Source organism: Iodidimonas nitroreducens, assembly GCA_000710935.1.
GTDB lineage: Bacteria > Pseudomonadota > Alphaproteobacteria > Sphingomonadales > Rhodothalassiaceae > Iodidimonas > Iodidimonas nitroreducens.
In genome coordinates this window covers 1-102,443 of sequence record BAYV01000014.1, presented here as the reverse complement: position 1 = coordinate 102,443, position 102,443 = coordinate 1, and the positions used below count along the sequence as shown (strand labels likewise).

The following is a 102,443-nucleotide window of genomic DNA, read 5'->3' as shown; positions in this document are numbered from 1 at the left end:
TGAAGACCCCCCATTAAAAATGGGGGGATTACCGGGTGTCCGATGGCACGCTGCGGCGAGAACTTGGCGTGCTTCGCGCCGCGCTGAATTATGAGCATAAGCATGGGCGACTGCTAAGGGTGCCTCATGTATGGCTGCCTTCCAAGCCTGCGGGGAAAGACAGGTGGCTTGAACGCGATGAAGCGGCGCGTCTGCTATGGGCATCAAGGCATGACAGCAAGGCGCGGCAGTATTTGCCCCTATTTATTCTCATTGGCCTTTACACCGGCGCACGAAAGGGAGCGATCTTGGACATGCGCTGGCCGCAGGTTGATTTTGCTCGAGGCGTTATTGATTTCAACCCGCCGGGGCGGAAGCGAACAGATAAGGGCCGATCAATTATCCCCATTCCGCGCGGGCTGAAATGGTTTCTGGTGAAGGCGCGGGAGCGAGGCTCCGACTTGGGCTATGTGATCTCTAGGAACGGCAAGCCTTTAGGCGACATAAAGAAGGGGTTTGCTGCGGCGGCAATCAGGGCGGGGCTGGATGAGGTCACACCGCACACCCTGCGACACACCGCCGGAACGTGGCTGGCGCAAAAGGGCGTTGATCTTTTCCAGATAGCGGGATGGCTTGGGCACTCACATGATCGAACGAGCGAGCTTTACGCGCATCATCATCCTGATCATTTCAAAGCTGCCAGAGAGGCGATGGACTAATGATTAGAAATGACGATATGTCCGCAGAATGTCCGCGTTACAAACGTCAGGATATGCCGTTTCTTGCTTTGTTCTGCATGAACAATCGCGGAACAGTCGCAGTTTTACGGGCTATCCCATGTTCTCCGAAGGCAGAGGTCACAAGTTCGAATCTTGTCGGGTGCGCCATTTTTCAATATGTATCATTTTTTTCTGAAGGCCTGCCCCTTCCCTCTCCATCCCGGGCTTGACCCCCCAATCATTATCCCGGGCTTGATCCGGTGTGGTGCGTGTGCGCGCGATCAAACAAAGAGAAAACTTGGCCAGCGCGGCGCGATCCATTACAACAAGGCGATATCCGGGAGACGCGGCCCCCAAAGCAAACAAGGCGCGGGCAGGCCCCCGACATGTTACGCACAAGGCACGAACAAGGCATGGATCATCGGCGTATCGGCACGATATTGGCAGAGCTTGGCTTGATAACGGCAAGGGATCGGGCACAGGCCGAAGCCTTTCAACGCGAAGTGGGTGGCCTTTATGGTCAGGCGCTTTTGCGTCTTGGTGCCTTGGGCGAGCCTGATCTTTTAAAGGCCCTGTCAAGCCAGCTTGATCTGCCGATCCTGCCCCCCCAGGCCGCCCCCGATGCCAGCGCCTGCCTTGCTGCTGCCGAAAGTCTGGGCCTGCCCCTTTCGTGGTTTTTGCAAAAATCCGTACCGGTTTGGTGTCTGCCGGTTGAAAAGCCCGATGCCGCCCCAAATGGTTCCCCCGATGCCTCCCGTGATGAAATCCCCGATGAACCGACATGGCAGCCGGGGATCATCTGCGCCGCGCCTCGCCACAGCCTTGATCCCGACATCCTCGAAATGCTGGAAAGCCGCGCTTCTTGCGTGCGCATTCATCTGGCCGCCAACAGCCTGATTGATAGCCTGCTCACCCATTTCGATCAGGCCAGCGCTTCGGCCATGGAGGATGATGAAACCGATACCGCCCGCCTGCGCGAAATGGCCGAAGAAGCGCCGGTGATCGATTTTGTGAATACCATCTTCAATCAGGCGCTGAATGAAGGGGCATCCGATATTCATATCGAACCATCGGAACATATGTTTCAGGTTCGCAGCCGCATCGATGGCGTTTTGCATGTGAAGGCCACCCAGCCGCGCCGCCGTTTCGATGCCGTGGTCTCCCGCGTGAAGCTTTTATCGGGCATGGATATCGCCGAACGCCGCCTGCCCCAGGATGGCCGCCAGACCATCCGCATTTCCGGCGAGGAAGTGGATTTGCGCGTGTCCTCCCTGCCCACATCATGGGGCGAGGGGCTGGTTTTGCGCCTTTTGCGCAAACAGCGCACCCTGCTCGATCTTTCGGGCCTTGGGCTTTATGGCCGGGCGCGCGATGTGCTCGATGATCTGTTGCGCGAAAATCACGGCATCATCCTTGTCACCGGGCCCACGGGCTCGGGCAAATCCACCACCCTTTATCGGGCGCTGGAAACCGTGAATGATGGCATCCGCAAGATCATCACCATCGAAGATCCGGTGGAATATGATATGACCGGCGTATCGCAAATCCAGACCAAATCGGAAATCGGCTATGATTTCGCCCGGGGCCTGCGCGCCATTCTGCGTCAGGACCCCGATGTGATCATGATCGGTGAAATCCGCGATGGTGAAACCGCCGCCATTGCAGCGCAAGCCGCCCTCACCGGGCATCTGGTGCTCTCCACTTTGCACACCAATTCCGCCCTCGCCGCCATCCCCCGGCTGATCGATCTGGGGCTTGAACCCTTTCTGGTGGCATCCGCCCTCATCGGCACCGCCGCCCAAAGGCTGGTGCGCCGCCTGTGCCCCCATTGCGCCCGGGATGAAACCAATCCCCAGCGCATCGCCCAGCAAAATGCCTTCATCGACCGGATGGCCGCCGATTGCCTTGCGCTGCAATCCGTCATTGACAAAAACCCCGCCCGATGGCGCACCGCGCCGGGCTGCGATCAATGTTCCCACAGCGGCTATCAGGGGCGGCTGGCTTTATTTGAAATCGCTGCCATCGACGGGGCCATCGCTGAAGCCATTTCCGCTGGCCGATCCTTGCGCGATATGATCCAGATCGCCCGGCAAAGCGGCTTCATGACCCTGATCGAAGATGGGGCCGAAAAAGCCCGCGCCGGTGAAACCACTTTGGATGAAGTGCTGCGCGTGGTGGGAGCATCCGTCGCAATGGCCCACTGAAATGGCAGATTACAAGCATAAATCCATCAAGGTGGATGGCGTGGTTTTATCGGGCCGGATCGAAGCCGGATCAAAGCGCGAAGCCTGGCAAAAGCTGAAGGACAAAGGCCTTGAACCTTTCCGGATCGAAGCCGTGGGGCGGAGCAGCCTGCCTTTCGCCGGGCTTTTCCGGAAAAAGCTGAAAAACAAGGCGCGGGCGCGCTATATCCGCCAGATGGCCACGCTGCTTTCTGCCGGATTGCCGCTTTTGGAATGCATGGATAGCCTTTCGCGCAATGGCCATCCGGTGCTGCGGGCCCGCAGCCTTGCCATGCGCCGGGGCCTGCGGGCGGGGGAGCGGCTATCCCAAACCTTTGCCACCCATATGGCCGATTTTCCGCCCTATGTGGCGCAATTGGCTGAATTGGGCGAGCAAACGGGGGCCATCGCCGATGCTTTAAGCGATGCCGCCAATCGCATGGAGCAGGAAGAAGCCCTGCGCCGTGATATACGCGGCGCGCTGACCTATCCCGCATTTCTGGCGGCAACCGGGCTGGTGATCACCATTTTCATGTTTGTGGTGGTGGTGCCGCAATTTGAAGCGATGATCGGCGATGATCGCGATAAACTGCCGCTGATTTCCAAAATGGTGCTGGGGGGATCGGCGCTGTTTCGCGACAATACCCTTGTGCTGGGCTTATCCGCTTTTGCCCTTATCGCCGCCGCGCTCCATATCGGGCGTTCCCGCCCTGCCCGCGCCCGCTTTTTCGCCCTGCTTGATCGCCTGCCGGTGCTGGGGCCCTTTTTGCGCCGCGCCCAGCTTGCCAATTGGGCGCGCACCATGGGGGTGGCCATGCGCAATGGCGCGCCTTTGCTCACCGCTTTTGATCTGGCCGCCCGGGCGGTGACCAGCCCCAGCTTTTCCCAAGGGTTGATCGAGGCCCGCCGGGGCGTGCGAGCGGGGGAACCATTGGATGAAGCGCTTGCAAATGGGGTGGCCCTTGATCCCACCTTCACCGATCTTTTGCGTACCGGCCGGCAGGCCGCCGCCCTTGATCAGATGCTTTTATTCATGAGCAATATTTTAGATGATGATGCCCGCGAACGGGCCAAGAAAATCACAGCCCTTGCCGAGCCGGTGGCCATCTTGCTGATCTCGATGATCGTGGGCACCCTTGTGATCGGAATCGTGCTGGCCATGACCAGTCTTTATCAATTTGAAATCTAGGAACGGAGATACGCACCATGTGCCCATGTCGGCTTCGGCATTATCCCAATGCCGCCAGAAAAGGCCAGCAAAGGGGCTTTACCCTGCTGGAAATGCTGATCGTGATTGCCATTATCGCGGTGCTGGCAACCCTTGTGGGGCCGCGCCTGTTTGGCCAGCTCGATAGCTCGAAAGTCACCACTGCACAGGCGCAAACCCGCATGTTGCGCACCGCCCTCGATACCATGCGGATCGATATCGGCCGCTATCCCACCGAGCAGGAAGGCTTGTCGCTTTTGGTTACCCCACCCGATGATCCGGCCTTGCGTTCAAGCTGGTTCGGGCCTTATCTCGATGGCTCGATCCCGGTCGATCCCTGGAAAAATCCCTATCGCTATCGCGCGCCTGAAACCCGGGGCGGGGTTGCCGAAGTCTATAGCTATGGCCCCGATAATGCCGAAGGGGGCGAGGGGCTGGATGCCGATATTTCCTCCACACGCTAAGGCAAAGGCGAGCCGGCAGGGGTTCACCCTGCTGGAAATGCTGGTGGTGCTGGCAATCATGGGGCTGGTTTTGGGGCTGGCCGCACCGCTTTTCACCGCCCGCATTGAAAGCGGCCAGTTGATCCAGCAGGCCGAAGCCATCGCCACCCAAATGCGCCATGCCCCCATGCGCGCCCGGCTTGATGGTCAGGCCCTTTATTATGGCGTGGAAGGAAATCCGCCGCCCGATGCCCGGCCCCTTGATTTCGATCTGCCCGATGGCTGGATCGTCCGCAGCACCGGCCCCTTGATGATCAGCGATATCGGGCTGTGCGCGGGCGGCGAGATTACCCTCATCGCCCCATCCGGGCGCAGCCTTCGCCTGCAAATTCGCCCGCCCTTGTGCGAAACCATCATCACCAATGGACCGCAGCAGGCTGGCTGATCGGCTTCAGGGCGCAGGGGCAATCCCCATCGCCTGCAAAATGGTGGCATTGATTTTGTGCACATCAAAGCGGGCTTCTGCCAGCGCGCGGCTTGCCGCCCCCATCCGCGCCACATCCTCGGGATGATCGATGAAATGCTGCATCGCCGCTGCCAGCGCCGCCGGATCGCGCACCGGCACCAGCAGGCCATTTTCGCCTGCAATCACCGTATCCCGGCAGCCCGGCGCATCGGTGGTGATCACCGCCCGCCCGGTGGCCAAAGCTTCGGTGGTGGAGCGCGGCAGGCCTTCGCGCCAGCTTGGTAAAACAAACACGGACGATGCCATAAGATACGGGCGCACATCGGCAACCGCGCCCGGCCATTCGATGATCCCCTCTTGCACCCAGCCCTGCACCGTTTCCTGGGTGAGGGAACCGGGATTATCATCCAGACCGCCCAAAAGCACAAAGCGCGCAGCGGGATAACGGGCCTTGACGCGGCGCGCGGCTTCGGCAAATTCATAAAGGCCTTTTTCGCGCAACAAGCGCGCCACCAGCAGAAAAACCGGAGGGGTATCCCCCAAGGGTGGCGGCACATGCGCATAATGATCAAGATAAACCCCGGTGCCATGCACATTGAGCCCCACGCCCCGGGGCAGATGCCCAGCCGTTGCGAAATGCTGGAGATCATCGCCATTTTCAAAAAACACCTGCGCGCAGCGATGAAGGGCCAATCGATACAGAAGCGAAACAATCAGCTTCAGAGAACGCTTTTTCAGATCAGGCGGCGTGTCTCCATCCGTGAAAACATAGCCAAGCCCGGCAATCAGCGCAAAACGCTGCGGCACCCCCGCCAGCCATGCAGCCAAGCTTCCATAAATCACCGGCTTGATGAAATAGCCAAAGCTCGCATCCACATCGAGCCGCCGCAAAAGCCGCGAAAGGCGGAGCATATGCCCCAGATCGCGCAGGGGGTTCATGCCGGTGCGATCCAGCCGATAATCAACAGGCACCGCCCCCAGCGCCTCGACCTCGGCCCGCGATGCTCCATCATGATCAGGGGCCAGCGCATAAACCCGCACGCCGCAACCGATCATCGCCGCGATCAAGGGCCCCCGATGATGCAACATCGAGCGCGCCTGATTGGATATCACCGCCACCGACCGGATGACGCCCCGGCCATCCTGATGCGCTTCGTCCGATTTTCGATTATTGTGCTGTGGCATGGCGGTTCTCTTTATCGGTCTATCGTCTGAGGTTCGGATTGCTGACGCCACCATGCCTGAAACATCAGAATATCCCACAGATGATAGTGCCAGCGCCGACCATGAAACAGATGCTCATCCCATAAGCGGCGGATCGGGGCGGGGTCGAAAAAGCCGTCTTCCCGCAGCCGCTTTTCATCGAGCAAGTCTTCTGCCCAATCGCGCAAAGGCCCCCGCAACCAATCTTCAATCGGCACCCCAAAGCCCATTTTCGGCCGATCGAGCAGCTTTTGCGGCACATGACGATATAAAACCTCGCGCAGGATATGCTTGCCCACACCCTTTTTCAGCTTGGCGCTCATGGGTAATTGCCAGGCAAATTCCACCACATGATGATCCAGAAAAGGCACCCGCGCTTCCAGGCTGGCCGCCATGCTGGCGCGATCCACTTTGGTCAGAATATCATCGGGCAGATAGGCGACGAGATCGCGATACATCATTTTCTGGCGAAAATCGGGGAAATCCGGCACCTGATCAAACACTGATGGCCCGGGTCCCTGCGCCCCCAGAACCACGGCAAAAGGATCTCTCCAATGGGAAATCAAATCGCCATAGATGCCCACTTCATCCGAACGAAGCAAAAAATCTGCAAGCTTTGGCAAGCGATCCCGCACCGCCACCGTGGCCATGCTTTTGGGTAAAAGCCCGTTCACCCCGGCAGCCAGATGCCCGGCAAAGCCGGTGCGCAGAAATCCTGCCGCCAGCGCCCGGCTCTGGCGCGGAATCCGGGCCAGCGCCGCCTTCAGATGCATGGCCCGCGCATAGCGATCATAGCCGCAAAAAAGCTCATCCCCGCCATCGCCAGACAGGCTCACGGTTACATGCGCCCGGGTCATCTCGCACAACAGGCTCGTGGGGATTTGCGAGCTATCGGCGAAGGGTTCGTCCCACATCTGGGGAAGCCGGGGGATCACATCTAGCGCTTGTTTCGCGGTCACATATAATTCTGTGTGATCGGTTCCCAGATGCTGCGCCACCTCTTTGGCATAGGTGGCTTCATTATAGCGGCTTTCATGAAAGCCGATGGAAAATGTGCGGATTTTCCGGGTGGATTGCGCCTGCATCAGGGCGACAATGGTGGAACTGTCAATCCCCCCGGATAAAAAGGCCCCCAGCGCCACATCCGCTTCCATCCGCCGCCCTACGCTGTCCATCAGCAGGGTTTCAAGACGATCAACAAGCCTCGCTTCATCGGCCAGAGGATGGGCCGCAGCCGCCTGCGCAATGCTGTGCACATCCCAATAAGCATGGGGCGGCGGCAGGCTTTGGTCCCCGGCCTTTAAGATCAGCCGATGGGCCGGTGGCAATTTATGCAGACCGTGCCAGATCGCATAAGGGGATGGCACATAATTGAATTGCAGATAGGCGGCCAAAGCATCGCGATCAACATGCTTTTCAAAGCCCGGCCATAGGGTCAGGGATTTCAGCTCGGAACCGAATAAAAAGGTGCCATCCGCCGCAAAGCCATAATAAAGGGGCTTTTCCCCCAGCCGATCACGGGCGAGAAACAGGCTGTGATCCTGTTGATCCCACAGGGCAAAGGCAAACATGCCATTGAGCCGCGACAGCGCCGCATCGGGGCCTATCGCCTCGATCACCGCCAAAAGGGTTTCGGTATCGGAATGCCCCCGCCATGCCGGGGCCTTGCCTGCGTCGTTGAGTTCGGCCCTTAAATCATGATGGTTATAAATCTCGCCATTATAAACGATGATATAGCGCCCGGATGCCGAATGCATCGGCTGATGCCCCGCCGACGACAGATCGAGAATCGACAGGCGGCGATGACCAAATCCCACGCCCCGCGCCCTATCCAGCCATTGGCCGCCATCATCGGGACCGCGATGGTGCACGGCATCGGTCATGGCCCGCAGGATTTGCGCGCCGCCTTCGGGCACGCCCTGCCAATTGATAAAGCCCACAATCCCGCACATCAGCCATCCGCCCCTTTTTCTGTTCAGTTTTCCGTTATGATCGCTTTGGTCTGTTCAGAACATGGCGATAAAGGGCCAGATAATCCGATGCCACCTTTGACAGGCTATAGTGTTCGATCACCCGCTGTCGGGCCTGTTGTCCCAGGGCATTGCGCTTTTCTTGTGGCATATCCTTCATCTGAAGCAAGGCTTTTGCCAGCGCTTCGGGGTTTTTGGGCGGCACCACCAGCCCGCTATCCGCCACAATCGCCGCCGATTCCCCCACATCTGTGGCAATTGCCGGAATCCCGCAGGCCATCGCTTCGCCCAGAACATTGGGAAAGGCCTCGCTCCAGGACGAACTGACCAGACAATCCGCCGCCGCCATCAGATCGGGAATATCATCGCGCTCCCCCAAGAAATGCACGCGATCATCCCTTATTTCGCTGAAGGCCGGATTGCGGCCATCCACCCCGGTTCCGGCCAGAAGGAACAGGATATCGCGGCTTTTGATCCGGGCGATGGCCGCCAGCAATCCCTGATGATCCTTCATCGGATGAAAACGCGCCACATGCAAAACCACAAAAACATCCGGGCCAATGCCCAGTGTCGCCCGCAGCCGCGCCCCCTTCAGCGGGTGGGGGGTCAGCCGATCGGTATCAAAGCCATTGGGGATCACCTGAGCATATCGGGGGCTGAAACCGATTTTCAGATGCTGATCGTGGCTGATTTGGGCATTGAAGGTGAGGGCAGCAAGGGATGCGCTCAGGCCTGCGGTTGCCCGAATAACCAGATTGGTGGTCAATTTTTCGTTCGACAGGCGTTCGATACTATGGCGGATGCCTGCCACCACCGGGCGACCCTGCGCTGAAAGCTGCGCGGCCAGAATGGCATGATACATCCAGCCATGAACCAGATCGGGATCAATGCGCCGCACATGCCTGCGCAAGCGCAAAAGATGGAGGGGATTGGGCCGCCCCATGCGCATGCCCAAACTTTCCACCGGCACCCCCAGGGCGCGGATTTTCTCGGCATAGATGCCATCGTCGGTCAAAGACAGCACATGATGGCGCACTGCCCCCCGATCCATGGCACCCAGCAGCTTATAAAGCATATGTTCCGCGCCGCCGCGACCAAGGCCGGTGATCATATGAAGGACCGATGTCAGCGGAGCCATTCCTTAAAGCGCCTTCCTGTTGGCGTGGGAGATCAAGAGGCGACAGAGCGAAAAATGTCTGCCATCCGGGATGAAAGATGCGCGAGGCTGAAATGCGCGACAACCAGCCTGCGGCCCCTTTCGCCCATTTTTTGCCCCAGATCGGGATTCGTGAGCAGGGCGGTGATCTGCTCAGCCCAGTCGCCTTGGGTGGCGGCCCCGAAACCGATCTCATCCATGGCCAGTAATTCCGCATTCATGCCAATGGGGCTGACCACCACAGGCAGCCCGCAAGCCATATAGGTCAGCATTTTATAGGAACATTTCCCCCGCGACCAATCATTGTCCTCGATGGGCATCAACCCAAGGCTGAGATCTTGCAGGGCTGAAACTTCGTTCTCGGGCGACCAGCGCACATAATCCACCCGATCCGCATCGAGATTCTGGAAGTGGGGAGGGCGGTTGCAGATCACCCGCAGCCTTGCGCTTTTGTTTTTTAGAAACACCATCGCCAGCGCCGGTTCCAGACGTTCCAATTGGATGAGATTGCCCCCCGAACCCGACCAGCCGATGACAGGTGGACCGGTACGCTCATCCGCTTTTGGGCTAAAGCGATCGCTATCCACCGCCGTGGGCAAAAGCCAGGTTCGGCATCCCAGATCATCGAAATAGCTTTGCAAAAAGCTGTTGCCGCAGATCACCCCATCGCTGAGCCGGGCGAGCCGGGCGGCAAAGCCACCGCGCTTGTGCAGCCAGATCGCATCATCCACATCCAAAAGGCGCGGCCCGGCGAAATAAGGCTCCAACGTCAGAAGGGTGCTGACCAGTTCGCGCTGAAACAAGATCAGATCAAACTTGCGACTTTTAAGGATATGGGGCACCCGTTCAAGGATCGTGGCGAGAAGCCAGGGCGGGCGCTTCCACAAGGATGGCGGGGGATATTGCCCGGCCCGGGATGGAAATTCCTGCACCATCAGGCCGTGGCTTTTTAAAGGATCGATATATTGCCGCACCCGAAAGCGGGCGCTGGGAACGGTTTGGCCGCCGGTAAACGCGGCGATATTCAGGGGGGTTCGTGTCATCGGATCGGGTTATGCTCTTGATGGCGTTTGCCTGCCCAGCCGGGGCCTGCGGGCAGAAGGATCAAATAAACGGATATGCCGCGCCACCACAAACACAGCCCCAAACAAAACCAGCTTGATGATCGGGTTGAGCGAAGTCAGCAAGGCATCGGCAAGAATGCCAAGGATAATGCCATAAAAAAGCATGGCATAGACCAAAAGCCAGGGCAAGGAACCCGATTGCGCCAATTTGTGAACCGCGCCGCTGATCAACCCCAGCAGAAACATAAAACCCGCCACCCCCAGCATGCCATAATGAGGGTAATAGAAAAAATAGATGCTGTAGGTATTATAACCCACCACCCCCGGCCCCAATTCGATGAATTTTCCCGGCGGATTGGGGGCTTCAAAAAAGGTCCCGAAATAATTGATGGTGCGGATGAAAAATTCCCATGGGCTTTTGATTTCAGGGACCTGTTCAATCCCATCGAGATAAACGCTGAACGCCACCGCGCTGGTGGTAAGATAATTCAGAAATATCTGCCCCGTCAGCCCGGCGGCATCCATCAGGGTCATCTCGCTATCCGCCGCCAGCGAATTGCGCAAAACCGTGATGCCCCCAAAGGCAATCAGAACGAGAACCATGAGGATGATCAGCGCCTTTACCGGCAGGCGTTTTCGGGTCAGGCCATAAACGGCAAATGAGCCGACGAGAAGGCTGAGCATTCCGCCCTTGGCCGCCGTGAGGAGATTATAAAAAACGGCCAGGGCAAAAAGGGCTGCGATCAGCAGCCGCCAGCGCCGCCCCCCCTCGGTAACGGCAAGGGCCACCAGCGTGGCGAATGTGGACAAGACAACCAGATTATTGACCAGCGCCCCCCTTCCGGCACTTTGCGCTTCATCCAGCATGCCTTGGCGGACCTCAAGGAAAAAGATCGGTGTGAAGGGCGCGGATGACGAAAATGACATGATATGGCGCAGATAAAAGGGGAGCCCGATCACCAGCAGCACCAGCACAGCAAGCAGCAAAACCCGATCGCTTTGATAAAGGCCTTCGCCTTTTGCCAAACCAATCGTGGCAGGGATTTCGGCAGGGCTGGCGGCTCGCCAGCGCAGGCTGCCCAGAAGCGTTCCGAAGGAAAAATAAAGCGCCCCGGCCAGAAAAATCCCCAAAGCCTGCCACGAAACCGGATAAAGCCACATCTGGGCAAAGCACAGACACGCAAAGACCACGAACCAGATGCCATTCCACGCCACAGCCGGGTGAAACCACGAGCGGGCCGCATAAAGGCTGATGGCCATCAAGCTGCCAAAAGCAAAGCTGCCCGCCAAGGCCACCACAAGGCCATCCATCGCGCCGTTCATGGCTGAACGCCTTTATTGGGGGCCTGAGCCGGCCTGAAAAAGCCGCCCGCCTGATCAACCCGATCAATATCCAAATCGTGCCAGCACATGCGCATTCTCTTTGGCGAACAGGGCAAGCTCTTCATCGGCTTTATGGGGCAAAGCGCGGCTAGGCCGAATATCCGCAACGCCCGCCCGTGCGGCCTCTGCCCCACAATCCAGACCGCAAAATTGCGCAATCGGCCCGATCATCTCAATGGGATTGGCCAGAAAATCCTCATAAACGATCTCAAGCTTTTGCTGATCGGGCAGCGCTTGCAGCCGGTTTTCCACTTCCTCCAGATAATCGGCCCACAGGCTGAAGCCGCCCTCGATTTTGGCACAGCGCGGCGATTCCATAAAGCCACTGCGTTTGGGCCGCAGGGCTGCCAAAGCCCCATAGCGCTGATAATGGGCGGTGATCGATGCCATCCCCTGTTCGCCGCGCACCTTCAGGCTTTGGGCCACATCCACCCCATGCCGCCGGATATGGATGATGCGGGCATCGGGAAACAGCCGCAGCCAAAGTGGCAAAGTAAAGCTGTTGCGCGGATCTTTCCAGCCCCATGGTTCCGTGATGGCGCTGGTCTTGCGATATTTGAGATAACGCGAAAGGCCCAGAAAATGGAGCGCACGCGGCCCATCCATCTGATCGCGCACATAGCGTTCCACCCATTCCAGAAGGGCCGGATTATCCCACAGATCATGAATGGGCAAAGGATGATCCCAGCGTCCGCCGCATTGGCTCAAGAGCCATGAGTTCAGCCTCAGGAAAAACAGAGCTTCATTATTGCCTTCCTTATGCGCCCCGACAAAAAGGCCCAGACGTTCGAGAATGCGCCCCAGCATGCTGGTTCCCGAACGATGCATTCCGATGAAGATGACGGGATTCTGGTGAGACATGGGGCAAGTGCTCTCAACGAAACAGGAGTGTATAATTGCAGGGAAAGAAATGGAGATAACGCATGACATAAAAAGACGATAGAATATTTTGCATGGCCAAAGGCACCGCCACCGCCAATGCCGCCATAACGAGGCTCGCTCCGCTCAGGATAAGCCCCGACATCAATAACGACAGGACAGCCGCCAGCGCCACCGATTTCCAAAGTTGGCGCTCATGGCCGGTCATCATCAGCAAAAACCCCACCGAGCCGGTGGCGGCATTGACGAACTGCCCCGCCGCGAGAATGGAAAGCGCGATGGCCCCCTCTTTGAAATCGGCCCCAAACAGCCCCAGAATGAAAGAGGGGAAGACCACGAAACATAATAAAAGAGGTGCTGCCAGAAGCGTGATCAGCGCCGTTGATTTCACCGCCAGCCTTTGCAGCGCTTCATGATCGCCTTTTGCCCACAGGGCGGCAAATTTCGGAGCGGCAATACTGTTGACCGCCACCAGCAACAGGCTGGTGAGCGTTGCTGTGCGCACAGCAACCCCAAACAGCCCCACCTCGGTGCTGCTGCCAAAGGCACCCAAAGCCAATAAGGGCACCCATTGCATCAAAAGATGCAGGATCGAAATCCCCCCCAAAGGCCCGGCGGACCGCAGCAATTGGCGCATGGAAAAATGCCCGCTGCCGGTTTTATCCCGCCCGTTTTTATCCTGCCGAGAAAGCTGCCAGTGCCACAGCCCCCACCCCAGCAAAAGGGCCATCAAAGCCGCCAGCCCATAGGCCATGATCGCCCCGCTTGCGCCCCAATCGGCCCCAGTGGAGGTGGCCAGCAACAGCAGCCATAAAAGTGCGAAAAAGGGCAAAACCACGCCTTGGAGCATTTGCGAGGCGAAAATCTTTTTCAGGCCCTTCAGACTTTCCGCAAATATCGGCAATAAAGCCAGAACCGGCACCCCCAAAGCCACGATCCTGAGGGGCATGAGAAGGGCGGGCTCATCAAAAACCGTTGAAGCCAGATAGGGCGCTGCGAAAAAAATTGCCGTGGCCAGCAGCAGGGATGAGAAGAGCGCCCCGCTCACCGCCCGCAAAAAAACAGCCCGCACATCAGCCCATCGTTCCTTGGCGGCAAAGCCCGAGATAAAGCGCAATGTGGCATTATCAAGGCCCCAAAGGGCGACTGTGGCGGCCATTTGCAACAGGGTCAGCGCAAGGAAAAACAGGCCCGTATTCGCCACCCCCAAAAGCCGCGCCACCAAAACATTGAAGGCAAACATCAGGCCCATGCCCATGATCTTCAGGCCAAAGGTGATTGCCGCCCCGGATAAAATATCCCTGAAATGATCATCAAGATGGCCCATGAGCCAAAGGCGCATGCCCAAAAGCCCCCCGCGCCCTGATGAAGGATCAGCCTTGCTCACGCACCAAAGTCCCCCGCCAGAATTCAATCGACAGGGCAACCCCCACACCCAGTGCAAGGCCAAGAAACAGGGATAGAAAAACAATCAGCGATCTTTGGGGATGGGATCGCACCTGCGGCACGGTCGCCCGATCGATCACCCTGAAGGCATATTCGGGGCGCGAATTAGCCATCATCGCTTTTTCAAGCTGGGCCTGCATCAGGCCATAGATGGTGGCCTGCAATCCTGCCACGCGGGTGTTTTCCGCCTCGTCTTTCAAAAAGGTCATGGCCCTTGCGGCTTCGGCCACGGTGCGGCTGCGGATTTCGGCATTGGCCTGGGCCACAAATTCATTGGCCCAAAGGGCGGCTTTTTGGGGATCACGAAAACGAAAGGAAACGGTGACAAGGCCATTATCCGTATCCTCGCGGATATGGCGGATTTCGCTGCTGAACAGATCAAAGGCTTCCCAATCCGACGGAATATGGCTGGGCGGCACCCAGCCTTCATCCCCCGAAAGCCGGGCGATCAGCGCCGAAAGCCAGGCGATCAGCCGCCCGATCACACCCGGATCCCCTTGCCGCCAATCGCCTGTTTCCGCATTCCATTGCTCGGGAAAAAGATCGGGCCGCATCTTGTTGTTCTCAAGAAACCGCATGGAAAATTCATAGGATTTGAGCACCGCCATATGCGCCACCTGATCGCCATCGCTATCGCCCAGGCTGATCCCCGCCAAAGCCGCAGCCCCGCCCAAAGATCCCCCCAATCCTGAAAGGGCACCCCCCTGCTCCGTGCTGGCGGGCTGGGTGGTCACGGTGGCGGTGTAAAGGGGCTTTGCAAAAATGGCATAAGCCAGCCCCAGCCCTGTAGAAACCGACAGGATCATCACAATCAGCCAAAAATGCCGGCGGAGGGCAGCCACCATATCATGAAGATAGACCTCGCGCGGCTGGCCATGGGATGCAGCCCGCGTGGTGGCGACCAGCGATTGCGTGCTGCCCCCGGTAGTGTTGGCCCCCTTATCTTGCATCTCGGTCATGATCGATTGTTCCTGCTTGGCATTAGGCTTTGGGTTTTCTCAGCGCGTTTTGTTCAGGGTTTTATAATGCTGATCGATCCAATCCCGATAGCGCCCATCCAGAATGGCCTGCCACCAGTGGGGATGATCCAAATACCATGTGATGGTTTGGGCCAACCCCGATTTGAAATCCACCTGCGGGCGAAAGCCCAGATCCTGAGCGATCAGGCTGGCATCAATGGCATAGCGCCGATCATGGCCCGGGCGATCAGGCACGAATTGTTTCAGGCTGGCCGTGGGCAGGCCTTGGGCTGCGGGGGCATCCGGATAGTGTTCGGCCAAAGCGGGGCGGGCGGCAAAGGCCGCATCAAGGCCCGTGCAAAGCTGATCAATGAGATCGAGATTGCTTAATTCACAGCCCCCACCCACAGCATAAACCGATCCCGCAGCACCATGATGCAAGATGGTATCGATGGCCGTGCAATGATCATCCACATGCAGCCAATCGCGCCTGTTCGCCCCATCGCCATAAATAGGCAAGGGCCTGCCATGAAGGGCATTGATTAAAAACAACGGGATCAGCTTTTCGGGAAATTGATAAGGCCCGTAATTATTGGAACAATTCGAGAGACTGGTCTTGAGGCCAAAGCTATGATGATAGGCCCGCACCAGATGATCGGCGGCGGCTTTCGATGCCGAATAGGGCGAATTGGGAGCATAGGGCGATTGTTCGGTAAAGGACGGGGCCTCCATCTGCAAAGAGCCGAAAACCTCATCGGTAGAGATATGATGAAAGCGATGATCGCGGCCGCTGCCTTCATCAAGCCAAACCATGCGCGCCGCCCGCAAAAGCTGATGGGTGCCAACGACATTGGTTTCAATAAAGGCTTCAGGGCCGTGCAGAGAGCGATCCACATGGCTTTCAGCGGCAAAATGCACGATCCGGTCGATAGCACGATCCCGCAAAAGGCCCGCCACCAGATCGAGATCGGCAATATCCCCCACCACCAATTCCACCGCTTCGGCTTTGATCAGATCATCGATGCTCGCCAGATTACCGGCATAGCTCAAACAATCGAGAATGATCATCTCAGACTTTGGATGATGCGCTGCCCAATGATGGGCAAAATTTGCACCAATAAACCCTGCCCCGCCCGTGATCAGCAGATTACCCATGGATTGCCTTATCGTCTATTGCCATCATCGGCACAGCCCTATGCTTTTGGATACCCCCCCGCGCCGCGCAACGCAATGAAAGACAGGCTTTGTTGCTATTTCATCAGGTCCGCCATAAGCCCGGGGGGCGATGAGGGCCTAGCCCGCGGGCAGGAAGGGCTGCACCGGTTGCCAGCCCAACAGCTCGACCGACCAGGATCGGGCAGGCAGATCGGGGGCGGTGATCGTGACCAGAACCCGGAAGCGCTGCAGGGAAAAACGCCCTTCAGCCCCTATCGCCGAGGTGATCCGCCGCGCCGCGCCTAAGGGTTCGGATCGCCATTGCATCTCGGCCCCCAAGCTCAATTCAGCGCGGCCTTCGGGTTCTAAAACCGGATTGATCGAGCGCAGCAAAGCCAGCGCCCCGCGATCCAGCGCAATCCGCTGCTGAGCCCGTTCCACCCCCAAAGCCGCGCGGATCGAGCTTTGCTGCAAACCCAGCAAAGCCGCCAAGGCGGTGCCAAGAATGGCAATGGCCACCAAAACTTCGAGCACGGTGAAACCCTGCATCAGGGCACGTTTTGGGGTGCCCCCGATGCTCATGGCTGCTTGGGCAGGCGTGTCCGCAGTTTTAACGGATCAGCCAAGGACTGGTTGATATCATCCGTGAGATAATCAACAAACCGCGCCCGATCTTCGGAGCTGCGAATGATATAGGCGGTGATGATCACCAATAATTCCGTGCGCTCCACACTCAGTGAATCGACGCTGAACAGGCTGCCGATCCACGGAATATCCTTCAAAAGGGGAATCCCCGTATCGCCCCGGGTGATGCTATCCTGAATCAGGCCGCCAAGCACCGCCGTACCGCCATCATCCAAAGTGAGCTGGGTGCTGAGATTGCGATTCGAGATGATCGGGCTGGCAATCGCCGCATTGGGATTGGGCAAGGCGCTGGAGACTTCCTGGGTGATGGTGAGATCCACCCGCCCAGTGCTGTAGACAATCGGCTCGATATTAAGCAGCACACCGGTGGATCTGAACTGCACGGATTGCAAGACATCCCGCGTGCCATCCCCGCTTTGCTGATCGGATGCCGCCTGCGAGGTAATCACCGGCACATCGGTGCCCACCTGAATATTGGCCGCCCCCCCCGACCGCGCCACAAGCCGCGGAGTGGAGAGCACATTCACCTGCTGATTTTGGGCAAAGGCATTGAGCGCCGCCGAAACATCGCCGCTCAAAAAACCGAGATTAAAGCCTGAAGCTGATAGCCCCAGCCCGCCATCGGTGCCAAAGCTGACATCCGCCCCACTGCCGCCCACGCTATCGACGAAAAATTCAACGCCATATTGGGTTTCGTCGGTCAGGGTCACCTCGGCCACCGTGACTTCGATCAAAACTTCGGGGGTGGGCTGATCGAGCCTGCGCAATAATTGCAAAAGCCGCTGATAATCGCTGGCGCTGCCCGAAAATATCAGCCGATTGCCCAAGGGATCAACGACGATCTCGCCCTGTGAAGCGGATTGCGTCCCTCCGTTTGAGGCATTGGCGGCATTGGGGGCTGATGTGGTTTCCGCACCCGGCAATCGCCCGCCCCTGTTGCTTAAAACGGCATTGGCGGTTTCGGCAATGGATGCGGCATCGGTATTTTGCACATCATAAACGAAAATCTGATCAATATCCCCCTTTTGCGAGGGCTGATCCAGGCTATTGAGCCAATAAAGCACCCTTTGCCGGGCTTCTTCTTCGCGCACGAAAACCAGCAGGCTATTGGAAAAGGGAACCGGCACCATATGAATCGGCAAAAACTGGCGCTCGCCAACGGACGCCTGCCAACCTTCGGCCCGCAGGATTTTCGCCAGTTGTTCGGCCATTTCCTCGACCTGCCAGAAAATCGGCTTGAACTGCATCACCTCGGAATTGGCAAAAGCCAGATCATCCATCGTTTCGATGATTTCAAGGGCCGCATCCACATCTTCGGGCAGGCCGGTCAGGATCACCGATCCGGTGGTGGTATCATTGGTGACTTCCAAGGCCCCGCCGCGCGGAAAAGCCTGCAACAAAAGATTGCGCATATTATTGGAATCGATGGCCTGCATCTGCACAAACTGCACCACCGGGCGCAAAGCGGCCGGGGTGGATTGCCGCGATCGGGAACGCAGGAATTGCGGCCGCCGCTGGCGGGCATTGGCATCGGCGATCACCACATAAAGGCCATTTTGCGGGCTGACACGAATGCCATAATCCTTCAGGGCAACAGAGACCAGATGCAGAAAATCTGGCGCCGAAAGCGCCCCTGATGAGCGCAATTGAATGACATCCTTACGCGCCGCCACTTCCGGCCCGGTGGAATAGGGAACCTTCAAAATCTCGCCAAAAACCACATCAATAAAGGCTGGCAGGATCAGCGGCGGCACCGAGGCATCCACCGCCGTTTCGGGCAAGGCCGGGGCCTCTACCTCATCGGCTTTTTGCGGCGCATCGGATTTGATCGAGGGCACGGCCGTGGCGCGCAGGCGCTCGTTAAACGGCTGCTTTAACAGCTGATTATTATCGCCCGGGGCATCGCCGATGCTATCGCCCTGCCCGGCCGGACGATCCGCCCGATCAACGCGATCCCCCAGAGAATTATTGCGGACGGCAATTTCGGGCTGCATATTCCAATTGGCACAGCCCGCCAAAGCCATGAACCCCATGATCCCCCATAGCGGACCGCGCACACGCAAAAATCTCAAAGGGCTTCGGCTCATAGGGGTGGGATCATTCTCAATAACATTCAAAAACGGTATTTGGTTGCGGCACGATAGAACCGCAGCCGGGGGCGGTCAATCTTTCTTGATCCTTTGATCATGCAGCAAAATGCCGGAAATTTTTCCGCCTATTTCACTCTATCACTCATTATCATTCATTTGGTCGGTTTGTGGGGGTGATTGTCTCAAAGGCAAATAAAGGAAGGGTTAGCATCTGCTCATCTTCATATTGCACCTTTAGGGCATCGAGGCTGATAGACCGAATCTGCCAGCCCGGTGCAGGTTCGCTGCCTTCGGGCCAACCGGCAATCGTCCCATCCTTTTGCCGCAGATACACCATGGGCGAGGCATCGAGGAAAGCGGCGGCAATGATTTGCGGAAAGGCGGCCCGCAAAGCCGCCAGACTATCGGCGCCCGCAGCCCCTGCCGCGCCCGCTGCAGCCCCGGGTGCCTGATAGGCTTTGGCCTCAACCGCGCCAAAAGCCCCACCCGCCAGCAAAAGCCTTGCCAGATCATAAAGACCGATGCCCGCCTGCTTTGCCCCAGCCGACGGCGGCGGCACCGTGGGCCGCCACTCGATGCTGTTTTCAATCTCTTTGCGCATGGCCACATCGGCCATGAAATAAGCCGCTATGCCCGATAAAATCCCGAAAGCCGTGATCAGCAGGGCAGGGACTAAAAACAGCCGCAGGCGATCATGATCCATTGGATGGCCCCCCCTTGTTCGCCTTTGGCACGGCACTGGCTTGAGAGGCACTGGCTTGAGGGGCATTGGGTTGCGCCGCAGAAGCGGGGGTCGGCTGGAAAGGGGCAATGCCCGAAAACCGGATATTGGCGCTGCGGGCCGCAAAATTAGCGTTGAAATCGGTGGCAATCAAGCGCGGCATGGCCAAGGATAAAGCCAGCATCATCCGCACCACCGCCGCCTGATCCCCCCGCACATTGAGATCGAAACGCAGGGCATCCACCCCATCAACCTTCAGGATTTCAGGATTCACCCGCACATTGCTGGCCGCCACATCCTGCTCTTTGGCCAGCGTTTCCAAAGCCCCATGGACCATCGCCGCCGCAATACCGGCGGTGGGGGCCTGCCACGCCCCGGCCTGCCAATGATCCAGATCCATCTGCGCGGCTTTCGCCCGAACTGCCCATAAAGCGGGATCATCGAGATCCTCCATGATCATCGCCTGAGTGCGCGCCGCCTGCGCCCGCTGCCCGGCTTCCAAAGCCGAGGCGCGCATTTCCAGAAAAATCCAGAGCAGCAAAAGAACAAACAGCAGTTTCAGGCCCAGAATGACCCGATCATTCGTTTGCTGCTTGAGCCATGAAATCAATTCAGTCATGATCTATCCGCTTCATAGGCTCTTCTTATGGCAGCTTCAGGCGGCGGCTCGCAAGCCCCGCTGAGATGACCATCTGAGATGACCCGCTGGCACGATAAGGGATCGGCGCGCGCGCTCCAAAAAAAACGACCCGCAAAAGATTTTGCGGGTCGTTTTCTGCCCAACTAACTTGATTACTCCGGTATAATGGAGACCAATCTTAATGGGTCGCACACACGAGGACCATCAACAGGCTACGAGATATTAATTTGAAACGCAAGTCCGAAAGCGTCAGGAAATTGCAGCACTCTGCTGGTTTCAGCCTGATCGAAATGATCGTAACGCTGGCGCTCTTATCGCTTATCTCCCTGATTTTATTTCAATCTGCCATCACCCAATGGTCGAATATGCAGCGCATTTCTTTGGCTTTCGAGCGCGCCCAGAACCTGCCTTTGCGGGAAGAAATTTTTCGTGATGTGGCCGGCCAGCTTCTGCCCGGCTGGCCCGAACAGCAGATCGGCATCTTCAAGGGCGGGCCAGAAGGTTTCAGCGGCATCACCTTGCGGCCCTTCTCGGCCCTTGATCATCAGCTTGCCCCCCTTGATGTGCGCATCAGCAATCAGGGGGCTGGCCAAAGCCTGATCATGGGTGGCGAGAATGCTAATGACATTCTGGCCAGCGAGATCAGCAATGCGCGCTTTGATTATAAAGCCATGGATGGATCATGGCATGATCGCTGGCCGCCCGAAACCAAGCCCGGCAATGGCTTTTTCAGGGATCAGGTCTATTTTGAAACGCCCCAATTGCCCGAAGCCATCCGTTTGCGCTTTAACCGCTCGAATGAGCGCCATATCTGGTATGTCACCCCGTATAATCGCAATAGCCTGCCCTTTCGCCTTGAAGATCCCAATGCCGGGGATAATGCCTTATGATCGGTAAACTAACAGCCCCCTCGGACGCTTACAGGCTCCGCACAAAACAGAATAGGCTCCGCATTGGGCAGAATGGCATCGTGCTCCCCCTTGTTCTGGTTTTTATCCTCGTTTTTGCTTCCCTTTCCATGATCGGCATCCGGGCGGCCCGCACCGGCCAGGATATGACGCGGGCCATGATTGATCGGCTGGAGGCGGAAAAAAGTTTCGTCAGCACCGAAAGCCGCACGCTTTTTCGCTGGCTTACCGCCCAGCCGGTGATTGGCGGCATGGATTTATCAGCAGAGGCGAAATACAATCCGCTCAGCTTTCAGGATGGCTTGCCCGCTTCCGAAAATGCCCTGGATTTCTGGTCGGCCCAAAGCGGCATCCGCCGCGATGACAATGGCATCCTGATCCATTATCAAGACAGCGCCGGGCTTATCTCCCTCAATGGAACCAATGAAGATGAACTGATTTTGCTGATGGAAGCGATGGGCTTTGATCAACTCAAAAGCAATCGGCTGATCGCCCGCCTGCTTGATTATACCGATAGCAACAGCATCCGGCGTTTTCAGGGGGCCGAGGCTCCGGCCTATCGGCTATTGAAAAAGCCGCCCCCGGCCAATGCCCCTTTGCGGCATGCCTTAGAAGCCCGTGCGGTGCTGGATTGGGCCGAAGAAGGCGCTTTGTGGGACAATGATCAGCTTTTGATGGTCGCCACCGCCGAGCAGCGCTCCTTCGGCCTTAATCCCGCTTTGGCTGCCCCGGCTTTGCGCGCGCTTTTGGGGGATGATCGCTTGCAACAGCTGGCGGGTTCGGGCGATGTGTTCAGCCAAAGACAGGCCATTCCATCGCCGCGCGCACGGATGCGTTATGAACAGTTTATCGATGGCCCCTCATCGCGCTATAAGCTGATCAGGATCATTGAATATGAGCGTCGTCCGGTGGCCGCCGACCGACCCTTTTATCGCTATAGCATTGGCACGCGCCGACAGTCGCAGGATGTTTATGACCAGTACGACGACATTAAAGCACTTTTTCCAGCCGGCTCTTGAACGGCTGTCGCCATCGGGGGAACGACAAATCCTCAATAAGGGCGGTTTTTTCGGCGGAAAAGTGCTCGTTTTGCCAAGGGCGCTGTGCCGCTATCAATATCGGGCCGGTGATTTTGGCGATGCCAGGGCCTTGCAGGCTTTAGAGCTGAAAATCCAGTTTGAAACGCCTTTTGCCAATCCCGGGCATTATGTTTTGCGCAGCCCCCATGGGGCGCATATCTGGACATGGGATCAAGACGCCCTGCCCCTTGATGCCCCGCCCCGTGCGGGCCTGAGGCTGATCCCCGAAAGCGCCCTTTATCCCGCACCCGCCGGAAATCAGCCCGCCCTGCGGCTCATTCGCTGTATCGATGGCGTGGAAGGGCAGATCTGGGATGGGCGTGATCTCAAAACCGCCCGCTGGTGGCCGCAAGCACCGGGATCATTGGCATGGCAGGCTTTTTTGAAAGCCGGACGCTGGGAAGGCGCAGGCGACACGGGCAGCGAGTGGGACGAAAATAGAGCGCCGGGCCAGCCCCTCAGCCTTCCCCTCACAACACCAAAGCTGATCGACCGGCCTTTTCGCATTTGGGCGGTGGACACAGGGTCGAGGCATCTGGTGCCTTTGGCGATCATCCTGTTTCTCGGCCCCTTCAGCTATCAGCTCAGCGCTTGGGCCAGTGCCACATGGATGACCAGCCATTATCAGAATAAAGCCAAGGAAATCCGTTTATCCGCCCAATCTTTGCTGGCAGATCGGCGCGAGGCCCTCAGCGCCCTGCAAAAGATCGATCAACAGCAGGCTTTGGGCGATGAAAGCATCGCCGTCAGCGGGCTTTTGGAATGGGCGCGGATTTTGGATGCCTACCCGCTGACCATCACCCGGGTTCAGTTCAGTGATCGATCCATCGCCGTCTATGCCGATGCCAAACAGCCCGTGGATGCCCCGGCAATCATCGCGGCCCTCGAAGAAAGCCCGATCTGGAGCGGGGTGACCTTGCAGCCTTCAGTGGGATCGATCCTGATCGTGCGCGGTGAACTCAGCCCTTTCCTCGCCCCCTTTCCCCTTGAAAAACCTGCGGCTGAGGATGCGCCCTGAACGAACAGAAAACCCAAAAAAAAGCCCGGTGCCAAAACCAGCACCGGGCCTTCATAGCCGATCCATTCATAAAGCAGATTTAAGGTTCAGGGATAGCTGAGGCCAAAGCCCAAAGGATAAGCGGGGGTTTCATCCAAATCCCCCGCATTCACCGGCATCTGATCCGGGCGGGCGGGCCATGAAAAGCTCAATCGGCCGGTAAAATCAAAACGCGGCGCCCCATTTTCATCGGCGATCAGCACATCGGCCACGCCGCCGCCTTCGGTGCCCGGCAGCCAAGCCGCCACAAAGGCATCCGCAGCCTTCAGATGATCGCCCACCCACATGGGCCGCCCCGACATCATCACCGCCACCGTGGGAATGCCATCGGCCTGCAATTTTTTCAATAAAGCCAGGCTATCGCCACCATCCTTGAAGGCGATGCTATCGGTGCGATCCCCTTCAAATTCGGCATAAGGAGTTTCCCCGAACACCACGATGGCCACATCCGGGCGCTTTTTATAGCTGCCTTTGGGGCTGTATTCCGCCTTGCCACCCGCCGCTTTCACCGCTGCTTCAATACCAGACCACAAGTTTGTCGCCCCCGGGAAATAAGAATTATCGAGATCGCGGCCCTGCCATGTCACGCTCCAGCCCCCGGCCTGCATAGGGATGCTCTCTGCCGCCGATCCCACCACCAGCACATGCCGATCATGGGCGGCAATCGGCAGAACCGCCGGTTCGTTTTTCAGCAAGACAAGGGATTGCCGCACCGCCCGGCGCGCCAGATCACGATGCACCGCATGGCCCAGCACCGCCTCCACCCCCGCCAACGGGTGCTCGCTGGGGCGTTTACCTTCAAACAGACCGGCGCGGAATTTGACCCGCAAAATGCGCCGCACCGCATCATCAAGACGCGCTTCACTGATCGTACCCTTTTTCACATGGGCAAGCGTGCTGCGGTAAAAATCTTTCCAGTTGATCGGGGCCATCACCATATCGACACCGGCATTGATCACTTGCGCGCAAGAGCCAACGGTGCAGCCGGGGATCTGTTCATGACCATTCCAATCCCCCACCACAAAGCCATCAAACCCCATCCGATTTTTCAAAACATCGGTAAGAAGATAGCGATGCCCATGCAATTTATCGCCATTCCAGCTATTGAACGAGGCCATCACCGTTTGCACCCCGGCCTCAAGGGTCGAGACATAGCCCAAGCCATGCAGCTTGAATAAATCAGCCTCGCTCATCACCGTATCGCCCTGATCATCGCCGCCCAAAGTGCCGCCATCGCCGATGAAATGCTTGGCCGTGGCAATCACCCGATCCGCCACCAGAAAAGTGGCATCGGCGGGCGTTCCCTGCAGGCCTTCGACCATCGCCCGGCCCAATCTGGCAACAAGGGCGGGATCTTCGGAATAGCTTTCATAGGTGCGGCCCCAGCGTTCATCCCGCGCCACCGCAACAGTGGGGGCAAAGGCCCAGGGGATGCCCGTGGCCCGCACCGCCCGCGCTGTGGCCGCGCCGATTTCACGGATCAGATCGGGATCATTCGTCGCCCCCAAGCCGATATTATGGGGATAAAGGGTTGCCCCCACGATATTATTATGGCCATGCACGGCATCGGTACCCCACAGGATGGGGATCGCCGTGCGGCCATTTTTCGGATCGACCGAGGCATCATAAAAGGCATTGGCTGCCGCCACCCAGGATAAAAAGGCACCCTTCGCATCTTTGGTGGGATAGGAGCCCCCGCCGTTCAAAACCGAGCCGATATGATATTTGGTGATTTCTTCCAGAGAGATGGAATGAATTTCCGCCTGAATGGTTTGCCCCACCTTTTCTTCCAGGGTCATTTTCGCAAGCAAGGCATCGATCTTCTTCTCAATTTCCGGATCTTTGGGCACCGCGCTTTCGACCACCGGCCAGATCGTCGGGTCTCTTTCGACCGTCATCTGAGGGGCGGAATCCTGTGCCAAGGCCGGGGCGGATGTCGAAAAGATCAGTGCGGCAACACCCAATGCCTTAAACGCGAAAGCCATGCTGCCGGCCCTTGTCCGGGATGCGGAATGCGACGGCAAAATCATTTCATGAACCATGAGAAAAGTTCCTGACAGAAAGAATAAGAGGGCGGAAAAGGGAGCAGGATCGGTGGCAATGCCCTGCTCCCATCACAGAGGGCTGATCTTAGCTTTTCAGCCGCAGCCGAACGCCATAGGTGCGCGGACGGGTGAAAAAGCGCGTATTGTCAAATTGGGTGATCAACAGCGCCTGTTCCCGTTCCTGATTGGTGATGTTGTTGACAAAGGCTTCGATCCGCACCCGGCCCTCAGACAGAGTATAGCCAGAACCAAAATCAAGGGTGAGGAAGCTGCCCACCGTATCATCGAGACGCAAACGCGGATCTGAGGGATTTTGGAAATCGATGCTGTTGAAAATGGTCAGGAACTGTTTGGTGCGCCAACCCGCCGACATGATCCAATCAAAGGTGCCTGGCCCCACTTCAAACATATGGGACAAAGACCCATTCAACTGATAGCGCGGGGTACGCGGCAAACGCCGGCCATCAATGGATTGATTGACCGCTTCATCAGGGGCCACATCCGCCTGGAAGCGGAAATCCTGAATAGGCTGAGAATTCTGCACATTGGCTTCCAGCCACAGGAATGACCAATCGAAATTGATATTATAGGGAAAGCGGAAGCCGCCATCCAATTGCGCGCCATAGATTTCGGCATCCGAAGCATTGAAATTGAACGACACCACCAAACCGCCGGTTTCGGTATCCACGGTATCGGGATCAACACCTTCAAATTCAAGAACCTGCGCAATCGACAGCAGAGAATTGAGCACCAGATCGGAATAATCATTATAGAAAAGCGATGCATTGAGCCGGACACCGGTGGCCCCCACATCAAATTCATTCTTGCTGCCAAATTCAAAGAGAGTGACTTTTTCCTCGCCAAATTCAGGGGCAAGGGTATCAGCATTAAACTGATTATTATTGGCACCACCCGGGTTTAATGGGCCCAGACCCTCGGTGCCCGGCACATTATCATTAAAACCGCCCGATTTATGACCGGTGGAAACACTGAAATAGACCAGATGATCATCAGTAACATCATATTCCAAGCGCGCTCGCCAATCCACGAAGCTATTATCGATGCGGCCATTTTGAATGGCGATCTGACCGGGGATCGGCACGGCGAAACTGACCTTGCCATCCGCCGGGCAATTAAAGAAATCACCAGAAACAGTATCAAGACAATCCGGGCGCTGATCAAATGGCGCACCACCAAAAACCGGGCCATTGGCGAAAATATCATCGACATTATCACGTGCCCCGAATTCCGCGACCCCATCAAAAAAGAAATCCAGAATTTCCTGATCATCCACAAAGCCGTCGCCACCGGTATCGGGATTGAAGATGGTTCTGTCTTTGCCCGCGAAATCAAAGCCCGGCGTACCGATTCGCACCCCGCCGCAGCAGGAGAAATTCTCACCGCCGATGGCAAAAACACTGCGGGAATTGACGCCAAAACGGGTTTTCTTGTCATCGGTATAGCGCAGCCCGCCGGTCAGCCGCATCTTAGGGGTGATTTCAAAGGTTGCATCCCCGAAAAAGGAGAGGGATTCGCCATCCGTATCGGGCTGATTGAATTCAAGACCCGAAAAAAACAGCCCGCGATCCCCGGTAGAGCCAAGGAAAGAGAATTGCTGCTCATCGAAATAGAAAACCCCGGCAGACCAGATCAGGCGCTGATCATCTTTCGAGACCAGCCGCAATTCATGAATGATCGATTCGGAATCGGTGATGGATTGAAAGCGGGAGAAATTATCAAACGCTTCGTCAAGCGGACCCAATGTTTCGAGCACGCCGGGAAAATTAGGTGACAAAGGCGTTGTTGCTTCAAAATCATAAATAAGATCGCGATAGCTGCCCAGATATTCAATATTAAAGGGACCAACATCATAATTGATTTCGATCTTTGCCCCCCAATGTTCGGTATCCAGAATGGGAGTGATTCCAGCGGCGATAACATCGCGAGGATTTTTGATTTCAGAAGGCGCAATGCCATTGCCCAATGGATTGGCAAAATTAACGCCGGTAAAGCCCGTGCCCTTTTCCTGCACATAATCGCCGGTCAAAAGGATGCGGAGTTTATCATTGGGTTCATAGAGAAAATGCGCCCGAAAGCCCAAATTGTTTTCGGCTTCGGCGACATCGATATCATCCACCGGGCCCACATTATTAAGATAGGAATCATGATCAAGGCTGAAGCCCGATACCCGGAGGGCCATCTTGTCGCCAATCGGCACATTGAGCATGGCATGGATCGTGGTTTGATCGAAATTGCCAAATTCCACTTCGGCCATGGCATCCCACACCCCAAGACCGGGCTTGATCGAGATGATATTCACGCTGCCCGCCGTGGCATTGCGCCCGCGCAGGGTGCCTTGGGGGCCGATATTCACTTCCACCCGCTCGATATCGAAAAAGACCGAGCCAATCCCCCGGGGACGGGGCACATAAACGCCATCAAGATGGGTGGCGGCGGCCGGATCGCCCAATTCGGTATTGTTGCTGCTGCCGATCCCGCGAATCCACACCTCGACATTGCCCTGATTATTGGCAATCTGCAAACCGGGGAACCGGCCATTGAGATCGGTGAGATTTTGCACCCCAAGCTGCTTGAGATCCTCGCCCTGAAAAAGCGCCGCCGTACCCGCAAGATTTTGCAGGCTCTGGCTGCGGCGCTCCACCGTCACGGTGATTTCCTCGATCTCGATTTGATCACCATCATTGACCTGGGCGAAAGTGACACCCGATAGGGCCGTACTGAGCAACGCCGACGACAAAACTGTCCGCCGTGCGGTTTTATTGAATGATCGGTTCATCTTTATCTCCCCATGTGGAAGGCTGCACCTTCCGGATCCATCCTGATGGCGAAAAGGCCCTGCCCGGTCGCCTTGATTGACAAAGTCATGGCCTGATCGGTTGATCCGATCTTCCGACCACGCCCACGGCCCTTATTGCTTTATGATAGCGCTTTCAGAATCGAGCGTTACAGGAAGTGAAAACAGAAATCCAGTATTTTATGATAGCGCTTTCAGAAAATTGCGCAGATTGTAAATTTATAAAGAATAAGCGTGCGAGGAGAGATCGCCGGATATTGAAGGCGTTGCCTTCAGGGCTGGCGCGGTGGAGCCGTGGACTGGCGAATGATCATCTCATGCCGAACGGTGATATGCATGGCATCGGATTTTAGCCGCCCTTCCCGGACCGCCATCAGATTGGCGATGGACAAAGCCGCCATATCCCTTGTGGATTGCCGGATGGTTGAAAGGCTGGGGGTAACCCAGGATGCGATGGTGCCATCATCAAAGCCCATCACCGATAGATCATCGGGCACCTTCAATCCCCGCTCGGCCGCCACCGACAGCACGCCTGCGGCCATTTCATCATTGCTGGCAAAAATCGCCGTGGGGGGATCGCCCCGATCCAGCAAGGCACGGGCCCCGCGCGCCCCGCTTGCAAAATCGAAATAGCCCTGAGCCAAAGCATCGGCGGGCAATGCGACGCCGTGGGCCTTCAGGCTTTCCTGAAAGCCCAATAAACGATCATGCGAGCCCCCATGTTCGGGATGGCCGATGATATGCCCGATCCGGCGATGGCCAAGCCCGATCAGATAATCACCAACATCGCGCCCGGCGGTTTGATCATCGATCCCCACCGACAAAATCTGCTCCATGCGCCGGATCGGTGCCACCCGGATCATTGGGATTCGCCGTTTTTGCAACAACGCGATCACCGCTTCATCATTGCACACGGGCGATGTGAGGATGATCCCATCAGGATTGATCTGGCCGATGAAGCTGGCGAGCTTGTCGGTCATCGAGGGCTGATCGAGAATTTCAATGACCAGATGCAGCCCTTCCCGGCTGCAGGCGGTCACCGCCCCCCCCAAAAGCCCCGCCACATAATCCCCCCCCGCATGATCAAAGATCATCGCCATGATATGGGATCGATCTCCGGCCAGATTGCGGGCATAAAGATTGGGCCGATAATGCAGTTCTTTCACGGCCGCATGAACACGTTCGCGCATGGCTTCACGCACATAGCGCTCGTCATTCAGCACCCGCGATACTGTCGATACCGAAACACCGGCAAGCCGCGCCACATCATCGATGGTGGCTTTCATGATCTTTTCCAGGGTCGTCTCCAGCCATTGTCTTGCACCCTCAACCGGGATAATGATAGCGCTTCCAGATGTCCATAGTTTCATCACTTTGCAGATGTGATTTCAAAAGCATGACCCCTGAAATGATCGCCATAAAGGGATGGCCCCTCTTATGAGTCCTCTCTTATGAGTCCCGGCTCATGAGGCTGGGTTGGCGCACCCGCATCGGTTATGGATCGGGGGATTATGCCCTCAATTTATTCTGGCAAGGCACGGGTTACTATCTTTTCTTCTTTTATACGGATGTGATCGGCCTGCCCGTGGCCACTGCCGGGGTGATCTTTGCCATCGGCGGCCTATGGGATGCGATCAGCGATAGCCTGATGGGCTATTGGGCCGAGCGCACCAAAAGCCGCCATGGCACTTATCGGCCTTATCTGCTTTATGGCTGCCTGCCCCTCGCGCTCTCGTTCATTGCCATTTTCTATCCCTATCCCATTGAAAATGATCTTCTTTTGATCATCGTGGTCACGCTTGCCCTCCTTGTCTTTCGCAGTGCCTATACGCTTGTCTCCATCCCCTATGCAGCACTTAGCGTGCGCTTGAGCCAGGACAGCGATGAGCGAACACGGCTCGCCACCGTGCGCATCGTTTTTGGTTTTTTGGGCGGGATCACCGCGATCATTCTGGCGGGCGGCCTGCAAGATCAGTTGAGCGACCGGCTGGCCTTTCCGATCTTTGCCACCCTGTGCGCCTGTCTGTCAGTGCCGATCCTGCTTTTTTGCTTTCACAACAGCCATGAAACCGCCGCCAACACCCCATCTACCCCGGCCGTTTATAGTTTGGGGCAATTGGTTAAATCGATGCGGCGCAATGCGGCATTTCTTCTGCTGTGTTGCGGCATCATTCTGGTGACTTTGGGCGGCGCCCTGATCGGCAAAACCGTTCTTTATATCTTTGTCTATGATCTGGGGGATCGGGCGGCGGGCAATCTCACGATTTTGCTCATGACCATCATCCCGATCCTAACGATCCCTTTATGGTCTTTACTTGCCTTGCGCTTTGGCAAGAAAATCGGTTGGCTTGCGGGCAGCGCCACGGCCTTTATCGGGATGATCTTTCTTTATGCCGATCGCTCTGGCTCGGTTCTGATGGCCATGCTCGGCTATGGGGTGATCGCGGCTGGGCTGTCTTCTTTTGCGGTTTTATTCTGGAGCATGTTGCCCGATACCATCGAATTTGGCGATCTGCGCTCTGGCGTGCGCCATGAATCGGCGCTGGTGGGGCTGATCTCTTCAACGCAAAAAGCGTCCCTAGCCGCATCGGCCCTGCTTTTGGGAGTTTTGCTCGATCTCATCGGCTATCAGGCAGAGGCCGTGCAATCGCCCCAAACGCTGGATGGCCTGCGGATGATTGCCGGGCTGATCCCTGCCATGGCCATGGTTTTATCCGCTTTGGCCATGGCTTTTTACCCGATCAGCACTGCTTCGCATCAACGCACATTGCGGGATCTGGCCATGCGCGACCAAAAGGCCGAAAATCCCGCGGATTGACTTCACAAATGCGCTATCCTGTTGAATTAACAAGACAGGTTTCATAAATTCGCCCCATTATAGTCTGAATTTGAAGCCTCGACATTTGTGTAATGCGAGCATTTCAAGGTGGCATTGTGTTTCACTGGCTTTATCCATGGTTGCCGGGTTCATTTCAGATTGCCAGATAAAAGGGTTCGGCATGAAGATCATCCTTGCGCAACCGCGAAGTTTCTGTGCGGGCGTGGAGCGCGCCATCGAGAGCGTTGAACGGGCTTTGGCGCTGTTTGGCGCCCCGGTTTATGTGCGCCATGAAATCGTTCATAATCGCCATGTGATAGAGGATCTGCGCGCCAAAGGGGCCATTTTTGTCGATCAGGTGAGCGAAATCCCCAAAGGCGCCCGCACCATTTTTTCGGCCCATGGTGTTTCGGCCGATGTTGAAGCGGCCGCCCATGCGCGGGGCCTGAAGGTGATCGATGCCACCTGTCCGCTGGTCAGCCGGGTGCATCAGGAAGCCCAGCGCTATGCCCGTGCCGGCTATGCGGTGATCCTGATCGGCCATGCCGGGCATATCGAGGTTGAAGGCACGCTGGGCCGCATCGATGGTCAGGTGCATCTGGTGGAAAGTACAAAAGATGTTGAAACGCTGGACCTTGGCACCGCCGAGCGCATTGCTTATGTAACCCAGACAACGCTTTCGGTGGATGATACCCGCCATATCATCGCCGCCCTGGAAAAGCGCTTTCCAAAGATCAAAGGCCCGGATGTGAACGATATCTGCTATGCCACCCAAAATCGTCAGCAGGCGGTGCGTGAAATTGCGCCGCAGGTGGATCTGATGCTGGTGCTGGGATCAGCCAACAGCTCAAATTCCAACAGGCTGCGTGAAATAGCCGCATCCTATGGCATTCCCGCCTATCTGATCGAGAATGCCTGCGCCCTTGATCCCGATTGGCTGGAGGGTGTGAGCCATATCGGCATCACCGCCGGGGCATCGGCCCCAGCATTTTTGGTTGACGAACTCATCGAACGCCTTCAGACCCTTGATCAGATTGATCTGATCCCTCATGAGGGCGTTCTGGAAACCCAGCGTTTCAAACTGCCCGCCGGATTGAGCGGCAGCGCCTGACGCCAGATCGAAGACACGAAAGGAATCACCGTGGCTGTCCCTATTTTGCAACAAATCCGCGTCGGCAGTTATATCCTCAAGCAAAAGCTCAAGGGGAATAAACGCTATCCGCTGGTTTTGATGCTGGAACCCCTGTTTCGCTGCAATCTCGCCTGTTCGGGCTGTGGCAAGATCGATTATCCCGAACCCATTCTGAACAAGCGGCTTTCGGTGAAAGAATGCCTTGATGCCGCCGATGAATGCGGGGCGCCCATCGTGGCCATTCCCGGCGGCGAGCCTTTGATCCACAAGGAAATCGGCGAAATCGTCGCAGGGCTCGTGAAGCGCAAGAAATTCGTTTCCCTGTGCACCAATGCTCTTTTGCTGGAAAAAAAGCTGCATCTGTTCAAGCCGTCTCCCTATCTCTTTTTCTCGGTCCATCTTGATGGCCTTAAGGAAGAGCATGATAAATCGGTGTGTCAGGATGGCGTGTTCGATAAAGCCGTCAAAGCCATCAAGGCAACGCAGGACAAAGGCTTTCAGGTCAATGTCAATGCCACCATTTTTGAAGGGGCGCAGCCCGAACGGGTGGCGGCTTTCCTTGATTATGCCCGCGATATAGGGGTTGGGGTCACCATTTCCCCCGGCTATGCCTATGAGCGCGCCCCAGATCAGGAGCATTTCCTCAATCGCAAAAAGACCAAGGAATTGTTCCGCGATATTCTGGCCCGTGGCAAAGGCAAGAAATGGACCTTGAACCATTCCAGCCTTTATCTCGATTTTCTGGCGGGCAATGAATCCTATCACTGCACCCCTTGGGGGATGCCCACCCGCAATATCTTTGGCTGGCAAAAGCCCTGCTATCTTTTGGGCGAAGGCTTTGTTTCCAGCTTCAAGGAATTGATGGAAACCACCGAATGGGATCAATATGGCACCGGCAATTATGAAAAATGCGCCGATTGCATGGCCCATTGCGGCTATGAGCCCACGGCTGCTGCCGATGCTTTGGCCAATCCGCTGAAGGCCCTGATCTCCGGTTTGCGCGGCCCCCGCACCACGGGTGCCATGGCTCAGGAAATTTCATTGGATAACCAGCGGCCCGCCAAATATATCTTTGAAAAGCAGGTTCAAACCTTCATGACCGATGTGCATGAAGATAAAGCCGCAAAAGCCGGGGCATCGGATCAAAGCGGATCAAAAGCCGCTGCGGGCAAAGCCAAAGACACGCTCGCCAAAACGGCCTAAAACTCCTTGGGCCGTCTTGCTTTGGCGGCCCAAACGCAGCAATTCGGGCAACATCCCCGGATGCGATGCTAAAGCCCTGATCACCGGCCATATCGTCAAGGTGCCATCGGGGCGCATCCCCAAAAGCGCCGATTGGGGAATTTCCTGATCCGCCGGATCGGCAATCACCCGCAAGGCCAGAAATGGCAGGCCCGCGCGGGCCGCTATTTTAGCCACCCCATAGCTTTCCATATCCACAGCCATGGCCCCGCTTTCACGAAACAGCGCCCGCTTTGCCCCATGGCTGGCGGCGGGCACCACCGCTTCGATGATCGAGCCGGTATAAAATCCGGACAAATCGCCAGCCTGATTCTGATCGAGCACCTGTTCCGTGCCACCGGGGGCGCTTTCCAAAGCCCGGCTAAGGGCACAAAACAAGCTATCGGCCGCCAGCAGTTTTTTATGATCGGCGCTGCGCACAGAGCGGGCCAAAATCACATCGCCGCTGCGCAAAGCGGGGTCGATCCCCCCGGCCAACCCCATCGACAACAAAATCTCGGCCCCATCATCCACCAGCTTTTGCGCCGCCATGGCCGCCCGCGCCCGCCCCGGGCCAAGGCACAGCACCATCACCTCATCAGCACAGCCTGCGGCGCGTGCAGCCGCCAACACCACCTGTGCTTCAAACACAAGGCCCGTTACGACGCCCAGTTTTTTCATTGTACCTGTTCTTTCCGATCGAATGCCTGAAAATCGCCATAACGCAGCCCGAAGCCGATCATCAACCCGGCCTGAAGCTTTTTGACGGCGCGCCTGTTAGGGCTAGTAAAGATATTCGTCAAAAGCGCGATTGGCATCCCCATGCCAGTGCCCGTGATAATCGGCCAGCATCTGATCGGCAAGGGTGCGGTTATCATCCACCATCTGTTGCAGGATATTGAGGAACACCGCTTCGCTTTCATCGGCATCATTTAAAATATTGCGCGCCGCCAAACCTTGTCGGGCAATCATCAAAACATCCTGCCCCAGCTCGCGCAAGGTGCGATTCCCCGGCACCGGCGCCGACAAGCCCCATTTCGGCGCGGCATCGCGCAGGGCCCGCATCTCATCAAAGCGCCAATCCTTGACCAGATCCCAAGCCGCCGCCTGCGCCGCCCCATCATAAAGCAAACCCACCCACAAAGCGGGTAAAGCACACAGCCGGGCCCAAGGCCCGCCATCGGCACCGCGCATTTCCAGAAAGGTTTTCAGCCGCACTTCAGGGAAAATGGTGGTGAGATGATCCTCCCAATCTTTGAGGCTTGGGAAAAGACCGGGATGGCCGGGGAGGGCCCCCTTCATGAAATCGCGGAACGACAAGCCCGATACATCGAGCATCACCCCATCGCGTTCGATGAAATACATTGGTACATCAAGGGCATAATCCACATAGCGCTCAAAACCGAACCCATCTTCAAACACAAAGGGCAACATGCCGGTGCGATCGGGGTCGGTATCGGTCCAGATCTGGCTGCGCCAGGATAAAAAGCCGCTGGGCTTGCCTTCCAGAAAAGGTGAACTGGCAAAAAGCGCGGTGGCCAAAGGCTGCAAAGCCAAAGCGATGCGGAATTTCTGCACCATATCGGCTTCCGAGCCAAAATCCAGATTCACCTGTACGGTGCAGGTGCGCAGCATCATATCAAGGCCCAGATTGCCTTTTTTGGGCATATAGGCGCGCATGATATCATAGCGTGCCTTGGGCATGATGGGGATCTGATCGCGCCGGGCCGTGGGGTGAAAACCCATCCCTAAAAAGCCGACATCAAGGGTATCGCCCACCGATTTCACCTGCGCCAGATGGCCATTCACCTCGCGGCAGGTTTGATGCAGATTATCAAGGGGTGCGCCGGAAAGCTCGAACTGCCCGCCCGGTTCCAAGGTGATCGATGCCCCATCCTGATAAAGGGCGATAAGATGGCCGCGCTCATATTTCGGGCTCCAGCCAAAATGGCGCAGGCCTTCCAGAACGGCACCGATCCCGCGCGAGCCTTCATAGGGGATGGGGGCATGATCATGGCGATCAAACACGAATTTTTCATGTTCCGAGCCGATCCGCCAATGATCTTTCGGCTTTGATCCCCGCTCCAATGCAGCAACAAGATCGGCCTTGCTTAAAAGGCTGCTTCCCTGATCGGCCATATAGCCCGCGCTCCAGACTGTTGTTCGTGAAACGGAGTTAGGCGAGACGCCCCGCTATTGCAAGCCCGATGGATCATCAAGGTCAGCCGCTGCAAGGACCGCCCCCACCACCGACAAGGCAGCGATGACCGCGGTTTCAGCCCGCAAAACAAGCCGCCCCAACCCAACGGGCTGAACCGCCTGATGCGCCCGCAGGGCTTCGCGCTCGCTCGGCGAAAAGCCCCCTTCGGGCCCACATAAAACCGCGCAGGGCTTCGGGCCCTGCGGCTCACTATCACGCAATTGTGTTCCCAAAATCCGTTTTGCCGCTAGCAACAAAGGCTGGGTATCCCCGGCTTCATCGCAAAAAAACAAAGGCTCGGGGGCGGGCCTAGCCGCCAAAAGCTGTGACAAAGGCAGAGGCGGATCGATCCGGGGCAGGCTCAAGCGTCCGCATTGCTCGGCGGCTTCCCGGGCGATAAGCTGCAAACGATCATCCCGCAGCCGCGCAATCTGGGTATAGTCGGTGATCACCGGGATGATGCGGGCCACCCCCAATTCGGTGGCTTTTTCGATGATCAGATCGGTGCCCGCACGCTTCACCGGGGCAAAGCACAGGGTCAATCCGGGCCATGCGGGATCATCCTTTTGGGCGCGGCTTTGGCTTTCCACCGTTAAAAACGCGGTTTTTCGGCTGATATCGGTGATCTGGGCGCGCCATTCGCCATCCATGCCATTGAACAGGCTGATCAGATCGCCCGGCTTTTGCCGCATCACCGATCCGATATAATGGGCGGCCATATCCGATAAACGGATCGCCTGCCCGGCCATCAGCCGGTCGGGGATAAAAAGGCGGATCATCGGATGCGATTTGCTCATCGCTTTGGGGTGCCGCTTTGCGGCGGCAAGGTCAAGGCCCAAATCCTGGGCCCCAGAAATCCGCAAAGGGGCCGACTATACAACGGCACATAGGCAGAGTAGCATCCCGATCTGTCAAAACCCAAAAACAAGTCATCATAGCAGGCCATCATCAACGATCAGGGGAAATGTTCATGCGCAGATCGATTTCAGCCTTAAGCCTTGCCGCCATGCTTGCGGGCGGCGCCATCACCGGCTTTGCCGCAAGCCTTGGCTTTCACGCCACGGCCATGGCCCATACGGTGATCCATGCCGGACGGCTGATCATCGATCCGCAAAAACCGCCTTTGCGTGAACAATCGATCATCATTGCCGATGGCAAAATCGAAAAAATCGAAGCGGGCTATAATGATGCCGATCCCCAAAAGCATGAAGTGATCGATCTGAAAAACGCCACGGTGATGCCCGGGCTGATCGATATGCATACCCATCTGCTGTTTGAACTGGGGCCACAGGCCGCCCTTGATCGGGTGAAGATGAGCACCACCGATATGGCCATGCAGGGCGCACTTTATGCCAAACGCACCCTTGATGCCGGTTTTACCACGGTGCGCGATCTGGGGGGCGACCCGGAAGCCATTTATGGCCTGCGCGATGCGATTGAAAAAGGCTGGGTCAGCGGCCCTCGCATCATCGCGGCGGGCAATAGCATCTCGGGTACCGGCGGCCATGCCGATGTGGATGGTTATAATGCCGAAATCCTCCATATGATGACCCCCGATACCATCTGCGATGGCCCTTATGATTGCCGCAGGGCAGTGCGCACTGCTGTCAAATATGGGGCCGATGTGATCAAGATCACCGCCACCGGCGGCGTGCTGTCGGATTCCGCCACCGGCCTGATGCAGCAGATGAAAGACGATGAAATCGCCGAGATTATCTCCACCGCCCACAGCATGGGCCGCAAGGTGGCCGCCCATGCTCATGGCGCCGATGGCATCAATGCCGCTTTGGAAGCCGGGATCGATTCCATCGAACATGGCTCGCTGCTCGATGAAAGCTCGATCAAGCTGCTTAAAAAGAGCGACGCCTGGCTGGTGCCTACGCTGATCGCCGGGAAAACCGTGGTCGATAAAATCCGCGAGCAGGATTTCCTGCCCCCCTCGATCCGGGAAAAAGCGCTGGGCCTGCCCGCCTTGGTGATGGCCAATGTGGGCAAGGCTTATAAGGCCGGGGTGAAAATCGCCTTTGGTACCGATAGCGGTGTTTCAGCCCATGGCGATAATGCTCAGGAATTTTTATTGCTGCGCGACCTGGGCATGAAGAATGATGAAATGATCGCCACCGCCACGGTGAATGCCGCCCAATTGCTGGGGATGAGCGATAAGCTGGGCACCATCGAAGCGGGCAAATATGCCGATATCATTGCCGTTTCAGGCGATCCTCTTGATAATATCGAAGCCCTTCTTGATGTGGGCTTTGTGATGCGGGCGGGCCATGTGGCCAAGAACGATTTCTGATCGGCCCACCCCACCCCTTACCCCATAAAGGATTGATGCTTATGCCTGCCGCCACCCGCCCCCGTCGGTCCATTCTGTATATGCCGGGATCAAACAGCCGTGCCCTGCAAAAGGCGCGGTCGCTCCCCTGTGATGGGCTCATTCTCGATCTCGAGGATGCCGTCTCCCCCACCGCCAAGGATGAGGCCCGCCAGCAGGTGCGGGCCGCCCTCAATGCCGGGGGCTATGGCGAACGCGAACTGGTGGTGCGGATCAATGCCCTTGACAGCGATTGGGGGCACGAAGACCTTGAGGCCCTGCCCCAAAGCACGCTCGATGCCATTTTGCTGCCAAAGGTAAGCACGCCGGATCAGATCAACGATCTGGAACAGCGGATGAATGCGCTGGGCTATGCCCCCGATTGCGCCATCTGGGCGATGATGGAAACGCCTTTGGGAATTTTGAATGCCCAAAGCCTTGCTGCCAGCACCCCCAGATTGGCCTGTTTCGTGATGGGCACCAATGATCTGGCCAAGGACCTGCGGCTGCCCCCCGATGCCGATGAAGCGGCTTTTGCCACCAGCTTTGGCCTGTCTCTGCTGGCGGCGCGGGCTTATGATCTGGCGATCATCGATGGGGTTTATGGGGCGCTTGATGATGGGGATGGCTTCCGCCGGGCCTGCGGCAAGGCAGCGGCCTTGGGCTTTGACGGCAAAACTTTGGTGCATCCGCGCCAGATCGATCCCGCCAATGAGATTTTCCGGCCCTCAGCCGACGCCATCGAAAAAGCGCGGGCGATGGTGGATGCCTGGGCAGAGGCCGAAGCCGCGAACAAGGGCGTCGCCGTGCTGGATGGCAAGATGATCGAGCTTTTGCATGTACAAGCCGCCAAACGCCTCCTCGCCCTCGATGACGCCATCACCGCCCGGGGGTAGAAGATTTTCCGCCGAAGGCCCGCGTCACCCCGGCCCACAAATATCGTCATTCCGGGCTTGACCCGGAATCCACCTCGTGAAGAGCAGAGCGTGCCAAAGATGGATCCCGGCTCAGCGGCGCACCCCTTCGGTCTGCCCCGCGTCCGGGATGACGTGAGGTGTTTGCGTTTGATATAAATTCGTCACCCCGGGCGGAGACCCCCCTTTTTCGTCACCCCGGCCCACAAATATCGTCATTCCGGGCTTGACCCGGAATCCACCTCGTGAAGGGCTGAGCACGCCAAAGAATGGATTCCGGGTCAAGCCCGGAATGACGAAAAAAATAGGGCCGGAATATCGAAAAAAGTCCGGAGCGACACCGGAAAATAAGGCAGGATTTTGATCCTCACGCATTCGCGCCTTGCGTCACCCCCAGCAAGCCATTAAACACGGATGCGATGACGTTGAGGCGTTATCGCGCCTGCACTTCACCCATAAGATGCGCGTCATTTGATCGCGTATCTTATCTCGCCAATGCCGCGTAATGTCTTTCATTATGAGACCACATGCTGATCGGGAGGCTATCGATGGCCAGCACAGAACGTCCGTTATCGCCGCATCTGCAAATCTGGCGCTGGGGCTTGCATATGGGCCTGTCCATCGCCCATCGCACCACCGGCATCGGCAATGCGGTGGGGGCCCTGCTTTTGGTCTGGGGCTTTTATGCTCTGGCCAGCGGCCCCGAAGCCTTTGCCGGATTTCATGATTTTCTGACCAGCCTGTTGGGTCGGTTGGTGCTGTTTGGCGTCACCTTTTCCGTGATGCTGCATCTGTGCACCGGGGTGCGCCATTTGATCATGGATACAGGCCGGGGGCTGGAGATTGCATCCAATCGGCGCATCGGCATTCTGGCCATTCTGGCCGCCATCGCGCTGACTTTGGGCCTATGGGCGGGCGCCTATGGCTTTGCCGGTGCTTTATAAGGGAGACTGAGGCCATGACAAAATTTCGGACACCGATTTCCAAGGTCCGGGGGCTTGGCTCTGCCCGGTCCGGCGCGCATCATTGGTGGCATCAGCGGATCACGGCGGTGGTCAATCTGTTTCTGGTTTTATGGTTTGCGGCCTCGGTGATGACCCTGGCCGGCGCCGATTATGCCACCATCATCTGGTGGGTGCGCGATCCTATCGTCAGTGTTTTGCTGGTGCTTTTGATTGGCAGCCTGTTTTACCATTTCCGTTTGGGTGTGCAGATCGTGATCGAAGATTATGTGCATGATGAAGGCACGAAAAAGATCAGCCTTCTGGCGCTCACTTTCGCCACCCTTGCTTTGGCTTTGGCTGGCATTCTGTCTGTTCTCAAAATATCTTTCGGGGGATGAGTTTGATGTCCGCTGCCTATCCGATCATTGATCATAAATTTGATGCCGTGGTGGTTGGCGCCGGGGGTTCCGGCCTGCGCGCAACCATGGGGATTTCTCAGGCCGGCCTTAAAACCGCCTGCATCACCAAGGTTTTTCCCACCCGCTCGCACACCGTGGCGGCGCAGGGCGGGATTGCCGCCGCCCTTGGCAATATGGGCGATGATACATGGCAATGGCATGCCTATGATACGGTGAAGGGATCGGATTGGCTGGGCGATCAGGACGCCATCGAATATCTGTGCCGCGAAGCGCCCAAAGCGGTTTATGAGCTGGAACATTTCGGCGTGCCTTTTTCCCGCACCGAGGAAGGCAAGATCTATCAGCGCGCCTTTGGCGGCATGACCACGAAATATGGCGAAGGCCCCCCCGCCCAGCGCACCTGCGCTGCCGCTGATCGCACCGGCCATGCCATGCTCCATGCGCTGTATCAGCAAAGCCTGAAGAACAAGACCGATTTTTTCATCGAATATTTTGCCATCGATCTGATCATGGACAAGGACGGCCAATGCCGGGGTGTGATCGCCCTCTGCCTTGAAGATGGCACGATCCATCGCTTTCAATCCCATGCTGTGGTGCTGGCCACCGGCGGCTATGGCCGGGCCTTTTTCTCGGCCACATCGGCCCATACCTGCACCGGCGATGGCGGCGGCATGGTGCTGCGCGCGGGCCTTGGGCTTCAGGATATGGAATTTGTGCAATTCCATCCCACCGGGGTTTATGGCGCGGGCGTGCTGATCACCGAAGGGGCGCGGGGCGAAGGCGGCTATCTCACCAATTCCAAGGGCGAACGCTTTATGGAGCGCTATGCCCCTTCGGCCAAGGATCTGGCCAGCCGCGATGTGGTTTCCCGCTCGATGGCACAGGAAATCCGCGAAGGCCGGGGCGTGGGCGAGGAAGGCGATCATATGCATCTGCATCTCGATCATCTCGATCCGGCCATTCTGGCCGAGCGCCTGCCCGGCATTTCGGAATCCGCCAGGATTTTCGCAGGGGTGGATGTGCGCAAAGAGCCAATCCCCGTGGTGCCTACCGTGCATTATAATATGGGCGGCATTCCCACCAATTATCATGGCGAGGTGATCAATCCTGCCGCCGATGATCCTGATCGGGTGGTGCCGGGGCTGTTTGCAGTGGGTGAAGCGGCCTGCGTTTCAGTGCATGGGGCGAACCGGCTTGGCTCCAATTCCCTGATTGATCTTGTGGTCTTTGGCCGGGCCACGGCCTTCCGAGTTGCGGAAACGGTGAAAGCCAACACAAACCACATGCCCCTGCCCGCCGATCACGCCGAACAGGCGCTGGGGCGGCTTGATCATTTCCGCAATGCCAAGGGTGGATCGCCCACCGCTGATGTGCGCCTGCATATGCAAAAAACCATGCAGGCTAATTGCGGCGTTTTCCGCACCGAAGAGGTTTTGCGAGAAGGCAAGGGCAAGATGGACGAGGTTTATGCCCGGATGAGCGATCTGCATGTCACGGATCGCTCGCTGATCTGGAATTCCGATCTCATCGAAACGCTGGAGCTTGATAATCTCATCGGGCAGGCGATGGTCACCATGCATTGTGCTGAAAATCGTCATGAATCGCGCGGCGCGCATATGCATGAGGATTATCCCAAGCGCGATGATCAAAACTGGATGAAACACACGGTGGCGCGCTTTGATGATGGCAAGGTGGCCATCGATTATCGCCCGGTGCATGATTATACGCTGTCGGATGAATTTGAATATGTAAAGCCAAAGGAACGGGTTTACTGAACCGCGATCTGGCTTTGGCTTGATGAGGATATGACCATGGCGAAATTCACATTGCCGAAAAATTCCAAAGTAAACAAAGGCAAGCATGTGCCTGCGCCCGAAGGGGCGAGCAATGTGCGCACGCTGCATGTTTACCGCTATGATCCCGATAGCGGCGAAAATCCGCGGATCGATAGCTATGGCCTTGATCTTGATAAATGCGGGCCGATGGTTCTGGATGCGCTGATCAAGATCAAGAACGAGGTGGATACCACCCTCACTTTCCGGCGTTCCTGCCGCGAAGGGGTGTGTGGCTCCTGCGCCATGAACATCAATGGCACCAATACCCTTGCCTGCACCCTTTCCCTTGATGATGTGAAGGGCGATGTGGTGATCCACCCTCTGCCCCATATGCCGATCATCAAGGATCTGGTCCCTGATATGGGCAATTTCTATGCCCAATATGAATCCATCGAGCCCTGGCTGAAAACCGTTTCCCCCGATCCGGCGGGCAGCGAACGCCTGCAATCCCATGAAGATCGCAGCAAGATCGATGGCCTTTATGAATGTATTTTATGCGCCTGCTGCTCCACAGCCTGCCCCAGCTATTGGTGGAATTCCGATCGCTATCTGGGCCCGGCGGCTTTGTTGCAGGCCTATCGCTGGATTGCCGATAGCCGCGATGAAATGACGGGCGAGCGTCTCGATGATCTGGAAGATCCTTTCCGGCTTTATCGCTGCCACACCATCATGAATTGCACCAATGTGTGCCCCAAGGGGCTGAATCCTGCCAAAGCCATTGCGGAAATCAAGAAGCTGGTTGCCGAGCGCCAAGGTTGATAAGAGGGTTGATAAGGGGCCGCACGCCCTTTATCCGCCCCATAGGCAAGCCGCGAAAGCCCAAAGGACCACATGACCGAACCCACATCATCTAAACCAGCAACGCGGCCCAAAGAAACAACGCGGCCCAAAGCCACGGCCCGACAACGTTTCCTGACCGAGCTTGGCCCGCTTCTGGTGTTTTTCATCGTGAATTGGCAGGCCGATATCTTTGCCGCCACCGGGGCTTTCATGGTGGCGATGGTGGCCGCCATGGCTTATAGCTGGCACAGCACCCGGCATATCGCGCCGATGATGTGGGTTTCCACCGTTCTGGTGGTGGTGTTTGGCGGGCTGACCTTATGGCTGCATGATGAAACCTTCATCAAATTAAAGCCCACCATCATTTATCTCATCTTTGCCAGCATTCTGTTGACCGGGCTGTGGTCGGGGCGGATTTTCCTGCGCACGGTTCTGGGGGCTGCCTTTCCGCCCCTCACGGATCGGGGCTGGGTTCTGCTCACCCGAAACTGGGCGTTGTTCTTCATCGGTATGGCCGTGCTCAATGAAGCGGTGTGGCGCAATGTATCCACCGATCATTGGGTGATGTTCAAAACCTTTGGCGCCATCCCCCTCACCTTTATTTTTGCGATTGCGCAAACCCCCGTGGTCACCCGCCACCAGCCCGAAGGCGCGCAGATCGATCCAAAATCGTCAGAGGATTGAGCGGCTATCAGCCCGCCCATTCATCCATTTTTTTGGCCATGGCGATATCGCGTTCGGAAACCCCATCGGCATCATGGGTGGAAAGGGTGACCTCTACCCGATTATACACATTGAACCATTCCGGGTGATGGTCCATTTTCTCGGCCAACAGCGCCACCCGGCTCATGAAGCCAAAGGCCGCATTGAAATCCTTGAACTGAAAGCTTTTATGGATGGCATTGCGCCCGTCCTTGTCGGCCCATCCTGCCAGATCGGCGATCGCCTGGCTCCGCTCATCCCCGCTCAGTGCCGTTATCATAATTCATTCCTTTTGATTGGAAGCATTCCGGGCGGCAAATTGGGCGAAACCGGCGCCGGGTTCAAGCCCCCCTTGCCTTTTTATAGCGTGCCAAAAGATCCGCGATGAAAGCAGGTACGATGGTCGCCGCCGGTCCCTGATGGCTTTCATCGAAAAAATCATGGTTTTCCGATGGCTCCAGATTCAGTTCCACCGTGCGCACCCCCAAAGTGCGGGCCAGACGCACCAAACCCGCTGCGGGATAAACCGATCCCGATGTGCCGATGGATATAAACAGATCGGCCCGCGCCATAGCGGCATCAATGGCATCCAGATGAAAAGGCACCTCGCCAAACCACACGATACGCGGGCGCAGGGAAGAGTGCCCGCAGGCGATACAGACATCTTCGCTGCCCAGATCGCGATGCCAGGGAAACACCGCCGCACAAGCCTCGCAGCGGGCTTTTAAAAGCTCCCCATGCATATGCAAAACGGATCGACTGCCCGCCCGTTCGTGCAGATCATCTACATTCTGGGTGATGAGGGTGAGCCCGCCACCCATCCCGACCTCAAGTTCGGCTTCAAGATCGACAAGGGCATGATGGGCGGCATTGGGCGCCACCCTTTGCAGCTCAGCCCGGCGCTGATTATAGAAATAATGCACCAATTGCGGATTTTTGATGAAGCCTTCCGGCGTTGCCACATCCTCGATCCGGTGATTGGCCCATAAACCCCCGGCATCACGAAAAGTGCCAAGACCGCTTTCGGCGGAAATTCCGGCCCCGGTCAGGACCACCACATGACGGGGCAATGAATTATCCTTTTTTTGATTGTAATTCATTTCTTATTCATGCCTTGCCCTTAGACTAACAACTACGGAGTCGTTTCTTTTAGGAATGTCCCCGCATTGTTTGTTTCACGTCTTCATATTTTGATGAAGCGTGATGACAGAGATCCCCTCCAAACTCTGGGGCAGTTTTTGTGGCATCGCCCAAAGCTGCCCTTTTTTTTATGCTGTATTTTTATGCGCGATCCCCTTCAAGGCGCAATGGCTTTGCCATCCCATGCAAAGCACCCCCCGCTGTCATCGGGCTTCAGGCCATCCAGCACATCGAGCAACCATCCCGCCGAATCATCGGCGCTGAATAATTTTGCCGCAGGCACCTGGCTTTGAAAGGGGGCAGAAAGGTGACTATCCACCGTGCCGGGATGGAGACCCACACACAGCGCCTGATCGTTTTTCCGCGCCAATTCGATGGCAAGGGAGCGAATCATCATGTTCAAAGCCGCTTTGGCCGCGCGATAGCTATACCATCCCCCCAGATGATTATCGGAAATGCTGCCCACCCGCGCCGAAAGGGCTGCAAAAGCCACCCGCCGATCACGCGGCAAAAGCGGCAGCATATGTTTTGCCACCAAAGCCGGGCCCATGGCATTGATGGCAAAAGACTGCGCCATCGCCTGAGGGGCCAGCATCCGCCAGCTTTTTTCGGGTGAAAGCCCCTTGGCATCATGCAAAAGCCCGGTGGCGCATAAAATCACATCAAGGCCCGCCGCATCATCCCTGATCGCCTGCGCCGCCTTGGCGATGCTGCTTTCATCCTCCAGATCGAGAAACAATGCCCGCTTTTTGCCATCCTGGAGCCGTTCATCGCCATCATTCTCATGCCGCCGAGAGAGCGCAAATATCCGCCCCACATGGGGGCTTTGCTCCAGATGCCGGATAAAGGCCGAACCCAAAGCCCCATGGGCGCCGATGACCGCCACCCGCAGATTGTCGCCAAATGTTGCCAATGGCTTTGCAATCATGGCCAACTCCCTTTTATTGCAAGCCGTCTTTTACGTATGATCATGATCGGGTCGATCACCATCCGCGCGATCATCGTCAGCAATCAAAGGAGCACCCATGATTGGGGTTTTATTCATATGCATGGGCAATATCTGCAGATCCCCCATGGCCGAAGGGATTTTTCGCGCCCGCTTGGAGGCGTCAGGCCTTTCCAAACAGGATCGCGCGCTGATCCAGATCGATTCGGCTGGCACCTTGGGCTATCATGCCGATAGCCCCCCCGATCGCCGGGCCATTGCCCTCGCCAAAAGCCGGGGCATCGATATCAGCGGGCAGCGGGCGCGGAAGGTGAGCGCGCAGGATTTCAAACGCTTCGATTATCTGCTGGCCATGGATCGCGATAATCTGCACATCCTTCAGGATATGGCCCCCGAGGGGCTTTCTCATCGGGCTTCGCTGATCTTATCTTTTGCCCCCGATGTGGCGCTTGATGAAGTGCCCGATCCCTATTATGGCGGCGAACAGGGCTTTTTGCGCTGCTATCAGCTCATTGATGAAGCGGCGGCAGGTTTTCTCGACCATCTGATCGCCCATCATTTCCCCAAACATCTTTGAGCCGATCATCAGGCTTGCGGAAAGCTGCTTTCCCCATGATAGTCGGCACAGCTTTAATCAAAAAAAGGATGATGCGATGATTGGCTATGTAACGGTGGGGACCAAAGATCTTGAAAAAGCCGCCGCTTTTTTCGATGCCCTTTTGGCGCTCAAAGGCGGCAGCAGGCTCATGCAAACGGATCGGGTGATCGCATGGCGCGGCAAAAATCCGCAGGATTGCGGCTTTGGCATTGCTCTGCCCCAGGATGGCAATCCGGCCAGCGTGGGCAATGGCGTGATGGTTGCCATCGAAGCGGCATCCCCTCAGGAAGTGGATGCGATCTACAAAAAGGCACTGGAATTGGGCGGTACGGATGAAGGCGCGCCGGGCGAACGGATGCCGGGCTTTTATGCCGGCTATTTCCGCGATCTGGATGGCAATAAATTCAATGCGTTTCACATGAATATGGGCGGATGAAGCCTTGACAGCGCGGCCCCTTGGGGCGCTTTCTTGGCGCCATGAAGGATATGGCAAAAACACCCGATAGTGTGGTTGGCTGGGTGGGGCACATGCCCCGCGCGGCCCGCCCCTATCTGCGCCTGATGCGGGCGGATCGTCCGGCGGGTTTCTGGCTTTTGATGTGGCCGTGTCTGTGGTCGGTGGCTTTTGTTCTCAGCCCGCTCGATGCCGATTTCTGGCCCCTTTGCGCATTGTTTCTGGTTGGCTCCATCGTGATGCGCGGGGCGGGCTGCACCTGGAACGATATCGTTGACCGAAAGCTCGACAGCGCCGTGGCCCGCACGGCCCTGCGGCCCATTCCGGCGGGCGAAGTGCGGGTGTGGCAGGCGCTTTTATTTGCGGCGTTCCTCAGCCTCATCGGGCTGCTGGTCCTGCTCAGCTTCAATCGCTTTGCCATTTGGCTGGGGGTTTTGTCCCTGCTGCCGGTCAGCCTTTATCCCTTTGCCAAGCGGATCACCTATTGGCCGCAGGCGGTTTTGGGCCTCACCTTCAATTGGGGGGCGCTGATGGGCTGGGCGGCGGTCACCGGCTCCTTGTCGGCGGCGCCCCTGCTGCTCTATGCGGGCTGCCTGTTCTGGACCCTGGGCTATGATACGATCTATGCCCATCAGGATACCGCCGATGATGCCATTATCGGGGTCAAATCCTCCGCCCTTAGATTGGGGGATCGCTCGCCTTTGGCCATTGCCCTTTTCTATGCCGTTTTTTGGGGCGCAACGCTGATAGCGGGCCTGATCGCCGGATTGGGCTGGGGCTGGCTGCCGGGCCTCATGCTGCTGGGGCTGCATCTGGGCTGGCAGGTCATCCGCCTTGATATTCACGATCCGGCGCGCTGCCTCAGCCTTTTTCGGGCCAATAGCGTGGTGGGTTGGATTGTGTTTTTATCGGCCATGGCCGGGCAAATGACCGGGCCATTGCCCAATCTTTCTATCTTCTGATCCCCCATCTGGCGATTTTCGCCTTGTCGCAGTGCAGCATGTCGGCTAGGAGCATGAAGGGCCGCCACAGGCCGGATCGCCTTGAAACCAGACAGGAGTTGTGTGACGTGGATCTTTCCAAAATCTCGATGGGTGTCAATCCGCCATGGGATATCAATGTCATCGTGGAAGTGCCGGTGGGATCAGAGCCGGTGAAATATGAGCTTGATAAAGCATCAGGCGCCCTTTTTGTGGACCGTATCCTGCACACTGCCATGCGCTATCCCTGCAATTATGGCTTTATGCCGCATACTTTGGCCGAAGATGGCGATCCCACCGATATTCTGATCGCCAATCGCACCCCGATCATGCCCGGTGCCGTTGTTCGCTGCCGCCCCATCGGGGTGCTCGAAATGGAAGATGATGGCGGGATCGATGCCAAAATCCTCGCCTTGCCTGTTGATAAACTCCACCCTTTTCATAAGGGCGTGAAAAGCTATCGCGAATTGCCACAGATCACTTTGGACCAGATCGCTCATTTCTTTGAGCATTATAAAGATCTGGAAGAGGGTAAATGGACCAAGATCAAAGGCTGGCAAGACGCGGACATCGCCGCCAAAATCATCGAGGACTCGATCAAGCGCTATCGGGAAAATTAAAGAAATCCCTTCGGTTATAGGCGATCCCATGATGATGGGTCGCCTCTGCCAGCCCCCGAAAATCTTGACATTCTGCCTTTGTCAACTTATGTCTTGGGCCGTAGGCTCGGTTTCGTTCACAGATTCCATGTGGGGATATGACCATGCGCTCTTATACGGGTTCAGGCGTTCTGGCCTTATATAGTGATCCTCGCTTCCGGGATTACATTATTGATCGCGTTGATCTTTATATGAAAGAAAAAGAAGAAGGCCTGAACAAAGGGCAGTCTGCTTTCGTTGATCGCAATGATGACCGGAATAAGGATGCCGAGGCCATAGCTGATTGATAGCCCCATCGGTTGAGCGGTTTTATCACCCCCTTATGCATCAAAATCCATAAGCAAAACACGATATCCCGGTTTCTAAAACGGGTAAAGCATATGAGAAAGGCTTTATCATGGCTTTGGCCCTGCCGACCTTTCTCCTGTTCATACTGATCTTGCCCGGCATTATTTTCAAAAATGCCTATAATACCATCCATGGGGAAGCGATCAAAAAGAACCCTCTATCCGCCAGCTTTATCAATGCCGTTTTGTCGGCGGCGATTTTTCACATATTTTTCTTGCTCCTCATCTGTAATCTGCCAATTTTTCCCGAACCTGACCTCCCCCGCTTTTTTTCTGTAATTGCGGGCAATCGCGATTTCATCCCCACTTCAGACGAAAGCTGGATTTTCCTAGGTTATATGTTTGCTGTCATCACAGCAGCTTATATCTGCGGCACCCTGATCCGGAACCTGGTCGATAACTTATATCTCGAATATGCCGCGCTTCGGTTTAACCCATTTTTTGCGGATGGACGCTGGGACGTTAATCTGAGAGGGCCTATTTTGGATGAAGTCACTACATATGAAGAGCTAAAATCTCATGTGAGCTACCAAAACAAAAAAATATCAGAAATTTATAATTATGAAGATTTTTTAAAAAACAAAAGAAATGACAACGAAAATTTTAAAAATATATGGACTATAATTAAGGATCAAAAATATAATATATTCTCAATAGCAATAATAGAAATTGAAATAATCAATAATGATAAAATATTTGCATATAGCGGAATTGTAACGGATTTTAAGACCGACGATTCTGGTGAGTTGTTGTATATTGTCCTTGAGAACCCCCACAAAAAATCAATGGATAATCCTTTTGCAAAATTTGAGCCTATTCAAGCAGATAGATTCCAGTTGAATTGCACCCATCTGATCAGCGCCAAAATCGACTATGAAAATTTTTTAGATCAAATCCTGAAACCTTTTGCAGCTGACCAGAAAAACGCCTGATATTTTTTCATCCTGCCATCCCCAAGCAAAAAGACAGCTTATGCCCTTCAAATCCCTGCGCGATTTCATCGATCATCTGGAACAAAGCGGCGATCTGGTTCGCATCAGCGAGCCGGTGTCCACCCATCTTGAGATGACCGAGATTCAAACCCGGGTGATTGCCGAAGGCGGCCCGGCCATTTTATTCGAGCATGTGCGCAATCCCGATGGCAGCCGCGCCGAGATGCCGGTGCTGGTCAATTTATATGGCACCGTGGCGCGGGTGGCCGGAGCCATTGGCCGCACCCCCGATCAATTGCGTGAGGTGGGGGAGACCCTTGCCTTCCTGCGCCAGCCCGAGCCGCCCAAAGGGATCCGGCAGGCATGGGATCTGCTGCCTTTGGCCCGACAGGTTCTGGCCATGCGCCCCAAATCGGTCAAACAGGCCCCGTGTCAGGAGATCATTTTAACCGGTGATCAGATCGATCTGGGCCGTCTGCCCATTCAGGGCTGCTGGCCGGGGGAACCGGCCCCCCTCATCACCTGGCCCCTGATCGTGACCAAAGGCCCCAGTGACAAGGCGGAAGACAATTTCAATCTGGGCATTTACCGGATGCAAAGACTGGATCAGCGGCGCACCCTGATGCGCTGGCTGAAGCATCGCGGCGGGGCCCAGCAATATGATCGCTGGGCGCGGGATAAACGCGCGCCTTTGCCCGCAGCCGCCGTTATCGGGGCCGATCCCGGCACCACATTGGCCGCCGTGACCCCGGTTCCCGATACGCTTTCGGAATATCAGTTTGCCGGGCTTTTGCGGGGCAAGCCGGTGGAGCTTGTGGATTGCAAAACCATTCCCTTAAAGGTGCCGGCCCATGCCGAAATCATTCTTGAGGGCCATGTTAGCCTTGATGAGCATGGCGATGAGGGGCCTTATGGCGATCATACCGGCTATTATAATTCGGTGGAGCCCTTTCCGGTTTTTACCATCAGTGCCATCACCATGCGGCGCAATCCGATCTATCTTTCCACCTATACCGGCCGTCCGCCTGATGAACCCAGCGTGCTCGGCGAAGCCCTGAACGAAGTGTTCATCCCCCTTATTCGCCAGCAATTCCCGGAAATCACCGATTTCTGGCTGCCGCCTGAGGGCTGTTCCTATCGGATTGCCGTGGTGAGCATGAAGAAGGCTTATGCGGGCCATGCCAAACGGGTGATGATGGGGGTTTGGTCTTATCTGCGCCAGTTCATGTACACCAAATTCGTGATCGTGGTGGATGATGATATCGATGCCCGCTCCTGGCCGGATGTGATCTGGGCGATGTCAACCCGGATGGACCCGGTGCGCGATAGCACCCTGATCGAAGGCACGCCCATCGATTATCTTGATTTCGCCTCACCCGTTTCGGGATTGGGTGGCAAGATCGGTTTTGATGCCACCAATAAGCTCCCCGGGGAAACGAACCGCGAATGGGGGCGCGAAATCGCCATGGATCGCGAGATCATTGATCGGGTGACGGAAAAATGGGAAAGGCTGGGCCTGCCCGGCTCTGGCAAGCCGATCTGGAAGGGCTGAGGAAAGCCTCATCCCTTGCCAACCCTTTTGATTCGCCACTCTTGATTCAACCTGCTTGATAAAAAACAAAAAAGCCGCACACCCACAGGCTATCCGGCAAGGGATAGGCAATGGGACAGCGGCTTTTTTTAAATGACGGAGAGCGCGTGCGGGTTTTTACCGCACACCATCGCGTTCGGCACGCTTGCGCTCAAGCTTGCGGGCGCGGCGCACAGCGGCGGCCTGCTCACGAGCGCGGCGTTCTGATGGCTTTTCATAAAAGCGACGCAGCTTCATTTCACGATACACACCTTCGCGCTGCAGCTTCTTTTTGAGCGCGCGCAGGGCCTGATCAACATTATTGTCCCGTACCGAAACTTGCATGTGGTCGTTCTCTCCTGTCTTTGACTCTGATCTTCAACTTCAAACCGATCTGCGATCGATGCGCAGGGCGGATCGAAATATCTGATCGCCTAAAGGGTTCATCTGAATAGTGGTGACAGCCATCAAGACGGATCATGCGATCCAAAATCCCAAGGCCACCCGAAACGCCCGCCCGCGATAGCAGAGGCAGCCACCAAGAACAAGCCAGATTGCACCGGATGCAAAAAATAACCACCCATGGGCCAAGAGGCGGGAAAGCCCCGGCGCATCGATGGACTTGCATTCATCATCTTATGCGGCACTCTATCACAGGATGCCCGCTATGGTAAGGGGGTGAATGGCTTGCGAGACCAAGGGCACAAAGCTACACTGCCCGCTTGATACTGGAAAGGCAGACAATGACCAGCGCAGACGACCGAATACCGCAGGAATGGCGCGATGATCTGGTGGAAGCGATCATGATCCACGCCGCTTTCGATGGCTGGACATGGGCGGCGATGAACCGGGCCGGGACGGAGCTTGGATTGACGCAAGGCTTCGTGCGGCTGGTATTCCCCGGCGGACCGCTGGAGGCCATCGATCATATGATGCGCCGGGCTGATCGCCTGATGCTGGACGAGTTGGAACGCCGCGCTGCCGATCCCGATGGCATGGATCAGCGGATCAGAGCTCGCATCACCGCCGCCATCCGCATCCGATTCGAGCAGGCCGCGCCCCATCGCGAAGCCGTGCGCCGGGCGCTGGGGGTTTTGGCCCTGCCCCAGAATGCCGCCCTATCAGCGAAAAGCCTGTGGCGCACCGTGGATGTGATCTGGCATGCCTTGGGGGATCGCTCCACCGATTATAATCACTATACCAAGCGGGCAACGCTGGCTGCGGTTTATTCCTCATGCCTGCTGGTGTGGATCGCTGATGATTCCGAAGATTGTGCCGAGACATGGGCGTTTCTCGACCGTCGGATCGAAAATGTGATGCAGTTTGAAAAGCTGAAGGCGCAATGGCGCAAAAGCACCGACAATCTGCCGTCCCTCACCCGCTTTTTGGGGCGTCTGCGCTATCCCGTGCGCTGACGCGCTGCCAAAAGGGCGGCAATTCTGGCTTCCTGATGGGCGATGGCCTCCATAAAAACCGAAGGATCATCAAGGCCCCGGGCCAGCACCAGCCCGCCTTCCATCGCCACCAGAATATCAAGTGCCAGGCGCGTGGCGTGCGCAGGCTTCAACCCGCCGCGCACCAGACAATCAGCCATGCAATCCCGCCAGCCAATAAAATGGCCGCTGATCAGCCGGGGAAAGCGTTCATGGCTGCCTTCCAGCGCAAAAGCCCCGATCAGGCAGATCCTGCGGCCCTCATCGAAATGGCGGCGCATGGCCTCAAACATCAGGCCAAAGGCCGCCAAGGGCGGATGATCGCCCCCCAGATGGTGCAGGATATCGACAGTGGTGGCTTCATCCAAAGCGCGCAAAACCGCCAGAGCCATCTCTTCCTTGCCACCCGGAAAAGCATAATAAAGGCTGCCCTTGCCAAGGCCGGTGGCGGCGGTAATGCGCGAAAGGCTTGCCCCTTCATAGCCATAATGGCGAAAAACATCCGCCAATCGGGCAATCAGCTCTGATCGATCAAAAGAGCGGCTGGCCAAACATCATTCCTTTCCGTCTCATTTCAAAAATCTTCGACACAAAAAACTTGGGCGCAAAAAACCCGGCCTGTTTCCAGACCGGGTTGATCAGTGTGTATTGCAATCTCAAAGCCCATCAAATCAGAGCTTAGCTGCGGGATGTACCCATGAAGCGCAGCAAAAACAGGAAGAGATTGATGAAATCGAGATAGAGATTAAGCGCCCCCATGATCGCATGTTTGGAAGCAACCGCATGATCATGGCCAATCTGGTAATAAAGATTGCGCAAGCGCTGGGTATCATAAGCCGTAAGACCGGCAAAAATCAGCACGCCGCCCGCCGAGATCACGAAATCAAGCATCGATGATCCCATGAACATATTGACGAGCATGGCAATGAACAATCCGATCAGGCCCATGAACAGGAACTTGCCCATGGCGCTCAGATCCCGCTTGGTGGTGTAGCCATAAAGGCTGAGCGCGCCAAAGGTGGCGGCGGTCACGAAAAAGGTGCGGGCGATGGATGCACCTGTATAGGTGAAAAAGATCGACGACAAGGACAAGCCCATCACCGCCGCAAAAGCCCAGAACAGGCCCTGCGCCGCGCTGGCTGATAATTTATTGATCCCAAACGACATCACCAGCACAAAGCCAAGGGGGGCAAAGGTAACGATCCAGCCAAGCCCGGTCATCCCGGCAATGGCAGGGCCCTGCGCCGTGGGCACGATATTGTAAAGCAATTCCTGAATGGCAGGAACGCGATAGGTGAGCATCGCCATGATCCCGGTCAGCAGCACGCCGCCGGTCATGTAATTGTAAATCTGCAGCATGAAGGCCCGTAAGCCCGCATCCACATCGGCCTTGGACCGCGTATCAGCCTGACCCGGCGCGTAATTTCGTTCAAATCTTTCGACCATCTGCTCGCCTCATCCTTATATAAACGGGTGCGATTTAGGATTAGCATAAATATCGGCGTCCTGCCCCCCCAGTTCAAGCAAAAGCGGACAAAAATCGTCATATCCAATCGGGAACGCCCAAAGATCGCCATCAGGCCGCCCGCAAAAGGCGCGCCGGGCGCACCGAAAGCGCCGACCATGTGCTGAAAAGGCCGAAAATGACAGTGATCGCCATGCTGAAAACAGCGATGATCACCATCGGCCAAAGCATCAGCACAAAATTGATCTTGAGAACATAAGCAATCACCAGATAACCGCCAAAGCCCCCAAGCAACAGCGCCACGAAAGCGGTGACGCTGCCCAAAAGGATATATTCCAGAATATAGGCCCGCAGGATATTCGGCCTTGTGGCCCCCAGAACCTTCATCACCACGCTATCATAAACCCGATTGCGATAGCCCGCCGCCATCGCCCCGGCCAGAACCAGAATGCCGGCAAAGATGGTGACCGCTGCCATCGCCCGTACCGCCGCTGCCACAGTGCCTAAAATATCGCTGACCGATTGCAGCACATCCTTGATTCGCACCGCCGTGACATTGGGAAACTGATCGGTCAGCCTGCGATAGGCCAGTGCTTCGGCCTCGCCGGGGGCTTCCAGGGTCGCCATATAGCTGTGGGGCGCGCTTTTCAGCGTATGGGGATCGAACAGAATCACGAAATTGAATTGCAGGCTGCCCCATTCCAGTTCGCGCAAGGATGCGATTTCAGCTTCGATCTCACGCCCCAGAATCGATAAGGTCATCCGATCGCCCACCCCGATACCCAGTTCGCGGGCTTCTTCGGCAGAAAAGGAAATCAGCGGCGGCCCCTGATAATCGGCAGCCCACCATTCGCCCGCCACCAGCTTATTCTCCTCAGGCAGATCAACGGCATAGCTCAAGCTGCGATCCCCGCGCAAAACCCATCCCGATCCCTCGCTGGTATCCCAGTCTTCAGCGGGCGTTTCGTTGATTTTGGTGATCGTACCGCGCAGGGATGGCACGGCTTCCAGCCCATCCACACCGGGAATATCCCGGGCGGCCGAAACGAAATCATCATATTGCCAGGGCTGAATATCCACGAAAAAAAAGGCCGGGGCATTTTGCGGAATCTGACCATTGACCTCGCGCGTCATATTGCCTTCCACCAGCGCCATCATCACAAACAGGGTAAGCCCCAGCCCCAAAGACACCACCACCGGCCCGGTGGCGGCCCCGGGGCGATGCAGATTGGCAATCGCCAGCCGCAATCCCGGGGAATGAACCCGGGGCACCAGCGCTGCCAGCCTTGCCACCAGCGCGCCCGCCCCGCGCAGCACCAAAAGCGAAACACCCGCCGCCAGAATAAATCCGCCCGCCAAAAGCCGTTCTTCGGAAAACAGCATCCCGGCCGCGATGATCAACACAATCGAGACCACGAGCATCAACAGATACACCGGCCGCAAGCGGCTGGCCTGATCGGCCACCATGGTCCGAAACAGGCGCTGGGCGGGAATATCCCGCGCCCGCCCCAAAGGCCAGATGGCAAAGGCAAAAGTGATCAGATAGCCATAGATCACCGCACTGAACAAAGGCGCGGCATAAAAACCGAATAAGGGCGGCACCGGCAGCCGATCACTGATGAAATCCTGCAATAAAAAGGGCAATCCCGCACCAATTGCCAAACCCGCCAGCACCGCAATGCTGGCCAGGGCCATCACCTGCACCAGATAAATCGCAAAGATCATCCAGCCGGTGGCCCCCAAAACCTTTAAGGTGGCGATGGTATCGGATTTGCGATCAAGATAGGCGCGCACCGCATTGCCAACCCCCACACCCCCCACCAAAAGGGCGGTAAGCCCCACAAGGGTGAGAAAGCTGCCCATCTGATCGATGACCCGGCGAATATTGGGGGCGGAATTATCCCGGGTGCGAATCCGCCAGCCCGCCCCATCATGTGTGCTGCGCGCCTCTTTCTCCCATGCCTTGATATCAATATCCGGCGCCATGCGCAGCTTATACACATAAGTGACAAGGCTGCCCGGCTGGATCAGCCCGGTTTGGGGCAAAGCCCCCAGATCAAAGATCGCCGCCGGGCCAAGCTCGAAACCGAAATTGGCGCGATCGGGTTCATTGGTGATGAAGGCGCGCAATTCAAAATCCACGCCGCCCAATCTGATGATCCCCCCCAGATCGAGATCAAGGCGGGTGGCCAAGGTTTCATCCACCGCAATCCCCCATTGGCCATCGCGCGGACCAAAAAGCCCCTGATGATCCATCTGCGGGCTGGTTTCTAATGCGCCATAATGCGGATAAGCAGCATCCACGGCGCGAAATTCCACCAAAGTGCGCTGATCGGTTGCCGGCGCAAAGGCATTGGTCCGCCCGCGCACCGAGCGCGAAATCTGCCCCTGCGCTTTGATCCACTCTTGTTGCTCGGCGGTAAAATCCTGATGCTGGCTGCGGATTTCGGCATCCCCCGCCAGCAGAACCCGCCCCTGATCGGCCATGCCCGCCAATAAAGCCGCACTTAATGAGCCCACCCCCGCAATCGCCGCGATACCCAAAATCAGACAGGCGAGAAATATGCGGAAGCCCGAGAGACCTTCGCGCAATTCCCGCAGCATCAGGCGGAAAACCAGGGGCGTGGATGGGGAGCGGCTGATCATTGTGCGGCCTCGTGCTTGATGGTCGCTTTGCTGCTCTCGTCACCAACGATCAGGCCATCCGCCATCCGCACGATCCGATCACAGCGCCGGGCCAGATGCTGATCATGGGTCACCAGCACCAGACTGGTGCCCCGGGCCAGATGCTGCGCAAACATCAGATCGATGATGGTGGAACCGGTTTTGGTATCCAGATTGCCCGTGGGTTCATCGGCAAATAAAATCGCCGGATCGGGGGCCATGGCCCGGGCCAGCGCCACCCTTTGCTGTTCGCCCCCTGATAATTGCGCCGGATAATGATCCAGCCGATGCCCAAGCCCCACCTGCTCCAGCTCGGTTTCGGCCCGCGCAAAGGCATCGCGCCGCCCGGCCAATTCCAAAGGCACCGCCACATTTTCAAGGGCCGACATGGTGGGGATCAGATGAAAAGCCTGCAAAACAATCCCGATCCGCTGACGACGATGCAGGGCCAGCGCATCTTCATCAAGATGGGTGAGATCGAGCCCATCCACCTCGACCCGGCCATGGCTCACCTGCTCCAGCCCGCTCATCACCGCCATCAGGGTGGATTTGCCCGATCCCGATGGCCCAACAATGCCAAGGGTGGTGCCTTCATCGATGGCCAGATCAATGCCGCGCAGGATATGAACCGGTCCGGCGGCGCTGTTCAATGTCAGTTCAACATTTGAGAGATTGATTATCTGACGTGGCAACGCCATCTTTTTCTCCATGACCATATTTTATGATAAAAACCCGTCTGCCGTCTTCGCCGCCATCATGCCCCGAAAGGCGCGCCCAAGGCCAGTGCCGAGATATCCCTTCATCCCATTCGCGATGAGGCTGCTGCTCGGATCACTGCTTGCAGCCCTTTCCCTGCTCACACCCGCTTGGGCGGGGCAGGCGGGAAAGCCCGCGTTCGGTGCAGATCAAAACACCGAAACCATCATCATCGGATTTGGCGACAGCCTGATGGCGGGCTATGGCCTCGCCCCCGGGCAGGGCTTTACTGGCCAGCTTGAGCGCCGCCTCGATCAGGACTGTGATCAGCCGGTCAGCGTGATCAATGCCGGGGTTTCAGGCGATACCAGCACCGGCGGGCGATCCCGGCTCGATTGGGCTTTATCCGCCCTTGATGGCAAAACCCCGGATCTGGTGATTTTGGAACTGGGGGCCAATGATGCCTTGCGCGGGATCGCGCCCGAAATCACCCGCGATAATCTCGATGCCCTGATCACCGATATCAAAAGCCGGGGTATTCGGGTTTTGCTGGCGGGAATGCTGGCCCCACCCAATATGGGGGCGGATTATCAGGATCGCTTCAACAGCCTGTTCCCCGCTTTGGCGAAAAAACATGATGTGGTTTTCTATCCCTTTTTCCTTGATGGCGTGGCGGCCGATCCCGCACTTAATCTTGATGATGGCATCCACCCCACCGCCGAGGGCATTGGGATCATGGTGGATCGGATCCTACCCTTTGTGAAAAAGGCCCTCGACCGCCCGGCCCCGACAGGCGCGCAACTCTGAAAGGGGTGTTATGTCATGATCAGATTATTTGCCGGGATTGCGATCCCTCAGCCGATCAAACAATCCCTCACCCTTTTGCGGGGGCCAATCGATGGCGCGCACTGGGTAGCGGATGAAAATCTCCACATTACCTTGCGCTTTATCGGCACCCTCGATCCCCCCTTGGCCGAAGATGTGGCCATCAGCCTTGGCACTGTGCGGTTTGAAAGCTTTTCCCTCACCCCTTGCGGGGTCGGCCTTTTTGGCACGCCGGAAAAACCGCGTCTGCTTTATGTGGGGATCGAAAAGGATGAAGCCCTGCAAAAGCTGCATCAAACCATCGACCGGCGCCTGGTGGATCTGGGCCTTTCCCCCGAAAACCGCACTTACACCCCCCATATCACTCTGGCCCGGATGAAGGGGCGATCCCGGCGGGTAGCGAATTATCTCAATGATCACAGCCTTTTTAAAGCCCCGGCCTTCGCAGTCAGCCGGATAACCCTGTTCCAAAGCCATCCCGGCCCGCATTATCAGCCGGTAGCGGATTTTCCTGCCATCGATGCCACACCCGATCCGGGGTCAGGCTTGATGGATTGAGGCAGGTGCTGATCAAACCGCAACCGCCTCACCATTTTGTCTCACCATTTCGCCCTACCATTTTGCCTTGGCTTTGGCCTTGTGCGTGCGGGTGCCGGGCCGACCGGCGGTGGAGCGGCCTTTTTCCCGTCCAGCGGCTGCCCCCTGATCGCGGGGATGCATCTGTTTCAAAGCCCCCGATAAAATTCCCAGATCCGCATCTTCCAACCGCTTTAATTCATCGCGCAGGCGGGCGGCTTCCTCGAATTCCAAATCGGCGGCGGCGGCGTGCATCCGCTTTTCCAGATCGGCCATCACCGTTTTCAGATTATCGCCGGTGCGATCAAGACGGCCATCCACCCCGGTGTCGATGGTCAGATAATCGGCATTGGCCACATGCCCCATCACATCGGAAATGCCGCGCCGGATGCTTTGGGGGGTGATGCCATGGGCCTCATTATAGGCGATCTGTTTGTTACGGCGCCGTTCCGTTTCAGCTAAAGCGCGCTCGATCGAGCCCGTGCGCTTATCGGCATAAAGGATCACCCGGCCATCCACATTGCGCGCCGCCCGGCCGATGGTCTGCACCAATGAGGTTTCCGACCGCAAAAAGCCTTCCTTGTCGGCATCCAATATCGCCACCAGCCCACATTCGGGGATATCCAGCCCTTCACGCAGCAGATTGATCCCCACCAGCACATCATAAACCCCCAGCCGCAGATCGCGGATCAGTTCGATGCGCTCTACCGTATCGATATCGGAATGCATATAGCGCACGCGGATGCCATTTTCATGGAGATATTCGGTCAGATCCTCGGCCATCCGCTTGGTGAGGGTGGTGGCCAGAACCCGCAGCCCGCGCTTGGCCATCAGCCGGGTTTCGCGCATCAGATCATCCACCTGGCTTTCCACCGGCCTGATTTCCACCGGCGGATCGATGAGCCCGGTGGGGCGGATCACCTGCTCGGCGAAAACCCCGCCCGTCTGCTCCATCTCCCAGGGGCCGGGGGTGGCTGAAACGAACAGCGATTGGGGGCGCATGGCCTCCCATTCCTCGAACCGCAAAGGCCGGTTATCCACACAGGCGGGCAGGCGAAAGCCATAATCAGCCAGCGTTGCCTTCCGCCGCAGATCGCCCCGCGCCATGCCCCCCACCTGCGGCACGGTGACATGGCTTTCATCAACGAACAAAAGCGCATGATCGGGCAGATATTCAAACAAAGTGGGCGGCGGCTCGCCGGGATTGCGGCCCGATAAATAGCGGGAATAATTCTCGATGCCGGGGCAGGCGCCGGTGGCCATCATCATTTCCAGATCGAATTGGGTGCGCTGTTCCAGCCTTTGGGCTTCCAAAAGCTTGCCCTCATCCGTAAAGCGCTTCACCTGCTCGACCATATCGTTTCTGATCTGGCGGATTGCCTGTTCCAGCGTCGGTTTCGGGGTCACATAATGGGAGTTGGCATAAAGCTTGATTTCTTCAAAGCTGTGATGGCTTTGGCCGGTCAGGGGATCAAATTCCTGCAGGCTTTCCACCTCATCGCCAAACATCGAAAGCCGCCAGGCCCGATCTTCCAGATGCGAGGGGAAAATCTCGATCACATCGCCACGCACCCGAAAGGTGCCCCGGCTGAAGGCCTGATCATTGCGCTTATATTGCAAAGCCACCAATTGGCGCAGCAATTCGCGATGATCAAGGGCATCCCCCACGGCGATTTTCAGGGTCATGTTGGAATAGGTTTCAACCGAGCCAATGCCATAGATGCACGACACCGAGGCAACGATGATCACATCATCGCGTTCCAAAAGCGCCCGGGTGGCGGAATGGCGCATCCGATCAATCTGTTCATTGATGGTCGATTCCTTTTCAATAAAGGTATCGGTGCGGGGCACATAGGCTTCGGGCTGATAATAATCATAATAGCTGACGAAATATTCCACCGCATTATCGGGGAAGAAGCTTTTGAACTCGCCATAAAGCTGGGCCGCCAGCGTTTTATTGGGGGCAAGGATCAGGCTGGGCCGCTGGGTTTGGGCAATCACCTGCGCCATGCTGAAGGTTTTGCCCGATCCGGTCACCCCCAGCAGCACCTGATTGCGCTCGCCTTCTTTCAGGCCCGCGATCAATTCAGCAATGGCGCGGGGCTGATCGCCAGCGGGCTCAAATTCGCTGGCCAAACGAAAGGCGATCCCGCCCTCGGTTTTCTCTGGCCGCGCGGCCTTGGGCGGGATGAACACATGGGGATTGATATGGCTTTGAGGCTGAGACATAGCCCCTTATATGCGCCCGCCTTTCGCAAATGTGAAGGGCCCACAGCCATCCATAGCCCTTTGCCAAAAGATAACGGCCAAGCCATATCCGCCAAAAGAAAACGCCCCTCCAAAGCAGTGATCTTTGGAAAGGCGTTCTATTTTTTAGGTCAGAAAATTCTGATCGCGCGTCTGCGGCATTGCGGCAGAATTATTGTGGGAGGATTTGTGCCACCACCCGTTCCACACGGGGCAGAATCTGCGGAATGGCTTCCGCTTCCTCCATGTTCATCTGATTGGCCCAAGCTGTGAGCCGAACCCCATGGGGGAAATAATTGCTGGTGCGGGTTGATGTGGCGGTAGAGCTGTTGGTTTTGGTTTCGCCGCCCCCAGAGGCCATCCGCCCATTGCCCGCGCCCGTTGCATCAAGACGTGCACTGTTTGCATCGGTTGCCAGCGTGAACTCCACCGGTTCATTCTTATATTCTTCAAGCACGAAATCGATGATCATAGCCCATTCGCGTGGCCGTGATGCATTGGCAATCCCAAGCCCCATCAGCCCGCCACCAACACCGCCAATGGCTGCCGAAGCATTATTGCCCATGATGGTATCAGACAGAGCATAAGCACCAACACCAGTGGCCGCGCCCGAAATGATGCCCATGCCGGCCGCAGCGCCCAGGCCCCCCGATTCCGGATCGACCTCGCCAAAGAAACGCAGATCACCGCGCAAGCGATATTTGGCGCTTTCCGGATCATTGACCAGAACCCAGCCAAGGGCCGAAGCACCGGACCGCAGTTCATTCAAAAAATTAACATCGGCATCGCTTAAGTTGCGGAACGAAATATAAACGGTTTTATCGGCAACCCGTGGCGGATCAAGCTGTGGTGGTGCGATCACCCAATTGGTGCCACTGCGCGGCTCGGCAAATTTATTGGCCGTCAGCTTGCCCAAACCCCGTGAAACATCCGTGCAGGCTGCAGTTACGCCCAAAAGCGTAACGAGCAGAAAAGCAGACAAAGTCTTTCCGAACATGGTATTACCCCCCATATTTTCAATTCAATTGATAAATTTTTCTGTACCATATAATAGCCACATTTCGCAATAATAAAATATTTGCAGTTGTATCATGGTAAATTTCAAAAAAATTTAATTCTAAAAATTGTTTAATAACCAATGGATGAAACTCGTTTTACTTTTATTAAAGTTATAAGTTGCCCCCCCTTTTTTCAGCCCCCTTGCATCCTGATCGATTTCATAAAACAGGCACATCCGCATATCTGCTCGGTTCCACATCCCCTGCCATCTTGACAAGCGCCCGCGCCGGGTTTCCACTCAACAAGGAGATCGGGACGAGACCGATCAAATAAACAAGAAGAATGAGAGGAAGGGAGTGACGATCATGGGACCATCCAAACGCACGATTGCCCAACATTTTTTGCTGGGGGCCAGCCTTTTTGCCCTCGCCGCCTGCGAGCCCGCCAATGAGCAAAGCAAAACCCCCACGGTTGACGATGCCATTGCCTTTGTGGAGCGCGCCGAAGCCACCGTGACACGCGAATCCGAGGCCGCCGCCCGCACCGCTTGGGTGAACGCCAATTTCATCACCTTTGATACCAATTGGCTGAGCGCCAAAAGCTCCGAGAAGATGACCACGCTGGGCGTTGAACTAGCGCAGGAAGCCAGCCTTTATCGCGATCTCGATCTGCCTGCCGATATTGCCCGCAAGATCGAGCTTTTGCGTCTTGGCCTCACCCTCCCCGCACCCCAAGGCGATGCTGAGGCCACCGCCGAACTGGCCGAGATCACCACCAATCTCGAAGCATCATATGGCACCGGCACCTATTGCCCCGAGGGCGGCGACAGCACGCTGGCCGCCTATGCCCGCAAGGATGGTTGTTTGAGCCTCACCGAACTGGAAGCGGTGATCGGTTCGTCTCAGGACCCTGACGAATTGCTGGAAGCCTGGGAAGGCTGGCGCACCATTGCCGTGCCGATGAAAGACCAATATGCCCGCATGGTGGAAATCGCCAATGAAGGGGCGCGCGATCTGGGATTCGCCGATATCGGCACCATGTGGCGGTCGAAATATGATATGCCCGCCGATGATTTCGCAAAAGATGTGGATCGCCTGTGGGGCGAGGTAAAGCCGCTTTATGATGGCCTGCAATGCCATGTGCGCGCCAGGCTCAATGAAAAATATGGCGATGATCTGGTGCCGCTCGATCAGCCCATTCCGGCGCATCTGCTGGGCAATATGTGGGCGCAAAGCTGGGGCAATGTTTATGATCTGGTCGCCCCCGAAGGCAGCGCCCCGGCCTTTGATCTCACCGCTCTTTTGAAGGAAAAGGCCTATAGCGAACTGGATATGGTGAAAACCGCCGAGGGCTTTTTCACCTCGGTGGGGTTTGATCCCCTGCCCGAAACTTTTTACGAACGGTCGCTGTTTTTAAAGCCCGAAGATCGCAATGTGGTATGCCATGCCTCGGCGTGGAACCTGAACGACAAGGATGATATCCGCATCAAGATGTGCATCAAGGTGGATGCCGAGGATTTCCAGACCATCCATCATGAAATCGGTCATAATATCTATCAGCGCGCTTATGCGGTGCAGGATCCGTTGTTTCGCAATGATCCCAATGATGGCTTTCATGAAGCCATTGGCGATATGATCGCGCTTTCCATCACCCCTGAATATCTCCAGCAGATCGGTTTGCTGGAAACCCTGCCCCCCGCCGAAGCCGATCTTGGGCTTTTGCTGCGTCAGGCCCTTGATAAAGTCGCATTTCTGCCGTTCGGGCTGATGGTCGATAAATGGCGCTGGCAGGTGTTTTCCGGAGAATTGACACCCGAACAATATAATGAAGGCTGGTGGACTTTGCGGGAAGCCTATCAGGGGGTGCGCGCCCCGGATGAGCGCCCCGGCGATGCCTTTGATCCCGGTGCCAAATTCCACATTCCGGGCAATACGCCTTATATGCGCTATTTTCTGTCGCATATCTTCCAGTTCCAGTTCCAGCGCGCGGCGTGCGAACTGGCCGGATGGGAAGGCCCGCTTCATCGCTGTTCGATCTATGGCAACAAGGACGTGGGGGAAAAATTCAACGCCATGCTGGAAATGGGCGCCTCCAAAAGCTGGCAAGAGGCTTTGGCCGCCTTCACCGGCACATCAAAGGCCGATGCCACCGCCATTCTGGCATATTTCGCGCCCTTGAAAACATGGCTCGATGAACAGAACAAGGATCGCGCCTGCGGCTGGTGAGCGGCATCTGGTCATCAACGAAGGGGGGGGGGGCTCAGGCCCTCCCTTCTTCTCGGCATGATAGGGCGCTGTTTGGAAGTGGCCTGTTTGATGGCTGAAGGCGTATGGGTTGAGCGACATGACGATCTTTGATGCGCTTGGTTTTCATTGGGATAGAGCGACGCTGCCAAGAACCGTTCCGTCGCACGCGATGGAGCGCGTGTGCTTCCATTTCCACAAGATGCTCCCCGAATATGTATGGGATGCCTCGATGCTTGAAGGGAACCCCTTCACCTTTGTCGAGGTGCAAACCCTATTGGATGGCGTGACCATTGGCGGGCGCAAGATTTCTGATCAGGAGCAGGTCCTCAATCTGGCGGACAGCGCAAAACGGCTGCTGGCCATGGTCAAAAACGGCGAGTTCACGCTGTCAAAGCCGGTCTTCACCGAATTAAACGGCATCATCGCCCGCAAGGAAGCTCTGGAATGGGGTGTTTTTCGTGGCGAAGGCCAAGAGACAACCTATTCCCCTCAGGTTAGCCTTGGTGAATATGGGCGCTATGCCCCTTTACCAACCCGCCCCGGTGCGCCAGACCTGAACCGGTTTTTTGAAACAGGCGTTGCTGCCTTGCAGGAATGCGAACCCTTCGAGCGGGCCATCGCCTTCTTTCTTTTTGGTGCCTTGCAACAGTTCTTTTTCGACGGCAATAAGCGTACATCGCGCTTCATGATGAACGGCGTTCTGATGTCGCATGGGATTGATGCGATCAGTGTGCCCGCCTCCAAGGCGCAGGAATTCAACGAAAAGATGGTGCGCTTTTATCTCTCGAAAGATGCCAGCGAAATGATGGGCTTCATCACCGCTTGCCACCCGGCGGCAGAGGTAATTCTGTCATCTCCCAAAAAATAATCCTCCACGGATGAGCGACCTGCATCTCAACCAGACTGGGGCACGGCCTGCGACAGGCGGGGTCCGATGCGCACCGGCTCGATGCGGGTGGCAAGCCCTTCGGCATTGCTTTCAACCAGAATGCCGCACAGGGTCGGCTCGCCCAAAGCCGGGGTGAAGCGCCCGCCGGGGATGTGTTTGGTAAAGCGGCGCAGGGGCTCTTCCTTGTCCATGCCGATCACCGAATCATAATCGCCGCACATGCCGGCATCGGTTTGATAGGCGGTGCCTTTGGGCAATATCTGGGCATCGGCGGTGGGCACATGGCTATGGGTGCCCACAACACAGCTTGCCCGACCATCGGCGAAATGCCCCATGGCCATTTTCTCGCTCGTTGCTTCCCCATGAAAATCGATGAGGCTGAAGGCAAGCTGGCTGGACAGCGCATGGCGTTTGAGAATTTTATCGGCAATGGCAAAGGGATCATCGAGGGGGTTCATGAACACCCGCCCCATCAGATTGATCACCAGCACCTTTTTGCCGCGCGGCGCATCATAAACGCCAAAGCCCCGCCCCGGCGCGCTATCGGGATAATTGGCGGGGCGCAAAAGCCTTGGCTCGCGGTCGATTTCCGCCATGATTTCTTTTTGATCATAGGCATGATTGCCGGTGGTGATCACATCCACCCCCGCCGCCAGCATCTCGGCGGCAATCGCCCCGGTGATGCCAAAACCGCCCGCCGCATTTTCACCATTCACAATGACAAAATCGAGCCGCCAGTCTTTCCGCCATTGGGGCAGCATCTCGATCAGCTTTTGCCGCGCCGGTCGGCCCAGAATATCGCCCAGAAAAAGAACGCGCATGACAATCCTTGTCGTGTCAGAAATTGATATGTTTTGAGGCTGCGGCCAGCGGTTCGGGCCAGAGCAGCCCCTCATCCGTTGCAATCAGATCGAGCGACCTGTCATGCGCTTCATGGGGCAGAGATAAAAGCTCTTGCCCCCTGAAGGCAAGGCCAATGGCTAAAAGCGGGCCGCGCGCAGACAGCGCCGCCAATGTGCGATCATAATAACCGCCACCATAGCCCAAACGATGGCCATGGCGATCAAAAGCCAAAAGCGGCACCAAAAGCACCACAGGATCGATCCGCGCGGCTGTGGGCGCGGGCTCCATGATCCCATAAGCCCCCGGCTGCAGGGGATCACCCGGCTGCCAGCGGTGAAAATGCAAGGGCCGGGCCGCCCCCCACACACGCGGCAAACACAAAGCCATGCCCGCCTGATGCAGCCCATCGAGCACCGGCGCGGGATCGATTTCATCGGCCAATGCCTGATAGCCCGCAACCGGCCCCGCCAAACCGCGATCCGCCATCAGGGCCGGCAAGTGCGGCAACAAGTGACGCGCCAGCCGCTCGCTCGCATCGGGGTAAGCTTCGATCAGCTTTAAGCGCTGCTGCCGGGCGATGCTGCGCAAAGCGTCCTTGGTCAAGCCTGTGTCTTTCTTATTTGGGCTGTCTCTAAAAACTGCGGCCAGAGCGATTTCGAGCGGAGTGGGATCACGACGCGGCAAGGAAATCGCGTTCAAACAGATATTGAGAGCATTTTATCCGATCCACTTTGATCGGAAAATGCTCTAGGTTGGCGGGCCCACCATGGCCGTGGGTCTTGTCGATCCTCTGGCGCCAGTTGCACCAGGTGGGTGCCGTAATAACCGGACCAGGGTCCGATCAGGGACAGCTCCCATTCGGAAGATTATCGCCCCAGGGATTCACAGTGCCGCACGCACCGGGCAGAACCCGCCAGCCCCTTATTTAAGCGCTTTGCAGCCGTTCAACAATCCCTTCGATCTCCAGGGCTGCATCATCGAGCAATTTTGCCGCCGCCCGGTCGCGTTCCTGGCCCGGCCCCTGTTCGCGCAGATCGCGCAATTCATCGGCCAAAAGCAGGGACACCATCAAAAGCAGGCGCGCTTCCCCCACCTGCCCCAGCTTTTGCGACAGATCCCGCGCTTTTTCATCCACCTGCCGGGTCAGATCCCGCAGGCGCTCCTCCTCGCCATCACGGCAGGCAAGGGTATAATTCTGGCTATTCACGCTCACGCTGATCTGGCCCATCAGGCGGCACTCCGCATCAGCCGTTCAACCGTGGCGATGGTTTCATCAAGCTTGCGGCTCATCTGCTGGCGCTGTTGATGCAGGCTCTCGATCTCATCATGCAGTTGCGCGATGATCTGATCTTTTTCGCTGTCTTTCCGGGCATCACTGCGAAGTTCGGCCAATTGCCGCGACAGGTCCTGATTTTGAGCCTGCTGATCGGCCAAAGCCGTTTCAAGGCGCTTGATTGCCGTTTTCAAACGCCGGGTGGCTTTATCAAGGGCACCACTTCCTGTCTCCATCGTCATCCATCTGTCTCCGTTCATGCGCTCGGCCCCTCCGGTCGCCAACGATCTTTCGGGGTCCATCGCTAACCCGGCCACTTTATGATCTCGATAAAGCCCCGGTCAATGCGGGCAAAACAGGGAAAGCGGTTGACCTTCATCGGCCCTCGCAGCATTGTTGCGCCAAAATTCCCCAAGAAGCGATGAAAACAGGCATCTGCCGGGCATCGCTCTCGTCAAAAGGCCTGCACATGTCCGATCAAGATGTCGATACCCTCTCGCCTGAAATCCTTGCCAATGCCATCCGCGCCTTATCGATGGATGCGGTGGAAAAAGCCAATTCCGGCCACCCCGGAATGCCCATGGGCATGGCCGATGTGGCCACGGTTTTATTCAGCAAGTTTTTGCGTTTCGATCCCCAAAAGCCGGAATGGCCCGATCGCGACCGATTCGTTTTATCCGCCGGTCATGGCTCGATGCTGCTGTATTCGCTGTTGCATCTCACCGGCTATGAGCGGCCGACCCTTGATGATCTGAAAAATTTCCGCCAGCTACATTCCCCCACCGCCGGGCATCCCGAATATGGTGAACTGCCGGGGATCGAGACCACCACCGGCCCACTGGGTCAGGGGCTGGCCACCGCCGTGGGCATGGCTTTGGCCGAACGCATGGAAGCCGCCCGCCATCCCGGCCTTTGCGATCATCATACCTATGTGATTGCCGGCGATGGCTGCCTGATGGAAGGGGTGAGCCATGAAGCGGCATCGCTCGCCGGACATCTGCGGCTTTCGCGGCTGATCGTTTTATATGATGACAATGGCATTTCCATCGATGGCCCCACATCACTGTCTTTCAGCGACGACAGCCGCGCCCGTTTTGAAGCCTATGGCTGGCATGTCTCGGGCGTTGATGGCCATGATGCGGAAGCGGTGGAAGCCGCCATTGCCGAAGCTTTGGCCGATGATCGCCCCTCGCTGATTGCCTGCCGCACCACCATCGGCTTTGGCTCGCCCAATAAATCGGGCAAGGCATCAAGCCATGGCTCGCCTTTGGGGGCCGATGAAATCGCTTTGAGCCGCGCTCAATTGGGTTGGGAGCACCCGGCCTTTGATATTCCCGCCGATATTCGCGCTGAATGGCTGCGCATCGGCAGCCGCTCCAAAGCTTTGGCCGAGGCATGGTATCAGCGTTTCGATGCCCTGCCCGCCGATCAGCGGGCCGAGATGGAGCGGCGGCTGTGCGGCGCTCTGCCCGCCGGATTTGACAAGGCGGTGGAGGATTATATCGACAGCCTGATCAAAAAGCCGGTGAAGGTGGCCACCCGCAAGGCATCGGAAATGATGCTTGAGGTCATCAATGAAGCGGTGCCCGATCTGATCGGCGGTTCGGCGGATTTGAGCGGGTCCAACAATACGAAAACCAAGGGTCTCGCCATCATCGATGGGGATGATTTTGCGGGCCGCTATATCCATTATGGGGTGCGCGAATTCGGCATGGCCGCAGCGATGAACGGCATCGCGCTCCATGGCGGCTTCATTCCTTATGGCGGCACCTTTCTGGTGTTTACCGATTATTGCCGCCCGGCCATTCGGCTTTCGGCGTTGATGAAATTGCGGGTGATCTATGTGATGACCCATGATTCGATCGGTTTGGGCGAAGATGGCCCCACCCATCAGCCGGTGGAGCATCTGGCCAGCCTGCGCGCCATGCCCAATCTGCATGTGTTTCGCCCTGCCGATGTGGTGGAAACCGCAGAATGCTGGGATGCCGCCCTCAAATCCGGGGAAACACCCTCTGTTTTATCCCTCACCCGTCAGGGTCTGCCGCAGCTTCGGCTCGACAAAAGCGACGAGAATCTGAGCGCCCGGGGCGGCTATATCCTGCGCGAGGCCAAAGGCGGTACCCCACGCGCCATTCTGATCGCCTCCGGGTCTGAGGTCAGCCTTGCTATCGAGGCACAGGAACGGCTGGAAGCGAAAAACATCCCCACCCGCGTGGTGTCCATGCCCTGCACATCGCTGTTTGATGCCGAGCCAGCCGCCTATCGCGCCGCTGTTTTGGGCGATGATCTGCCCGATGTGATCCGGCTGGCTGTGGAAGCCGCCAGCACCTATGGCTGGGAACGCTATGTGGGCCGCAAGGGCGTGATCATCGGCATGACCGGCTTTGGCGCCTCGGCCCCGGCATCGGATCTGTTCACATATTTTGGAATTACGACCGAAGCGGTTGTTGAAGCCATCACTTCCCGGCTATAGAACGACATAATCTGCCAATCGAGACATAATTGAGGACATATCATGAGCATTCGTTTCGCCATCAATGGCTTTGGCCGGATTGGCCGGCTGGTTCTGCGGGCAATTGAAGAAACCCATCGCGACGATATCGAGGTCGTGGCCATCAATGATCTGGGCGATGCGGAGATGAATGCCTATCTGCTCCGCCGCGATAGTGTGCATGGCAATTTCCCCGGCAAGGTGACGGGTGGTGATGGCGCGATGACCGTCAATGGGCGCGAAATCAAGGTGTTCGCCAATCCCGATCCGGCCAAGCTGCCCTGGGGCGATCTGGGGGTGGATGTGGTTCTGGAATGCACCGGGCGCTTTACCAGCGGCGAACAGGCGCAGGCGCATCTGGATGGCGGCGCGAAAAAAGTGCTGATTTCAGCGCCTGCCACCAATGTGCCGCTGACCGTGGTTTTTGGCGTCAATGACGACAAGCTGACCGCTGACCATAAAATCGTTTCAAACGCTTCGTGCACCACCAATTGCCTTGCCCCCATCGCCAAGGTTCTGCACGATCATCTGGTAATCGAACGCGGCTATATGACCACGGTTCATGCCTATACCGCCGATCAGCGCCTGCAGGATAGCCTGCACAAGGACCCCCGCCGGGCCCGGGCTGCGGCCCTGTCGATGATCCCTACCAGCACCGGGGCCGCGCGCGCCGTGGGCCTTGTGTTGCCCGATCTGGCTGGCAAGCTCGATGGCTCGGCGGTGCGGGTGCCCACGCCCAATGTCTCGATGGTCGATCTGAAGGTGAATGTCAGCAAAGCCACCAGCGCCGATGCGGTGAATGCGCTGATGCGCGCCGCCGCCGAAGGGCCGATGAAAGGCATTCTGGATATTGTCGAAGACCCCGCCGTTTCCATCGATTTCAATCATTGCCCGGCCAGTTCCAGCCTTGATCCCACGGGAACGCAGGTGATCGATGGCACTTTTGTGCGGGTGATGGCATGGTATGACAATGAATGGGGTTTCTCGAACCGCATGGTGGATACAGCGCGCAAAATGGCCCAATTGGGCTGAGTTCGCCGAGCCATCCCGCCACCCTGCCATCTATTAAAAGAGAGCTTTCATGACAGCCTATAAGCGCATTGCCGATCTGGGCGATCTTTCCGGCAAAACCGCACTGGTGCGTGCCGATTTGAATGTTCCCATTCAGGATGGCCGGGTGGCTGATGATACCCGCATTAAAGCCGCGGTGGCGACGGTGAAGGCCCTGCGCCAAAAAGGGGCGCAGGTGGCCCTGCTCTCGCATTTCGGGCGGCCCAAGGGGGCGGTGGTACCCGATATGAGCCTGGAGCCGCTCGTGCCCGCCTTGGAAGCGGCTTTTGGCGAGCCGGTGGGCTTTGCCGCCGATTGCATCGGGCCGGTTGCGGCCGCAGCGCTGAAGGGTGATGCGGGCATTGTTTTGCTTCAAAATCTGCGCTTTCATGAAGGCGAAGAGGCGAATGACCCGGCCTTTGCCGGGGCCCTTGCTGCTTTGGGCGATCTTTATGTCAATGATGCCTTTTCGGCTGCCCATCGCGCCCATGCTTCCACCGTAGGGCTGGCGCATCTGCTGCCTCATTACGCAGGCGAAACAATGGCGATGGAGCTGGATGCTTTAGAAAAGGCGCTGGGCAATCCCACGCGCCCGGTAGCGGCCATCGTGGGCGGGGCCAAGGTTTCATCCAAGCTTGATGTGCTGACCCATCTGGTGGAAAAGGTCGATCATCTGATCATCGGCGGCGGCATGGCCAACAGCTTTCTGTTTGCTCAGGGCCATGCCATCGGCACCTCGCTGGCCGAGCGCGATCTGGCCGATACCGCCCGCGCCATTCTGGAGCGGGCCAAGGCTGCGGGCTGCACCATTCATCTGCCCATCGATGCGATGGCGGCCAAGGCTTTTGCCGAAAATGCCCCGCACCGGATTGCCGCCATCACCGATATTGCCGATGATGAGATGATCCTTGATGCCGGCCCCGCCACGGTGGAGGCCTTAAAACAGGTGCTGCAACAGGCGAAAACACTGGTGTGGAATGGCCCGATGGGGGCGTTTGAGCTCAAACCCTTTGATCAGGCGACCATGGCACTGGCCCATGAAGCCGGTCGGCTGACGAAAGCGAGCCATCTGCTCAGCGTTGCCGGGGGTGGGGATACCGTTTCCGCCATCAATCTGGCCGGGGTGGGCGATCAACTGACCCATATCTCCACGGCGGGCGGTGCTTTTCTGGAATGGATGGAAGGCAAAACACTCCCCGGGGTGGCGGCACTCGAAGGCTGAACGCTTTTTCCGCGCACGCTCTCTATAGTGGGCAATTGCTCCTTTATGAACAGTGGTGTAAAGACGAACAAAATTTTGCTCTTTCACACTGGGGAAATGTTCAATGAGGCTGTCGCGCACCGTCCAATCCATCCTGTCTCACTATGAATCCGATACGCCGGGCAGTAAGGCCAATCTGGCCCGAATCCTGATGACCGGCAAGCTGGCAGGCACCGGTAAAATGGTCATTCTGCCAGTTGATCAGGGCTTTGAACATGGCCCGGCACGGTCCTTTGCGGTCAATCCCGATGCTTATGATCCCAATTATCACCTGCAATTGGCCATCGATGCCGGATTGAATGCCTATACCACCACTTTAGGCATGATGGAGGCGGTGGCGGATCGGGCGGCGGGGCGCATTCCCCTTATTTTAAAGCTCAATAGTTCCAATAGCTGGGCACCGGAAAAAGACAGCACCATCCATGGCGGCATCGATGATGCTCTGCGGCTGGGCTGTGGAGCCATTGGCTTTACGGTCTATCCCGGATCGCCTTTTTTCAATGAAATGGCCGAAGAATTTCGCGAGCTTGCGGCAGAAGCCAAAGCCCTGGGGCTGGCGGTTGTCTTATGGAGCTATCCGCGCGGCGGGGCTTTATCGAAAGAAGGGGAAACCGCCCTTGATGTTGGGGCCTATGCCGCCCATCTGGCGGCCTCATTGGGGGCGCATATCATCAAGGTGAAACTGCCCAGCGATCATCTGGAACAGCCCGAAGCCGCCAAGGTCTATCAGACAACCGGCATCGATCGCGCAAGCCAGGCTGCACGGGTGCGCCATATCATGCAGGCGGCCTATAATGGCACCCGGCTGGTGGTTTTTTCCGGTGGCAATAAAAAAGGGGCCGATAGCCTTTATGACGATGCCCGCGCCATTCGCGATGGTGGCGGCCATGGCTCGATCATCGGGCGCAACAGTTTCCAGCGTCCGCGCGATGAAGCCCTGGCGATGTTGTCTCAGATCGTCGATATCTATAAGGGAAAGGCCTGATCGAAAAGGGCCGAAAGGACTAAAATGACCAACCCCCCCGGGCGTGATCGCCCGCGCATCTATCTGATCACCCCCGATCATCTGGAGCCTGATGCGGCGGCCCAAAAGCTTGAAGCCGCTTTTTCCGGCGGCGATATTGCCTGCGTGCAATTGCGCCTCAAGGGGGCCGATGATGAAACGGTGCTGGCAGCCGCGCGGCGGCTGATGCCCATTGCCCATGCCCATGATGCCGCTTTCCTGATCAATGATCGCGCCGATCTTGCCAAAGCCTGCGATGCCGATGGGGTGCATCTGGGGCAAAAGGATGGCGATATTGCCACCGCCCGCAATCTTTTGGGCTTTAACAAGGATATTGGCGTAACCTGCCATAATTCGCGCCATCTGGCTTTCGATGCCGGGGATCAAGGCGCGGATTATGTGGCATTCGGAGCGTTTTTCCCCAGCGATACCAAAAAGATCGAGCATCAGGCCGAATTGGAAACTTTAGAGATCTGGTCAGAGATTTCCGAAATTCCCTGTGTGGCCATAGGCGGCATCACCGCCACGAATTGCGGAGATCTGGTTCGGGCCGGGGCGGATTTTCTGGCGATCTCGGGCTATGTGTGGGGGCATGCGGATGGCCCGGCGGCAGCGATCAGCGCGCTGAACACGGCGATCGATGCGGCCTTTCAGCCGGCGTCTTAATGATCGGGTGAACGCCCGGGCATCCCTAAGGATTGAACGCACCGCCCGGCTCTGCTAGAAGGCCATCGATTTCTGCTGAAGGCCTTCTGGTGGGGCCTTCATGACCCAACCATTGTGATAAAGTGATACCAAACGATGAAGATCGATGGAAATGCCGTTCGACCCGGCAATGTGATCGAACATAAAGGCGGCCTGTGGCGCGCAGTGAAAATCCAGCACACCCAGCCCGGCAAGGGCGGGGCTTATTTGCAGGTGGAATTGAAAAACCTGCGCGATGGCTCGAAGCTGAATGAACGCTTCCGCTCGTCGGAAAAGGTTGAAAAGGTTCGCCTTGAACAGCGTGATTATCAGTTTCTGTTCATGGATGGTGACATGTTCACCTTTATGGATACCGAAAGCTATGAACAGATCGCCCTTACCCGGGCCGATGTGGGCGAGCAATCGGTGTTCCTGCGCGATGGTATGGATGTGCAGCTTGAAATGTATGATGGCGCGCCTTTGGGGGTGCATCTGCCCGAACAGGTGGAACTGACCGTGACCGAAACCGAACCGGTGGTGAAGGGGCAAACCGCCTCTTCATCCTATAAGCCTGCGCGCATGGAAAATGGCGTGCGGGTGATGGTGCCGCCCTTCGTCAATGAAGGGGATCGCATCATCGTGGCCACCGAAGATTCCAGCTATGTAAAGCGGGCCGACTGATGGCCCGTCGCTCCCCTCTGGTCAATGTTATGGCCGCCGCCGCCGAAAAAGCCGCGCGCAATCTGCGCCGCGATTTTGGCGAGGTCGAGCATTTGCAGGTCTCGCAAAAGGGCCCGGCGGATTTCGTCTCCGAAGCCGACCGCCGCGCCGAGCAGATCCTTTACACCGAATTGAAAAAGGGCCGCCCGCGCTTTGGCTTTCTGATGGAAGAACGCGGCGAAGTGGAAGGCGAGCCGGGCGAAAGCCGCTGGATCGTCGATCCCCTTGATGGCACCACCAATTTCCTGCATGGCCTGCCCCATTGGGCGATCACCATCGCGGTGGAAGAACGCGGCGAGATCGTTTCAGGCATTGTTTATGATGTGTTGAAAGACGAACTGTTCTGGGCCGATAAGGGCAATGGCGCGTTCGTCAATGATCAGCGCTTGCGGGTTTCGGGGCGCAGCACATTGGCGCAATCCCTGCTCGCCACCGGTATTCCCTTCATGGGCAAGCCCGATCATCCGGCTTTTCTGCGGCAATTGGCAGCCTTTACCCCCGAAGTGGCGGGCATTCGCCGCTTTGGCTCGGCATCCCTTGATCTCGCTTATGTTGCCGCCGGGCGCTATGAAGGCTTTTGGGAAAGCGATCTGCAAAAATGGGATATCGCCGCCGGGATATTGCTGGTCCGCGAAGCCGGTGGCTTTGTCAGCGATCTCAAGGGCGGGGCACAGATGCTGCAAAATGGCACCATCATTGCCGCCAATACCCATCTGCATCTGCCCATGCTGAAAATCCTGCGCGGTGCAGGCCGATCGGCTGATCGCGACGACTGATGATCACGAAGGCGCGTCTTTTGTTGATCGGCCTTATGCTTGGTTTCACCCCGTTTCCAGCGCTGGCCCAACAAAAAGACGAGCCCGTGGGCTGGCCCTATCGCCCCAAAAGCCCCGATCATGCGGTGCCCATGCCGGTGACCCCCGACGAGGCGAAAAAAGCAGCCCCCAAACCACGGAAAGACCAGCCAGACCCCGAGACTCAAGCCGCCGATCCGGGGAGATCGTCCTCCCCCGCCCCTGCTCCCTCCCCCGCCAAGGCCGGAGACATCGCCCCGCTGGAGCGTTTCCTGCTGCCCGTGCGGCCCCTTGATTTCCGCTTTGAAGAGGATCGCATCGCCCTTAATCGAAGCGAGGCGGATCAATTATCCCGGCTGGCCCAGCGCCTGCGCGCCGCCAAGGACAAAATCATCATCACCAGCCGCACCGGTTCCATATCACAAGATGATGATGATCGGGCGCAGGCTTTGGAGCACGCTTTGGCCCGGGCTTTGGCCGTGCGGGCCTTTTTATTGCGCGAAGGGGTGGGGATCGACCGCATCACCTTGGAAGCGATCAGCGATCCGGCCCGCAATAAAGGTACGGCGCTCCAAGGTGCGCCCATCGACCAAGAGGCCCATGTCGCCATTCGGGTTGATGATCATCAGCCCCCATCCCGACCTTGAAACATTGGGCCTCAATCGTCCCGGCCCTGAAGCCGGTCCGCATTTCTCTGGCACTTATGGCGCTGGTTGCTGATATTCCCCTGTTGTGGAACAATGCCGTGGGCCTTGCCGCGCGCCCCTTTTCAAGGGCATGATACCAAGGACCGGTGAGAGGCTGTCAAACCGATTGAATGATCGCCGCAAAGGCACAGCACGGGATAAAGGGCCGCTATGAACGGACAAAAACGCTTTTTGAACCGCATGATTATCTTCATTCTGGCGGTGGCTGTGATGATTGCCCTTCTCGTGCGGCAATTGAGCGAAGCCTTTTTGGCTAATCCCCTGTTGAACGGCATCATTGGCGTGGTTTTGCTGATCGGCATTCTCTACAGCTTTCGTCAGGTGCTGATCTTAAAACCCGAAGGAGATTGGCTCCGCGCCTATCGCCGGGGTGGCGGCCCCCTGCCCCAGCGCAGCCCGCAATTGCTGGGGCCGCTGGCCGCGATGATCGGCGAACAGGCGGATGGCCGCCCGGTGCAGATGACCGCCCTTTCCATGCGCACCCTTCTCGATGGGGTCGCGGCGCGGCTGGATGAAAGCCGCGAAATTTCCCGCTATCTCACCCGGCTTTTGATTTTTCTCGGCCTTTTGGGCACCTTCTGGGGCCTGTTGGCGGTTCTGGCCGCCATTGGCAATACGATTCAAAGCCTCAGTGTCGATACCACCGATCTCAATCTGATGTTTGATGCCCTGAAGCGCGGCCTGCAGGATCCCTTGAGCGGCATGGCCATCGCCTTTTCCTCATCCCTGTTCGGGCTGGCGGGATCGGTGATTTTGGGCTTTCTCGATTTGCAGGCAGGGCAGGCCCAGAACCGCTTTTATAATGATCTGGAAGATTGGCTTTCCACCGTGGCCCGCATTTCACGCGGGGGGCTGCAAAGCGGCCCCAGCACGGATGAGGATGAAGCCGGGCCATCGGCGGGCTCTTATCTCAGCGCCCTTTTGGAACAAACCGCCGACAGCATCGATCAATTGCGCCGCACCATGGAGCAATCGGAAACCGCCCGCAATGATGGCAATGCCGCCCTGATGCGCCTGTCCGAAGGGCTGGCGGCCCTGACCGATCAGATGCGTGCCGATCAGGTGATGACCAAGCGGCTGACCGATGCCCAAACCCAAACCCAACGCACCCTGGAGCGTTTGGCCGATCAATCCCTTGATCAGCCCGCAGGTCTTGACGACGCATCAAAAACCCATCTGCGCAATATCGATGTGGGCATCCGCCAGCTTTTGGAAGATCAATCCCGCAGCGGCAATAAAAGCGCCGAGCTTTTGCGCTCGGAAATCAAATTGCTGGCCCGCACCCTTGCCACCGCCTTGGAACGCAAGACGCCCACAAGCTCCTCTGGTCCCTCTGGCCGCAGCGAGGGGGGAGACAAGGCCCCATGAGCCTCAGCCACAGACGCCGCCGCCAGGAGGGGGGCGATGATATCTGGCCGGGCTTTGTGGATGCTTTATCCACGCTGCTGCTGGTTCTGGTGTTTTTATTATCGATCTTTGCCCTGGCGCAATTTTTCATGGGCGCGGCCCTTTCGGGGCGGGATGAAGCTTTGGCCCAACTGCGCGATCAGGTGGCGGAACTGGGCCAGCTTCTGGATCTGGAACGCAGCACGAACCGCGATTTGCGCAATGATTTGAACCAGCTTTCCGCCAGCCTGCAAAGCATCCGCAGCGAACGCGATGATCTTGATGATCAGCTCAGCGCTGCCCAATCCACCTTGGAAAACACCCGTAGCAAGCTTGAAGCCGCCCAAAATGAAGCTAAAACCCGGGGCGCCGATCTGGCTGAATTGCAAAATCGCTATGACGAGCGCACCACAGCGCTGCGGCAGGAAAAAGAGCTGTCGGCCCAAGCCCGGCGGCAGGTGGCGGATTTAGAAGCCAGCCTGATCGCCTTAAAGCAGCAGCTTGCGCGCCTTGAAGCCGCCCTTGATGCCTCGGAAAAGCGGGATGAACAGCAAAAAGCCACCATCGTTGATCTGGGGCGGCGGCTGAATGTGGCGCTGGCCTCGAAAGTTGAGGAATTGGCGGGCTATCGATCGGAATTTTTTGGCCGCCTGCGCGCGGTTTTGGGGCAAAGGCAGGATATTCGCATCGAAGGGGATCGCTTCATTTTTCAATCGGAATTGCTCTTTGCTTCGGGCAGTGCGGCTTTGGGCTTTGAAGGACGCACCCAGATGCGGCAGGTGGCCCAAACCCTTTTGGCCATTGGCCGTGATATTCCGGGCGATATCGATTGGATTTTGCGGGTGGATGGCCATACCGACAAGGTGCCCATCCAAACCGCGCAATTCGCCAATAATTGGGAGCTTTCAGCAGCCCGGGCGATTTCCGTGGTGCAATTTTTGATCAGCGAAGGCGTGCCCCCCCATCGCCTGGCGGCAGCGGGCTTTGGCGAATATCAGCCCATCGCAAGCGGCGACAACGCCGAAGACCTGCGCCGCAATCGCCGGATCGAAATGCGCTTTACCCAGCGTTGAGGCCAAGGGTCTGGCCCTCGGACGACAAGGGGCGAGCCCCTGTTTCCTCTGGCCCTGTTTCTGGCGGCTCTGTTTTCTCCAGATCGAATTGCAGCTTTGCCAGGCGGGCATAAAGGGGATTGCTCGCCAAAAGCTCGGCATGGGTGCCGCTGGCAATCAGCCTGCCTTCATCCATCACCAGAATGCGATCCGCCTTCAAAACCGTGGACAGCCGATGGGCAATCACAAGGCTGGTGCGGCCCTGCATCAGATGTTCCAAAGCCCCCTGCACCGTGCGTTCGGCTTCGGCATCAAGGGCGCTGGTCGCTTCATCGAGCAATAAAATCGGGGCATCACGCAAGATCGCCCGGGCAATCGCCAGCCTTTGGCGCTGGCCGCCGGAAAGCCGCACCCCGCGCTCTCCCAGCCAGCTTTCATAGCCACCGGGTAAATCCTTGATAAAGCCATCGGCCATGGCGGCCATGGCGGCAGCCTCGACCGCCGCGTCATCGGCATCGATCCGGCCATAGCGGATATTTTCCCGCACCGTATCGGCAAAAATCACCGTATCTTGGGGCACGATAGCCAGATGCTGCCGCAATTCCACCGGATCGGTTTGGCTGATATCCACATCATCGAGCAGAACCCGCCCCGATTGCGGATCAAAAAACCGCATCAATAATTGCAGGATGGTTGATTTCCCCGCCCCCGAAGGGCCAACCAAAGCCACTGTTTGCCCCGGCTCCACCACGAAGCTGATCTCTTGCAAGGCTGCAATGGCGGGTTTCGAGGGATAAAAGAAAGAAACATTTTCAAAAGCAAAGCGCCCCTTCAGGGGATGGGGCAAAGCGATAGGATTGTCTGGCACGGTGATCGCCGAGCGCGCTTCGAGCAATTCACCCAAGCGGCCTGCGGCGCCTGCGGCGCGCTGCAAATCGCTATAAACCTCGACCACGGCCCCGGCAGCAGCGGCGGCCATGATCGCATAGCCCACAAAGGCGGCCATTTCGCCGCCGGTCATGTGGCCCGCCACCACTTCGTGCGCGCCCTGCCATAAAATAAAGGTGATGGCTGCGGAAATCAGAAAGATCACCACCCCCGCCAGAACCGACCGCGCCATGATTCGCCGCTGGGCCGTTTCATAGGCCCGCTCCACGGCATCGCGAAAGCGGGTTTTCTCGGTCCCTTCGCGGGTGAAAGCCTGCACAACCTGGATCGCGCCGAGACTTTCAGTGGCCATGGTGGCCACATCGGCGATGCGATCCTGGCTCGATCGCGACAAGGCCCGCACCTTTCGCCCCAGATAAAGAATCGGCGCGATGATAAGGGGAATGGCCATTGTGATGATCGCCATCAGGCCGGGATTATAGATCACCATCATGCTCAGCCCGCCAATAAACAGGGCGCTATTGCGCAAAGCGATAGAGACCGAGGTGCTGACCACCTGCTGGATCACCCCGGCATCGGCAGTGAGTCGCGAAACGATTTCACTGGGACGATTATCTTCAAAAAACGACGGATGAAGGGAGACCACCCGGGCATGGGCAGCCCGGCGCAGATCCGCCACCACCCGTTCCCCCAAAAGGGTCACGAAATAGGCCCGCGCCGAGGCCGCCAGGGCGAGAATCACCACGATCCCGAATAAAATGGCGAAAGACCGATCAATCGCCGCCGGATCATCGGCATTGAACCCTTTATCGATCACCGGCTGCAAAGCCCCGATCACCGCCAGATTGGCCGCTGCCGCAATGGACAAAGATAACAAAGCCATGGCCGCCAGCTTTTTATAACGCAGCACATAGCTCACCACCAGCTTCAGCCGTGCCAAACCCGCCAATCCTTTCAACCGGCCATCTGCATCGGATTTGGACCCATCGGATTTGGACCCATCGGATTTGGACCCGGGCAATTCAGCCTGTCCGTTATGTTCATTTTGTTCTGGTGCGGCGGCGTTCATGAGTTGGTCGATCCGATCATCAGGGCTTTATTCCCTTTCCGGTTTCTGTAGATTGAGGCTATAGCAGCGCAGATGCGCGCGAACAATCTGCCTTATCGACGCTTTTGGGGTCAAATGTCGCTGCCACGGGTCTTGCAATCAGGGCTGGGGCAAGCTATAGACCGCGCTTCAGATTTTCGGAGAGGGCCATGCAAAAAGACATTCATCCTGATTACCACATGATCAAAGTGGTCATGACGGACGGTACCGAATTCATGACCCGCTCGACCTGGGGAGCCGAAGGCGATAGCCTGACGCTGGAAATCGATCCCACGTCCCATCCGGCCTGGACCGGGGGCGCGCAGCGCCTGATGGACAGGGGTGGCCAGGTTGCGCGGTTCCAAAAACGCTTCGGTGCCTTCAAGCTCAAGAAATAAGGCTTTTTTATCCGTTGCGGCTTTATGCGATCAGCAGCGGCCTAAAAAGCAAAGAACCGATCAAACTGCGCTGGTGCTTTAAGCACTGGCGCTGTTTTGCGTGGGGCTTTTCTTTAAAAGGGCAAGCTGATAACCGCAGGTGATGAGCGCCGTGGCGCAGACGGCATCGCCTGTGCGGCATGGGCTGCTTCATCCGAAAGCAGCATCTTTTGCAGGCGCAGCGCCCGGCGATAAAGGGCATCGCTCCGCCACCACAGGCCATCAAAAGGCTGGCACAATAAAAACAGCTGCATATCCGGCTGCTGATCGGGATGGGCAAGGCACAGCGCGCGATCCCCCAAGCGCCATTCCGGCGCTTTTGCCTGCTGGGCGCTGAGATCGCCCACAGCCACCGCTTTGCGCCCCATCGCCCAGGCAATCACATGGAGAATCCGGGTGGAAATGCGCATGGTTTCCACGCAATAGACCTTTTCAGCATCAAGGGACCAATCACCGGGCCCATCCTTTGACCATCCCAAAGCCCGGCGATCTGATAGGCAGGCCCGCATTTCATAAGCCAGAGCCATAGCGTCAGAATAAAGGCCATCAACCCCATGTGTGAACGGGATGACATGATCCGGTGCGGTGGCTTTGGTTTCGCGCATCCCTTGGCCTTTATCTATGCTGCGGATGGATCAGCCCGATCTGAGTATAGCAAGCTTTCGTCGATCTTCAAAATTCCTCCCGATTGATTGGCGAGGGGCTGTCCCCTTCTCAGCCATCTCAGCCTTTTCCAAACAGGGCATCGGCTGCGGCTTTGCTGGCGGCTTTGGCGGCATGAAGCTTTTTTGTGCGGTCGATTTCGGCATCAAGGCGGGCGATGCGCTCGATCAATTCGGTAAGGGAATGGCGGTCGAGATCCTCGCGCTCCAGCGCATCGAGGGGGGGCATGGCGGGTTTGGCCGGTTCATCATGAAACATGCATCTCTCCTTGGTCCTGGCCATTGAGGGGATAATGGCAGGGAATGGTCTTCACGGATTGATTAAGCCACAATGACAGGTCACACTCATCATAAATCGAACAGGGGGACAGGCGATGAAGGCCATTGAAATATCGAAATTTGGCGGGCCGGATGTGCTGCGCTTATGCCAGCGCCCCGATCCTGCGCCCGGGCCGGGCGAAGTGCTGATCAAGGTGGTGGCCGCCGGGATCAATCGCCCGGATGTGATACAAAGAGAAGGCCGCTATCCCCCACCCCCCGGCGCATCGGATATTCCCGGCCTTGAAATTTCCGGCACCATTGCGGCTTTGGGGGCCGCTGTGAAGGGCTGGGCCATTGGCGATAGGGTCTGTGCTTTGGTCACCGGCGGGGGCTATGCCGAATATTGCGCAGCACCGGTTGAAACCCTGCTCCCCGCCCCCAAAAGCCTGCCCCTTGCCCATGCCGCAGGCCTGCCGGAAACGGTGTTCACCGTCTGGTCGAATGTGTTTGAGCGCGGCGGTCTCGATCATGGGGAATGGCTTTTGGTGCATGGGGGATCATCGGGCATCGGCTCCACCGCCATCCAATTGGCGAAAGCCTTTGATGCCCATGTGATCACCACCGCCGGCAGCGATGAGAAATGCCGCTTCTGCCGCGATCTGGGGGCCGATGCGGCGATCAATTATCATGATGAGGATTTTGTGGCGGCGACCCTTGCCATCACGCATAAGCGCGGGGTGGATGTGGTGCTGGATATGGTGGGGGGGGATTATCTGCCGCGCAATCTGCAATGTCTGGCCGAGAATGGCCGCCATGTCACCATCGCTTTTTTAAAGGGCCCTGAAACCACCCTCAGCCTTGCCCCGATCATGCTGAAACGCCTCACCCTCACCGGCTCGACCCTGCGGGCCCGGCCTTTGGCTTTCAAGGCGGCCCTGGCGCAATCGGTCGAAGAACTGGTTTGGCCCCTGATCGAGGCAGGCCGCTTTCGCCCGATGATCGATAGCATCTTTCCGCTCGAAGAAGCCGCCCTTGCCCATCGGCTGATGGATAGCAGCCTGCATAAGGGAAAAATCCTTTTGCAGATTTCCGACGAATAAGAAGCATGGCCCCTGATGGGTTTGCCCAAATCCCTGACCGGAGATCGTGATGGACGACAAGAAAGCCCTGCTCGATAGCCTGTCGATCGATCGCAGCCAAAAGCAGGCACCCTCTGCCCCGGCTTCAAAGCGGGGCAGCATGGGGGCGATCCTCCTTTTGCTTTTTGTGCTGGCTTTAGGAGGGGCGGTGGCGTTTTGGGCTTTTGATTTCGCCGCAAAACCCCCTCAAACCGCGGCCCAAAGGCCATCACCAAGCTTAGCTGAAGCCGATAGCCCATCCAGCGCTTCGCCTGTTTCAGCCCCTTCGCCCCAACAGCCGAAAGCCGCAAAGGGTGATGAGATTCTCAATGCATCGGGCTATATCACGGCGCGGCGCATCGCCACCGTTTCAGCCGAAATCACCGGCCGACTCACCGATATTCTGGTGGAAGAAGGCATGTCCGTAAAAGAAGGACAATTGGTGGCCCGCCTTGATGATGCTTTGGCGCAGATCGATCTGTCTTTGGCGAAGGCACAGATGATTGCCGCCCGGGCCACTTTGGATGCCACCACGGCCAATCTTGCGGAAGCCAAGCGGGTTCTGGTGCGGGTTTCGCAATTAAGCGAGGCCATGTTTTCAAGCGAGGCCTCTTTTACGCAGGCCAAAGCAGCGGTGGAGGCCCTGACCGCAGATCTCGCCCGGGCCGAGGCCGATCTTGAAATCGCCCGCCTGCAGGCACAGCGCGCCGAAGAACGGGTGCGCGATCATCTGGTGCTGGCCCCCTTTTCCGGGGTGGTGATCGATAAAAATGCCCAGCCGGGCGAGATCATCGCCCCCGGCTCGGCGGGCGGCGGCTTTACCCGCACAGGGATCTGCACCATCGTTGATATGGATAGCCTTGAAATCGAGGTGGATGTGAATGAAAGCTTCATTGGCCTTGTCAGCCCCGGTCAGCCGGTAAAAGCCCGGCTCGATGCCTATCCCGATTGGGTGATCAAGGCTCGGGTGATCGCCATCATCCCCACCGCCAATCGGGATCGTGCCACCGTGCGGGTGCGAATCGGCCTTGGCGAGAAAGATCCGCGTATCCTGCCCGATATGGCGGTGAATGTTGCCTTTTTGAACACCGAACCGGCCTTAGAGAAATGAGCACAAGCATGACCGCAAAGCCCCTGATCAATCTGCATGCCGTGAGCAAATCCTATGAAAAAGCGGGGCATGTCATCACCATTTTCGATCAGCTTGATCTGAGCATCGCACGCGGCGATTTCGTTGCCATCATGGGGCCATCGGGTTCGGGGAAAACCACCCTGCTCAATCTTTTGGGTGGTGTGGATAGACCTGATCGCGGCGCAATCACCATCGATGAAACCCGCATCGATCAGTTGGGGGAAAGCGCCCTTTCGCGTTGGCGGGGCGCGCATATCGGCTTCATCTTTCAATTTTACAATCTGATGCCCATGCTGAATGCCGCGCGCAATGTGGAACTGCCCTTGTTGCTGACCCATCTGAAGGGCCGGGCGCGCCGGGATCATGTGATGACAGCCCTGAAAATCGTGGGGCTGGAAGATCGCGCCAAACACAGCCCAAGGGAAATGTCGGGCGGGCAACAACAAAGGGTGGCGATTGCCCGGGCCATCGTTTCCGACCCCGCTTTTTTATTATGCGATGAGCCAACCGGCGATCTGGACCGCGAAACCGCCGATGAGATTTTATCCATGCTGCAAATGCTGAACCGGGATTTCGGCAAAACCATCATCATGGTCACCCATGATCCCGAAGCCGCCCGCTATGCCCGCCGTATCCTGCATCTGGACAAGGGCCGCTTCATCGAGGCCGAGGCCATGGTGGCATCATGACCGTGGCCTTGGCATCCCTCTCCCTGATCTGGGCCAATCTCAGCCGCAGCCGCCTGCGTTTTGCCCTTACCGCCTTTGCCATTTTCATTGCCTTTTTCCTGTTTGGCATTTTGCAAAGTTTCGAGCGCGGCCTGAATGCCGGGGCCGATCTGGCCGCCGCCGATCGCCTGATCATCTCTAACAGGATCAATTTCACCCAGCCTTTGCCCATTGCCTATGTCAATCGCATCGCCGCCATCGAGGGCGTGCGCCAGGTCAGCCATCAAAGCTGGATGGGGTCTTATTATCAGGAACCGCGCAATTTCATTTTCGGCTTTGCCATCGATCCGCAAAGCTATTTGCAGATTTATGCCGATGATATCGCCCTGCCACCGGAACAAGCCGCCGCCTTCATCCAGAACAGGCGTGGGGCTTTGGTGGGTGAGGATGTCGCCAAACAATATGGCTGGCAGATTGGCGATCTGATCCCCATTTCCAGCAATATCTGGCAACGTGCCGATGGCTCCAATGTCTGGGATCTGGTGATCGAAGGGATTTATCGCGCGGGCCGGGCCAATATCGCGGCCAATACCCTTTATCTGCATTATGATTATCTGAATGAAGCCCGCACCACTGCCCGCGATTTTACCGGCACCATCAGCTTTACCACCCTCGATCCGGCGCAAAATGATGCCATTGCCCAAGCCATCGACAGCCGCTTCCAAAATTCTGCCTATGCCACCGAAACCCGCACCGAAGAAGCCTTTAACCGATCCTTCGTTGAACAGCTTGGCAATATCGGGCTGATCGTTTTATCGGTGAGCGGGGCGGCGATGTTCACCATCCTGATCATCACCGGCAATACCATGGCTTTATCCATCCGCGAGCGCACCGGGGAAATCGGCGTGATGAAGGTGCTGGGTTTTGATGCCCGCATGGTGTTCGCCCTCATTTTGGCGGAATCGCTGGCACTGGCCCTCATCGGGGGGCTTTTAGGGGTGGCGGCGGCCCAGATGATGGCCCGCTTCATCAGCACTGTGCCGGGCTTTCCCTTTCCTTTGGGATTTACATCCGGCATCTGGCTCTCGTCCTTCGGGCTGATGCTGGCTTTGGGGCTGATCACCGGCCTTTTGCCCGCTTTTGCCGCTTATCGTTTAAAACCCACCGCCGCTTTTGCCCGGGCTTGATGCATGATGTTGAAGCAAATTTTCATGATGATCTGGATCGGGCTTTTAAGCCTGCCCCAAAGATTATGGCTTAGCCTTGCCACTGTCATCACCATTGCGGTTGTGGTGGCGGTTTTACTGGCGTTTTTATCCATGTCGCAGGGCTTTCGCCAAACCCTTGGATCTTCGGGTTCTGAAGATGTGGCGATCATTTTGCGCGGCGGTTCGGGGGCGGAGCTTAATTCCGTTTTGAGCCGCGAACAGCTTGCCCTTATCGAAACCGCCCCCGGCCTTCTAAAGCGGGATGGCGCGTCTTTGGTTTCGGGCGAACTTTATGTGGTGGTGGATGGCATCAAGAAATCGAGCGGGACCAAGGCCAATCTGCCCTTGCGCGGGCTGGGGCCTCTAGGGGTGGCTATCCGCGCACCCGCCATCACGGCCGGGCGGATGTTTATCCCCGGGCGCAATGAATTGATCGTGGGCGAAGCTTTATTGCGTGAATTCAATGGCTTTGAACCGGGTTCGATGCTGCGCTTCGGGGCCACCCAATGGACCGTGGTGGGGGTCTTTTCCACCGGCGGCGTTTTTGATTCGGAAATCTGGAGCGATCTGGGCGGCGTGCAAAACCAATTCAACCGGGGCAGTTCGGTGCAATCGGTGCGGGCAAAGCTGATCAACCCGCAAGCCATCGAAAGTTTGCGCAGCTTTGCCGATCAGGATCCCCGGCTCACGGTGGATATCATCAGCGAACGCCGCTATTATGCCGAACAATCCGAGCGCACATCCGATCTCATTCTGGTACTGGGCTGGCCTTTATCCATTGCCATGTCGCTGGGGGCGCTGGCGGGCGCGCTCAATACCATTTATCTCTCGGTTTCCGCCCGCAGCCGCGACATTGCCACCGTTCGTGCCATTGGTTTTTCAGGCTTTTCCGCCTTTTGCGGCACGCTGGCAGAATCGCTTTTTCTCTCGGCTGTGGGGGGATTGCTCGGGGCTTTGGTGGCACTGGTTTTTTTCGATGGGTTGAGCGCCTCTACCTTAGGGGGCAATTTCACCCAGGTGGTTTTCAATTTCAGCCTGAGCAGCGACCTTTTCATCCAAGGCCTGTGGCTGGCCCTGCTGATTGGCCTGATCGGCGGCTTTTTCCCGGCCATCAGGGCAGCGCGCTTGCCGGTGGCTCAGGCTTTTGGCAGCCGCTAGAGGCAAAATCGGAGCCATTTGCAAAAAATCTTCGGCATTTGAGGGGAAAGCGATGCGAATCCCTTGATTGATTGCGCAAGCTGCGCCAAAGTCATTTGATACCAATCGCCTTTTGCGTCGGGTCTTCTCTTTTGTGATGAACACATGCACTTCACCTGCCGGGGAAGAGCCCTTGGCAAGAGCGGTGATGGAATATGCGTGTTTTGGAGAGGACTATGAGCCAGCCCCTGATGCCAATGGCAACTGCCGTTTGGTTAATCGATAATACATCGCTGACATTCAAGCAGATTGCCCGTTTTTGCGGCTTGCATGATCTTGAGGTGCAGGGAATCGCCGATGGAACCGTGGGTCAATCCATCGCCGGGATCGATCCCACCGCGAATGGACAATTGACCTGGGATGAAATTCGTCGCTGCCAGAATGATCCGGCGGCGGCTTTGGAACTGAGCAAAGGTGCAAAGCCGGAACAAACCCGCACCCGTGGGCCGCGCTATACGCCGGTTTCCAAACGCCAGGACAAACCCGACGCTATTTCCTGGATTTTGCGCAATCATCCCGAGCTATCAGATACCCAGATTTCGCGCCTTGTAGGCACCACAAAGCCAACAATCGGTGCCATTCGGGATCGTTCGCACTGGAATATCGCCAATATCCGGTCGCAGGATCCGGTGGCTTTGGGCCTGTGCAAACAAAGCGAACTGGATGATGCCGTGAAACGCGCCGCCATCCGCAACGCGAAAGCCGCCAATAGCCATCAGGACGGAGCCACCAAAGCGGGTGATGAGTCTGACGACGCGGCATCCGGTAATGTGGCCGAAGATCAGGCCAATAGCCCTGATGAAGCCCCATCCCAGAGCTGAGGGCCGATCCGCCGCCCTTAATGCCTTTTCGGCTTGCTGAGGGGAAAGACTTGCGCTGGCTTTCCCTCGACAAAAAGGGCGGTCGCATTCATCTGCGCCGCCCTGGTTCATTCGACCTTTGAAAGCCGTTTTAAATCTGGTCAGATTTGGCCTTATCTGTCTCCTCCTTTAAAAGGGCGGATCATTGGCCCATGAACCGCATCTTTTCTTTCAGCAAAAGTTTTTCCCGCTTCAATTTGGCAATCCGCAGGGTATCTGGCGAGGGGCGTTTGGTTTCCTGTGTGATAACACGTTCCAAAGTTGCGTGCTTATCTGCCAGAGCCTGAACATGCGCCTGTTGAGTCATGCCGGTAATCTCCTTTGCTACGGAAGTGGATTCCTATCGCAACATATTTGACCCCAAATTGTCACTTCAATTCTTCTGTCTTGATCTCCAAAATATTTATGATCGTTGCCAGCATCTGCGCATCTTTCTCAAAAGCCTCATAGCCCGTTCTTTTCACACAATGGCACCATCTTTTCCCAAAGCGAAAGCTGCTCATGATACGGTTAAATGCAAAGGAGCATCGGCCCGCCTTCATCAAGATAAAGCCTTTCATTAGCCCGCTGATCGCCGACTCAAGGGCAATGCCACGATGCTTGTGAAGCACGCGCCAAGGGCTTATGATCTTTTGCAGGATTGTTCATACGAGAGCTTGATGCATGCATGATGGGATGTCTTTGCGCGACGCGGAGCTCAAGAAGCGCCTTTTGACCCTGGAACAGGAACATCGCGATCTCGATAGTGCGATTGTCGCCCTGCAGCAATCCGGTTCTTATGATCAGCTTCAGATCATGCGATTGAAAAAACGCAAATTGCTCCTGAAGGATCAAATTCGCCATATCGAGGATCAAATCCTACCCGATATCATTGCCTGAAATTTGGGGGCTAGCTGTCAGGATTGTGCCGCAGCGCCTTCGGCCTTGGTTTTGGCTTTGTGCGCATACATATCGGCGTCGGCACGGGCCAGAAGCTGCTCCGCCTGATCATCAGCCTGAGCCATGCTCACCCCATAGCTGAGCTTCAAGTCCACCACATCATCTTGGATCATGGGCGGGTTCGCAGCCAGGGCGGCCGTCAGCCGCGCTGCCAGTTCGGCTGCCTGCTCCGCATTGCTATGGGGAAGCACGATGGCAAATTCATCACCCCCCAGCCGGGCGACGAGATCCGAGCTGCGGCAATGCTCCACCAGCATTTCGCCGATCCTCAAAAGGGCCGCATCCCCTGCCGCATGCGACAGACGATCATTAATCTGCTTCATATCATCGATATCGAAATAGGCGAGCGCCAAAGGCGTTTTATGCCGCTTGGCCAGAGCCAGAAGGCGGTTCAGCTCCCGCATGAAGGCACGACGATTAAGAGTTGGGGTCAAGCTGTCATGATCAGCCAGATCATGTAAATCCGCGATCACCCGTTCCGCCTTTAAAAGCTGTCGGCGCAGGGCTTCATTGTCTTTCAATATCCGGCTGACGGCAGCGCGAACCTCGGTGGTCAGATCCTCTTCGGGAATCCCAAATACATACAGGGCATCCGCATCCTGATCCACCCGCTCCGCCGCCTCTTCATAAGCCCTGTTTTGACGATCTTTCGCCGAGCGACGACGCGGGCTAAAGGCGTGCTGTGTATCGCTCGACACGGAATGGCTTGCATCCATGGCATCAACGCGCATGCGACCCCCCTCGCTTTCGTGCAGATTTTAACATTTTATTAATTATACGATCATGTCAAGAATGACCAGCATTCTGTTCCTTGTCGTTGCATCCCGACGGCTGATCCCTATAATACGGCCGACCATGGCCCTTATGCTCGTTAAAGGAGCGTCTTATGACTGCGGCTGAACCTTTGATCGGCATCATCATGGGAAGTCAATCGGATTGGGACACGATGCGCCATGGCGCCGATATTCTCGATCAAATGGGCATTCCTCATGAAGTGCTGATCATATCCGCGCATCGCACGCCCGAACGCCTTTATGACTATGCCAAAACAGCCAAATCCCGTGGGCTGAAGCTGATCATCGCCGGAGCCGGGGGAGCCGCCCATCTCCCGGGGATGGCCGCAGCCCTCACTCCGCTTCCTGTTTTGGGGGTGCCGGTTGAAAGCAAATCCTTGAAGGGCATGGATAGCCTCCTCTCTATCGTGCAGATGCCTGCGGGCGTTCCGGTGGGGACGCTTGCTATTGGCAAAGCCGGGGCCAAAAACGCCGCCCTGCTCGCGGCATCGGTAATCGCCCTTCTCGATAGCACTGTGGCGGCCAGGCTTGATGCCTTTCGCGAGAACCAAACACAATCTGTCGGCACAACACCCATAAAGGATTGATAGATGGCCGATATCCTTCCACCGGGGGCCCGGATCGGGATTTTGGGCGGCGGCCAGCTTGGGCTGATGCTTTCCCTGGCAGCCGCCCGGCTTGGCTATCGCACGGCCATTTTTTGCCCTGATCCGGAAAGTCCGGCATTTCGCGCTTGCGATCGTTTCTGGCAGGCATCTTATCAGGATCGCTCAGCCCTCGCCGAATTTGCCGATGCTGTTGATCTGATCAGCTTCGAATTTGAGAATGTTCCCGCACCCTCTCTTGATTTTCTCTCGGCACGGCAGCCTATTCAACCCGGGATCAAGGCTTTGGCCACCAGCCAGGATCGGATGCTGGAAAAAGATTTCCTGTCCCTGCTCGATATTCCCGTGGCCCCTTATCATGATGTGGCAACTGCGGCTGCTTTGGCCGATGCGGCGCAAGCGCTGGGCTATCCGGTCATCGCCAAAACCAGGCGGCTGGGCTATGATGGCAAAGGTCAGGTCCGCCTCTATGGCCCGGATTGCATTGAGGCCGGTTGGACGGCTTTAGGCTCTGATCTGGTGATCGTTGAAAAGCTCATCCCTTTTGATCGTGAAATCTCGATCATTCTGGCCCGCGCGCGGGATGGCTCTATGCGCCATTACCCACCCATTGAAAACCGCCATGCATCTGGAATTTTGCGCTCCAGCCATCTGCCTGCACAAATTGATGAAAACTGTTTCGAGCAAGCCATCAGCTATGCCCATGCGATCGCCACGGCTCTCGATTATGTGGGGATTTTAACGGTCGAGATGTTTGTGATTGATGATCGGCATGAGGTCATCGTCAATGAAATTGCCCCCCGTGTTCATAATAGCGGCCATTGGACCATTGATGGCGCGGTGACCAGCCAATTCGAGCAACATATCCGGGCGATTTGCGGCCTCCCTCTTGGGGCAAGCGATGCTTTGGGGCGGGTGCGTATGGAAAATCTGATCGGCGATGATATCAGCCATTGGCAAAAAATTCTGAGCGATCCTTATGCGCATCTCCATCATTATGGCAAGGCTGCTGCCAAGCCGGGCCGCAAAATGGGCCATGTAACCTGGGTTGAGCCTGAAGATTGAGAAGGCATTCAAAAGACTTTTCTCATTCCGAGCTTGCCCCCCACATCCGTCACCCCGGGCGGAGACCCGGGGTGACGCTGGAGAATTTGATAAGGTTCCTCCCTCTCGTCATCCCGGGCGGAGACCCGGGATGACGAAAGAGGGATATGCCCTGCGTGATGAAACCGTTTGTGGGACGCTGCCAAAGAAATCATGCCACCGCCGCTTCAATCCCGGATTTTGAGGTCTCGAGCTTTGGCGATAAGGGCAGTGAGTTTCGCTTCATCGCTCGCATGCATGGCATCGAGAATATTATCCATCCGCCCGATCAAGGCCCGGATCATCTCTTCAAGGCGTTCGCCATTTGTGAGAAAAATATCACGCCACATCACCGGATCGGCGGCGGCCACACGCGTCATATCATCATAGCTGCCGCCACTGAAATTGCGCATATCAACACCAAGGTCTTCGCCGATTTTCGCGCTTTCCAGCATCGCCGCAAAGGCAATGATGTGTGGCAGATGGGAATTGAAGGCAAGAACACGATCATGACTGGCTGCATCGAGCCGCAAAACATGGGCAATCGGCAGACCTTCCAAGAGCTTTGTCAGACGATCAAGGGCTTCAGGATTGCAGTTTTCATCTGGGGTGAGAACCCAATTCCGATCCTTGAAAATAAGCGGATCTGCATCATTGGGGCCTGATCGTTCGCGTCCGGCCACCGGATGCCCTGGAATAAAATGGCAATTGCCTGGCACATGGGGGGCAATATCACGGATGACCTGCTCCTTCACCGAGCCCAGATCAGTGAGGGTCATACCCGGCTTCAAAAAGGGGCCGATCTGCTGCGCAATTGCCCCCATGGTTCGGACCGGGGTGGCGAGAAAAAGAATATCGCTCAAGCCTGCGATTCTGGTTAGATCATCGCCTATCACGGAATCAGGGAACAACTGCCGGGCGACTGCACGATGCCCGGCATCGCGATCGGCGATCACAAATGTCAGCGTGGGATCAGCCTCACGTAAGGCCAAGGCCAAGGATGCCCCCATCAAGCCAAATCCGATGATGCCAATCTTCATAGAACCAGTTCCATTTTTTGCGATCAGCAGGATCATTCATCACATGCGACCATCCGTAAAAAGCCGCCCGATGCAGATCTGCATGGACGGCCTTTCTAATTGAGCCTTAGCGCATTTGCCAAATCTATAGTGTGGGCAAGGTTAAATGATCGCGAAGATCATTGGCCCCCGCCGCCATAATATTCGGTCAATTGCGCGCGGCGCTGCTGTTCTTTGTTGGTATAATCCACCCACTGTTTGGCAGCTTTTTCCGTTTCATCGAATTTAGCCGCAGCACGAAAGGCTTTTTTGGCGTCATCCAATTTATCTGTATTGAAATTGGCCATACCGATCAAAAGATGGGCATAACCGGGCTCATCCAGATCATCGGAATCAACCGCTTTTTGCAATGGCGGAAGGGCTTCTTTCCAGCGTTCCTGCTCAGCAAAAACCTGGCCCAAGCGCATCCAGATTTCGCCATCATCACCATCTTTGGCAGCCAAACGCAGAGGTTCTTCAGCTTTCCGCATTTCCTGTGCATTGAGATAGGCCTGGCCCAGAAGTTCGTAATTCTCGGCGTTCTTTTCGATGATGCCGTCTTTCATACCTTTTTCAATGACCCAAGCCGACTTGATCGGGACACTGTGATAAAGATAAAGCTGCGCCATATTGATTAATTGGCTTTCTTTATCCAAATAACCTTGGCGATAGGCCACTTCCATGGTCGCAAACTGCTTCTTCTCTTGTCCAAGCTCGGAATAAACCGCTGCCAGCTGGCGCCAATATTCAGGTTTTTCAAAATTGACGGTCAGAAATTCCAAGACTTCAGCGACCTTTTCATATTGGGCAAGCTCAAAATAGGCCAAGCGCAACAGAAGATACCAATTTTCCTTGGGCTCGTCCCCACGGGCCCGACCCAGTTCGATTGCTTTGGTGATATTGGGTACGATATTTTTGAAATCTTCGAGCCCATAATAGGCCTGAGCAAGAAAATAATAGGGAGAGGGACCAGGATTGGTTTGGGTCGCCATCCATTTCTTCATATATTCGATGGATTTCTTATATTGTTCATCCACCAGATAAAGCTGTGCCAAGGCATTGAGGCTGGCAATCTGAAGGCTTTCGGGGATGCGCTCAAGCTTCAGGATCTTTTCATATTCAACAATAGCCTGCTTGTAATTCTCTTCTTCGATATAAACCGAACTGGCGAGAATCTGATAAACGATGGCCGTTTCATAATCATTGATCTTATCTTCGAGAAGGTCATTGAGATCTTCGACCGCCTCAGCCTTCTCGCCTTTTTCAAGTTTTTCCTGCGCCTTGGCGATCTTCTCGTAGATATTGGCGCGCAGGCTATCCACCTTTTTGCTATTGCGCTCAGGCTTTTCATCTTCTTGGGCTTGCGCCATCGGGGCGGAATAAAGCCCAAAGCCAGCAGGCACGGTCACAGCCATCAAACCCAGCGCTGTTAACAGTGGCAATCCAAAGAGTCTTTGTTTCATCATCATCTCATGACCCTCCCAAAGGTCGATTTCGGGGATATGTGCGGTCGCCCCTACAATCGGGACAACCGATACAGTTTATCGACGGCCACCATCTTCAAGATTGAAGCTGAAGAGATATTGCACACCCTCCACAGCGATGGGTTCACCATTGACGACCTTGGGCTTGTATTTGAATTTATAGGCCGCCTGTTCAGCGGCACGTTCGAAATAGCCTTTCGGATCGGCTTCAACGATCAGGACATTTTCCACGGTTCCTTGCGGTGTCACCGTCAGTTCCACAATCACATAGCCCTCAATGCCACGTTCTGCCGCGCGGCGAGGATATTGCGGCTGAATACGCACCAATGGCAGATAATCGCCATCTGTGGGGGCCCCCAAAGCAACGCCGCCGGTATCAAGGCCAGCATTCAGATTGAGCTGGCCAAAATTCAAGCCCTGGCTCGCATTATTCGCCGATGCATTGGGGATATCCAGATCGGGCGGTGGGGCTTCGGGCGGAACAGGCTTTTCAACCTTGCGGTCTTCCTGCTTGGCTTCCTGCTGACGATCCACCCGCACCACATCAACAAAGCGAACACTTTCGATATCGCTCAGTTCAACGCGATCACTGACCACCAATGCCTGCATGATATAAAAAAGGGCAAAGGTAACAGCCGTGCCGATCATTAAAGCCGTAACATAACGCGCTAACATGCTAGTTCTCCTCGGTGGATACGGCAACGCCCGGAACGCCGGCATCATTGACCGCCTCGGTCACGGCAATCATCAAGCCTGCCTTGGATCGGGCATCCGCCTGAATGACGATGGTTCCTTGCGGATTTTCAGCATGCAGTTTCTCAATATTTGTCTGCAAGGACTTCAAATCAACCTTTTTACGATTCATCCAGATTTCATCCGACTCCGTAATGGCGATCAGAATGCTGGCGCGGTCTTTTTTCTCAGCCGTTACGGCTGGCGGCTTCGTCACATCGACACCGGCTTCCTTAATGAAGGTGGCGGTAACGATGAAGAAGATCAGCATGATGAACACGATGTCGAGCATCGGTGTCATGTTGATTTCATTTTCTTCTGCTTGCTTTTGAGCGTGATCTCTCATGATGTACCCTGCCTGTGCCCCATTGATGGATAGAGGGGGCGCCCGCCATGATCGGCAAACGCCCCTTTAGGGTTACTGTTTTGCTTCCGCGATCGAAACATTATAGACGCCAGCCTGTCTTGCCTGGTCATAAATCTCAACCACGATACCGGAAAATGCGTCTGGTGCAGGCTGAATCACCACCACACCTTCGGGATTTTCAGCGTGCATGCGTTCGACATTGGCGCGCACGGATGCAATATCAACGGGCCGCATATTAACGAAGATCCTGTTCGAGCTATCCACCTGGATCAGGATATTTTTCTTGTCGTCATCTTTCTGCTCCTGTTCGTTAGGCGGCGGCTTGTTAACATCAAGGCCGGATTCCTTCACGAATGATGCAGTCACGATGAAGAAGATCAGCATGATGAACACGATGTCGAGCATCGGTGTCATGTTGATCTCTGCTTCCTCTTCGGATTTTGAAAACTTGCGCATCGATTCTCTCGGTTACTGAGTGTGACTTCAGGTTATCCCGCTGCGCCGGTAAGCGCAGCGGTCAAATTCTCCAAGCCTTCTCGTTCCTCAATGATCCATCGTCAGTGTGTCTTCAAGTCGCTCAGCCTGACTTTTGGCCTTGCGCTCGATCCATGTGCTCATAAACACGCCTGACAAGGCTGCGACCATCCCGGCCATGGTGGGGATGGTGGCTTTCGACACACCATCCGCCATCGCGCGGGCATTGCCGCTGCCCAGAACCGCCATCACATCGAAAACACTGACCATCCCGGTCACGGTTCCAAGCAGCCCAACGAGGGGGCAGGTTGCAACCAGGGTCTTGATCAGGTCGATATTCGTATTGAGGTTCTGGGACACCTCAGAGATCATCGCCGTCCGCACTTTATGAGCATACCACGAACGCCGTTCGTCGCGCGACTCCCATGCGGACAGAGCCTGTTTCACATCCAGCTTAGCATTAACGGTGAAGTACCAGATGCGTTCGATGATCAAGATCCACATGATGAAGGTGACGGCGAGGACGCCATAGAGCACAACGCCGCCCTTCTCCATGAAGATCTGAATAGCTGTCAATGCGTCAAGAAGAGACTGCACGACCATGCTCCTTTTCCGCGTGAACAGCGATGATCCCGGCACTTTGTTCTTCAAGAACGTGGATGACCTTCTTGCTCATGCCAGCAACGAAGCTGTGCATCAGCAAGGTCGGGATGGCCACCACAAGGCCGATAACCGTTGTCACGAGGGCTTGGGAAATCCCGTTGGCCATCAGCTTGGGATCACCGGTACCAAACAGGGTGATCGCCTGGAAGGTCGCGATCATCCCGGTCACGGTCCCGAGCAGACCAAGCAGCGGAGCCACGGCAGAGATCAGCTTGATCACCGTGAGGCCACGCTCCAGCGCAGGGGTTTCGCGCAGGATGGCTTCATCGAGTTTCAGTTCCAGCGTTTCCACATCAACGCCTTTATTCTCTCGATAAACAGAGAGAACACGGCCCAGTGGGTTGCTGGCTTTGGGATCACCCGGGTTCTTGCTTTGGCCACGGACCTTGGCTGTGGTGATCGACAAGGTGATGGCCTTGATGATCGCGATCAGAACCCCGATGGCCCCGAGGGCAAGGGTCACATAACCAACAGCACCGCCCTGATCGATCCGCTCTTGCAAAGTGGGCGATTGGATCAGCAGGCTGAGAAGCTGGCCGCGCGTGGGGTCAACCCCGAACGCAACAGTTTCACCCGGCTCGGCATTCACAAGCGCGGAGGCAGAGCCCGTAAAGCGGGCGGAAGGTTGACGGCCCAATTCGACCACATTGCCGCTTTCAGCAAGATAATCATAATATTTGCCATCGGAAACGAGATTGAAATTCCCGACCCGGACCAGAGGAACGGTTTGTTTCTCGCCCGTGCTGGCAACAACCGTATGATCGAATTTAGTGACTTCACCCGATGCCACCATTTCAAGCATCATCTGCTGCCACAAAACTTCGATTTCGGCAATCGACGGCAAAGTGGAAGACCGCGACGCTTTTTCGATCAGCTTGTTGATGCCATCAACACGCTCGGCCTTGCCATATTCCACCGTGACCAGTGAACCTTCGATAACCCCGCGCATATCGCCGGCTACCTGCTGCAGCACGCCGAACATTTCTTTCAATTCGCCCAGCCGCTCTTGCAAAGTGGCATCGAGTTCGCGAATGCGCTGTTCATTGTTCTGGATGGTCCGCTCAAGATTCTCAGCGGTTTTTTCTTCGGCACCCCGTTCCTGACGCGCTTCCGTAAGCATCCGATCCTGCTGATCACGGCGTGCGCGGAATTCCGCTTCCCGTTCGCGATGCTCAGACGTTTCGGTTACCCGTCCGCGACGCACCTGCTCAAGCAAGGCATCAAGGTCAGCCGGACGCATCTGAGATTGCGGTGCAGGCGGTTCGGTTTGTTCGGCGCTATCCTGTGCAAACGCAACGGAGGCCACACTGCTCATCACCAGGGCAATGGCTGTTGTGAAAAATTTGTTCATTATTTTGCCTCCTTCGACTGTTCAGGACCGGAAACCGGCAGGAGGTACATTTGCGGTGCTGCCTGCTTTTTCGCAAAGCGCATGGCAGCATCGATGGAACCACTATATTCCGCGCCTAAGGCTTCCCAGCTTTTGCTATCCTGATTCCAGCGACCCTGGAACTGTCCATCAAGGGTTTGATAGGCCAGCACCACGCGACCAATGCGCAGAAAATCGACCTGGCGTTCCTGACCATCGATTTCGAGGGAACCGCGATAGGATTCGATGGTCCGACCGAATTCATTTTCGATCTGATAGGCTTCCAGCACGAGGCGGAATTTTTCAGAGGGCGAAATATTCGACATATCCATGAATTCGCGCAGATTTTCGATCCGCATGGTCCGCTGCTCTTTAAGGAACGGCACATCGAGAGCGACAAACTCCCCAAGACGATCGATCATCCGCAGCATCAAAGGCGTGATTTCCCGACGAATCGAGACCACTTCATCAATGGACTGCTGCAATTCGGAAATCTGGCTTTCTTGGTCGCTGACAACCCGGCGTTGCTGGGCATTATAGGCTTTCAGGCTTTCAATTTCGCGCAAAACGGCCTGGAAATCACGCAGCAGCCGCTGGGTTTCAGAGGCGGTGTCGTCAATCCGCTCTTGCGATGCCTGAGCCAATGTGTTGATTTCATTGGCTTCCTTAAAGATCTGCTCGAGATCCTGACCGGTTTGAACTTCAACCGGCGGAGGCGGTGCTTGTGGCGCTGTGCTTTGAGCCTGGGCGACACCCGCGCCGCAGACGAAGGCGACGGCGACCGCCGTCGAGCAAGCGAGCTTTCTCAATCGTGGTTGCATTTTTCTTCCCATAGGACTTGCCACTCTACCGCAGCCCCTGCTGCGGCTCGATTCGGGCAGATTGTGTTCGCTGTGCATCATTGTCTGACCACGGCTCCATCTTGCCCGAATTCATGACCATGTTGAGATATGCAGGAAAGAGCGCCGCCAGATCTGATGCATCTGGCAAACGAATTAAACGGCTGAACTTGCGGGCTAATTTGGCCACACACGATGACACCATCTCTCCTGCGTTGATCCATCCCGTGCCGAAGCCGGGACAAGATTTTCTATAACCTAATGATCCAAATCCGTGCGCAGAGAGAACACTCAAGAGCGCGGACCGTGATCCTTAGCAGTACAGACATAGCGAAAATATGCAGCCAAATCTATAATGGCTTTTAGAACGCTGATGCCCGATTTCAGCTCAATGTGCCAAAACCGCGCCACATAATCCAAGAATTTCGCTCGATTCCAAGCAAAAAGTTTCCAAATTATGTCTTGCTAGATGCCAAGAATTTCCTTAGCGCCCGCGATTCGCTTGTGCGTTCATGATCAGATGAAGGAATGATCCGGGCCACAAACATGGCCAGAAGATGTTGTTTTAAAATGTTTATTATTTATTTCAACGGGCCACGGGCTTGCGCTCGGCTTGCTTACGCAAAGCTTCCAAAACACCATCCCAATGATTTTCACAGCAGGTTTTTTCTGCCGCTTCATATCCCAAATGGCGGAGCAATTCGGTGGCTAAGGCATCAGCATATTGCATCGTCACATGTTTGTGTTGGGTTGCCATGGTCCGCTTTCCATTCGATAGAGGCTCCGGATGTTCACGTATCAAGCGACGACGTGGCTTTCCATGATGCCTTTTCAACTGCCCTTTGCAGCCTTCAACATCCAAGAATACACGCATCGCGTAAAGTGACCGTTAACAATCGCTCCATCTGCATTCATTCTCATCAAGATCAGATAGAATTATGGTTTGATTATGAACGCTTCTTGTCGGAAGCATGGCCACTGCCCGGTTGAAAAAATGGGCCCATACACCGACCAAGACCGCGCACGGCATTGCCGATATAAACAGCATCGGCATGGATCAGATCATCAAGATCGAGGCGGGCTTCCTGTGCTTGCCCCATGGCTAGCAATTCGGCGCGCAAAACCCCCGGCAAAGGACCTTCATCCAAAGCGGGCGTGAGCAGAAATTGGCCCCGCCTGATAAACAGATTACTGCGCAACCCTTCACATAAATGCCCATGTTCATTACAGAAAATGATCTCGTCTTCATCTGATGCAAGCCTCGATGACAATGGCTTTCCTGCCGCATCATGAACGGCATAGCGTTGGCGCAAAGTGGTTTTGTGCCGCCCCAAAAGATCCTGACTGTGCAAAGGCCGGGGGGCCAGATGCAGCCGGATCGGGCTTTGCCAGGGCCGGAAGGGCGCGACCATAACACTGACCGCACCCGAGCGCCCGAGCAGCAGACGCACAAGGCGCTTGCCTGAAGCATCCTCCATCCTGGCATCAGATCGGCCATCAAAATCTTGTGCAAGAGCCTGATCACATGTTCGTAAGATCACATCTTCGTCATAAGGAATGGCAAAATACTGCGCCGAAGCGCGCAATCGGGCGAGATGCCGGGGCAGGCGCGGAAATCCAACACCGGATTGCCAGAGCATGGTTTCAATGAGGGCAAAATCGGCTTGCGCCCATGGGGCATCATCAATACTGGCATCGGGGCTGCTGGCGTCAGGGCTGGCATCGGGGCTGGCATCACCGTTCTTATTGGAACGGCCGCAATCCTCTCCTAATAGCTTTGGCCCCAAAAACTGCCCCTTGAGCAGGCATTCCTCATATTCGGCGCGCCATTGGCTATCAGCCACGATCCCGCTCCCCAGCCCTAAGCGAAACATCCGGCGCGGGGTGGTTGGTTCGGGGCTATTTGGGGCTGGCGCGATCTGCTCCACCAATGTTCTGATCGCTACATTAAAGCACAGATCCCCATCCGGGGCAGCCCAGCCAATGGCCCCCGTATAAATCCCGCGCGGTTGATTTTCGAGGGCGGCAATCCATTCCATCGCCCTGATTTTCGGGGCCCCGGTGATCGATCCACAGGGCATCATGGCCTCGATCAAGGCAGCAAAGCCCAGATCGGGCCGTGGCTGCGCCCTGATCCTTGAAATCATCTGGAGCACGGTGGGATAGTGTTCGATTTCAAAAAGGCCCGGCACCTCGACACTGCCGGGGGCGGCAATGCGGCTTAGATCATTGCGCAACAGATCAACGATCATCAGATTTTCCGCGCGCGATTTTTCATCATCCCGCAAAAAAGCGGCCCGGCGGCGGTCGTCCTCCAGATCAAGGCCCCGCGCCAATGTTCCCTTCATCGGGCGGGTCTCCAGCATGCCCTTGTGACGCCTCACAAAAAGCTCGGGCGAGCGCGAGAGAATCTGCCGCTTACCATCATGAACATAAGCGCCATAGGCCACGGGCTGGGCCTTGCGCAGCTGCTGATAAAGGCTGAGCGGGTCCCCTTCAAGCTCCAGATCCAGCCTCATGCTGTAATTGATCTGGTAAAGTTCGCCCGCATCAAGTCCCGTGCGAATGCGGGCAAAGGCCACTTCATAATCCTTTATCGTCTCAGACAATCGAGGATGGGATAAAACAGCGCGCCTGATCGTGCCGGAATGAGCCTGAGCAAAAAGATCATCCAGATCTGGGGGCGAAAGATCAAGGGGGGCGGGAAACACCCCCAGCCAGATCAGCGGTTCCTGAGGATCAAAGCGCTGGGCTTTGCGGATTTTCGGCTCAAAAGCGGCCGCTGCCTCATAAGCGATCCAGCCCGCCAGCCAATGGCCTGCGGCCAGCGCCGCCTCGGCCTGTTCGAGAACCGGCCAAACCGCATCCACATCCCGGGCACATAAAAAGGCAATGGGCTGGCTGAAAAGCCGCGCCCCCATGGCCCGGCTGTCGATCGTCTGATCCTCTCCACCCGTCGCGGGCGCGCCTTCATCCAGTGCGCGATCAAACAGGGCAAAGGGCGGCTGGCGCAACAGCATGATATCCGGCTCCTCATGGCTTTTAGCCGCAAGCACGGCCCAATCTTAGCCAAAAACTGGAAAGCATGCGGTTTAGCGGCAAATGATCAGCCCATCAACAGCGCCGTATAAAGCCCGCCCAGGGCCGCGACGATCAATGTCAGCAGGGTGATGATGGTGCCCCACATGCGGCCAAAGCTTGCCCCCGCCGAGCGGGAAAAGCCCCAGGCATGAAGAATACGGCCCAGAACCAGCGCAATCGCCACCCCCATGACCAGAAATGTGGGGGCGCGTGCGGCTTCCAATGCCCCCAGAATCACGAGACCCAAAGGCGCATATTCAGAGAAATTGGCAACCACGCGCATCCGGTGATTTAACTGCGCTTCGATCTCGGGCGAAGCGCCACCCGATTGATCCGCCTTGATTTTAAGCAAACGCGCCTGAATATTTCTGACAATCAGAATCAGAAATAAACTAACCAGTAAAGACGCCGCCAAGAGGGTGATCGGCAAAGACATAAGAATATTTCCTGACAAGATGTGATGCTTGCAGCAATCCGAAGGCGCAGCATTTCAGCTCTGCCCGGAAAAGAAAAGCTTCATGAAAAGGGAGGGGGCGCGGATGGAAAACCATCCAAGGGGCCGAGCCTTTCCCTCGCTCAGGAGCTAGAGCGATTTCGAGCGGAGTGGGATCACGACGCGGCAAGGTTTTCGCGTTCAAACAGATATTTAGAGCATTTGATCCGATCCACTTTGATCGGAAAAGGCTCTAAGGGGGACTTTCGTTTAAACGAGACTGTGAAACTTTTTCGTTTAAAAAGGGTTGTTCTGCCCGAAACGATGAACTTTAATTCATCCGGTTGCGGGCGCGCATCGTGCTCTGCAATCGGCGCGATGATAGGAAGATCAGCAGATCAAAGTGCCATATTTTGCCACGATGGGTAACAGTGCAGATCACGGCTTGTAAGAATGAGAGCCGAACAGGATGGATCAGAAACGGGACCTCAATCATGAAAGATTTTAGGCCGTAAACTCATAAACGGGATTCCCAAAGCGTTGC

The 102,443-nt window shown here is 56.6% G+C and carries 99 protein-coding genes and 1 other RNA gene; 50 read left to right on the top strand and 50 right to left on the bottom strand.

Annotated features, from left to right (window positions below; all coding sequences use genetic code 11):
• Window positions 1-35: 35 nt before the first annotated feature.
• From AQ1_RS07145 to AQ1_RS07120, 5 genes are all read left to right on the top strand, one after another.
• Window positions 36-698, top strand: a complete 663-nt coding sequence (locus AQ1_RS07145) for a tyrosine-type recombinase/integrase (protein ID WP_052371083.1) — start codon at window positions 36-38, stop codon at window positions 696-698.
• Between the two features lie 413 nt (window positions 699-1,111).
• A complete protein-coding gene (locus tag AQ1_RS07135) occupies window positions 1,112-2,902 on the top strand; it encodes an ATPase, T2SS/T4P/T4SS family (RefSeq protein ID WP_052371082.1) in 1,791 nt (596 codons plus the stop codon).
• Window position 2,903: 1 nt separating this feature from the next.
• The gene (locus tag AQ1_RS07130; protein ID WP_042085784.1) at window positions 2,904-4,109 is read left to right on the top strand and encodes a type II secretion system F family protein; all 1,206 of its coding nucleotides are present in this window, start codon (window positions 2,904-2,906) and stop codon (window positions 4,107-4,109) included.
• A 17-nt stretch (window positions 4,110-4,126) separates the two neighbouring features.
• On the top strand, window positions 4,127-4,591 hold the full coding sequence (gene gspG, locus AQ1_RS07125) for a type II secretion system major pseudopilin GspG (protein WP_042085782.1): 465 nt from the start codon (window positions 4,127-4,129) through the stop codon (window positions 4,589-4,591).
• Complete coding sequence (locus AQ1_RS07120) at window positions 4,566-5,015, top strand: pilus assembly FimT family protein (protein ID WP_042085780.1); 450 nt, start codon at window positions 4,566-4,568, stop codon at window positions 5,013-5,015. The genes gspG and AQ1_RS07120 overlap by 26 nt, the downstream gene beginning before the upstream one ends.
• A 6-nt stretch (window positions 5,016-5,021) precedes the next feature.
• Here AQ1_RS07120 and AQ1_RS07115 read toward each other — a convergent pair whose 3' ends face one another.
• The 13 genes from AQ1_RS07115 to AQ1_RS07055 form a co-directional block, all read right to left on the bottom strand.
• Window positions 5,022-6,221, bottom strand: a complete 1,200-nt coding sequence (locus AQ1_RS07115) for a glycosyltransferase family 4 protein (protein ID WP_042085777.1) — start codon at window positions 6,219-6,221, stop codon at window positions 5,022-5,024.
• A gap of 11 nt (window positions 6,222-6,232) precedes the next feature.
• On the bottom strand, window positions 6,233-8,191 hold the full coding sequence (gene asnB / locus AQ1_RS07110; RefSeq protein ID WP_042085776.1) for an asparagine synthase (glutamine-hydrolyzing): 1,959 nt from the start codon (window positions 8,189-8,191) through the stop codon (window positions 6,233-6,235).
• A gap of 34 nt (window positions 8,192-8,225) precedes the next feature.
• The gene (locus tag AQ1_RS07105) at window positions 8,226-9,347 is read right to left on the bottom strand and encodes a glycosyltransferase (RefSeq protein ID WP_052371080.1); all 1,122 of its coding nucleotides are present in this window, start codon (window positions 9,345-9,347) and stop codon (window positions 8,226-8,228) included.
• Window positions 9,348-9,379: 32 nt separating this feature from the next.
• Complete coding sequence (locus AQ1_RS07100; protein ID WP_042085775.1) at window positions 9,380-10,408, bottom strand: glycosyltransferase family 4 protein; 1,029 nt, start codon at window positions 10,406-10,408, stop codon at window positions 9,380-9,382.
• 9 nt (window positions 10,409-10,417) lie between these two features.
• On the bottom strand, window positions 10,418-11,752 hold the full coding sequence (locus AQ1_RS07095) for an O-antigen polymerase (protein WP_042085773.1): 1,335 nt from the start codon (window positions 11,750-11,752) through the stop codon (window positions 10,418-10,420).
• 63 nt (window positions 11,753-11,815) lie between these two features.
• Entirely contained in the window at window positions 11,816-12,673 is an 858-nt protein-coding gene (locus AQ1_RS07090; RefSeq protein WP_042085772.1) for a sulfotransferase family protein, read from the bottom strand.
• A 13-nt stretch (window positions 12,674-12,686) separates the two neighbouring features.
• Window positions 12,687-14,078 carry an oligosaccharide flippase family protein gene (locus tag AQ1_RS14470; RefSeq protein ID WP_052371078.1) on the bottom strand — a complete coding sequence of 464 codons (1,392 nt, stop codon included), beginning with the start codon at window positions 14,076-14,078 and terminating at the stop codon, window positions 12,687-12,689.
• Window positions 14,065-15,096, bottom strand: a complete 1,032-nt coding sequence (locus AQ1_RS07080) for a Wzz/FepE/Etk N-terminal domain-containing protein (protein WP_081837146.1) — start codon at window positions 15,094-15,096, stop codon at window positions 14,065-14,067. The genes AQ1_RS14470 and AQ1_RS07080 overlap by 14 nt, the downstream gene beginning before the upstream one ends.
• 39 nt (window positions 15,097-15,135) lie before the next feature.
• Window positions 15,136-16,251, bottom strand: coding sequence for a dTDP-glucose 4,6-dehydratase (gene rfbB / locus AQ1_RS07075; protein ID WP_042085770.1), 1,116 nt, complete (start codon window positions 16,249-16,251; stop codon window positions 15,136-15,138).
• Between the two features lie 138 nt (window positions 16,252-16,389).
• Window positions 16,390-16,833, bottom strand: coding sequence for a type IV pilus modification PilV family protein (locus AQ1_RS07070; RefSeq protein ID WP_042085769.1), 444 nt, complete (start codon window positions 16,831-16,833; stop codon window positions 16,390-16,392).
• On the bottom strand, window positions 16,830-18,968 hold the full coding sequence (locus AQ1_RS07065; protein WP_161760472.1) for a secretin N-terminal domain-containing protein: 2,139 nt from the start codon (window positions 18,966-18,968) through the stop codon (window positions 16,830-16,832). Before AQ1_RS07065 ends, AQ1_RS07070 begins: the two co-directional genes overlap by 4 nt.
• Before the next feature lie 166 nt (window positions 18,969-19,134).
• Window positions 19,135-19,689 carry a hypothetical protein gene (locus tag AQ1_RS07060; RefSeq protein ID WP_042085765.1) on the bottom strand — a complete coding sequence of 185 codons (555 nt, stop codon included), beginning with the start codon at window positions 19,687-19,689 and terminating at the stop codon, window positions 19,135-19,137.
• The gene (locus AQ1_RS07055) at window positions 19,679-20,326 is read right to left on the bottom strand and encodes a hypothetical protein (RefSeq protein WP_042085763.1); all 648 of its coding nucleotides are present in this window, start codon (window positions 20,324-20,326) and stop codon (window positions 19,679-19,681) included. Before AQ1_RS07055 ends, AQ1_RS07060 begins: the two co-directional genes overlap by 11 nt.
• A gap of 248 nt (window positions 20,327-20,574) precedes the next feature.
• Here AQ1_RS07055 and AQ1_RS07050 point away from each other — a divergent pair, with 248 nt between their 5' ends.
• The 3 genes from AQ1_RS07050 to AQ1_RS07040 all read left to right on the top strand — a co-directional run bounded on the left by AQ1_RS07050 (window position 20,575) and on the right by AQ1_RS07040 (window position 23,352).
• Window positions 20,575-21,237 carry a prepilin-type N-terminal cleavage/methylation domain-containing protein gene (locus AQ1_RS07050; protein ID WP_042085761.1) on the top strand — a complete coding sequence of 221 codons (663 nt, stop codon included), beginning with the start codon at window positions 20,575-20,577 and terminating at the stop codon, window positions 21,235-21,237.
• Between the two features lie 80 nt (window positions 21,238-21,317).
• Window positions 21,318-22,274, top strand: coding sequence for a type II secretion system protein GspK (locus AQ1_RS07045; RefSeq protein ID WP_161760470.1), 957 nt, complete (start codon window positions 21,318-21,320; stop codon window positions 22,272-22,274).
• Window positions 22,228-23,352: a hypothetical protein gene (locus tag AQ1_RS07040; RefSeq protein ID WP_152550400.1), complete on the top strand. Its 1,125-nt coding sequence runs from the start codon at window positions 22,228-22,230 to the stop codon at window positions 23,350-23,352. Before AQ1_RS07045 ends, AQ1_RS07040 begins: the two co-directional genes overlap by 47 nt.
• Before the next feature lie 86 nt (window positions 23,353-23,438).
• On the opposite strand, the gene AQ1_RS07035 is transcribed toward AQ1_RS07040, so the two are convergent.
• From AQ1_RS07035 to AQ1_RS07025, 3 genes are all read right to left on the bottom strand, one after another.
• On the bottom strand, window positions 23,439-25,376 hold the full coding sequence (locus AQ1_RS07035) for a glycoside hydrolase family 3 protein (RefSeq protein WP_313981126.1): 1,938 nt from the start codon (window positions 25,374-25,376) through the stop codon (window positions 23,439-23,441).
• 145 nt (window positions 25,377-25,521) lie between these two features.
• Window positions 25,522-28,233, bottom strand: coding sequence for a TonB-dependent receptor (locus AQ1_RS07030; RefSeq protein ID WP_052371076.1), 2,712 nt, complete (start codon window positions 28,231-28,233; stop codon window positions 25,522-25,524).
• 290 nt (window positions 28,234-28,523) lie between these two features.
• Window positions 28,524-29,537, bottom strand: coding sequence for a LacI family DNA-binding transcriptional regulator (locus AQ1_RS07025; protein ID WP_042085755.1), 1,014 nt, complete (start codon window positions 29,535-29,537; stop codon window positions 28,524-28,526).
• Window positions 29,538-29,716: 179 nt separating this feature from the next.
• Between AQ1_RS07025 and AQ1_RS07020 the strand changes: the two genes are divergently transcribed.
• From AQ1_RS07020 to hpnH, 3 genes are all read left to right on the top strand, one after another.
• Window positions 29,717-31,069 (top strand): MFS transporter, encoded by a 1,353-nt coding sequence (locus tag AQ1_RS07020; RefSeq protein ID WP_042085753.1) that lies wholly within the window; start codon window positions 29,717-29,719, stop codon window positions 31,067-31,069.
• Between the two features lie 181 nt (window positions 31,070-31,250).
• On the top strand, window positions 31,251-32,180 hold the full coding sequence (gene ispH / locus AQ1_RS07015; protein ID WP_081837151.1) for a 4-hydroxy-3-methylbut-2-enyl diphosphate reductase: 930 nt from the start codon (window positions 31,251-31,253) through the stop codon (window positions 32,178-32,180).
• Between the two features lie 30 nt (window positions 32,181-32,210).
• The gene (gene hpnH, locus AQ1_RS07010) at window positions 32,211-33,404 is read left to right on the top strand and encodes an adenosyl-hopene transferase HpnH (protein ID WP_042085749.1); all 1,194 of its coding nucleotides are present in this window, start codon (window positions 32,211-32,213) and stop codon (window positions 33,402-33,404) included.
• Here hpnH and AQ1_RS07005 read toward each other — a convergent pair.
• The 3 genes from AQ1_RS07005 to AQ1_RS06995 form a co-directional block, all read right to left on the bottom strand.
• On the bottom strand, window positions 33,354-34,103 hold the full coding sequence (locus tag AQ1_RS07005; RefSeq protein WP_052371075.1) for a phosphorylase family protein: 750 nt from the start codon (window positions 34,101-34,103) through the stop codon (window positions 33,354-33,356). The genes hpnH and AQ1_RS07005 overlap by 51 nt on opposite strands.
• A 102-nt stretch (window positions 34,104-34,205) precedes the next feature.
• Window positions 34,206-35,561 (bottom strand): glutamate--cysteine ligase, encoded by a 1,356-nt coding sequence (locus AQ1_RS07000; RefSeq protein WP_042085747.1) that lies wholly within the window; start codon window positions 35,559-35,561, stop codon window positions 34,206-34,208.
• 54 nt (window positions 35,562-35,615) lie between these two features.
• A complete protein-coding gene (locus tag AQ1_RS06995; protein WP_042085822.1) occupies window positions 35,616-36,419 on the bottom strand; it encodes a 16S rRNA (uracil(1498)-N(3))-methyltransferase in 804 nt (267 codons plus the stop codon).
• A gap of 173 nt (window positions 36,420-36,592) precedes the next feature.
• Here AQ1_RS06995 and AQ1_RS06990 point away from each other — a divergent pair, with 173 nt between their 5' ends.
• From AQ1_RS06990 to AQ1_RS06960, 7 genes are all read left to right on the top strand, one after another.
• Complete coding sequence (locus tag AQ1_RS06990) at window positions 36,593-37,918, top strand: amidohydrolase family protein (protein WP_052371084.1); 1,326 nt, start codon at window positions 36,593-36,595, stop codon at window positions 37,916-37,918.
• 41 nt (window positions 37,919-37,959) lie between these two features.
• Complete coding sequence (locus AQ1_RS06985; protein ID WP_042085746.1) at window positions 37,960-38,832, top strand: HpcH/HpaI aldolase/citrate lyase family protein; 873 nt, start codon at window positions 37,960-37,962, stop codon at window positions 38,830-38,832.
• A 566-nt stretch (window positions 38,833-39,398) separates the two neighbouring features.
• A complete protein-coding gene (gene sdhC / locus AQ1_RS06980; RefSeq protein WP_042085818.1) occupies window positions 39,399-39,794 on the top strand; it encodes a succinate dehydrogenase, cytochrome b556 subunit in 396 nt (131 codons plus the stop codon).
• A 14-nt stretch (window positions 39,795-39,808) separates the two neighbouring features.
• Window positions 39,809-40,192 (top strand): succinate dehydrogenase, hydrophobic membrane anchor protein, encoded by a 384-nt coding sequence (sdhD, locus tag AQ1_RS06975; protein WP_042085744.1) that lies wholly within the window; start codon window positions 39,809-39,811, stop codon window positions 40,190-40,192.
• Between the two features lie 5 nt (window positions 40,193-40,197).
• Entirely contained in the window at window positions 40,198-41,988 is a 1,791-nt protein-coding gene (gene sdhA, locus AQ1_RS06970; protein WP_042085816.1) for a succinate dehydrogenase flavoprotein subunit, read from the top strand.
• Window positions 41,989-42,024: 36 nt separating this feature from the next.
• Window positions 42,025-42,807 carry a succinate dehydrogenase iron-sulfur subunit gene (locus AQ1_RS06965; RefSeq protein WP_042085814.1) on the top strand — a complete coding sequence of 261 codons (783 nt, stop codon included), beginning with the start codon at window positions 42,025-42,027 and terminating at the stop codon, window positions 42,805-42,807.
• Between the two features lie 72 nt (window positions 42,808-42,879).
• The gene (locus tag AQ1_RS06960; protein ID WP_081837144.1) at window positions 42,880-43,512 is read left to right on the top strand and encodes a septation protein A; all 633 of its coding nucleotides are present in this window, start codon (window positions 42,880-42,882) and stop codon (window positions 43,510-43,512) included.
• Between the two features lie 7 nt (window positions 43,513-43,519).
• Here AQ1_RS06960 and AQ1_RS06955 read toward each other — a convergent pair whose 3' ends face one another.
• The 3 genes from AQ1_RS06955 to AQ1_RS06945 form a co-directional block, all read right to left on the bottom strand.
• The gene (locus AQ1_RS06955) at window positions 43,520-43,810 is read right to left on the bottom strand and encodes a 4a-hydroxytetrahydrobiopterin dehydratase (protein WP_042085742.1); all 291 of its coding nucleotides are present in this window, start codon (window positions 43,808-43,810) and stop codon (window positions 43,520-43,522) included.
• A 61-nt stretch (window positions 43,811-43,871) separates the two neighbouring features.
• Complete coding sequence (locus tag AQ1_RS06950; RefSeq protein WP_042085740.1) at window positions 43,872-44,630, bottom strand: NAD-dependent deacylase; 759 nt, start codon at window positions 44,628-44,630, stop codon at window positions 43,872-43,874.
• Window positions 44,631-44,827: 197 nt separating this feature from the next.
• Window positions 44,828-45,598, bottom strand: a complete 771-nt coding sequence (locus AQ1_RS06945; protein ID WP_042085810.1) for an SDR family NAD(P)-dependent oxidoreductase — start codon at window positions 45,596-45,598, stop codon at window positions 44,828-44,830.
• A gap of 97 nt (window positions 45,599-45,695) precedes the next feature.
• Between AQ1_RS06945 and AQ1_RS06940 the strand changes: the two genes are divergently transcribed.
• From AQ1_RS06940 to AQ1_RS06910, 7 genes are all read left to right on the top strand, one after another.
• A complete protein-coding gene (locus AQ1_RS06940; RefSeq protein ID WP_042085738.1) occupies window positions 45,696-46,193 on the top strand; it encodes a low molecular weight protein-tyrosine-phosphatase in 498 nt (165 codons plus the stop codon).
• Window positions 46,194-46,269: 76 nt separating this feature from the next.
• Window positions 46,270-46,650 carry a VOC family protein gene (locus AQ1_RS06935; RefSeq protein ID WP_042085736.1) on the top strand — a complete coding sequence of 127 codons (381 nt, stop codon included), beginning with the start codon at window positions 46,270-46,272 and terminating at the stop codon, window positions 46,648-46,650.
• 50 nt (window positions 46,651-46,700) lie between these two features.
• Complete coding sequence (ubiA, locus tag AQ1_RS06930) at window positions 46,701-47,630, top strand: 4-hydroxybenzoate octaprenyltransferase (protein ID WP_462687114.1); 930 nt, start codon at window positions 46,701-46,703, stop codon at window positions 47,628-47,630.
• Window positions 47,631-47,737: 107 nt separating this feature from the next.
• Complete coding sequence (ppa, locus tag AQ1_RS06925) at window positions 47,738-48,268, top strand: inorganic diphosphatase (protein ID WP_042085734.1); 531 nt, start codon at window positions 47,738-47,740, stop codon at window positions 48,266-48,268.
• 143 nt (window positions 48,269-48,411) lie between these two features.
• Window positions 48,412-48,594, top strand: a complete 183-nt coding sequence (locus AQ1_RS06920; RefSeq protein WP_150007131.1) for a hypothetical protein — start codon at window positions 48,412-48,414, stop codon at window positions 48,592-48,594.
• Between the two features lie 110 nt (window positions 48,595-48,704).
• On the top strand, window positions 48,705-49,586 hold the full coding sequence (locus tag AQ1_RS06915; protein ID WP_042085730.1) for a hypothetical protein: 882 nt from the start codon (window positions 48,705-48,707) through the stop codon (window positions 49,584-49,586).
• Window positions 49,587-49,626: 40 nt separating this feature from the next.
• Window positions 49,627-51,138, top strand: a complete 1,512-nt coding sequence (locus tag AQ1_RS06910) for a UbiD family decarboxylase (protein WP_042085806.1) — start codon at window positions 49,627-49,629, stop codon at window positions 51,136-51,138.
• Between the two features lie 156 nt (window positions 51,139-51,294).
• On the opposite strand, the gene rpsU is transcribed toward AQ1_RS06910, so the two are convergent.
• Window positions 51,295-51,501 carry a 30S ribosomal protein S21 gene (gene rpsU, locus AQ1_RS06905; protein ID WP_042085728.1) on the bottom strand — a complete coding sequence of 69 codons (207 nt, stop codon included), beginning with the start codon at window positions 51,499-51,501 and terminating at the stop codon, window positions 51,295-51,297.
• A 398-nt stretch (window positions 51,502-51,899) separates the two neighbouring features.
• Between rpsU and AQ1_RS06900 the strand changes: the two genes are divergently transcribed.
• Entirely contained in the window at window positions 51,900-52,571 is a 672-nt protein-coding gene (locus tag AQ1_RS06900; RefSeq protein WP_042085726.1) for a COQ9 family protein, read from the top strand.
• Here AQ1_RS06900 and AQ1_RS06895 read toward each other — a convergent pair.
• From AQ1_RS06895 to AQ1_RS06880, 4 genes are all read right to left on the bottom strand, one after another.
• Complete coding sequence (locus AQ1_RS06895) at window positions 52,556-53,140, bottom strand: TetR/AcrR family transcriptional regulator (RefSeq protein WP_042085724.1); 585 nt, start codon at window positions 53,138-53,140, stop codon at window positions 52,556-52,558. The genes AQ1_RS06900 and AQ1_RS06895 overlap by 16 nt on opposite strands.
• Before the next feature lie 127 nt (window positions 53,141-53,267).
• Window positions 53,268-54,035 (bottom strand): Bax inhibitor-1/YccA family protein, encoded by a 768-nt coding sequence (locus tag AQ1_RS06890; protein ID WP_042085722.1) that lies wholly within the window; start codon window positions 54,033-54,035, stop codon window positions 53,268-53,270.
• 130 nt (window positions 54,036-54,165) lie between these two features.
• Window positions 54,166-56,700, bottom strand: a complete 2,535-nt coding sequence (locus tag AQ1_RS06885; RefSeq protein ID WP_042085720.1) for an ABC transporter permease — start codon at window positions 56,698-56,700, stop codon at window positions 54,166-54,168.
• On the bottom strand, window positions 56,697-57,416 hold the full coding sequence (locus AQ1_RS06880) for an ABC transporter ATP-binding protein (protein WP_081837150.1): 720 nt from the start codon (window positions 57,414-57,416) through the stop codon (window positions 56,697-56,699). The genes AQ1_RS06885 and AQ1_RS06880 overlap by 4 nt, the downstream gene beginning before the upstream one ends.
• A 115-nt stretch (window positions 57,417-57,531) precedes the next feature.
• On the opposite strand from AQ1_RS06880, the gene AQ1_RS06875 reads away from it, so the two are divergent.
• Complete coding sequence (locus AQ1_RS06875; RefSeq protein WP_042085716.1) at window positions 57,532-58,221, top strand: arylesterase; 690 nt, start codon at window positions 57,532-57,534, stop codon at window positions 58,219-58,221.
• Between the two features lie 15 nt (window positions 58,222-58,236).
• Entirely contained in the window at window positions 58,237-58,797 is a 561-nt protein-coding gene (thpR, locus tag AQ1_RS06870) for an RNA 2',3'-cyclic phosphodiesterase (RefSeq protein ID WP_042085715.1), read from the top strand.
• Window positions 58,798-58,851: 54 nt separating this feature from the next.
• On the opposite strand, the gene uvrB is transcribed toward thpR, so the two are convergent.
• Window positions 58,852-61,044 (bottom strand): excinuclease ABC subunit UvrB, encoded by a 2,193-nt coding sequence (gene uvrB, locus AQ1_RS06865; RefSeq protein WP_042085713.1) that lies wholly within the window; start codon window positions 61,042-61,044, stop codon window positions 58,852-58,854.
• 190 nt (window positions 61,045-61,234) lie between these two features.
• On the bottom strand, window positions 61,235-62,059 hold the full coding sequence (gene traT, locus AQ1_RS06860; RefSeq protein WP_042085710.1) for a complement resistance protein TraT: 825 nt from the start codon (window positions 62,057-62,059) through the stop codon (window positions 61,235-61,237).
• Between the two features lie 367 nt (window positions 62,060-62,426).
• Between traT and AQ1_RS06855 the strand changes: the two genes are divergently transcribed.
• Window positions 62,427-64,286: a M2 family metallopeptidase gene (locus AQ1_RS06855; protein WP_042085707.1), complete on the top strand. Its 1,860-nt coding sequence runs from the start codon at window positions 62,427-62,429 to the stop codon at window positions 64,284-64,286.
• 118 nt (window positions 64,287-64,404) lie between these two features.
• Window positions 64,405-65,175, top strand: coding sequence for a Fic family protein (locus AQ1_RS06850; protein ID WP_042085705.1), 771 nt, complete (start codon window positions 64,405-64,407; stop codon window positions 65,173-65,175).
• Between the two features lie 26 nt (window positions 65,176-65,201).
• On the opposite strand, the gene AQ1_RS06845 is transcribed toward AQ1_RS06850, so the two are convergent.
• From AQ1_RS06845 to AQ1_RS06830, 5 genes are all read right to left on the bottom strand, one after another.
• On the bottom strand, window positions 65,202-66,017 hold the full coding sequence (locus tag AQ1_RS06845; RefSeq protein WP_042085704.1) for a TIGR00282 family metallophosphoesterase: 816 nt from the start codon (window positions 66,015-66,017) through the stop codon (window positions 65,202-65,204).
• Between the two features lie 16 nt (window positions 66,018-66,033).
• Window positions 66,034-66,642, bottom strand: a complete 609-nt coding sequence (locus tag AQ1_RS06840) for a 5-formyltetrahydrofolate cyclo-ligase (RefSeq protein ID WP_052371072.1) — start codon at window positions 66,640-66,642, stop codon at window positions 66,034-66,036.
• A 151-nt stretch (window positions 66,643-66,793) separates the two neighbouring features.
• A non-coding RNA gene (ssrS, locus tag AQ1_RS14860) (6S RNA) lies at window positions 66,794-66,952 on the bottom strand.
• Window positions 66,953-66,964: 12 nt separating this feature from the next.
• Window positions 66,965-67,267, bottom strand: coding sequence for a cell division protein ZapA (locus AQ1_RS06835; protein ID WP_042085702.1), 303 nt, complete (start codon window positions 67,265-67,267; stop codon window positions 66,965-66,967).
• Window positions 67,267-67,554, bottom strand: a complete 288-nt coding sequence (locus AQ1_RS06830; RefSeq protein ID WP_150007127.1) for a hypothetical protein — start codon at window positions 67,552-67,554, stop codon at window positions 67,267-67,269. The genes AQ1_RS06835 and AQ1_RS06830 overlap by 1 nt, the downstream gene beginning before the upstream one ends.
• 227 nt (window positions 67,555-67,781) lie before the next feature.
• Here AQ1_RS06830 and tkt point away from each other — a divergent pair, with 227 nt between their 5' ends.
• From tkt to AQ1_RS06780, 10 genes are all read left to right on the top strand, one after another.
• Window positions 67,782-69,785 carry a transketolase gene (tkt, locus tag AQ1_RS06825; protein ID WP_042085696.1) on the top strand — a complete coding sequence of 668 codons (2,004 nt, stop codon included), beginning with the start codon at window positions 67,782-67,784 and terminating at the stop codon, window positions 69,783-69,785.
• Between the two features lie 42 nt (window positions 69,786-69,827).
• Window positions 69,828-70,835 carry a type I glyceraldehyde-3-phosphate dehydrogenase gene (gene gap / locus AQ1_RS06820; protein ID WP_042085693.1) on the top strand — a complete coding sequence of 336 codons (1,008 nt, stop codon included), beginning with the start codon at window positions 69,828-69,830 and terminating at the stop codon, window positions 70,833-70,835.
• 49 nt (window positions 70,836-70,884) lie between these two features.
• Complete coding sequence (locus AQ1_RS06815) at window positions 70,885-72,075, top strand: phosphoglycerate kinase (protein ID WP_042085690.1); 1,191 nt, start codon at window positions 70,885-70,887, stop codon at window positions 72,073-72,075.
• Between the two features lie 103 nt (window positions 72,076-72,178).
• On the top strand, window positions 72,179-73,099 hold the full coding sequence (locus AQ1_RS06810) for a class I fructose-bisphosphate aldolase (RefSeq protein WP_042085688.1): 921 nt from the start codon (window positions 72,179-72,181) through the stop codon (window positions 73,097-73,099).
• A 24-nt stretch (window positions 73,100-73,123) separates the two neighbouring features.
• Window positions 73,124-73,783 carry a thiamine phosphate synthase gene (thiE, locus tag AQ1_RS06805; RefSeq protein WP_042085686.1) on the top strand — a complete coding sequence of 220 codons (660 nt, stop codon included), beginning with the start codon at window positions 73,124-73,126 and terminating at the stop codon, window positions 73,781-73,783.
• Between the two features lie 135 nt (window positions 73,784-73,918).
• Window positions 73,919-74,482, top strand: a complete 564-nt coding sequence (gene efp, locus AQ1_RS06800; protein ID WP_042085684.1) for an elongation factor P — start codon at window positions 73,919-73,921, stop codon at window positions 74,480-74,482.
• Window positions 74,482-75,297 carry an inositol monophosphatase family protein gene (locus AQ1_RS06795; protein WP_042085681.1) on the top strand — a complete coding sequence of 272 codons (816 nt, stop codon included), beginning with the start codon at window positions 74,482-74,484 and terminating at the stop codon, window positions 75,295-75,297. The genes efp and AQ1_RS06795 overlap by 1 nt, the downstream gene beginning before the upstream one ends.
• Before the next feature lie 20 nt (window positions 75,298-75,317).
• Entirely contained in the window at window positions 75,318-75,962 is a 645-nt protein-coding gene (locus tag AQ1_RS06790; RefSeq protein WP_152550398.1) for an OmpA family protein, read from the top strand.
• Window positions 75,963-76,172: 210 nt separating this feature from the next.
• Window positions 76,173-77,390 carry a MotA/TolQ/ExbB proton channel family protein gene (locus AQ1_RS06785; RefSeq protein ID WP_042085677.1) on the top strand — a complete coding sequence of 406 codons (1,218 nt, stop codon included), beginning with the start codon at window positions 76,173-76,175 and terminating at the stop codon, window positions 77,388-77,390.
• Window positions 77,387-78,481, top strand: a complete 1,095-nt coding sequence (locus AQ1_RS06780; RefSeq protein WP_042085674.1) for a peptidoglycan -binding protein — start codon at window positions 77,387-77,389, stop codon at window positions 78,479-78,481. Before AQ1_RS06785 ends, AQ1_RS06780 begins: the two co-directional genes overlap by 4 nt.
• Here AQ1_RS06780 and AQ1_RS06775 read toward each other — a convergent pair.
• Window positions 78,468-80,417 (bottom strand): ABC transporter transmembrane domain-containing protein, encoded by a 1,950-nt coding sequence (locus tag AQ1_RS06775; RefSeq protein ID WP_081837142.1) that lies wholly within the window; start codon window positions 80,415-80,417, stop codon window positions 78,468-78,470. The two genes, AQ1_RS06780 and AQ1_RS06775, sit on opposite strands and share 14 nt — an antisense overlap.
• A gap of 188 nt (window positions 80,418-80,605) precedes the next feature.
• On the opposite strand from AQ1_RS06775, the gene rpmE reads away from it, so the two are divergent.
• The gene (gene rpmE, locus AQ1_RS06770) at window positions 80,606-80,833 is read left to right on the top strand and encodes a 50S ribosomal protein L31 (protein WP_042085673.1); all 228 of its coding nucleotides are present in this window, start codon (window positions 80,606-80,608) and stop codon (window positions 80,831-80,833) included.
• A gap of 113 nt (window positions 80,834-80,946) precedes the next feature.
• Here the strand turns inward: rpmE and AQ1_RS06765 are convergent, their stop codons facing one another.
• Both AQ1_RS06765 and AQ1_RS06760 read right to left on the bottom strand, forming a co-directional pair.
• Window positions 80,947-81,477, bottom strand: coding sequence for a DUF1465 family protein (locus AQ1_RS06765; protein WP_042085671.1), 531 nt, complete (start codon window positions 81,475-81,477; stop codon window positions 80,947-80,949).
• A gap of 118 nt (window positions 81,478-81,595) precedes the next feature.
• Complete coding sequence (locus AQ1_RS06760; RefSeq protein ID WP_150007125.1) at window positions 81,596-81,793, bottom strand: DUF1192 family protein; 198 nt, start codon at window positions 81,791-81,793, stop codon at window positions 81,596-81,598.
• Between the two features lie 115 nt (window positions 81,794-81,908).
• Here AQ1_RS06760 and AQ1_RS06755 point away from each other — a divergent pair, with 115 nt between their 5' ends.
• From AQ1_RS06755 to AQ1_RS06730, 6 genes are all read left to right on the top strand, one after another.
• Window positions 81,909-82,895: an NAD(P)H-quinone oxidoreductase gene (locus AQ1_RS06755; RefSeq protein WP_042085666.1), complete on the top strand. Its 987-nt coding sequence runs from the start codon at window positions 81,909-81,911 to the stop codon at window positions 82,893-82,895.
• A 49-nt stretch (window positions 82,896-82,944) separates the two neighbouring features.
• A complete protein-coding gene (locus AQ1_RS06750) occupies window positions 82,945-84,024 on the top strand; it encodes an efflux RND transporter periplasmic adaptor subunit (protein WP_042085663.1) in 1,080 nt (359 codons plus the stop codon).
• Window positions 84,025-84,032: 8 nt separating this feature from the next.
• Window positions 84,033-84,734 (top strand): ABC transporter ATP-binding protein, encoded by a 702-nt coding sequence (locus tag AQ1_RS06745; RefSeq protein WP_042085802.1) that lies wholly within the window; start codon window positions 84,033-84,035, stop codon window positions 84,732-84,734.
• Window positions 84,731-85,900: an ABC transporter permease gene (locus tag AQ1_RS06740; RefSeq protein WP_042085660.1), complete on the top strand. Its 1,170-nt coding sequence runs from the start codon at window positions 84,731-84,733 to the stop codon at window positions 85,898-85,900. The genes AQ1_RS06745 and AQ1_RS06740 overlap by 4 nt, the downstream gene beginning before the upstream one ends.
• A gap of 3 nt (window positions 85,901-85,903) precedes the next feature.
• Entirely contained in the window at window positions 85,904-87,079 is a 1,176-nt protein-coding gene (locus AQ1_RS06735) for an ABC transporter permease (protein WP_042085658.1), read from the top strand.
• A 215-nt stretch (window positions 87,080-87,294) separates the two neighbouring features.
• Window positions 87,295-87,939 carry a DUF1013 domain-containing protein gene (locus AQ1_RS06730; protein WP_081837141.1) on the top strand — a complete coding sequence of 215 codons (645 nt, stop codon included), beginning with the start codon at window positions 87,295-87,297 and terminating at the stop codon, window positions 87,937-87,939.
• Between the two features lie 181 nt (window positions 87,940-88,120).
• Here the strand turns inward: AQ1_RS06730 and AQ1_RS14855 are convergent, their stop codons facing one another.
• Window positions 88,121-88,285, bottom strand: coding sequence for a YdcH family protein (locus AQ1_RS14855; RefSeq protein ID WP_081837140.1), 165 nt, complete (start codon window positions 88,283-88,285; stop codon window positions 88,121-88,123).
• Window positions 88,286-88,653: 368 nt separating this feature from the next.
• Here AQ1_RS14855 and AQ1_RS06720 point away from each other — a divergent pair, with 368 nt between their 5' ends.
• On the top strand, window positions 88,654-88,857 hold the full coding sequence (locus AQ1_RS06720; RefSeq protein WP_281302273.1) for a YdcH family protein: 204 nt from the start codon (window positions 88,654-88,656) through the stop codon (window positions 88,855-88,857).
• A 17-nt stretch (window positions 88,858-88,874) separates the two neighbouring features.
• Here AQ1_RS06720 and AQ1_RS06715 read toward each other — a convergent pair whose 3' ends face one another.
• Window positions 88,875-89,648, bottom strand: a complete 774-nt coding sequence (locus tag AQ1_RS06715) for a GGDEF domain-containing protein (protein WP_042085653.1) — start codon at window positions 89,646-89,648, stop codon at window positions 88,875-88,877.
• Between the two features lie 155 nt (window positions 89,649-89,803).
• Here AQ1_RS06715 and purE point away from each other — a divergent pair, with 155 nt between their 5' ends.
• Together purE and AQ1_RS06705 are read left to right on the top strand one after the other, a co-directional pair.
• Complete coding sequence (purE, locus tag AQ1_RS06710; protein ID WP_042085652.1) at window positions 89,804-90,298, top strand: 5-(carboxyamino)imidazole ribonucleotide mutase; 495 nt, start codon at window positions 89,804-89,806, stop codon at window positions 90,296-90,298.
• Window positions 90,299-90,301: 3 nt separating this feature from the next.
• A complete protein-coding gene (locus AQ1_RS06705) occupies window positions 90,302-91,381 on the top strand; it encodes a 5-(carboxyamino)imidazole ribonucleotide synthase (protein ID WP_042085649.1) in 1,080 nt (359 codons plus the stop codon).
• 206 nt (window positions 91,382-91,587) lie between these two features.
• On the opposite strand, the gene AQ1_RS06700 is transcribed toward AQ1_RS06705, so the two are convergent.
• From AQ1_RS06700 to AQ1_RS06650, 11 genes are all read right to left on the bottom strand, one after another.
• Window positions 91,588-92,439: a prephenate dehydrogenase gene (locus AQ1_RS06700; protein ID WP_042085647.1), complete on the bottom strand. Its 852-nt coding sequence runs from the start codon at window positions 92,437-92,439 to the stop codon at window positions 91,588-91,590.
• Window positions 92,440-92,597: 158 nt separating this feature from the next.
• Window positions 92,598-93,899, bottom strand: a complete 1,302-nt coding sequence (locus AQ1_RS06695) for a tetratricopeptide repeat protein (RefSeq protein WP_052371071.1) — start codon at window positions 93,897-93,899, stop codon at window positions 92,598-92,600.
• A gap of 99 nt (window positions 93,900-93,998) precedes the next feature.
• Window positions 93,999-94,616, bottom strand: coding sequence for an energy transducer TonB (locus AQ1_RS06690; RefSeq protein WP_042085644.1), 618 nt, complete (start codon window positions 94,614-94,616; stop codon window positions 93,999-94,001).
• A gap of 1 nt (window position 94,617) precedes the next feature.
• The gene (locus tag AQ1_RS06685) at window positions 94,618-95,019 is read right to left on the bottom strand and encodes an ExbD/TolR family protein (RefSeq protein ID WP_042085642.1); all 402 of its coding nucleotides are present in this window, start codon (window positions 95,017-95,019) and stop codon (window positions 94,618-94,620) included.
• 72 nt (window positions 95,020-95,091) lie between these two features.
• A complete protein-coding gene (locus AQ1_RS06680; RefSeq protein WP_042085640.1) occupies window positions 95,092-95,496 on the bottom strand; it encodes an ExbD/TolR family protein in 405 nt (134 codons plus the stop codon).
• A gap of 87 nt (window positions 95,497-95,583) precedes the next feature.
• A complete protein-coding gene (locus tag AQ1_RS06675) occupies window positions 95,584-96,111 on the bottom strand; it encodes a MotA/TolQ/ExbB proton channel family protein (RefSeq protein WP_042085793.1) in 528 nt (175 codons plus the stop codon).
• Window positions 96,095-97,528: a MotA/TolQ/ExbB proton channel family protein gene (locus AQ1_RS06670; protein ID WP_042085638.1), complete on the bottom strand. Its 1,434-nt coding sequence runs from the start codon at window positions 97,526-97,528 to the stop codon at window positions 96,095-96,097. Before AQ1_RS06670 ends, AQ1_RS06675 begins: the two co-directional genes overlap by 17 nt.
• The gene (locus tag AQ1_RS06665; protein ID WP_161760468.1) at window positions 97,528-98,367 is read right to left on the bottom strand and encodes a DUF3450 domain-containing protein; all 840 of its coding nucleotides are present in this window, start codon (window positions 98,365-98,367) and stop codon (window positions 97,528-97,530) included. Before AQ1_RS06665 ends, AQ1_RS06670 begins: the two co-directional genes overlap by 1 nt.
• A 604-nt stretch (window positions 98,368-98,971) precedes the next feature.
• Window positions 98,972-99,259, bottom strand: coding sequence for a hypothetical protein (locus tag AQ1_RS15105; protein ID WP_161760466.1), 288 nt, complete (start codon window positions 99,257-99,259; stop codon window positions 98,972-98,974).
• Window positions 99,260-99,332: 73 nt separating this feature from the next.
• Window positions 99,333-101,441: an aminodeoxychorismate synthase component I gene (gene pabB, locus AQ1_RS06655; protein WP_052371069.1), complete on the bottom strand. Its 2,109-nt coding sequence runs from the start codon at window positions 101,439-101,441 to the stop codon at window positions 99,333-99,335.
• A gap of 50 nt (window positions 101,442-101,491) precedes the next feature.
• Window positions 101,492-101,902, bottom strand: coding sequence for an MAPEG family protein (locus AQ1_RS06650; protein ID WP_042085634.1), 411 nt, complete (start codon window positions 101,900-101,902; stop codon window positions 101,492-101,494).
• Window positions 101,903-102,443 lie beyond the last annotated feature (541 nt).

Bases quoted from the DNA above. Each gene is read 5' to 3' on its own strand.
- AQ1_RS07135 (WP_052371082.1), top strand. From the start codon at position 1,112: ATGGATCATCGGCGTATCGGCACGATATTGGCAGAGCTTGGCTTGATA.
- AQ1_RS07130 (WP_042085784.1), top strand. From the start codon at position 2,904: ATGGCAGATTACAAGCATAAATCCATCAAGGTGGATGGCGTGGTTTTA.
- gspG (WP_042085782.1), top strand. From the start codon at position 4,127: ATGTGCCCATGTCGGCTTCGGCATTATCCCAATGCCGCCAGAAAAGGC.
- AQ1_RS07120 (WP_042085780.1), top strand. From the start codon at position 4,566: ATGCCGATATTTCCTCCACACGCTAAGGCAAAGGCGAGCCGGCAGGGG.
- AQ1_RS07115 (WP_042085777.1), bottom strand. From the start codon at position 6,221: ATGCCACAGCACAATAATCGAAAATCGGACGAAGCGCATCAGGATGGC.
- asnB (WP_042085776.1), bottom strand. From the start codon at position 8,191: ATGTGCGGGATTGTGGGCTTTATCAATTGGCAGGGCGTGCCCGAAGGC.
- AQ1_RS07105 (WP_052371080.1), bottom strand. From the start codon at position 9,347: ATGGCTCCGCTGACATCGGTCCTTCATATGATCACCGGCCTTGGTCGC.
- AQ1_RS07100 (WP_042085775.1), bottom strand. From the start codon at position 10,408: ATGACACGAACCCCCCTGAATATCGCCGCGTTTACCGGCGGCCAAACC.
- AQ1_RS07095 (WP_042085773.1), bottom strand. From the start codon at position 11,752: ATGAACGGCGCGATGGATGGCCTTGTGGTGGCCTTGGCGGGCAGCTTT.
- AQ1_RS07090 (WP_042085772.1), bottom strand. From the start codon at position 12,673: ATGTCTCACCAGAATCCCGTCATCTTCATCGGAATGCATCGTTCGGGA.
- AQ1_RS07080 (WP_081837146.1), bottom strand. From the start codon at position 15,096: ATGACCGAGATGCAAGATAAGGGGGCCAACACTACCGGGGGCAGCACG.
- rfbB (WP_042085770.1), bottom strand. From the start codon at position 16,251: ATGGGTAATCTGCTGATCACGGGCGGGGCAGGGTTTATTGGTGCAAAT.
- AQ1_RS07070 (WP_042085769.1), bottom strand. From the start codon at position 16,833: ATGAGCATCGGGGGCACCCCAAAACGTGCCCTGATGCAGGGTTTCACC.
- AQ1_RS07060 (WP_042085765.1), bottom strand. From the start codon at position 19,689: ATGGATCATGATCGCCTGCGGCTGTTTTTAGTCCCTGCCCTGCTGATC.
- AQ1_RS07055 (WP_042085763.1), bottom strand. From the start codon at position 20,326: ATGACTGAATTGATTTCATGGCTCAAGCAGCAAACGAATGATCGGGTC.
- AQ1_RS07040 (WP_152550400.1), top strand. From the start codon at position 22,228: ATGACCAGTACGACGACATTAAAGCACTTTTTCCAGCCGGCTCTTGAA.
- AQ1_RS07035 (WP_313981126.1), bottom strand. From the start codon at position 25,376: ATGGCTTTCGCGTTTAAGGCATTGGGTGTTGCCGCACTGATCTTTTCG.
- AQ1_RS07030 (WP_052371076.1), bottom strand. From the start codon at position 28,233: ATGAACCGATCATTCAATAAAACCGCACGGCGGACAGTTTTGTCGTCG.
- AQ1_RS07025 (WP_042085755.1), bottom strand. From the start codon at position 29,537: ATGAAAGCCACCATCGATGATGTGGCGCGGCTTGCCGGTGTTTCGGTA.
- AQ1_RS07020 (WP_042085753.1), top strand. From the start codon at position 29,717: ATGAGGCTGGGTTGGCGCACCCGCATCGGTTATGGATCGGGGGATTAT.
- ispH (WP_081837151.1), top strand. From the start codon at position 31,251: ATGAAGATCATCCTTGCGCAACCGCGAAGTTTCTGTGCGGGCGTGGAG.
- AQ1_RS07005 (WP_052371075.1), bottom strand. From the start codon at position 34,103: ATGAAAAAACTGGGCGTCGTAACGGGCCTTGTGTTTGAAGCACAGGTG.
- AQ1_RS07000 (WP_042085747.1), bottom strand. From the start codon at position 35,561: ATGGCCGATCAGGGAAGCAGCCTTTTAAGCAAGGCCGATCTTGTTGCT.
- AQ1_RS06995 (WP_042085822.1), bottom strand. From the start codon at position 36,419: ATGAGCAAATCGCATCCGATGATCCGCCTTTTTATCCCCGACCGGCTG.
- AQ1_RS06990 (WP_052371084.1), top strand. From the start codon at position 36,593: ATGCGCAGATCGATTTCAGCCTTAAGCCTTGCCGCCATGCTTGCGGGC.
- AQ1_RS06985 (WP_042085746.1), top strand. From the start codon at position 37,960: ATGCCTGCCGCCACCCGCCCCCGTCGGTCCATTCTGTATATGCCGGGA.
- sdhC (WP_042085818.1), top strand. From the start codon at position 39,399: ATGGCCAGCACAGAACGTCCGTTATCGCCGCATCTGCAAATCTGGCGC.
- sdhD (WP_042085744.1), top strand. From the start codon at position 39,809: ATGACAAAATTTCGGACACCGATTTCCAAGGTCCGGGGGCTTGGCTCT.
- sdhA (WP_042085816.1), top strand. From the start codon at position 40,198: ATGTCCGCTGCCTATCCGATCATTGATCATAAATTTGATGCCGTGGTG.
- AQ1_RS06965 (WP_042085814.1), top strand. From the start codon at position 42,025: ATGGCGAAATTCACATTGCCGAAAAATTCCAAAGTAAACAAAGGCAAG.
- AQ1_RS06960 (WP_081837144.1), top strand. From the start codon at position 42,880: ATGACCGAACCCACATCATCTAAACCAGCAACGCGGCCCAAAGAAACA.
- AQ1_RS06955 (WP_042085742.1), bottom strand. From the start codon at position 43,810: ATGATAACGGCACTGAGCGGGGATGAGCGGAGCCAGGCGATCGCCGAT.
- AQ1_RS06950 (WP_042085740.1), bottom strand. From the start codon at position 44,630: ATGAATTACAATCAAAAAAAGGATAATTCATTGCCCCGTCATGTGGTG.
- AQ1_RS06945 (WP_042085810.1), bottom strand. From the start codon at position 45,598: ATGATTGCAAAGCCATTGGCAACATTTGGCGACAATCTGCGGGTGGCG.
- AQ1_RS06940 (WP_042085738.1), top strand. From the start codon at position 45,696: ATGATTGGGGTTTTATTCATATGCATGGGCAATATCTGCAGATCCCCC.
- AQ1_RS06935 (WP_042085736.1), top strand. From the start codon at position 46,270: ATGATTGGCTATGTAACGGTGGGGACCAAAGATCTTGAAAAAGCCGCC.
- ubiA (WP_462687114.1), top strand. From the start codon at position 46,701: ATGGCAAAAACACCCGATAGTGTGGTTGGCTGGGTGGGGCACATGCCC.
- AQ1_RS06920 (WP_150007131.1), top strand. From the start codon at position 48,412: ATGCGCTCTTATACGGGTTCAGGCGTTCTGGCCTTATATAGTGATCCT.
- AQ1_RS06915 (WP_042085730.1), top strand. From the start codon at position 48,705: ATGGCTTTGGCCCTGCCGACCTTTCTCCTGTTCATACTGATCTTGCCC.
- AQ1_RS06910 (WP_042085806.1), top strand. From the start codon at position 49,627: ATGCCCTTCAAATCCCTGCGCGATTTCATCGATCATCTGGAACAAAGC.
- rpsU (WP_042085728.1), bottom strand. From the start codon at position 51,501: ATGCAAGTTTCGGTACGGGACAATAATGTTGATCAGGCCCTGCGCGCG.
- AQ1_RS06900 (WP_042085726.1), top strand. From the start codon at position 51,900: ATGACCAGCGCAGACGACCGAATACCGCAGGAATGGCGCGATGATCTG.
- AQ1_RS06890 (WP_042085722.1), bottom strand. From the start codon at position 54,035: ATGGTCGAAAGATTTGAACGAAATTACGCGCCGGGTCAGGCTGATACG.
- AQ1_RS06885 (WP_042085720.1), bottom strand. From the start codon at position 56,700: ATGATCAGCCGCTCCCCATCCACGCCCCTGGTTTTCCGCCTGATGCTG.
- AQ1_RS06880 (WP_081837150.1), bottom strand. From the start codon at position 57,416: ATGGCGTTGCCACGTCAGATAATCAATCTCTCAAATGTTGAACTGACA.
- AQ1_RS06875 (WP_042085716.1), top strand. From the start codon at position 57,532: ATGAGGCTGCTGCTCGGATCACTGCTTGCAGCCCTTTCCCTGCTCACA.
- thpR (WP_042085715.1), top strand. From the start codon at position 58,237: ATGATCAGATTATTTGCCGGGATTGCGATCCCTCAGCCGATCAAACAA.
- uvrB (WP_042085713.1), bottom strand. From the start codon at position 61,044: ATGTCTCAGCCTCAAAGCCATATCAATCCCCATGTGTTCATCCCGCCC.
- traT (WP_042085710.1), bottom strand. From the start codon at position 62,059: ATGTTCGGAAAGACTTTGTCTGCTTTTCTGCTCGTTACGCTTTTGGGC.
- AQ1_RS06855 (WP_042085707.1), top strand. From the start codon at position 62,427: ATGGGACCATCCAAACGCACGATTGCCCAACATTTTTTGCTGGGGGCC.
- AQ1_RS06850 (WP_042085705.1), top strand. From the start codon at position 64,405: ATGACGATCTTTGATGCGCTTGGTTTTCATTGGGATAGAGCGACGCTG.
- AQ1_RS06845 (WP_042085704.1), bottom strand. From the start codon at position 66,017: ATGCGCGTTCTTTTTCTGGGCGATATTCTGGGCCGACCGGCGCGGCAA.
- AQ1_RS06835 (WP_042085702.1), bottom strand. From the start codon at position 67,267: ATGGGCCAGATCAGCGTGAGCGTGAATAGCCAGAATTATACCCTTGCC.
- AQ1_RS06830 (WP_150007127.1), bottom strand. From the start codon at position 67,554: ATGACGATGGAGACAGGAAGTGGTGCCCTTGATAAAGCCACCCGGCGT.
- tkt (WP_042085696.1), top strand. From the start codon at position 67,782: ATGTCCGATCAAGATGTCGATACCCTCTCGCCTGAAATCCTTGCCAAT.
- gap (WP_042085693.1), top strand. From the start codon at position 69,828: ATGAGCATTCGTTTCGCCATCAATGGCTTTGGCCGGATTGGCCGGCTG.
- AQ1_RS06815 (WP_042085690.1), top strand. From the start codon at position 70,885: ATGACAGCCTATAAGCGCATTGCCGATCTGGGCGATCTTTCCGGCAAA.
- AQ1_RS06810 (WP_042085688.1), top strand. From the start codon at position 72,179: ATGAGGCTGTCGCGCACCGTCCAATCCATCCTGTCTCACTATGAATCC.
- thiE (WP_042085686.1), top strand. From the start codon at position 73,124: ATGACCAACCCCCCCGGGCGTGATCGCCCGCGCATCTATCTGATCACC.
- efp (WP_042085684.1), top strand. From the start codon at position 73,919: ATGAAGATCGATGGAAATGCCGTTCGACCCGGCAATGTGATCGAACAT.
- AQ1_RS06795 (WP_042085681.1), top strand. From the start codon at position 74,482: ATGGCCCGTCGCTCCCCTCTGGTCAATGTTATGGCCGCCGCCGCCGAA.
- AQ1_RS06785 (WP_042085677.1), top strand. From the start codon at position 76,173: ATGAACGGACAAAAACGCTTTTTGAACCGCATGATTATCTTCATTCTG.
- AQ1_RS06780 (WP_042085674.1), top strand. From the start codon at position 77,387: ATGAGCCTCAGCCACAGACGCCGCCGCCAGGAGGGGGGCGATGATATC.
- AQ1_RS06775 (WP_081837142.1), bottom strand. From the start codon at position 80,417: ATGAACGCCGCCGCACCAGAACAAAATGAACATAACGGACAGGCTGAA.
- rpmE (WP_042085673.1), top strand. From the start codon at position 80,606: ATGCAAAAAGACATTCATCCTGATTACCACATGATCAAAGTGGTCATG.
- AQ1_RS06765 (WP_042085671.1), bottom strand. From the start codon at position 81,477: ATGCGCGAAACCAAAGCCACCGCACCGGATCATGTCATCCCGTTCACA.
- AQ1_RS06760 (WP_150007125.1), bottom strand. From the start codon at position 81,793: ATGTTTCATGATGAACCGGCCAAACCCGCCATGCCCCCCCTCGATGCG.
- AQ1_RS06755 (WP_042085666.1), top strand. From the start codon at position 81,909: ATGAAGGCCATTGAAATATCGAAATTTGGCGGGCCGGATGTGCTGCGC.
- AQ1_RS06750 (WP_042085663.1), top strand. From the start codon at position 82,945: ATGGACGACAAGAAAGCCCTGCTCGATAGCCTGTCGATCGATCGCAGC.
- AQ1_RS06745 (WP_042085802.1), top strand. From the start codon at position 84,033: ATGACCGCAAAGCCCCTGATCAATCTGCATGCCGTGAGCAAATCCTAT.
- AQ1_RS06740 (WP_042085660.1), top strand. From the start codon at position 84,731: ATGACCGTGGCCTTGGCATCCCTCTCCCTGATCTGGGCCAATCTCAGC.
- AQ1_RS06735 (WP_042085658.1), top strand. From the start codon at position 85,904: ATGATGTTGAAGCAAATTTTCATGATGATCTGGATCGGGCTTTTAAGC.
- AQ1_RS06730 (WP_081837141.1), top strand. From the start codon at position 87,295: ATGAGCCAGCCCCTGATGCCAATGGCAACTGCCGTTTGGTTAATCGAT.
- AQ1_RS14855 (WP_081837140.1), bottom strand. From the start codon at position 88,285: ATGACTCAACAGGCGCATGTTCAGGCTCTGGCAGATAAGCACGCAACT.
- AQ1_RS06720 (WP_281302273.1), top strand. From the start codon at position 88,654: ATGTCTTTGCGCGACGCGGAGCTCAAGAAGCGCCTTTTGACCCTGGAA.
- AQ1_RS06715 (WP_042085653.1), bottom strand. From the start codon at position 89,648: ATGCGCGTTGATGCCATGGATGCAAGCCATTCCGTGTCGAGCGATACA.
- purE (WP_042085652.1), top strand. From the start codon at position 89,804: ATGACTGCGGCTGAACCTTTGATCGGCATCATCATGGGAAGTCAATCG.
- AQ1_RS06705 (WP_042085649.1), top strand. From the start codon at position 90,302: ATGGCCGATATCCTTCCACCGGGGGCCCGGATCGGGATTTTGGGCGGC.
- AQ1_RS06700 (WP_042085647.1), bottom strand. From the start codon at position 92,439: ATGAAGATTGGCATCATCGGATTTGGCTTGATGGGGGCATCCTTGGCC.
- AQ1_RS06690 (WP_042085644.1), bottom strand. From the start codon at position 94,616: ATGTTAGCGCGTTATGTTACGGCTTTAATGATCGGCACGGCTGTTACC.
- AQ1_RS06685 (WP_042085642.1), bottom strand. From the start codon at position 95,019: ATGAGAGATCACGCTCAAAAGCAAGCAGAAGAAAATGAAATCAACATG.
- AQ1_RS06680 (WP_042085640.1), bottom strand. From the start codon at position 95,496: ATGCGCAAGTTTTCAAAATCCGAAGAGGAAGCAGAGATCAACATGACA.
- AQ1_RS06670 (WP_042085638.1), bottom strand. From the start codon at position 97,528: ATGAACAAATTTTTCACAACAGCCATTGCCCTGGTGATGAGCAGTGTG.
- AQ1_RS06665 (WP_161760468.1), bottom strand. From the start codon at position 98,367: ATGCAACCACGATTGAGAAAGCTCGCTTGCTCGACGGCGGTCGCCGTC.
- AQ1_RS15105 (WP_161760466.1), bottom strand. From the start codon at position 99,259: ATGCGTGTATTCTTGGATGTTGAAGGCTGCAAAGGGCAGTTGAAAAGG.
- AQ1_RS06650 (WP_042085634.1), bottom strand. From the start codon at position 101,902: ATGTCTTTGCCGATCACCCTCTTGGCGGCGTCTTTACTGGTTAGTTTA.